This is a genomic window from Burkholderia lata (assembly GCF_000012945.1).
Taxonomy (GTDB): Bacteria; Pseudomonadota; Gammaproteobacteria; order Burkholderiales; family Burkholderiaceae; genus Burkholderia; species Burkholderia lata.
In genome coordinates, this window is the sequence record NC_007510.1 from 1985674 (window position 1) to 2101016 (window position 115343).

At 63.9% G+C, this 115343-nt stretch carries 105 protein-coding genes (2 of these 105 only partly in view); 35 read left to right on the plus strand and 70 right to left on the minus strand.

Going from position 1 to position 115343, the window contains the following annotated elements; genetic code table 11:
• The 5 genes from BCEP18194_RS14875 to BCEP18194_RS39690 form a co-directional block, all read right to left on the minus strand.
• A protein-coding gene (locus BCEP18194_RS14875) for a cation acetate symporter (RefSeq protein ID WP_011352112.1) crosses the window boundary here: on the minus strand, positions 1-1037 show its 5' portion. The gene continues 598 nt to the left of window position 1, outside the view; 1037 of the gene's 1635 nt are visible here — the first part of the coding sequence; the start codon lies at positions 1035-1037; the stop codon falls past the left edge of the window.
• A complete protein-coding gene (locus tag BCEP18194_RS14880; RefSeq protein ID WP_011352113.1) occupies positions 1034-1396 on the minus strand; it encodes a DUF485 domain-containing protein in 363 nt (120 codons plus the stop codon). The genes BCEP18194_RS14875 and BCEP18194_RS14880 overlap by 4 nt, the downstream gene beginning before the upstream one ends.
• A gap of 72 nt (positions 1397-1468) precedes the next feature.
• Positions 1469-2695, minus strand: coding sequence for an FAD binding domain-containing protein (locus BCEP18194_RS14885; RefSeq protein WP_011352114.1), 1227 nt, complete (start codon positions 2693-2695; stop codon positions 1469-1471).
• A 1-nt stretch (position 2696) separates the two neighbouring features.
• Complete coding sequence (locus BCEP18194_RS14890) at positions 2697-3179, minus strand: VOC family protein (RefSeq protein ID WP_011352115.1); 483 nt, start codon at positions 3177-3179, stop codon at positions 2697-2699.
• Between the two features lie 345 nt (positions 3180-3524).
• Positions 3525-3797 carry a UBP-type zinc finger domain-containing protein gene (locus BCEP18194_RS39690; protein ID WP_081436638.1) on the minus strand — a complete coding sequence of 91 codons (273 nt, stop codon included), beginning with the start codon at positions 3795-3797 and terminating at the stop codon, positions 3525-3527.
• Positions 3798-4191: 394 nt separating this feature from the next.
• Between BCEP18194_RS39690 and BCEP18194_RS14895 the strand changes: the two genes are divergently transcribed.
• Positions 4192-5463, plus strand: coding sequence for an NAD(P)/FAD-dependent oxidoreductase (locus tag BCEP18194_RS14895; protein WP_041492841.1), 1272 nt, complete (start codon positions 4192-4194; stop codon positions 5461-5463).
• A 109-nt stretch (positions 5464-5572) separates the two neighbouring features.
• Here BCEP18194_RS14895 and BCEP18194_RS14900 read toward each other — a convergent pair whose 3' ends face one another.
• Complete coding sequence (locus BCEP18194_RS14900; RefSeq protein WP_011352118.1) at positions 5573-6973, minus strand: efflux transporter outer membrane subunit; 1401 nt, start codon at positions 6971-6973, stop codon at positions 5573-5575.
• Complete coding sequence (locus BCEP18194_RS14905) at positions 6970-8001, minus strand: HlyD family secretion protein (protein ID WP_011352119.1); 1032 nt, start codon at positions 7999-8001, stop codon at positions 6970-6972. Before BCEP18194_RS14905 ends, BCEP18194_RS14900 begins: the two co-directional genes overlap by 4 nt.
• An 89-nt stretch (positions 8002-8090) precedes the next feature.
• Between BCEP18194_RS14905 and BCEP18194_RS14910 the strand changes: the two genes are divergently transcribed.
• Positions 8091-9671 (plus strand): MFS transporter, encoded by a 1581-nt coding sequence (locus tag BCEP18194_RS14910; RefSeq protein WP_157687217.1) that lies wholly within the window; start codon positions 8091-8093, stop codon positions 9669-9671.
• A 286-nt stretch (positions 9672-9957) separates the two neighbouring features.
• Here the strand turns inward: BCEP18194_RS14910 and BCEP18194_RS14915 are convergent, their stop codons facing one another.
• Positions 9958-10938, minus strand: a complete 981-nt coding sequence (locus BCEP18194_RS14915) for an alpha/beta fold hydrolase (protein ID WP_081436600.1) — start codon at positions 10936-10938, stop codon at positions 9958-9960.
• Positions 10939-11337: 399 nt separating this feature from the next.
• Between BCEP18194_RS14915 and BCEP18194_RS39695 the strand changes: the two genes are divergently transcribed.
• Positions 11338-11757, plus strand: a complete 420-nt coding sequence (locus BCEP18194_RS39695; RefSeq protein WP_081436601.1) for a DUF3331 domain-containing protein — start codon at positions 11338-11340, stop codon at positions 11755-11757.
• 173 nt (positions 11758-11930) lie between these two features.
• On the opposite strand, the gene BCEP18194_RS14920 is transcribed toward BCEP18194_RS39695, so the two are convergent.
• A complete protein-coding gene (locus BCEP18194_RS14920) occupies positions 11931-12572 on the minus strand; it encodes an HD domain-containing protein (protein ID WP_011352123.1) in 642 nt (213 codons plus the stop codon).
• 720 nt (positions 12573-13292) lie between these two features.
• Here BCEP18194_RS14920 and BCEP18194_RS14930 point away from each other — a divergent pair.
• Positions 13293-15926, plus strand: coding sequence for an ATP-binding protein (locus tag BCEP18194_RS14930; RefSeq protein ID WP_011352124.1), 2634 nt, complete (start codon positions 13293-13295; stop codon positions 15924-15926).
• A 5-nt stretch (positions 15927-15931) separates the two neighbouring features.
• Here the strand turns inward: BCEP18194_RS14930 and BCEP18194_RS14935 are convergent, their stop codons facing one another.
• Positions 15932-16834: a LysR family transcriptional regulator gene (locus BCEP18194_RS14935; protein WP_041492843.1), complete on the minus strand. Its 903-nt coding sequence runs from the start codon at positions 16832-16834 to the stop codon at positions 15932-15934.
• Between the two features lie 1015 nt (positions 16835-17849).
• Here BCEP18194_RS14935 and BCEP18194_RS42445 point away from each other — a divergent pair.
• The 3 genes from BCEP18194_RS42445 to tnpC are packed head-to-tail and all read left to right on the plus strand — an operon-like array spanning position 17850 to position 20158.
• Entirely contained in the window at positions 17850-18182 is a 333-nt protein-coding gene (locus BCEP18194_RS42445; RefSeq protein WP_425266315.1) for a transposase, read from the plus strand.
• Positions 18170-18523, plus strand: coding sequence for an IS66 family insertion sequence element accessory protein TnpB (tnpB, locus tag BCEP18194_RS14945; protein WP_011352127.1), 354 nt, complete (start codon positions 18170-18172; stop codon positions 18521-18523). Before BCEP18194_RS42445 ends, tnpB begins: the two co-directional genes overlap by 13 nt.
• A 39-nt stretch (positions 18524-18562) precedes the next feature.
• Positions 18563-20158, plus strand: coding sequence for an IS66 family transposase (tnpC, locus tag BCEP18194_RS14950; RefSeq protein WP_011352128.1), 1596 nt, complete (start codon positions 18563-18565; stop codon positions 20156-20158).
• A gap of 291 nt (positions 20159-20449) precedes the next feature.
• Here tnpC and BCEP18194_RS14955 read toward each other — a convergent pair whose 3' ends face one another.
• Positions 20450-20971: an SRPBCC family protein gene (locus tag BCEP18194_RS14955; protein ID WP_011352129.1), complete on the minus strand. Its 522-nt coding sequence runs from the start codon at positions 20969-20971 to the stop codon at positions 20450-20452.
• Positions 20964-21377, minus strand: a complete 414-nt coding sequence (locus tag BCEP18194_RS14960) for an ArsR/SmtB family transcription factor (protein ID WP_011352130.1) — start codon at positions 21375-21377, stop codon at positions 20964-20966. Before BCEP18194_RS14960 ends, BCEP18194_RS14955 begins: the two co-directional genes overlap by 8 nt.
• Before the next feature lie 284 nt (positions 21378-21661).
• Here BCEP18194_RS14960 and BCEP18194_RS41205 point away from each other — a divergent pair, with 284 nt between their 5' ends.
• Positions 21662-21982 (plus strand): hypothetical protein, encoded by a 321-nt coding sequence (locus BCEP18194_RS41205; protein ID WP_011352131.1) that lies wholly within the window; start codon positions 21662-21664, stop codon positions 21980-21982.
• Between the two features lie 282 nt (positions 21983-22264).
• On the opposite strand, the gene BCEP18194_RS14965 is transcribed toward BCEP18194_RS41205, so the two are convergent.
• A complete protein-coding gene (locus BCEP18194_RS14965) occupies positions 22265-22510 on the minus strand; it encodes a helix-turn-helix domain-containing protein (RefSeq protein ID WP_041492845.1) in 246 nt (81 codons plus the stop codon).
• 659 nt (positions 22511-23169) lie between these two features.
• Between BCEP18194_RS14965 and BCEP18194_RS14970 the strand changes: the two genes are divergently transcribed.
• Entirely contained in the window at positions 23170-23688 is a 519-nt protein-coding gene (locus tag BCEP18194_RS14970) for a 3'-5' exoribonuclease (protein WP_011352134.1), read from the plus strand.
• Between the two features lie 81 nt (positions 23689-23769).
• On the opposite strand, the gene BCEP18194_RS14975 is transcribed toward BCEP18194_RS14970, so the two are convergent.
• From BCEP18194_RS14975 to BCEP18194_RS15115, 30 genes are all read right to left on the minus strand, one after another.
• A complete protein-coding gene (locus tag BCEP18194_RS14975) occupies positions 23770-25536 on the minus strand; it encodes a phage integrase family protein (RefSeq protein WP_011352135.1) in 1767 nt (588 codons plus the stop codon).
• A gap of 375 nt (positions 25537-25911) precedes the next feature.
• The gene (locus BCEP18194_RS14980; RefSeq protein ID WP_011352136.1) at positions 25912-26418 is read right to left on the minus strand and encodes a hypothetical protein; all 507 of its coding nucleotides are present in this window, start codon (positions 26416-26418) and stop codon (positions 25912-25914) included.
• Positions 26411-28735, minus strand: a complete 2325-nt coding sequence (locus tag BCEP18194_RS14985) for a hypothetical protein (protein WP_011352137.1) — start codon at positions 28733-28735, stop codon at positions 26411-26413. Before BCEP18194_RS14985 ends, BCEP18194_RS14980 begins: the two co-directional genes overlap by 8 nt.
• Positions 28732-30327 carry a site-specific integrase gene (locus BCEP18194_RS14990; protein WP_244272895.1) on the minus strand — a complete coding sequence of 532 codons (1596 nt, stop codon included), beginning with the start codon at positions 30325-30327 and terminating at the stop codon, positions 28732-28734. Before BCEP18194_RS14990 ends, BCEP18194_RS14985 begins: the two co-directional genes overlap by 4 nt.
• Positions 30272-31495, minus strand: coding sequence for a site-specific integrase (locus BCEP18194_RS14995; protein ID WP_041492846.1), 1224 nt, complete (start codon positions 31493-31495; stop codon positions 30272-30274). Before BCEP18194_RS14995 ends, BCEP18194_RS14990 begins: the two co-directional genes overlap by 56 nt.
• A gap of 218 nt (positions 31496-31713) precedes the next feature.
• Entirely contained in the window at positions 31714-32361 is a 648-nt protein-coding gene (locus tag BCEP18194_RS15000; protein WP_011352140.1) for a glutathione S-transferase family protein, read from the minus strand.
• A gap of 120 nt (positions 32362-32481) precedes the next feature.
• Complete coding sequence (locus tag BCEP18194_RS15005) at positions 32482-33474, minus strand: MFS transporter (protein ID WP_244272971.1); 993 nt, start codon at positions 33472-33474, stop codon at positions 32482-32484.
• On the minus strand, positions 33360-33731 hold the full coding sequence (locus tag BCEP18194_RS42085) for a hypothetical protein (RefSeq protein WP_244272980.1): 372 nt from the start codon (positions 33729-33731) through the stop codon (positions 33360-33362). Before BCEP18194_RS42085 ends, BCEP18194_RS15005 begins: the two co-directional genes overlap by 115 nt.
• Positions 33728-35116: a hypothetical protein gene (locus BCEP18194_RS15010; protein WP_011352142.1), complete on the minus strand. Its 1389-nt coding sequence runs from the start codon at positions 35114-35116 to the stop codon at positions 33728-33730. The genes BCEP18194_RS42085 and BCEP18194_RS15010 overlap by 4 nt, the downstream gene beginning before the upstream one ends.
• A gap of 26 nt (positions 35117-35142) precedes the next feature.
• Complete coding sequence (locus tag BCEP18194_RS15015) at positions 35143-36132, minus strand: 3-oxoacyl-ACP synthase III family protein (RefSeq protein WP_011352143.1); 990 nt, start codon at positions 36130-36132, stop codon at positions 35143-35145.
• Positions 36129-37493, minus strand: a complete 1365-nt coding sequence (locus BCEP18194_RS41670) for a hypothetical protein (protein WP_011352144.1) — start codon at positions 37491-37493, stop codon at positions 36129-36131. The genes BCEP18194_RS15015 and BCEP18194_RS41670 overlap by 4 nt, the downstream gene beginning before the upstream one ends.
• Complete coding sequence (locus tag BCEP18194_RS15025) at positions 37490-38713, minus strand: aminotransferase class I/II-fold pyridoxal phosphate-dependent enzyme (RefSeq protein WP_011352145.1); 1224 nt, start codon at positions 38711-38713, stop codon at positions 37490-37492. The genes BCEP18194_RS41670 and BCEP18194_RS15025 overlap by 4 nt, the downstream gene beginning before the upstream one ends.
• On the minus strand, positions 38710-38970 hold the full coding sequence (locus BCEP18194_RS15030) for an acyl carrier protein (protein ID WP_041492849.1): 261 nt from the start codon (positions 38968-38970) through the stop codon (positions 38710-38712). Before BCEP18194_RS15030 ends, BCEP18194_RS15025 begins: the two co-directional genes overlap by 4 nt.
• 1 nt (position 38971) lies before the next feature.
• Positions 38972-39898 carry a hypothetical protein gene (locus BCEP18194_RS15035; protein WP_157687183.1) on the minus strand — a complete coding sequence of 309 codons (927 nt, stop codon included), beginning with the start codon at positions 39896-39898 and terminating at the stop codon, positions 38972-38974.
• Between the two features lie 403 nt (positions 39899-40301).
• Positions 40302-43463: a multidrug efflux RND transporter permease subunit gene (locus tag BCEP18194_RS15040; protein WP_011352147.1), complete on the minus strand. Its 3162-nt coding sequence runs from the start codon at positions 43461-43463 to the stop codon at positions 40302-40304.
• Between the two features lie 21 nt (positions 43464-43484).
• On the minus strand, positions 43485-44846 hold the full coding sequence (locus BCEP18194_RS15045) for a metallopeptidase TldD-related protein (RefSeq protein WP_011352148.1): 1362 nt from the start codon (positions 44844-44846) through the stop codon (positions 43485-43487).
• On the minus strand, positions 44846-46297 hold the full coding sequence (locus tag BCEP18194_RS15050) for a TldD/PmbA family protein (RefSeq protein WP_011352149.1): 1452 nt from the start codon (positions 46295-46297) through the stop codon (positions 44846-44848). The genes BCEP18194_RS15045 and BCEP18194_RS15050 overlap by 1 nt, the downstream gene beginning before the upstream one ends.
• Positions 46290-47933 carry an ABC transporter ATP-binding protein gene (locus tag BCEP18194_RS15055; RefSeq protein WP_011352150.1) on the minus strand — a complete coding sequence of 548 codons (1644 nt, stop codon included), beginning with the start codon at positions 47931-47933 and terminating at the stop codon, positions 46290-46292. Before BCEP18194_RS15055 ends, BCEP18194_RS15050 begins: the two co-directional genes overlap by 8 nt.
• Positions 47933-49045, minus strand: a complete 1113-nt coding sequence (locus tag BCEP18194_RS15060) for an ABC transporter permease (RefSeq protein WP_011352151.1) — start codon at positions 49043-49045, stop codon at positions 47933-47935. The genes BCEP18194_RS15055 and BCEP18194_RS15060 overlap by 1 nt, the downstream gene beginning before the upstream one ends.
• Complete coding sequence (locus BCEP18194_RS15065) at positions 48999-50051, minus strand: microcin C ABC transporter permease YejB (protein WP_011352152.1); 1053 nt, start codon at positions 50049-50051, stop codon at positions 48999-49001. Before BCEP18194_RS15065 ends, BCEP18194_RS15060 begins: the two co-directional genes overlap by 47 nt.
• A gap of 13 nt (positions 50052-50064) precedes the next feature.
• Positions 50065-51924, minus strand: coding sequence for an extracellular solute-binding protein (locus tag BCEP18194_RS15070; RefSeq protein ID WP_041493083.1), 1860 nt, complete (start codon positions 51922-51924; stop codon positions 50065-50067).
• Between the two features lie 302 nt (positions 51925-52226).
• Entirely contained in the window at positions 52227-55034 is a 2808-nt protein-coding gene (locus BCEP18194_RS15075; protein ID WP_011352154.1) for a TonB-dependent receptor, read from the minus strand.
• Positions 55035-55370: 336 nt separating this feature from the next.
• Positions 55371-55946 (minus strand): helix-turn-helix domain-containing protein, encoded by a 576-nt coding sequence (locus BCEP18194_RS15080; protein ID WP_011352155.1) that lies wholly within the window; start codon positions 55944-55946, stop codon positions 55371-55373.
• A 302-nt stretch (positions 55947-56248) separates the two neighbouring features.
• A complete protein-coding gene (locus BCEP18194_RS15085) occupies positions 56249-57439 on the minus strand; it encodes a tetratricopeptide repeat protein (RefSeq protein ID WP_011352156.1) in 1191 nt (396 codons plus the stop codon).
• 16 nt (positions 57440-57455) lie between these two features.
• Entirely contained in the window at positions 57456-57887 is a 432-nt protein-coding gene (locus BCEP18194_RS15090; RefSeq protein WP_011352157.1) for an ExbD/TolR family protein, read from the minus strand.
• Between the two features lie 127 nt (positions 57888-58014).
• The gene (locus BCEP18194_RS15095) at positions 58015-58437 is read right to left on the minus strand and encodes an ExbD/TolR family protein (RefSeq protein ID WP_011352158.1); all 423 of its coding nucleotides are present in this window, start codon (positions 58435-58437) and stop codon (positions 58015-58017) included.
• Positions 58438-58457: 20 nt separating this feature from the next.
• Complete coding sequence (locus BCEP18194_RS15100; protein WP_011352159.1) at positions 58458-59372, minus strand: MotA/TolQ/ExbB proton channel family protein; 915 nt, start codon at positions 59370-59372, stop codon at positions 58458-58460.
• 86 nt (positions 59373-59458) lie between these two features.
• Positions 59459-60157 carry an energy transducer TonB gene (locus BCEP18194_RS15105; RefSeq protein ID WP_011352160.1) on the minus strand — a complete coding sequence of 233 codons (699 nt, stop codon included), beginning with the start codon at positions 60155-60157 and terminating at the stop codon, positions 59459-59461.
• A gap of 825 nt (positions 60158-60982) precedes the next feature.
• A complete protein-coding gene (locus BCEP18194_RS15110; RefSeq protein WP_011352161.1) occupies positions 60983-61468 on the minus strand; it encodes an aminoacyl-tRNA deacylase in 486 nt (161 codons plus the stop codon).
• Between the two features lie 124 nt (positions 61469-61592).
• Complete coding sequence (locus tag BCEP18194_RS15115) at positions 61593-62570, minus strand: cysteine synthase A (protein WP_011352162.1); 978 nt, start codon at positions 62568-62570, stop codon at positions 61593-61595.
• Positions 62571-62714: 144 nt separating this feature from the next.
• Between BCEP18194_RS15115 and BCEP18194_RS15120 the strand changes: the two genes are divergently transcribed.
• Positions 62715-63203 (plus strand): adenosine-specific kinase, encoded by a 489-nt coding sequence (locus BCEP18194_RS15120; RefSeq protein ID WP_011352163.1) that lies wholly within the window; start codon positions 62715-62717, stop codon positions 63201-63203.
• Positions 63204-63427: 224 nt separating this feature from the next.
• Entirely contained in the window at positions 63428-63721 is a 294-nt protein-coding gene (locus BCEP18194_RS15125) for a YciI-like protein (RefSeq protein WP_011352164.1), read from the plus strand.
• Between the two features lie 7 nt (positions 63722-63728).
• Here the strand turns inward: BCEP18194_RS15125 and corA are convergent, their stop codons facing one another.
• Positions 63729-64706, minus strand: coding sequence for a magnesium/cobalt transporter CorA (gene corA / locus BCEP18194_RS15130; RefSeq protein ID WP_011352165.1), 978 nt, complete (start codon positions 64704-64706; stop codon positions 63729-63731).
• A gap of 179 nt (positions 64707-64885) precedes the next feature.
• Here corA and cydX point away from each other — a divergent pair, with 179 nt between their 5' ends.
• Positions 64886-65032: a cytochrome bd-I oxidase subunit CydX gene (gene cydX / locus BCEP18194_RS38950; RefSeq protein ID WP_011352166.1), complete on the plus strand. Its 147-nt coding sequence runs from the start codon at positions 64886-64888 to the stop codon at positions 65030-65032.
• Complete coding sequence (locus BCEP18194_RS15140) at positions 65029-65646, plus strand: AAA family ATPase (protein WP_041492851.1); 618 nt, start codon at positions 65029-65031, stop codon at positions 65644-65646. Before cydX ends, BCEP18194_RS15140 begins: the two co-directional genes overlap by 4 nt.
• 96 nt (positions 65647-65742) lie before the next feature.
• Here BCEP18194_RS15140 and BCEP18194_RS15145 read toward each other — a convergent pair whose 3' ends face one another.
• A complete protein-coding gene (locus tag BCEP18194_RS15145; protein WP_011352168.1) occupies positions 65743-66843 on the minus strand; it encodes a saccharopine dehydrogenase family protein in 1101 nt (366 codons plus the stop codon).
• A gap of 248 nt (positions 66844-67091) precedes the next feature.
• On the opposite strand from BCEP18194_RS15145, the gene BCEP18194_RS15150 reads away from it, so the two are divergent.
• The 4 genes from BCEP18194_RS15150 to BCEP18194_RS15165 all read left to right on the plus strand — a co-directional run bounded on the left by BCEP18194_RS15150 (position 67092) and on the right by BCEP18194_RS15165 (position 70509).
• Positions 67092-67874 (plus strand): COG4705 family protein, encoded by a 783-nt coding sequence (locus BCEP18194_RS15150; RefSeq protein WP_011352169.1) that lies wholly within the window; start codon positions 67092-67094, stop codon positions 67872-67874.
• Positions 67875-67921: 47 nt separating this feature from the next.
• On the plus strand, positions 67922-68362 hold the full coding sequence (locus tag BCEP18194_RS15155; protein WP_011352170.1) for a hypothetical protein: 441 nt from the start codon (positions 67922-67924) through the stop codon (positions 68360-68362).
• An 81-nt stretch (positions 68363-68443) separates the two neighbouring features.
• Complete coding sequence (locus tag BCEP18194_RS15160) at positions 68444-69109, plus strand: response regulator transcription factor (protein ID WP_011352171.1); 666 nt, start codon at positions 68444-68446, stop codon at positions 69107-69109.
• On the plus strand, positions 69085-70509 hold the full coding sequence (locus BCEP18194_RS15165; RefSeq protein ID WP_011352172.1) for a sensor histidine kinase: 1425 nt from the start codon (positions 69085-69087) through the stop codon (positions 70507-70509). The genes BCEP18194_RS15160 and BCEP18194_RS15165 overlap by 25 nt, the downstream gene beginning before the upstream one ends.
• Before the next feature lie 3 nt (positions 70510-70512).
• Here BCEP18194_RS15165 and BCEP18194_RS15170 read toward each other — a convergent pair whose 3' ends face one another.
• Complete coding sequence (locus BCEP18194_RS15170) at positions 70513-70977, minus strand: Lrp/AsnC family transcriptional regulator (RefSeq protein WP_006481526.1); 465 nt, start codon at positions 70975-70977, stop codon at positions 70513-70515.
• A 255-nt stretch (positions 70978-71232) separates the two neighbouring features.
• Between BCEP18194_RS15170 and BCEP18194_RS15175 the strand changes: the two genes are divergently transcribed.
• Both BCEP18194_RS15175 and BCEP18194_RS15180 read left to right on the plus strand, forming a co-directional pair.
• Positions 71233-71778, plus strand: coding sequence for a Spy/CpxP family protein refolding chaperone (locus BCEP18194_RS15175; protein ID WP_011352173.1), 546 nt, complete (start codon positions 71233-71235; stop codon positions 71776-71778).
• A gap of 137 nt (positions 71779-71915) precedes the next feature.
• Complete coding sequence (locus BCEP18194_RS15180) at positions 71916-72347, plus strand: PGDYG domain-containing protein (protein ID WP_011352174.1); 432 nt, start codon at positions 71916-71918, stop codon at positions 72345-72347.
• A gap of 33 nt (positions 72348-72380) precedes the next feature.
• Here BCEP18194_RS15180 and BCEP18194_RS15185 read toward each other — a convergent pair whose 3' ends face one another.
• From BCEP18194_RS15185 to BCEP18194_RS15220, 8 genes are all read right to left on the minus strand, one after another.
• Positions 72381-72743, minus strand: a complete 363-nt coding sequence (locus tag BCEP18194_RS15185; RefSeq protein ID WP_011352175.1) for a DUF3022 domain-containing protein — start codon at positions 72741-72743, stop codon at positions 72381-72383.
• 13 nt (positions 72744-72756) lie between these two features.
• Complete coding sequence (locus BCEP18194_RS15190) at positions 72757-73545, minus strand: YhfC family glutamic-type intramembrane protease (protein ID WP_011352176.1); 789 nt, start codon at positions 73543-73545, stop codon at positions 72757-72759.
• A gap of 54 nt (positions 73546-73599) precedes the next feature.
• On the minus strand, positions 73600-74643 hold the full coding sequence (locus BCEP18194_RS15195) for a LacI family DNA-binding transcriptional regulator (RefSeq protein WP_011352177.1): 1044 nt from the start codon (positions 74641-74643) through the stop codon (positions 73600-73602).
• A gap of 450 nt (positions 74644-75093) precedes the next feature.
• On the minus strand, positions 75094-76059 hold the full coding sequence (locus BCEP18194_RS15200) for a bifunctional glyoxylate/hydroxypyruvate reductase B (protein ID WP_011352178.1): 966 nt from the start codon (positions 76057-76059) through the stop codon (positions 75094-75096).
• A gap of 5 nt (positions 76060-76064) precedes the next feature.
• Positions 76065-77345, minus strand: a complete 1281-nt coding sequence (locus BCEP18194_RS15205) for an MFS transporter (protein WP_011352179.1) — start codon at positions 77343-77345, stop codon at positions 76065-76067.
• A gap of 260 nt (positions 77346-77605) precedes the next feature.
• Positions 77606-78598, minus strand: a complete 993-nt coding sequence (locus BCEP18194_RS15210) for a sugar kinase (protein WP_011352180.1) — start codon at positions 78596-78598, stop codon at positions 77606-77608.
• Between the two features lie 28 nt (positions 78599-78626).
• Complete coding sequence (locus BCEP18194_RS15215; RefSeq protein WP_011352181.1) at positions 78627-79391, minus strand: TIM barrel protein; 765 nt, start codon at positions 79389-79391, stop codon at positions 78627-78629.
• Between the two features lie 160 nt (positions 79392-79551).
• The gene (locus BCEP18194_RS15220) at positions 79552-80445 is read right to left on the minus strand and encodes a LysR family transcriptional regulator (protein ID WP_011352182.1); all 894 of its coding nucleotides are present in this window, start codon (positions 80443-80445) and stop codon (positions 79552-79554) included.
• A gap of 112 nt (positions 80446-80557) precedes the next feature.
• Between BCEP18194_RS15220 and BCEP18194_RS15225 the strand changes: the two genes are divergently transcribed.
• Positions 80558-81625 (plus strand): YeiH family protein, encoded by a 1068-nt coding sequence (locus BCEP18194_RS15225; protein ID WP_011352183.1) that lies wholly within the window; start codon positions 80558-80560, stop codon positions 81623-81625.
• A gap of 103 nt (positions 81626-81728) precedes the next feature.
• Entirely contained in the window at positions 81729-83462 is a 1734-nt protein-coding gene (locus tag BCEP18194_RS15230) for a ClcB-like voltage-gated chloride channel protein (RefSeq protein ID WP_041492853.1), read from the plus strand.
• Positions 83463-83513: 51 nt separating this feature from the next.
• Here the strand turns inward: BCEP18194_RS15230 and BCEP18194_RS15235 are convergent, their stop codons facing one another.
• Positions 83514-84134: a TetR/AcrR family transcriptional regulator gene (locus tag BCEP18194_RS15235; protein ID WP_011352185.1), complete on the minus strand. Its 621-nt coding sequence runs from the start codon at positions 84132-84134 to the stop codon at positions 83514-83516.
• A 186-nt stretch (positions 84135-84320) separates the two neighbouring features.
• On the opposite strand from BCEP18194_RS15235, the gene BCEP18194_RS15240 reads away from it, so the two are divergent.
• The 4 genes from BCEP18194_RS15240 (at position 84321) to BCEP18194_RS15255 (ending at position 91290) form a co-directional block, all read left to right on the plus strand.
• The gene (locus BCEP18194_RS15240; RefSeq protein ID WP_041492854.1) at positions 84321-85430 is read left to right on the plus strand and encodes an efflux RND transporter periplasmic adaptor subunit; all 1110 of its coding nucleotides are present in this window, start codon (positions 84321-84323) and stop codon (positions 85428-85430) included.
• On the plus strand, positions 85427-88573 hold the full coding sequence (locus BCEP18194_RS15245) for an efflux RND transporter permease subunit (RefSeq protein WP_011352187.1): 3147 nt from the start codon (positions 85427-85429) through the stop codon (positions 88571-88573). The genes BCEP18194_RS15240 and BCEP18194_RS15245 overlap by 4 nt, the downstream gene beginning before the upstream one ends.
• A gap of 2 nt (positions 88574-88575) precedes the next feature.
• On the plus strand, positions 88576-90141 hold the full coding sequence (locus BCEP18194_RS15250; RefSeq protein ID WP_011352188.1) for an efflux transporter outer membrane subunit: 1566 nt from the start codon (positions 88576-88578) through the stop codon (positions 90139-90141).
• Between the two features lie 120 nt (positions 90142-90261).
• On the plus strand, positions 90262-91290 hold the full coding sequence (locus tag BCEP18194_RS15255) for a MerR family transcriptional regulator (protein WP_011352189.1): 1029 nt from the start codon (positions 90262-90264) through the stop codon (positions 91288-91290).
• A 212-nt stretch (positions 91291-91502) separates the two neighbouring features.
• On the opposite strand, the gene BCEP18194_RS15260 is transcribed toward BCEP18194_RS15255, so the two are convergent.
• From BCEP18194_RS15260 to BCEP18194_RS15275, 4 genes are all read right to left on the minus strand, one after another.
• Complete coding sequence (locus tag BCEP18194_RS15260; protein WP_011352190.1) at positions 91503-91727, minus strand: helix-turn-helix domain-containing protein; 225 nt, start codon at positions 91725-91727, stop codon at positions 91503-91505.
• 8 nt (positions 91728-91735) lie between these two features.
• Positions 91736-92296 carry a DUF2975 domain-containing protein gene (locus tag BCEP18194_RS15265; RefSeq protein ID WP_011352191.1) on the minus strand — a complete coding sequence of 187 codons (561 nt, stop codon included), beginning with the start codon at positions 92294-92296 and terminating at the stop codon, positions 91736-91738.
• 164 nt (positions 92297-92460) lie between these two features.
• Positions 92461-92991, minus strand: coding sequence for a M949_RS01915 family surface polysaccharide biosynthesis protein (locus tag BCEP18194_RS15270; RefSeq protein ID WP_041492855.1), 531 nt, complete (start codon positions 92989-92991; stop codon positions 92461-92463).
• A gap of 86 nt (positions 92992-93077) precedes the next feature.
• The gene (locus BCEP18194_RS15275) at positions 93078-94460 is read right to left on the minus strand and encodes a sigma-54 interaction domain-containing protein (protein WP_011352193.1); all 1383 of its coding nucleotides are present in this window, start codon (positions 94458-94460) and stop codon (positions 93078-93080) included.
• 249 nt (positions 94461-94709) lie between these two features.
• Between BCEP18194_RS15275 and BCEP18194_RS15280 the strand changes: the two genes are divergently transcribed.
• From BCEP18194_RS15280 to BCEP18194_RS15290, 3 genes are read left to right on the plus strand one after another with little or no spacing between them, the layout of a single operon-like run.
• Positions 94710-95594 (plus strand): MBL fold metallo-hydrolase, encoded by an 885-nt coding sequence (locus BCEP18194_RS15280; protein WP_011352194.1) that lies wholly within the window; start codon positions 94710-94712, stop codon positions 95592-95594.
• Positions 95595-95628: 34 nt separating this feature from the next.
• A complete protein-coding gene (locus BCEP18194_RS15285; RefSeq protein WP_011352195.1) occupies positions 95629-97296 on the plus strand; it encodes a bifunctional protein tyrosine phosphatase family protein/NAD(P)/FAD-dependent oxidoreductase in 1668 nt (555 codons plus the stop codon).
• 18 nt (positions 97297-97314) lie between these two features.
• Positions 97315-98121, plus strand: a complete 807-nt coding sequence (locus BCEP18194_RS15290; protein ID WP_011352196.1) for a sulfite exporter TauE/SafE family protein — start codon at positions 97315-97317, stop codon at positions 98119-98121.
• A gap of 220 nt (positions 98122-98341) precedes the next feature.
• Here BCEP18194_RS15290 and BCEP18194_RS15295 read toward each other — a convergent pair whose 3' ends face one another.
• The 5 genes from BCEP18194_RS15295 to BCEP18194_RS15315 form a co-directional block, all read right to left on the minus strand.
• Positions 98342-98743 carry a hypothetical protein gene (locus tag BCEP18194_RS15295; RefSeq protein ID WP_157687184.1) on the minus strand — a complete coding sequence of 134 codons (402 nt, stop codon included), beginning with the start codon at positions 98741-98743 and terminating at the stop codon, positions 98342-98344.
• Positions 98744-98894: 151 nt separating this feature from the next.
• On the minus strand, positions 98895-99716 hold the full coding sequence (locus BCEP18194_RS15300; RefSeq protein WP_011352198.1) for an ABC transporter permease subunit: 822 nt from the start codon (positions 99714-99716) through the stop codon (positions 98895-98897).
• Complete coding sequence (locus tag BCEP18194_RS15305; protein ID WP_011352199.1) at positions 99713-100639, minus strand: ABC transporter permease subunit; 927 nt, start codon at positions 100637-100639, stop codon at positions 99713-99715. The genes BCEP18194_RS15300 and BCEP18194_RS15305 overlap by 4 nt, the downstream gene beginning before the upstream one ends.
• Positions 100636-101796 (minus strand): ABC transporter ATP-binding protein, encoded by a 1161-nt coding sequence (locus BCEP18194_RS15310; RefSeq protein ID WP_011352200.1) that lies wholly within the window; start codon positions 101794-101796, stop codon positions 100636-100638. The genes BCEP18194_RS15305 and BCEP18194_RS15310 overlap by 4 nt, the downstream gene beginning before the upstream one ends.
• A gap of 85 nt (positions 101797-101881) precedes the next feature.
• On the minus strand, positions 101882-102976 hold the full coding sequence (locus BCEP18194_RS15315; protein ID WP_011352201.1) for a polyamine ABC transporter substrate-binding protein: 1095 nt from the start codon (positions 102974-102976) through the stop codon (positions 101882-101884).
• Between the two features lie 420 nt (positions 102977-103396).
• Here BCEP18194_RS15315 and BCEP18194_RS15320 point away from each other — a divergent pair, with 420 nt between their 5' ends.
• Positions 103397-103600, plus strand: a complete 204-nt coding sequence (locus BCEP18194_RS15320; RefSeq protein ID WP_010095552.1) for a DUF1289 domain-containing protein — start codon at positions 103397-103399, stop codon at positions 103598-103600.
• Between the two features lie 75 nt (positions 103601-103675).
• Here the strand turns inward: BCEP18194_RS15320 and BCEP18194_RS15325 are convergent, their stop codons facing one another.
• From BCEP18194_RS15325 to BCEP18194_RS15335, 3 genes are all read right to left on the minus strand, one after another.
• Positions 103676-104317: an OmpW/AlkL family protein gene (locus BCEP18194_RS15325; RefSeq protein ID WP_011352202.1), complete on the minus strand. Its 642-nt coding sequence runs from the start codon at positions 104315-104317 to the stop codon at positions 103676-103678.
• A 65-nt stretch (positions 104318-104382) separates the two neighbouring features.
• Entirely contained in the window at positions 104383-105573 is a 1191-nt protein-coding gene (locus BCEP18194_RS15330; RefSeq protein ID WP_011352203.1) for an NAD(P)H-dependent flavin oxidoreductase, read from the minus strand.
• Between the two features lie 122 nt (positions 105574-105695).
• On the minus strand, positions 105696-107132 hold the full coding sequence (locus BCEP18194_RS15335; protein ID WP_011352204.1) for an aldehyde dehydrogenase family protein: 1437 nt from the start codon (positions 107130-107132) through the stop codon (positions 105696-105698).
• Positions 107133-107256: 124 nt separating this feature from the next.
• Here BCEP18194_RS15335 and BCEP18194_RS15340 point away from each other — a divergent pair, with 124 nt between their 5' ends.
• Positions 107257-108018, plus strand: coding sequence for a hypothetical protein (locus BCEP18194_RS15340; protein WP_011352205.1), 762 nt, complete (start codon positions 107257-107259; stop codon positions 108016-108018).
• A 314-nt stretch (positions 108019-108332) separates the two neighbouring features.
• Positions 108333-108698: a hypothetical protein gene (locus BCEP18194_RS15345; RefSeq protein ID WP_011352206.1), complete on the plus strand. Its 366-nt coding sequence runs from the start codon at positions 108333-108335 to the stop codon at positions 108696-108698.
• A 128-nt stretch (positions 108699-108826) separates the two neighbouring features.
• On the opposite strand, the gene BCEP18194_RS15350 is transcribed toward BCEP18194_RS15345, so the two are convergent.
• On the minus strand, positions 108827-109306 hold the full coding sequence (locus BCEP18194_RS15350; RefSeq protein ID WP_011352207.1) for a DUF2501 domain-containing protein: 480 nt from the start codon (positions 109304-109306) through the stop codon (positions 108827-108829).
• 490 nt (positions 109307-109796) lie between these two features.
• Here BCEP18194_RS15350 and BCEP18194_RS39715 point away from each other — a divergent pair, with 490 nt between their 5' ends.
• From BCEP18194_RS39715 to BCEP18194_RS15360, 3 genes are all read left to right on the plus strand, one after another.
• Positions 109797-111491 (plus strand): AIPR family protein, encoded by a 1695-nt coding sequence (locus BCEP18194_RS39715; RefSeq protein ID WP_011352208.1) that lies wholly within the window; start codon positions 109797-109799, stop codon positions 111489-111491.
• Positions 111492-111873: 382 nt separating this feature from the next.
• Positions 111874-112422: a hypothetical protein gene (locus BCEP18194_RS15355; protein ID WP_011352209.1), complete on the plus strand. Its 549-nt coding sequence runs from the start codon at positions 111874-111876 to the stop codon at positions 112420-112422.
• An 85-nt stretch (positions 112423-112507) separates the two neighbouring features.
• A complete protein-coding gene (locus tag BCEP18194_RS15360; protein WP_011352210.1) occupies positions 112508-113092 on the plus strand; it encodes a polysaccharide deacetylase family protein in 585 nt (194 codons plus the stop codon).
• Positions 113093-113104: 12 nt separating this feature from the next.
• Here the strand turns inward: BCEP18194_RS15360 and BCEP18194_RS15365 are convergent, their stop codons facing one another.
• Positions 113105-114070, minus strand: coding sequence for a phosphotransferase (locus BCEP18194_RS15365; protein WP_041492857.1), 966 nt, complete (start codon positions 114068-114070; stop codon positions 113105-113107).
• Positions 114071-114095: 25 nt separating this feature from the next.
• Between BCEP18194_RS15365 and BCEP18194_RS15370 the strand changes: the two genes are divergently transcribed.
• Positions 114096-114785: a cephalosporin hydroxylase family protein gene (locus tag BCEP18194_RS15370; protein ID WP_011352212.1), complete on the plus strand. Its 690-nt coding sequence runs from the start codon at positions 114096-114098 to the stop codon at positions 114783-114785.
• Here the strand turns inward: BCEP18194_RS15370 and BCEP18194_RS15375 are convergent.
• On the minus strand, positions 114742-115343 hold the 3' end of the coding sequence (locus BCEP18194_RS15375) for a glycosyltransferase (protein ID WP_041493086.1). 607 nt of this gene lie beyond the right edge of the window; 602 of the gene's 1209 nt are visible here — the last part of the coding sequence; its start codon lies off the right edge, out of view; the stop codon is at positions 114742-114744. The two genes, BCEP18194_RS15370 and BCEP18194_RS15375, sit on opposite strands and share 44 nt — an antisense overlap.

Consider the following 115343-nt stretch of genomic DNA (forward strand, 5'->3'; position numbering starts at 1 on the left):
GCGAGATGGATCGCTACCATGTTCACGCCGCCGATCACGGAACCTGACGAATTGTGATACTCCGGATTTGACGCAACGAGTGCGATTGTCCCGAAGCCAATGATGATGATCAATGCGTAGCCGACGCCGACGATACCCGTGGCGTAAAGAATGCTCTTGCGCGCAGCCTTGACGTTGCCGACCGTGAAGAATCGCATCAGGATATGGGGCAGCCCGGCCGTGCCGAAGATCAGCGCGAGGCCGAGCGATACAGCGGAAACCGGATCCGAGACAAGCCCGCCTGGGCGCATGATGGCATCGTGCTTCGAATGCACGAGAACCGCCTGCGTGAAAAGGGCGTTCAGGCTGAAGCCGAAATGACTCAGCACCATGAGTGCCATGAATGCTGCGCCGGCGAGTAGCAGGACGGCCTTGACGATCTGAATCCACGTCGTTGCCAGCATTCCGCCGAAGAATACGTAGACGACCATCAGCAGGCCGACGATCAGTACCGCAATGGTGTAATTCAGGCCGAACAGCAATTCGACCAGCTTGCCCGCGCCAACCATCTGCGACACGAGATACAGCAGCACGATGACGATCGAGCTCGAAGCCGCAAAGGCCCGGATTGGCCGTTGCTGGAGCCGGTAGGACACCACGTCTGCCAGTGTGTATTTGCCGAGGTTGCGCAACGGCTCGGCGATCAGGAACAGGATGATGGGCCAGCTCGCGAGAAATCCGATGGAATAGATCAGCCCATCGTAACCGCTTGTGAACACGAGCGCCGAGATGCCGAGCAGAGATGCCGCCGACATGTAGTCACCGGCAATCGCCCATCCGTTCTGGAACGCAGTAATCTTGCCTCCGGCGGCATAGTGATCAGCGACGCTGTGGTTTTTGCGGGCCGCCCAGCGGGTGATCAGGAGTGTCGATGCCACAAACAACAAGAACATGCCGATTGCGACCGGATTATGGCCGTGCGTGAGCGATCCAGGTTGGGCCGCGACTGCTGGCAATGCTTCGATCGCGATGAGCGACGCGAGTAGTACACGCTTCATTGATCGTCCCCTTGACGGATCGACGCGACGATCGCGTCATAGACGGAATTGGCCCGGTACACGTATACAGCGACCAGTGCAAATGTCAGGGCGAACATGCCGAAACCGACGGGGATACCCCACGTAGTCGGTTGGCCTTGAACGATCTGTTGTCCGAGCAACTGCGGGAAGAACGCGAGAGTAAGGATGAACGCGAAATAGATCGCGAGCATCGCGATCGTCATCGACCAGGCAAAAGTGCGGCGCCGTTTGACCAGGTCACGAAAGCGCACGTCGCTCAGCAACGGATGCTGCGTTACCGTAGCGGACGCCTCTGTGTTCAGGGCAACGCCTTCGGTGGCCGAAATTGGGTGATCCACGATGTCTCCTTCGTGTTGTGTCTGTTGTAACGCTAGGCGGGAGCGACCGACGACAGGCACTCCCGTTCACGATCAGAAGTGCGGTGGAACGGCGGTTTCCCGCATGACAACCTCTGGTGTCCGGTAACGTTCAGCCATTTCGCGTTCAGTGTCGTTCTTGAGCTGTGCCTGCATGTAGGCGCCAAGGTGGCGCGCATGTTGCACGATAGCGATGCCGAACTGCGTGCGTATCTGGCTGTATTCGGACAGGGCATCGAGCGTATCGGTGCGCGTCGCGAGGGCGGTGACGAGCGCCATTGCGTCGCCCGCAGCTTTCGCGACACCCATTCCACAATGCGGTCGTGCCACAAACGCGGCATCGCCGAGCAGGGCAATGCGGCCGAATGCCATTTGCGGCACTTCAAGATCAAAGATCGGCTGGAACAGCGGCTGGGTTGCCCGCGAGACGACTTCTGCAAACTGGGGCGCCAGGAGTGCCTGCGCTGCTTCTTCGACATCGGCGATCACTTCGCGGCGGATGAACGTTGGGGGAATGCCGCCCTCCCAAAGTTTTCCGGTGGCGTCGGTCAGCAGGTTGGGTAAATCTTCCTCTTCGCTAGCGGGTCGGTACCAGACAAAGTTGTAGCGTCGCTCGCCGGGCTTTGTGCTGTTGCCATGCCCCGCGACTGGATAGCCAAGAATTTGTTCTCGTGGAGGCAGGCCAAACGCGAAATTTTCGAATAGCGCCGCATGGGTGGAGTCCGACAGGCTGAGTTCGTCGGCAAGGCCACGCCATGCGACATATCCAGCGTACTGGAGCGGGGTACCCGGCAGGAATTTTTCGCGCACTGCCGAGCGGAACCCGTCAGCGGCGATGACCAGGTCAGCATGTACCACCGAGCCGTCCGAAAGCATGACGGACGCGCGGTCCGACCCATCGGTGACACTGGTCACGACTGCTCCGGAATGGTAGTGCTGGTCCGGCAATGCAGAGCGAAGCACGTGATACATCTTGCTCCACGCAGTGAGCGTCTGGGGTAACCGGTGTTCGGAGACGATCGTGCCATCCTGACCAAGCGTAATCCGTGATTCAACCTTTACGCCGATCGTCTCGTCGAGGCGAACGCCTGCAGCGAGCATCACTTCAAACAACTCAGGGTGTGTGACGATGCCGGCACCGCGGCCGGACAGCTCTTCAGGTACGCGCTCGAAAACGTCAACGTCCCAACCATTGCGCAGAAGAAGGTTCGCGGCAAAGAGCCCGCCCAGCGAGCCGCCGACGATGACGGCCTTCCGGTTCGCCGATGTACTGTTGTTCATTTCAGTCTCCGTTGGTTCCGGCGGCTTGCTCGGTAGCACCCGGCACAGTCAGGTGAGCAACCTCAGCGGCGGGGTAATTGAGTTCGATGGTGACGCCCGACGGATCTTCGATGAACACCTGATGCAACCCAAGGCTCGGCACTGTCCGGTCGCGCCAGACGATGTTTTCTGCACGTAACGTGTCCCAAAGCGCTTCGACGCCAGTGGCCAAGAACGCAATGTGGTCAACGGTTCCCGTACCGGTGGTCGGTACGTCCTTGTCGCCGAGATAGGCGGCGAGACCGGCGGGGTTATCGGGGTCAACCCCGACGATGTGGACCGTTCCGTAGTCGGCCTCGTCGTCCCCCTTGTAGAGCCACACGCCAGGGAAATCGAATGGAGGACGGTAGCCGCGACTGAAGCCGAGTACGCGCTCATAGAACCGGCACGATTTCTCGAGATCGAGTGTACGGATCGAGTAGTGGGCAAGTCTGGTAACAGGCATCGGGCGCTCCTTAATTTATCAGTCGATAAGTTATCGTTCGATAAATTGTAGCCGAAAATTCCGTGAGGACAAGAAGGAGGCTGGGCCGTGTTAACCCTTGATCAAAAAAGATGCCGCGTGCGATCGCCGGATGGGGTTGGGGTCCGCAAGCAGGTGTGTGTTGGCGCCGACAATGCGGAATGAAAGACGTCGAATCGCAGGGATTGCGCAGCTAACGTTGGTAGAACGTAAGAGTGACTCGAAGACCGAACACGGCGAGCGGTTCAACGAAATGCACGTGCCTAACCGAGTTGCCTCGATGTGCAATTAGCCGGCCTTGGCGATCATCGATGATGTGTCCCAACCTCAAGGGTCTATCTCACCGGCGATAGTTTTGTCCTCGTAGCACCATACCCAATGCTCGCCGGGTTCGATCGATCGAGCAAGGCGATGGCCGGTCTCCAGATAGTGTTTGCTTGCATGACGATTCGGAGATGAGTCGCAGCAGCCGACGCGTCCGCATGTCAGACACAAACGGAGATGTACCCAACGATCCCCGGATTTGACGCATTCTTCGCAGTAGTCTATCTCGGTGGTCAGGATGCGAGCTTCGCCGAGGTGAGTACATTTCGTGTTCATCGTCGACTCCGTGAACATGTTTGGATGTTGGTTGGCATACCCCAACGCGACAACAGACGAGCGGGGCATCTCGATGCTTCCGTCGGCCACGAATCGAACAATAGGAAACGCCACGTGCAATCGACGTTGACGCGTGGCATTGTTCCGCAGGATTCTTGCACGGTTGATACGGTCGTTCGGGAGATTGTGCAAGAATGAACCGGCAGTGCCATTTTGCACGACCTCTCCGCAGCAGAGTCTGAATACTTATTAAACGATCCAAATCATGTCATGTCGCTCGGAGTGGTCCGAGCGACATGACGATTCATCGACCGAGGAGACTGCCGCGTTGCTCGATATGCTCAGATTGCATCGAGCGAACGTTGCACGATCTGGCGAACAAACGGAGGTTCTTATGACTCAATCCTCGCACGTCAAGGTGATCGGTCTGCCGCACAGCAAGGATGCTTACGCAATTCGTGACTTTCTGAAGCGTGGTGTGGTTGAGTATGAGTGGTGCGAGTTGACTTCCGACAACGACTGCATGCGAGAACTCGGCATCACACCGCTGAGAGACGTTCGGTTACCGGCCGTCATCTTCCCGGACGGATCGTGCCTATTTCAACCCACGCTGTCGGAGATTGCGACGAAGCTGGGTTGGGTCGTTCGACCACGCTTCGTCGAATATGACGTCTCTATCTATGGCGCGGGTCCGGCCGGTTTGTCAGCGGCCGTATATGCAGCCTCTGAAGGTCTGAGAGCGGTCGTGATCGAGCGCAATGCTGTTGGTGGGCAAGCGGGCACGAGTTCTCTTATCGAGAACTATATGGGTTTCCCGGAGGGCATCCCCGGAGCGGAGCTCACGGAGCGCGCGCGTCAGCAAGCCGTCAAGTTCGGCGTCGAGCTTTTAATGATGCGTGAGGGCGTTCATGCATCGTTCGTCGATGGCAAGATCCGCGTCGATCTTGCCGACGGTTCGATCCTGACGGCAAGATCGAACATTTGTGCGACAGGGATTGAATATCGCAGCCTCAATGTTCCCGATGAGCAGAAGTTTCTCAATGCAGGCCTGTTTTACGGTGCTGGATCAAGTGAAGCGCCGATGTGTGAAGGGAAGGAAGTGTTCATCGTCGGCGGCGGAAACTCGGCTGGGCAAGCAGCAATGAACTTCTCAAGGCATGCGACCGAAGTCACGTTGATCGTGAGAGGAGCGTCGCTCGCGGCAACACTCTCGCAGTACTTGATCGAAAGACTGGAGAAAACCGACAACATCAAGGTTCGCTACGGTTCAAAAGTGACGGCGCTCCACGGTGAAGGGACGCTCGAGGCAATCGAAATCCAATCGGAGCGAGGCGAGAGCGAGGTGGTTCGGACAAGCCACTTGTTCGTTTGTATCGGTGGTGCGCCGAACACGGAATGGGCGAAGGATACAAGCATCATCCGCAACCCGGATGGCTATTTGGTCACGGGAAGCGATTTGTATGAACACCCATCGTTCGAGAAGGTATGGCCGCTGGAACGGCGACCTTATTTTCTGGAGACAAGTGTCCCAGGGTCGTTCGCAGCGGGCGACGTGCGATCGGGGTCGGTCAAGCGGGTCGCGTCGGCGGTAGGCGAGGGGGCAATGGCCGTGACCTTTGTACACCGATTTCTTGCGGAAAATTCCCCAGGCCCGGTGAGCACGTGAGTTCAAACGAATGTGCTGATTCTGCCCGGCAAGCGGTTTTCGGCACGCCCCGGTTCGCAGTGACGTGACATATTAAAAATCCTGAAAATTCCTTAATTTTTTGAGTCTGTCATCGTGCGTCTGCTGGGACTGGCGGTATCCATCCGCCACCCAGTGCACGCACAAGGCTTACCGTCGCGACCGAGTAGGCCTGGCGGCTATGGATCCACTGGCGCTGCGCATTGAGAGCGTCCCGATCGGCGTCTATCACCTCCAGGTAACTGACGTAGCCATGCTCGTATCGGCTCACTGACAGTCGTGCTGCGGCCTCGGTAGTACGTGCCGCGCTATCGAGGCGTGCGATCCGTTCCTTCTCGGACGCAATGTTGTTGAGCGCATCCTGTACCTCGCGTAGCGCGCCGATTGCGATTGAGCGATAGTTCGCGTCTGCAACGGTTACCCCTGCCTGGGCGGCGGCCACTGCCGCGTCACGCTTGCCACCATCGAAGATAGTCTCGGCCATGCTCAGGCCGAAGCTCCACAGCGAACTGTTACGGTCGAGGAATGTACGCAGGTCGCGACTCGCAAAGCCACCTTGTGCGGTGAGCGACAGCGTGGGCAGCCAGGCCTTGCGGGCAATGCCAAGCTCGAGCGATGCCGCATCCACACGGCGCTCGGCTGCGAATACATCTGGTCGATGGCCGAGCAACGCGGACGGCAAGCCGGATGGCACATCCGGCACACGGAGGTTCACCGCGGTCGGATCGATTGCGATCGCAGTTGGCGATACGCCGGTCAGGATGGCGAGCGCGTCGATGAGATTTTCACGGGTCCGCTGGCTGTCCGCAAGGTCGGCTCGCGCAGTGTCGAGATCGGCCGCTGCGCGTAGAGAATCGAGATCGCTCGCCGCGCCGGCTCGCACGCGTGCGGAGATCACATCGAGCGCTGTGTATCTCAGGTCGATCACACGAGTAAGTGCGTTGAGATCCTGTTCAACATAATGCAGCGTCAGGTAGTCGCTCGCGACATCCGTTGCGACGCGTAGACGAACAGCGTCTCGATCTGCGATTGCCTGCAGCACATTCTCGCGTTCGATGTCGACATCTCCGCGCACGCGTCCCCACAGGTCGATTTCGTAGCTTGCTGTCACCGGGGCCGACCAGTTATGCATCATGCGTTTCGGCAGTGCGTTGTCAACGGTGCCAGAGACACGTGCGCGACTGAACGAGGGGTCGACGGTAACTGACGGCAACAGCGAGGCCTCGTGCATGCCGAGCAGCGCCTGAGCTTGATCGATCCGCGCGGATGCGGCACGGATGTCATTGTTGTGTGTGAGTGCGGCATCGACGAGTGCACTGAGTTGCGGGTCGCCGAACAGCGCGGGCCAATCGGTCAACGCGGCCTCGTGCGCAAGCGGTGTACCAGCGTGGCGGAACGTATCATGTCCGACTGGTACCGGCACGAGCGGCCGCGGGACAATCGTGCAAGAGGCCAGCGCGTACGCGGCGATCAGGGCGGATGCACGTTTCATGGCGAATGACGTCCGCGTTGCAGCGTGACGACGACCGACAGCCCGGGGTGGATGCGAGGTTCGATTGCCGCTCGGCCGTCCAGCAGGATTTTGACTGGCACCCGCTGCGTGACCTTCGTGAAATTGCCTGTTGCGTTGTCCGGTGGCAATAATGAAAACTGTGACCCCGTTGCCGGTGACTGGCTGTCGATGTGACCGACAAACTCCACGTCCGGAAGCGCATCGAAGTGAAGTCGTACCGGCTCGCCCACGCGAACATGCCGAAGCTGGGTCTCGCGGAAATTTGCGACGACCCATGGATGAGGTTCGACGATCGTGAGCAGTGCCTGGCCGGGCGCGACGTGCTCGCCTGTTTCCACGGTCTTCTTGCCAACATAGCCGTCCGAAGGCGCGATGACTGTTGTGTACTCGCGCTGAAGCAGCGCGTCGCGCAGCTCTGCATCGTTCTGTCCCGATACGGCATCTGCCGCCTGCGCTGCGGCCCGTGTGCTACGGAGTTGCGCGTCGGCCGCGACGATCCTCGCGCGCGCAGACTTGCGCGCGGCGTCAGCTGCATCGTATTCCTGCTTGGAAAGCCCCCGCGGCGTCTCGCGGGTCAACTCATTTGCTCTTGCGTAATCGAGCTCTGCCTTGTCGGCATCGGCTTGCGCCGATATTCGTGTCGCGACCGCCTGTTCGACGAGTGCGCGTGCACGGGCGGCGTCGGACTGCGCTTGTGCAACGCGCGAACGTTGCAATGCGACGCGTACGTCGAAATCTCGCGGATCAAGAAGTGTGAGCGGATCCCCGGCGTGCACGAATTGATTGTCGTTCACCAGAACACGCTCGACGGTACCGCTGACACGTGGAGAGATCACATGCAGATGGCCGGTCACATAAGCGTCGTCGGTACTGAGGTCTCGAACTTCGAACTCGTAAATCAGTACCGTCACGAGCAGAATCGCGAACATGGCGATCAGTACGATCGGCAACCGGCGACCGCGCTCGGGCGGCTCCGATGGAGTGTCCTGGGGCGTCTGCGTCACCATCTGTTTTCTCCATCATGCAGGCAGGATTCAGGACGTCGCGGTATGCTTGCGCAAACGTCCTGCGCGGGAGTTGTTCGACAATGAGTACCATGCTCGTCGCCGGCGGTGGTACGCCGGAAGCCTCTCCCGTTCCAGGCGCCACCGTGCCGCCATTTCGTTCGATCGCTGCGATTGCTGCCGTGCTGTTCGGGGCAGTGATATCGACACTGACATCGCGCATCACATCGCTCGGATTGGCGGATTTACGCGGGGCACTCGGTATCGGCTTCGACGAAGGGGCGTGGATCAACACGGCGTTCATTGCGTCACAGATGTTCATAGGTCCGCTAGCGATCGCAGCCGCGTTCTTGCTCGGCACACGGCGCGTGCTTCTTGCAGGAGCCGTTGTATTCCTTGTCGCCGAGAGCGTATTGCCGCTTTGTCCGGGATTCGGCTCACTCATCATCTGCCAGAGCGTTGCCGGGCTTGCATCCGGCGTGTTCGTACCGCTGACCGTTGGCTTCATCGTACGCACATTGCCGTCGCGTTTCATTCCATTCGGCATCGCCGCGTATGCGATGAACCTCGAGATGTCATTGAACTTGTCAGCTACCCTCGAAGGTTGGTATAGCGAGCACCTGAACTGGCGCTGGCTATTCTGGCAAAACGCACTGATGACCATCCCGTTCATCGTCTGCCTGCTTTTGTCATTGTCCAATGAGCCGATCAAGCGCTTCGCGTCTGGTGCCGACTACCGGGGCATGCTACTCGGTGCAAGTGGATTTACCTGTCTGTGCATCGCACTCGACCAGGGAGAGCGCCTGTTTTGGCTGGAGTCGCCGCTGATCGTTACGCTACTTTGCATCAGTATCGTGACGATCTCCACCTTTCTTGTCCACGAACTCGTTTCGAAGCAAGCGGGCCTCAATCTGGGTTACCTGGTCCGGCCGAACGTACTGCTGCTCATGCTGCTCGTCGGTCTCGTGCGCTTTACCGTTCTCAACACCAGCTTCATTCCGTCGCTCTTTCTTGCGAGTACGTATGGACTCCGGCCGCTGCAGATCGGCGATACGCTGCGCTGGATCGCGATGCCGCAGTTCCTGTTTGCGCCGTGTGTCGCATTGTTGCTGCAACGGTTCGACTCGCGTCGGCTGATCGTGATCGGCTTCGTGATGGTCGCGATTGCTTTCGCGCTTGGATCGCGTTTGACTTCCGTATGGGCCGAACCTGACTTCATTCCGTCTCAGTTGCTTCAGGCGCTGGGCCAGACAATGGCGCTTACGTCGGTCATATTTTTCTTCGGAAAGCACGTCACTGCTGAGCACGCGCTGACATTCGGCGCCGTCGTGCAGACGACGCGTCTGCTCGGTGGGCAGCTTGGTACAACGTCGATCGCTGTAGTCCAACGCATCATGGAGGCAACACATTCCAATCGCGTCGGCCTGCATGTGGCATTGTCCGATCCGGTGACGCTCGAGCGCCTGCGCGTTGGCGCCGCGTCGCTCGTCACGCATGGCGCGACATTCGCAACTGGAGACAGTGGTACGTATGTGCTCCTTGATCGAGCGGTCCGCGTACAGGCGACGACGCTCGCGCTTGCGGACAATTTCCGCGTGGCAATGACGTGCGCGATGGTTGGCGCATTGATCGGAATGATGCTCAGGCCGGTGCGAGCGCCCCGATCGTCGTGAGCGTCCAGTTTGGTGTGGTGTACTGACGGCGGTAGCACCCCCACTATGAAAAGGAACCGTCGGGAGCCGAGTTCCCGGGAATGTATTGGTGGTGAGGTCGTTGCGTTGCGCAACGGCGGGGCAATCGCGTCCACCAGGCCGGAGGCCGAATCCACGTCGCCTGGTAGCGCCCGTGACCGAAATGGCTGCGGTCGGCAAGATGGGATCGGTGCCGAAGGCTATCAGGAGGGAGTCGAGACTATGCGTCGCGCGCTGCCACCATCGGCCAGCGCGCGATGCGATGCGGTTACGCCTTCAGAAAGGCAAGCAACTCGGCATTAATTTGGTCCGCGTTGACGACGCACATCCCGTGCGACCCACCCGGGATGACTTTGAGCTGCGCGTTCTTCACGATCTTCGCCGACATCCGGCCGGCATCGTCGATCGGCACGATTTGATCGTCGTCGCCGTGCAACACCAGGGTGGGCACATCGATCTTCTTGAGATCGTCAGTGAAGTCGACCTCCGAAAACTCCTTGACGCACAGATATTGGCCGTAGACACCGCCCATCATTCCCTGCAGCCAGAACGCGTCGATCGTACCCTGCGACGGCTTTGAGTTCGGGCGGTTGAAACCGAAGAACGGCATCGCAAGATCTTTGTAAAACTGTGAGCGGTTCTCGGCGACGTTCTTGCGAATTCCGTCGAATATCTCCATCGGGAGGCCCCCCGGATTGGAAGCCGACTTCACCATCACTGGCGGCACGGCACCGATCAAAACGGCTTTGGCAACACGCTTCGTGCCATGCCGGCCGATGTAATGAGCGACTTCACCGCCACCCGTCGAGTGCCCGACAAGTGTGATTTCGCGCAAGTCGAGCGCATCGATCACCGCCGCGAGATCGTCGGCATAGGTATCCATATCGTTGCCGTGAAAGGGCTGGCCCGAACGACCGTGGCCTCGACGGTCGTGCGCGATTACGCGATACCCGTGTTGTACGAGAAAAAGCATCTGGGGATCCCATGCGTCCGCACACAGCGGCCAGCCATGAGAGAAGACGACCGGGCGGCCCGAACCCCAGTCTTTGTAGTAGATCTGCGTACCGTCCTTCGTGGTGATCGTGTTCATCGTATGAACTCCGTGATGGGCAGAGGCGGCGGCGTGTTTCGGCGCGCCGGTGGTTGCTGCTGCCGCGGGTAGCGCGGCCGTGGCAACGACGGTGGCACCAGCCAGCAGCATTTCTCGGCGCCGTGTCGAGGGAACAGCGTCGGTGTGCGTAGGGCGCATGGTTGCTCCTTGGGTATGCGGGGGAATGGCACCGCATCAAACGGATTGGTATAGCCGACCGGCGCACTGCAACTTGCTTCCACGTTTGCGTATGGTCGCCGACTTGATGTGAGCGAGACACCAGCGAACGCATCTCGGAGTCTATCTGCGTGTTTCATGAGTTGTACTTAAATCATGCTGAATTTCCTTAAATTCAGTAGTGCAGGCAAGTCGCCCAGTAGAGCGTAAGAAAATTTAAGTGAAGAGAATGGACTATTCCGCCGACGAAGGCTATCGTCGCTTTCAGATCGCCCAATGATGTATGTCGGCGTCGCTCCAGGCCGTGTGGGTGCGACGACAGCAACGTGAACTGGCGCACATGCGTGCCGGACCTCGCGCCAATTGCCGAGACTCATCGCCATGAACGAATCCGATCGCTGGGAGCAGATGCTTACACTGCTCATCTCGCCGACCAAAGTAGACCACGGGGAGCTATCGATTGGTCGAAATACCGATCGCGCTAGCCGCCGTAACTTGGCGTCGATCCCGTCGAGCAGCAGCACATGTTGCCCAACTCCGATCGTCGCGGTCGAGCGTCAGACCGGCTCGGAGGTACTTGTATCGTGGCACGACCCGACACGCTGCAGATATGACGAGCAGCGTTGGACGAGCGCGAAGGCCCGCGGCCGTGGTACCTGTGCGCTGAGTGGACGCCTGATCAGAATTGGCGACGAGATCTACAAGCCGCTGTGGCGGGGCGCAAAGCCTCCGGCGAATGCGTCGGCGATGATCATCGCGACCGAACTGGAGCGGTTCATCGATCGGTTACCTAGTCCTTGAGGGACACCTTGCATTCGGCGGTTAGCAGGCGGCGCAGGATAGTGTTTTTTTGAAGATCTCGAGGGGGTAGGAGAATATCCGGCGTTTCTTCGATACGGCTCGTTAAAGCGACGGTTGGTCGTTGTCCACGCCGGAGCGTACGCGATACACGCACGAGGCTGCCTGGAGGCAGGTCACTCTTTCCAATTCGAACCGAGTACTAGACCACAGAAATTCGTGCGTCGGTAGTCTGGATCCCAACGCTCGAGTACGTCGGCACCGACGCTGCCGAATGCCATCGCTTGTCGTTGTGACATCCCTTCCGCGAACGCCTCGAGGATCAAATCCTTGAAGCCTGCACCGCGAGGGAATGCTTCTAACACTGCCTCTCGCTCGAAGCGACGCACCTCGTCGAAGTGCAGGCCAAGCAAATCGGTTTCGACGCCGGCAGCGAGCAGTACCGTGAGTGGTTGCATGTATGTGTTCACGCCGAACGTTGTGTGTAAGGCGACTGCATGCCACGCATCGGCAATATCGTCCGCTGACGCACCGTGCCCGGTGAGGAACGTCCGTACGGCATCGGCACTATCGACCTCAAAGCGCCGAGTCGAATGGTGATAGCTCGCGGTCAGCCCAATGTCATGGAACAATGCGGCTACGTATAACAGTTCGGCATCGAATTCGAGCTCTCGGCGCTGGCCGATTAACGACGCAAATACGAATACTCGCATCGAGTGTCGGTACAGGATATCCGGCTCGCTGGTGAACACCAAGTCGGCAGCTGACTGCGCGATCCGGCCATCAGGAATTGGAATACCCGCGATCACCCGGCTCATCGAGATGCACCTCGCACACTCCGTGGCGCGGCGAATGAGCGGTAGCTCGTGCCAGCAATGGCAAGGTCACCATGCATCGATGGCGACATTTCCACGAACAGAGGCCATTGCGCTGCCCATTGCAGGTGAACGCGTGGCGACGTACTTCTGAAGGTGGCTATCGCGGGCTGCGAGTGCAGCCTATCGGCGAAGATCAGGTTTGACGCAGCCGCGAAGATGTTCGGGAAGGACCGACTTTCACCGTTCGTCGAAATCTTGCAGATGCGAAGGGGCGAGGCTGTCATGCCCGCGTGGTCTGGCTGGGCCGTCATCTTGTGCTTCCCATGGATGCTCGCGTCGCGAACCGTGAAGGCTGGTCGACTTCATCACACCATGTTAGGCAAGCCGGAGATAAAAGTCCTGATTGGCAACTGAAATATTCTGAAAGGCAATGTTCAATCTCGGCGTCTCCGAGCAGGTGCCGTGCCGCGACCGCCCTTCATCATGTAGGTCCTCGCGAGTTTGGCGGTCGCACCGGGTGAAGGCTATCCTTGACACAAAGAATAGGTGACGGATTCATCAGATCTTTTAATTTAGGCATTGGCACTCGTCGCATCAGTTCAAAAAATTCGATCATTGAATACAGAATATTTAAATCTTCGGGGTAGATGAATGGCGTAGGATGAGCCTCCCGGATTGCGCCCCGTTAAATTAGATCGACTTTCGGAAACCCGTCTCATCATGATCCGGATCGGACCCCTTCACGTTTTGTTAGAGAAGCGCGAGATTCGCTTGAACGGCGAACCGCTTCGCATCGGCAATCGCGCGTTCGATGTTCTCGAACTGCTAATTGAGGCCGAGGGCGAGGTGGTGTCGAAGGACGAAATCATGCGCCGCGTGTGGGCGCACACAGTCGTTGAGGAAAACAATCTCCAAGTGCAGATTGCCACGTTGCGCAAGGCTCTCGGCGCAGACCGCGGCCGGATCGTGACGGCTGCGGGGCGTGGCTATCGGCTCGTCGCCGTGCACGACGAAGATGAAACTAGTGCATTGGCACAGACCTCGCGATGCCCGGCTGAACCGCGCATCCTGTTCGACCCGTCGATGCTTGTCGGGCGGCAGTGCATGATCGAGGAAATTCTCGCCGAACTCGAGCGATCACGTGTCGTCACCCTTGTCGGCGCTGGCGGCATCGGCAAAACCCGGGCGGCTGAGGAGACAGCGGCCCGCGTTGCCGCGCAGTTTGAGGACGGTATTGCGTTTGTACCGCTAGCATCGGTGTCGAATCCGCGTTTCGCGCTCGATGCGCTTGCGAGTGCCCTGCGTATGGCCGCGCCGGTCGGCGGCTTGTCGCTTGAAGCGATCGTTGCTCATCTGACGAATCGCCGTTTGCTTATCCTGCTTGATAACTGCGAGCACCTTATCGATGCCGCCGCGCAGATCGCGAGCACAATTACCAATGCCAATCCAGGGATAAGCGTGCTGGCGACCAGTCGCGAGGCGTTGCGCATCCCGGGCGAGCGCCTGCATCCGGTCCCGCCGCTTGATGTTCCGGCGGAAGACGACGAGTGTGATGCGATCCTGCGGACCGGGGCAGCTCAGTTGTTTGTCACGCGTGCGCGGGCATGCGACCCGCACCTTTCCCTCGATGCGTCCAGTTTGCGGATGATTGGCAGTTTGTGCCGCCGACTCGATGGCCTTCCGCTTGCCATCGAGCTTGCCGCGGCACGTGCGACCGCACTCGGGATAGAGGTACTGACTGCGCACCTCGATGACCATTTTCGATTGCTGGCCGGAGGGTTCCGGACGGCTTTGCCGCGCCATCAAACACTGAAGGCCATGCTCGACTGGAGCTACCGACTGCTGGACGAGTCGGAACGTGGGCTGCTCCGCTTGTTGGGCGTGTTTCTCGATGGATTTTCGTTGGATGCTCTGTACCACATCGTCAATGCCCGTGGCCTCACACGGACCATGACGCTGGACGCTCTGGGGGGGCTAGTGTCCAAATCCCTCGTGATTAGAGAGAGCATGAATGGTACGACACGTTATCGGCTCCTCGCCGTCACGCGTGCATACGCGCTGCAACAGCTTGAGGACAATGGCGAGCGTAAGGCCGCTGCACTTGCGCATGCACGGTACTTCCGTGCGTTGTTGACTCAGGCCTCGCGCGGTAGCGATGCATCGGCAGCCACGTCGCTGGACGCGCTTCGGCATGAACTCGGCAATTTGCGTACCGCGCTTGACTGGGCGTTTTCGCCAGAAGGAGACAAGGCCGTCGGAATCGAGCTCGCGACCATGGCGGTACCATGTCTATTCGATCTCTCGCTTGTGGATGAGTGTTGTGAACGCGCGCGCGTCGCGCTCGACGCAACGCTCGATCCAGAAGTCGTTCCGGTATCGGCCGACACGCGGATGCGACTGCTTGCAGCCTATGCGGCCTCGCTTGCCTACACATCCGGTCCGACGCAGATTGTGCATAACGCATGGTCCGAGGTCCATGCGCTTGCGCTTGCTGAATGCGACATCGAATATGAACTGCGTGCGCTATGGGGGCACTGGACCGCCTGCCAACAGGCCGGCGACGTGCGCATCGCATTGCAGTGGGCAAACCGGTTGAGCGAGCGAGCCCGGGAACTCGCTCAACCGGCATCGCAGGTGCTGGCTCTGCGCAGCGAAGCCGTCGCGCTGCATTATGCGGGCGAGTCTGCTGCGGCTTGTAAATTGCTCGAGCAGATGCTGTGTGCTTATGAGCATGACTCGCATCGCTTGACGACGCTTGGCATACACATCGAGCAGGGCATCGTCGCGCAGGCAACACTCGCGCGTGTGCGCTGGTGTCTGGGATCCACGGAAGATGCGTTGCGGCTTGTGCAACATGCGTATGAGAGGGCATGCGATTACGCGCACGATCTCGTGACCGGATATGTGCTCGTCGAAGGGCTGATTCCAGTCGCGTTGCTCTCGGGGGCAGTCGACTTGGCGGCGGATGGAGTTGCCGTGTTGCGTACGTGTGCGACCCGTTCAGGATTTTCGACCTGGCTCGCCTGCTGCGACTGCTACGCCGAGTATCTTCGTGCCGATACTGACGCCGGCACGTCGCGGTTGCCGCAGTTTCGTGCCGCGCTCGATGCGTTGCGCGCAACCGGATACCACGCACCATTGACCCCACTATTGGCTCGCTACGCGCGTTGCTTGAGCGACGACGGGCGACACGTCGAAGCGGTCGAGGCGCTCGCATTCGCGCAGCAGCATGCTGACGTCAGCGGGGAGCGGTGGTTCGTCGCGCAACTCGAGGAATTGCGGATCAAGTTCGCTCAACCCGTGTATGCCGTGCCGGCCACTCGCGGTACGCTCGATGCCTGGTGGATCGCGTGACGAGATCAGTGGGTAAAGCGGTCGACCAGGTCGGCGTGGTTGAGTTGATCGGCCCACCAGTGCAACGCACGCCCGGCCTCGTCGTTGCGCCATGCGAGATAGCACTGAGTAGTGACACGCATCCCCGTCACCTCGCGCGCGACAAGCTTGCCATCCGCGATCGCACGTGCCGCAACACACTCCGGCAACGTCCCGACCGCGAGCCCCTCGCATTGAGCGGCTAATTTTGCAGCGAGGGTTGGTACCGCGAGATACGGTTGGCCGGCGTCAATGGCGGCGGAGCGCGGCTGCGATTCGCGCGACGTGTCGCTGATAACTGCACCACGATGCTGGATGACCGTAGTCATCGAAAGCGGCTCAGGCAACGTGGCGAGAGGGTGGTTGGGTGCGACGACGAAGACGTGCCTCAACGTACCGATCTCGTGCGCGACGATATTCGGTAAGACTGGTGGCTCGCCGGCGGCGCCGACGACGAGATCTGCGCGACGTGAAATCAATGCGTCCCAGGTCCCGCCAAGCACTTCGGTCGACAGGCGCAACTGCGTATCCATTTCGAGCGCGTAGAACGCACGTATGTAAGGCCAGAGTGCAGCGAATGGGAGGATCTCATCAACGCAGATTCGCAACTCCGTTTCCCAGCCTTCTTGAACGCGTCGAGCTTTCAGTTCGAGCTGCTCTGCGGCACGCAAGAGCCGACGGCCTTCCTCGACAACGACGCATCCTGCATGTGTGAGCTTCGCGCGCCTGCCACTTCGATCGAACAGTGCGACGCCGAGATCGCTTTCAAGTTTCTGCACGATGTAGCTCAAGGCGGATGGCACTCGGTGCAGAAGTTCGGCGGCCTCGGCAAAAGTGCCGGTCCGGTCAATTGCGTCCAACACCTCGAGCGCGTCGAATGACAGCCTCATAACGGATTCCAAGCAAGGGGTGCGTCCAACCGTCATGCTATCGTCACGTAGCGTACCGTGGCGCTTTCTTTAGAACATTTAAGCTATAAATCCACTGATAAAACATTGAGCATTTGAGGCTTCGGGCTTGGCCGTAGTGTCGTTGTTTTTAGTCCCGTGGTTTGTGCGGCGCGAACGGCACGGTTTGAGGCGCGCGTAGCGCGTATCAGGTTGTGTTCAGGGGATTCGTGTGGCGATCATCGTTGACCGATTGCCGGCAAAGACGAACAGTCGTAACCGATCATTACCGGCGACTACAAAGAGGTGAGCCCCGGCGTAGCACTTGAGTCGTATGGCAAACTGGCGCCTTCCGACTCAGGAGAGCGCTATGACCATCACATTTACTAGAACGGTCCACGCGATTGACTTTTCGACGCTTTCTGGTCACTAGTTCGAGCGGTTGGTATTCGCCACGCTCTTGCGAATGAGAGCGTGGCATTCGCTGAACTGGCACGGCCAGGCGGGAGGTGATGGGGGGCGCGACATCATAGGTATTGCGACGATGATTCCGGATCGCGCTCGACGGTCGTTGTCGCGCGCGCGAACTGGAAAGCGTTCAGGCTAGGAAAACCCACAATGAACCAAGTCGAAGCGGCCGCACGTGCTGAAGTTGACCGGCTATTGAAGCTGTATCTTGTGTCGATCGATCATCGCGAGGTCGAGGCGATCGCATATCTGTGACTACCATCTGTCAACGTCTCGTTTATCCACCCAAGAGTTCACGAACGGAGACTCGACGATGTTATGCGCAACTTCTATGGCCAACCGATGGGAGCACCTTTCCTCACACGCACATTGAGCGTCGTCGGTAAGCGACTCGACCCGACCGTTTCCCGATGCTGATTTTGTTGACGCACGATAGTCACGTTTAGATTGACGGAGACGGTCAGCTATGCCGAACACAGCGCGCCCGGCCCATCGCACATATGCGCGGGAATTCAAGCAGCAAGTGATCAGGGAAACGTTGGAGCCAGGCATGTCGGTGTCGATCGTCGCGCGGCGGCACGACATCAACGCCAACGTCGTGTTCGGGTGGCGCAAGCAATATCGGGAAGGCAAGCTGGAACTGCCACGACTGGCGCCATCGGCCATGACAGGCACGGAGTTGCGGAGCGTTGACGTGATCGATTCTATGTCGATGCTGCCGGCACCGCAGCCGACAGAAAACACGACGTCGAAGGTGATAAGCGGTGTTCTCGCACCGATCCCCGTGTGCGAAATTGAAGTGGAAGTCGGCAAACGGCTCGTGCGGATTCGCGGGCTGTCTGTCGAGCGCGCCGAAGCATTCCTGCAGGAATGCCTGAAGTGATCACATTGCCGGCCGGCACCCGCATCTGGCTTGCGGCGGGCGTCACGGACATGCGCTGCGGCTTCCAGGGGCTTGCCGCGAAGGTGCAGGCGGCGCTCGAGGAGAATCCGCTGGGCGGCCACGTATTCATCTTCCGCGGATGTCGAGGCGATCTCGTGAAGTTGCTTTGGGCCACCGACGACGGGCTGTGGCTGCTGTCGAAGCGATTGGAACGCGGCCGCTTCATCTGGCCGCAGGCCGATGGCGGAAAGATCTCGCTCACGGTAGCGCAGCTGTCTATGCTTCTCGAAGGCATCGATTGGCGACAGCCCCGCCGTACGGCACCTCTGTCGATGCTGTAGGTATTGTAAACCGCTCGGGAGGCTCGTAAACTCCGGCACATGCCGAATCTCGACGATCTGCCCGACGATGTCGCTGCATTGAAGGCCATGCTGGCTGAGGCTCGCGCGTCGGCAATCGAAAGAGAACTCGAAATCGAGCAACTGCGCCGCGAGATTGCCGAGAGCGATCTTGAGATTGCACGGCTGAAACTCCTGATCGACAAGCTCAAGCGAATGCAGTTCGGCCGCAAGTCGGAGCAGCTCGCCCGAGAGATCGAGAGGCTTGAATTGCGGCTCGAGGATCTGAGCGCCGGGAGCAGCGTCGCCGACGTGCAGCATGCGAAGGTCCGGCGAGAAAAGCCAGCGACAGGTGGCGAGTCGTCGGCCCGGGAGCCGCTGCCGCCACATCTGCCGCGTGAAGACCGCGTGCTCAAACCGGATTCGATCTGCCCCAAGTGCGATGGCACCATGCAGAGCCTCGGCGAGGACGTCTCCGAACAGCTCGCCCGCGTCGCGGCGATGTTCAAGGTGATTCGCACGATCCGGCACAAGATGGTCTGTCCCAGCTGTGGCCACATCGAGCAGCCGTCGATGCCGGGGTTGCCGATCGAGCGTAGCATCGCCCATCCGAGTCTGCTTGCCGACATCCTGGTATCGAAGTACGCAGATCATGCGCCGCTGTACCGCCAGTCGGAGATCGCCGCGCGCGACGGTGTGACGCTTGATCGCGCCAGCATGGGCCGCTGGGTCGGGCAATGCGAGGCGCTCTGCCGCCCGCTGACCGACGCACTGCGCCGGTACACGATGGCGGGCACGAAGCTGCACGCGGACGACACGCCGATCCCCGTGCTTGCGCCGGGCAACAAGAAAACGAAGACCGGACGACTCTGGGTGTACGTGCGCGACGACAGCCGTTCGGGCTCGACGGAGCCGGCCGCGGTGTGGTTCGCGTACTCGCCCGATCGCAAAGGCATCCATCCCCAGACCCATCTCGCTGGATTCGAAGGCATCCTGCAAGCCGATGCATATGGCGGCTTCGACGAGCTGTACGTGAACGGCAAAATCTGCGAGGCTGCGTGTTGGGACCACGCGCGGAGAAAATACTACGAGGTCCACGCTAGCACGCCGACGGACGAAACCAAGAGCTTGCTCGAAATGATCGGCGAGCTCTACAGCATCGAAGCCGACATCCGTGGCAAGCCGCCCGATGAACGAAAGCGCGTGCGGCATGAGAAAAGCAAGCCACTGCTGGAGGCCTTCGAAGCGAGGATTCGGGGCAAGCTCGCAACGCTGTCGCGCAAGTCGGAGCTGGCCGGCGCGATCCAGTACTCGTTGAATCACTGGAATGCTCTGACGTTGTTCTGCGAGGCCGGGCAAGCCGAGATCAGCAACGCGCTGGCCGAGAACGCTCTGCGCTGCGTGAGCCTTGGGAGGAAAAACTTCCTGTTTGCCGGCTCCGACAGCGGAGGCGAGCGGGCCGCCGCAATGTACAGTCTGCTTGGGACATGCAAGCTCAGCGGTATCAACCCGCGCGCCTATCTGGAATACGTCCTGACCTACATTGCTGATCACGTCGCCAATCGCGTTGACGAACTGTTGCCCTGGAACGTGGCTGACAAACTGAGGCTAGCCACTCCGCCCAAGGCGAACATCTGATGCATAAGTCAAGACCTGAGCTCCCCGTCAGCGTCAGATCAGGTCTGAAATTACTTCGCCGTCACTTCATCAAGGGTCGTGATCGACCCTTCAGAGACATCCGCCCGAATTCGGCAGGGCGACCGCTTCAGAGCTTGTATCGGACACTGACGACGAAATGTTGGCGCAAATCGAGGCAAAGCGCGACTCAATCGGCCAGGGGCGACGGAGTATTCATCTGTCCGGCTCCGGCGTGTGGTTACACGAAGTGAAGAGGCGCACCTAAAGTGCGCTTCTCTTTTGTCCCCCGACTCAGCGATCGGCTTGCAGCTGTATGAGGTACTTGTCGAGCGCGTCCATTGTCCCGCCCCAACCTTGAGACATGCTGGCGTGCGACGCGTCGAAGGTGGCTTCCTCTGCTTCACCGGCGTCGAGCGCGCGCCACTCAAGGTGCATTAATGTGCCACCCTCGACTTCGCTGAGCGTCGTCGTCGAAAGCGTATAAAGCGGCCATTGCGCGGACATCGGATGTCGCGTCACTCCGCCTTCGGCATCACTAAACTGCACGACGACAACAATACGCGTAGGGGGCGTCAATTCGCGGAACGTCCACTTGCCCCACATAGCGGGAGCGTCGGGCACGCCGCGCGGTTTCATCGCGTAGTGAAAGACGCCACCGACACGCGCATCCACTGTGCAGTGAGACATTTCCATCCCGGGTGGACTCATCCACGTACTCAAGTGCTCAGCTTCGGTCAACGCGGCGTATACGAGTTCACGCGGCGCAGCGAAGCGGCGCTCGATGACGAAAGGCGCGGAAAGTTTGTCAGTCATGGGGGCGAGTCTTCCTGGTTCTGGTTGAGGAAACTTTAGGTGTGGCTCTCGGCGCAGCGTTTACGTTGGAGTCCTTGACAGGATGCCGCTGCAGTTGCTGCAAGTAACTGTCGAGCTGGTCGAGACGTTGTTCCCACAGGGCGCGATACTGTAGTGTCCAGTCGGCGGCCTGCTTGAGTGGCCCAGGCTCGATACGACACGGGCGAAACTGGCGGTCGCGCCCTTGAGTGATCAGGCCGGCCCTCGTGAGCACGCGCAAGTGCTTGCTGATGGCCGGCGCACTCAAATCGAAAGGGCCTGCCAAATCGCCAACCGTGGCTTCGCCTTGCGCCAGCCTCGCGAGGATGGCTCGTCGCGTAGGGTCAGCCAGCGCGGCAAATGTGACGGTGAGAGGGTCCGCTTCCAATTATTTTCCCAATTGGTTAATTAGCTGATTGGTTAATCTTGATTCAGCCGAATCCGCTTGTCAAGCCGTCCATGCAGGGGCAGCCCGATCCGGATGACTCTGGTTGGTTGCACGGCCGACATTGGAGGGTCTCGACGCGAGCGCCGACCAGCGGCGACTCGTGGCCGAACTGAGTCAGACGCTCTGACGCTGTCTGTTGGGTCTCGTCCAGCCTTATACATCCGATTGCCAGGCAAATCTGGATAGATCGTGCCCATGATCAGCGATCGTGGACACGATCTAACGTGATCCACACGGAATTCTCCAAGCTCTCACATCATGCTCCACGCGCGCGTGAATCGGGGACTGGCCGCGCCGAGCCGCTTACCGTCGTCGGCGAACCGACCATTAATCTCTTCGGTACGACCTTTGCGGTGGTGGAATTCGATTGGGATTTCATGGCGGTCAGGCGGTCGAACGGGGGCAAGCTTCATTCGACAGGACGCGAAAGCCATGTATACATTCATGTCGACGATCACGGCTGGCGGCTGTTACACGTGCATTACTCGGAACCAACTGTCGCGGGGGGAGGGGGCGAGCGAAGGGTGGCCCTGAACCAGAATTAGTCCCGGTCGGACGTGGAGATTTCCGGCTTGTGGCCGTGAACCTAAGTTAGGAAACTCCCTAGATATCGGGTTACGGCCATCTAGGAGCGTGACTCGAGTGGATGCGCGTCTCGTTAACGTAAGCAAGCTCTTTATTCGAGTAGAGTCGGTGATGTCGCGCCGACGGTGATAGAGCTGCTCATCGCGGCGTTCTTCGTCTGTGAGTTGGCGGAGTCACGAGTCCGCAATCACTATGTACGCTAGTGTGACAAAGATTGGCCTTGCACACAAAACACTACCGCTTTAGAGACCAGAGCTTTTCAGAAGCTTCGATGGCGAAATATTCAGAGCGTCAGCGATTCGGATGAGGTTGAGGATGGTCAAATTGCGCTGGCCTCTTTCGATGCGGCCCATGTGACTTCGATCGATTCCGGTGAGAAGGGCAAGCGCTTCCTGCGAGACGCCAAACTCCAGCCGACGAGCACGGACCGTCGCGCCAATCGCGGCCAGATGTCCTGCGTCGTCCCGTTTGCCAGATACCCTTTGCATCCGGTGATGGTCGCGGTATGATGCTCGTTTGGCCACGGCATTTACGACCCATTTTCTCGGGCGCGGCCAGTTTCTCTAGCTGCAAGGCATATGTTTTTGATTCAGGATGGGAACCGTCTACCGCTACAGTCGGCGATGGCCGGTGCAGCTGTGTGGGCTGTTATGGAACAGTGGACACCTGGCGACTTACTGGTTCTACGGGTGTCTGAAAAGCGAGCACGCGGGATTCCCTGCGTGATTTGGACGGACCTCACATCGGGAGCGGCATCGCTGAAGCAGTTTCTCGACGGTAGTAACGTGCTGCGAGGGGCGGCGGTGGTCAGCACGCGCCGTGCGCGTCAGGTAGATGACTGGTATTTGGATCCACTGAGCGAAATCCGAGTCGGGGCGACCGAGCTCAGCGACGACGATCGCACACTGCTGACGGTGACGCAGTTCACAACGGTGACGGGGCGAAAGTTTTCCGTACCGAGTGGTTTCGCGACGCGCTACGCCCGCGGAAGGCGGGTATGGCAGGCGCATCGGTCGCGCTCGGACTCAGCATAGTGACCGAGCGGGGGGCTTTCCGATGGACAGGCCATGTGTGCGGCTTTGGCTCTCGTAATGAGACGGGAGGAAGTCCAAGTGTTCTGTGCTGAATATGCCCAGGGTGAGCGACTATGACGGATACACGCTTCCAAAACGGACCGACCTGGTCGGTACCTTCCAGCGGCCGTAGCAGTTGGAAAAATCGTTTCTTCGTCGACACCGAGTTCACGGACTTCGAGGCGCCTCAACTCATTAGTTTGGCCATCGTTGGGGAAAACGGGGCTGAATTCTACGGCGAATGCACGGACTACGATGCAACGCGCTGCAGTGACTTCGTTCGGGCCGTGGTGCTGCCGCAACTGGGGCGACTCAAGGGCCGTGCGATGCCATTTGATCAACTGAGTCAAGCGCTACAGGCTTGGGGCGAGAGCATCCCGACGACCTCGAAGCCGGTGCTTTGCTACGACCTTCAAACAGACTTAGATCTGCTGCGATCCCTGCTTGGTGGCTCGTTCCCCGAGGGATGGGCGCGTGAGGATGTCCGTGGCCAAATCGATCTTCGGCGGCTCGCCGAATACTTCGCGCGACACGGCGGCGAGCACCACGCGTTGCACGATGCTCGCGCAAACGCATACGCCTATATTGGTTGAACGACCCGATCGAAGCCGTTGCATGTTGGCCTGTATTTCATCCAATCGTGCCGTCTCTTTTGTCTCAGACGTTTTGCCCAGTTATCGGGTTCCACGGGACGTGTCTCGATGTTGTGATCGGCGGGGCTGGCGCTGGAAGGCTGCACCCACCTGACGCGCGCGCTTAGCCTCTTCCCCATGGAGATAGGTCGACGTGGTCGCCACCGAGGCGTGACGCAGGTTGTCTCGCACGATAACCAGCTCCACGCCGGCGTCTAGTGCATGGGTGGCATGTGTATGACGTAGCCAGTGGGGACTGGCATGCAGTAGCTTCTCGGCAAGCGGGGGATTGCGGGTGCTCACGCGCTCGGCCGTGTCCCGAAAACACTCACCTAACACCTGCCGCAACCGCGCTGCACTGATGCCGGCGTGGCGTTTCCCGCGACGCTCTGAATTGAGTGCGGTGACCAACGGTGTCGCCGGATGCCAGCGAGTGCGCATGACCGGCAGACCCCGCGCCTTCAGTGCGCGCCGCAGCGCGTCTCGCGCGAGGGGCGGCAGGGCCACGCGCCCCGATTTCGCCCCTTTTCCTGTTACCTGCAGCCATAACGCGCCGCGGGCGTCCGCCGTGATGTCGCCCAGCGTCGCCGCCACTAGCTCCTGTGCCCGCAGGCCCGTCGCATAGCCAAAATCCAGTACAAAGCGCAGCCGCTCTGCGGCCGGTGCGGTCCAGCCGGTCCGCTCGAGCTGGTCGGCTGCAGCCCGCACGATCTTCCACTCTCGACCATTCAACGCCCGCCCGGTATCAAACGGTGCACGGGCTGCGCCGCCACGCACTGTCACGCCTGCAAACGGATTGAGCACGACGTAATGCTGGTCAACGAGCCACCCGAAGAGGGCGCGCAGGACGGCCAGCGCATACGCGGTTGACCGCGCCGTCAGGTGTCCCGTGAACGGACGCCACGCGGGCGTCGTGCGCGGGCGCGGTGGACCGATCCAGCGGGCGGCGGGCGTCGGGTGGCGCAGGAAAGCCCGATAGGCGATCGCGTCGTCGGTGGTGAGCGACGAGAGGGGCTGGCGGCGCTCGACAATGGCCCACAACAACAGCCGTTCGGCCTCGCGCCGGTAGGCTCGCACCGTATGGGTGCCCTCGTGGAGTGCCAGCCATGCCTCGACCGCCTGGTGGTCGTTGGCGGCGGCGAGGCCGCAGGTGTCGTGCGGGGCCCGGAAGCGGCCCCGCGAACCGTCGAGGTCGGCGGGCAGCGCATCCAGGGACCATCGCGGGGCCAACTGAGCGGTCGCTGCCTCGTAAGGAACCAGCGTGGCGGCGCGCCGGCTCAGGTCCGGGTGTTGGGAGAGGAAGGCTTCGACGCGGTGTGCACCCTGGCCCCCCAGCCCCGGAATCGAACGCCACCAGCCCGGGCGGTGGACCCTCCGCACCAGCAGGTCGCCGAACGAGTCGATGCCGGCGACGCCGAGTGCGCGTACGATGCGCGGCGGCAGCCAGCGGGCCACCGGGTCGGTCGGCTGTGGCACCGGGATGGGGGCAGTCCGCAGGACGTCGAGCGCGGTGATGACCTGCGCCGCATGACGGGTACGGTCGGCGGCTGGGTGGGTGAACAACGGGATCAAGTCGTCGCGCTGGCGGGCGATCGCGCACGCGACGAGTTGGCGGCGGATCTGCCCCAGGAGCCCGCGTGACGACTGGCCGTCGGCCCTGCGGTGCGGCAGATAGCGCTCGACCGCCGCGCGGGCCGTGAGCCCGGCGTGCCAGGCGCGCAGGGCGGCCAACGAGGCGAGATTGGGCAGGGCGGTCGCTGGGAGATTTCCGTCGTCCGACCCTGCGGAGGAGGTCGATGCAGTACCCATGCAACCAGTTTAGGTCGCTGGGAAAGTACTCGCGATAAGACTATTTATCGCAAATTACCTATTTGCACATCCGGTCGTGAGGTGACATTTCACGACAGCAAGATGTGGATAGCAAGTCGAGCACGGCCGCAGCCACAGACGATTGCGCAAATAGGTAAATCAGCTCGCCCAGACTCTAGCGAGGGTAGGCGACGCAATACCTAGCGAATCACCCGTGTCGACAAGCAGATGTTTGCCAGATTGGATTCCTGATCGTTCCTTCTGCGGTGGCCCGCTCTGAATCCAATGTGCTGGTCAAGCTGGCACATCCTGACGCCGCGCGAATCTTCATCACGGATCCACAACTTGTCGTCTGGGATGAACGACTGCTCACGGTCAACGTTTCTCCTGTCTGATTGTCGACCGGCGATTTTTTGATTTTTCCGTCGGCAAGGAATCGACAGTCGCGGAAGGTACAGCACCGATACCAACGAGCTTATCCCGAGCGTCCCGGTACGCTTCATAGAATTTTGCCCACTTGCTGAAGCCGCCTAGTTCGCCGACAGCGCGCAACATAGCGAGGTGTGACGCGGTAAGCAACTGCACGGTAGCTTCGAGCTCGGCGATCCTGATATCCTTGTCCGCAAGCGACGCGGCGGTGTCAGTTCCAGACCGCTTCGCGACGCGGCCACGCCACCGCCGGTATTCGGACTGGCGCTGCTGATACTCGGCAAGTAAGCGACTGCGAGACTCACTGCGGGTAATCGACGAGGCCGCTTTGATCGATGGATGAAGCCGTGCAACAGCACGCGCCGTGATGTTTTCGTCGTCGGCCAGCAGCACATCAAGAATCTCGCGCATTGGCTCGTCGCCAGCTGATACCATTTCGTTCTTGTCAGTCATCAAGTACTCCACGTGGCGGCGGCAGTGCGAGATCAAGGCCATCGGGGAACGGATGGTCGCCTGGCTGCGTTGCGAGCAGTTTCTGAACGCCCGCAAGCCGCTTTTCCGCATGTTCGAGCTGGTTCTTCCAGCCGATGCTCGTTGAAGGCCGAACTTTAATCGTCTCCAGCGCCAGCGAGAGCTTGCCTTCGAGCCGGATGAGATTCTGCCGGTGCTCAGGGAGATCGGTCGCCGAGAGGTGACGGCAGCCGGCGAAGCACTCGAGATGCTTCGGGCAAGGGTCGACGGTGAACGAGTTCAGGCAATGCCCGTACGGAGTGGCATGGAATCCGTCGGCTTCGGCACGCAGGTATTCGTATGCAGCTGCGTCGCCATCTGCGGCCTGGATGCGACGGAATGCATCGACGATTGGACCGCTAGCTTTGCCGCCCTTGATGAGCCTAGCAACGGTGGTCGCTTTCGCGCCGAGCATGATCTCGATATCCTGCGGAATCTCGATCTGCTCGAGTTCCTCGGCCAAGCTGCGATGATCGTACTCGTAGCTTTGCGCGACACTGCGCCGGTTGAAGCGCTTCGAGATGATCGTGTCGGCCACGCCCAGCCGGAACAGCTCTGTATTCTGGAGATGGCGTAGCATGTGAGACTCCATGCGCAACGCCCGGTCGTCATCGGTCAGCCCATATTTCTCGAACAACGTGACACACGTTGGATGCTCTCCCAGCGCCAAACCGATAAGATCATGCGCAGGCCGTCGCACGGACATATATCGGCTAATGTCACACAGCAATTCGTTGCGCTCCTCAGCAAGCGAGCGCTTGGGCAGCGTGAACAGAAATTCCCAAGGTTGAATCACGCCGCTTTCCAGTGGCAACGGCGCAGTATCAGATGCCTTCGTCGGCGTCGCGAGCCGGATGTGCTCCTCGAGTTCGCCGACGCGCAGATACGCCGCATGCCATTCCATTCGTTCGAGCCGCTCAATTGGCGAACCGTCGCCGTGGCGGAAGCATAGACTGGTCTCGCCCTCAAGCATCGCTGTCTTCAGGCGATTCCCGAATTTGTAGACGGCCATGTCGAGCCGCAGGTCGCCACTGCGTCGCCGCTCATGCTGGTATTCGTGTAGTTCAGCAAGGACGGCGGGATCGAAGCCATTCCGATAGCGTTCGATGAACGCTTCCCGTTCAATTTTCAGCCAGAACGGATTGCCCATGAGGCGTGTATAGACTTCGATGACGGGCACGAGTCCGTCAACTGGATACCATGGCAGCAACCGACCCGTTTCGCACTGCAGCTTCAACGTCGCACGCAGGGGTTCGGTGATCCGACCCACATGATCAAGTGTTTCTGTCAACAGCGTCCGGAACATCTCAGGCACGGGCTGGGTCGCTTGACGCAGCACCCGACTGTCCGTCTCTTCCTCCTGCTGCTTTTCCGCGAAGTGGCGGACCATCAAGGATGTCGAGATACCGCCGGAGTCACCGGCCGGTCGTCCCTTCGAATCCAGGTACGTTCGCTCCCGCTTCCAGTCAACCGGCAGCAGTGCGACTTCGCCCGCACGCATGCCGGTCACAATCATCGTGCGTATCGCAGCGAACCGCAGATCGTCCACGAACGTCCGCGGCTGTTCGGTCATCACGATTCGCGTCAGCTCCCAGAACGCCCTGCGCTCCGGCAGACGCTCACCACGCTTGCGTGCTTCGAGGTCGTCGCGAAGCTCGTCCGATGACCACGTGTGTTTTGCCTTGATCGCGCTTTTACCTTTCATGCGCGGAACAGCAAGCGCCGGGTATAACGGACCCGCGTCGCAGATGTGCTGGGCATCAAGCACCGCCTTGACGATGCCGACCACCAGGTCCCCTAGCTTCCCGGTGGCCTGGATAGCCTTGCCAATGCGCACAGCAACGTGCATGTCATCGACGGTCAACTCCCAAGGCTCCTTGCTCACGCACGTAGCAACCACGCGTAACGGGCGAGCGATATTCTGAGCCACATGTCCAGTCGTGTTCCTCCTGAACAGCAACTGCTCGGCGACTGCCGCCTTAATCAGGTCCTGCCATGCAAAGGAGAGCGGCCGTCTGGCGAGTGGAATCAGGCCGCGCTCGACACGCTCTGCATTGACGATGGCCAATGCCTTCACTTCGGTGCCGAAGTCTCGTAGATAGTAGGTCGGAGGTGGCACATCGCTAACAGCGGTCGTCAGATTCCAGCCAACACCGTCTTGAGCGGAGCCTGACGGGTCAAGAGGTATTTCCCAGCACATCCCCTTTTCACGCGCGAGCGTTTTACCCAGTTCAATGAATGCAGAGTAGTGCGGATTCATCGGCCCTCGCTTTCCAACTCATCGATGACCGTCTGTATTTCGGCGACCGTGCGCTGCAACTGCAGGTAGGTCGGAGACCGGGTGTCGCCTCGAGAACTCTGCTCAAAGAACACGACCACCTCGCGCATCGAGGCCAGTACGCTCTCGTGCATCACCTTGTCATGCAATGGCATGAACTTCCTACACCCGTAGCACGACGTCACCGGGTTATAGGGGCACGCAGGCTGTCCCGATGTACAACCGCCGATGCCCGCGATCGGAATGCCGTGAGGCACGCCAGCAATCTGCTGTTCATCTTTAAGTAAGGTGAGCTCTTCCGGGGAGATGAACCGGTCGTGCGCGATCTTTGCCACGCGTCGGTAGATGTCCGATGCTCCTAGCGCGCGGTTGACCCGTTCAGCGTGGGAGGCCGACGTCGAGAAGTACACCAGTCCGGTCTGGACGTACGAATGCCCCATGAACTCGGCAAGCTCTTCGTGGCTCGCTCCGGCGTCAACAAGCCGCTGGGCCGCAGTATGCCGCAGATCGGTAGCTGTGCCGAGTTCATCGGAACCAATCAGCTTGCGCACAAGTGCAGCGATGCGAGCCCCAGCCTCGTAGTTTGACTGAACATTGAAGAAGTGTGCGTCGCCAGTGGCTCCGCCGACCCGCCGCCATTTTTCGAGCGCAACAAACAGGGGCGCCCACTCGCGCTTGACTCGACGCGTAAGGGGACGCTGCTTGGCTTTACCGCGCTGTTTGGCCATATGGAACGTCAGATGCACGGTTGGCAAGCCGTCTTGGGCATCGTGCCAGATGCGGACGTTTCGCATATTCAGCATCGCAATCTGGATGGGACGCATGGCAAACTGGTAGGCACACAGCAGCATCCCCGTATCGCAAAGCACCTCGTTTGAAACCAATGCCGGGGAGGTAAGGGCAGTGACGGTCTCGTCCAGATGCCGCACGACCGCGGCCTCCTCATCCGCGTTCAGAAACACATCACCCGAGTGAACACCCATGTAGGCATCGCGGGCCGGTAAGGGTAGGGTATTCGTGATGTAGGAACTGTAGGAGTCGGACCAATCTTGCAGCCGGTGACGGCACAGTAGCCGAAGCAGCGACTTTGCCAGGATGTAGGCCGCGAGAGGCATTTCCCGCACGCGCAACCCAGCCCAGACAGCCGCTATTCCCAAAGGCCCTGCGCGCACGATGTCAGCGATATCTTTCAGCGACATGTGTGTCGCCGCGATCAAGTAGTTCGCAGCGGTGGAAACGGTGAGATCCACGCTCAGGAGATACAGGAAGACGTGCTTTAACAGCAGGGCGTGCCTTTTCTCATGCCGAGTGAAGTCGACCCTGATCGTTCGGCCGTTGATTGCCAGTTCAAACAGCATCGCACTGGCAGGATCGTGAATCGAGTGTTGGGTGTCGTCAAAGTCATCGTAGTAACGAATGAATGGTGGCAAGACCGGCAGCGCCGCCAGGACACGATCGATGACATCGCCGGCGAATCGCGGCTCCGAAGACAGCCCTGAACTATGTGGCTTTCCCAAATCAGCTCCGAAGAGGTAAGGCGCGAAGCAGCGCAACCCGGTCATCGAAGGCGTCATTCCATACGCCGGCCAGCCTGTCCTCAAACACCGCACGTGCGTACCGGGACGCCATGGCCGATGTCTTGGACCAACCAAAGAATGTTCGCATCTTCTGGAGTGCTTCATCCATTGCATCGCCGTGCTCAAGCAACTGGTGCAATCGAACGACAGCGCAGGTATGGCGCAGATCATGGGGCGTTATCGCATCCTTGCCAGTGCGATTCTTCAGTTCCGCGAGTACTTCACGCGGCAGGCGGCAAGATATCCGCGCGAATATCTTGGTCAGCGCTTCGGTCGACAGAGGCGTATCACACTGGGAGTTCAGCAGATAGGAATGAGAAGGTCGGCCGCGATAGTTCTCGACGTAACGTTGGACCACGCCGGCTGTCAGCTCGCTAACAGGAACCTGCCGAACCGAATGCGCGTTCTTGATGCCCGGCTTCGAGTAGCGAGGGTCAACCTCCGAATCCTCGTATTCGTTTTCCTGGACGTTGAGCCAGTATCGCGTTCGCTGCTGCCTGTGGTCGTAAGCGCTTTTCACCGCGTCGGCCGGCAGAAGCAACGCTTCGCCTCGGCGTAGCCCTTGGTGCAACATCAACACAAAGGCAACAAAAACGCGCCAGCGCGTCCGTTCGCGTGCAAACGGATTTCGCCGGGAATCCGGGTCAAGCAACAGGTACAGCGCTTCAACAATGCTGGCGGGCAACGAGCGCACCATCTCGACGGAATTGTCCCTGCGCACGTGAAGCTGGCTGTAAAGCCCGGCGAGCCTGTGTAGCCGCGGTTCGATTTGTCTCAGCCGGTCATTGGCGGCTTCGCTTTTCGATAGCCACGTAACCACGGATGACACGAATTCAAGGCCCGTCTGCCAGCGCTTTTCATCGGCACCGGTCACCACAGACTGATTGCGGATCGAAACGAACCACGATTCGAGGATTTCAGCCAGTGCTTCGTGGTTTAACGTTCCCAGCGCGTCATCCAAGGCATTTGGACCGCCTAGCACGGCTGCATGCCGATACAAGTCTTCCAGATACCGGAGCTTTTTCGTGTGCGTGGACACGGCTAACTGAGAAGACGACATCGTAGACCAGACCGCCGCCCAATAACGCGGCAACCCGGTGTCATCAAGCAGCAGTGGGCCACGGAGCGACGGCGGAACCGCAACGCCGAACAGTTGTTGAAACACGGCAGCCGTCCGTTAAAAGACGCAACGGCTAAAGATACCATTAATTGTATGACGTATTGCACTGAAAGACCGGTTTGGGCCGCCTGGACGCAACGGCTCCAAACATACCAGTCCTGTCGATAACTATGATTATGTCAAATACGATATTCCAGCCCCAAACCCCGCGGCAAGCGGCCCCCAACCGACCGCTGCCGCACTTTTGAGCGCCTCCGAAACGCTCAGGCAACCGGATTCATCCACTCGGTCAGCCCTTCACGCGCATTCAATTCCAGGAACGTCGGCGTCCCGCGAAGGTGCTGGATATAGCGCACCAGATTCGGCCACGTCGTTGCCGGGCGCGGCATGTTTCGCGTCCAGCGCATGAGCATCAGCGCCAGGAAGTCGACCGTATTCAACCGGTCGTTGATCAAATACGTCCGACCGTCGGACAGCAGATTGTCGAGATGCGCCATCGACGCCTCGACTTGCCCGCGCGAAAACACCTTCACCATTTCAGCACATCGCGGATCACCATCCTTCTCCGCATAAAACCAGTTTCGCATTGCCGGCAAGACGGAATTGGCGAGATAGATCATCATCTCGAACCACTCGGGACGTTCAGGCGCGCCCGGATGCGGAGCCAGGCCCGGCTCCGGATGACGTTCGGCAAGCAGCATCAGCAAGGCGGCCGATTCGGTCCGCGGGATGCCGTCGACGACCAGCGTCGGCACTCGGCCGGCGGGATTCAGCCGCAGGTACTCGGAATCGTGCTGCGCCCCCGTATCGATATCGACGAGCCGCGTTTCGAACGGCACGCCGAGTTCGATCAGCATCCAGTGCACGGCCATGCTTGCCGCGCCGGGCGAGTAATACAGAACGTAGGACATGGTCTGAGTTCGTCTCTTTGAGTTGAGTCGTATGCACGACGATCCTATGTCATCAATGCAAGATAATCAGCCGGAAGCCGGAAGCGTTGCCCCCTGCCGCCCGTCGTCCGTTGGCCGCACTCATTCGAACGTCGCGCTTCGTGGTTCATCGGATCCGATCGCCACGCCATCAGAAATTTGCCGCTGAAGTTGCCGGTGCGCAATCAGAATGAACGGCACAAAGACCGCACTCACGGCCGCAATCACGAGATAAGTGCCGGGAATGGCAAAGCGGTCGGCCAGCAAACCGCCGGCAAACGAACCGACGGGATACCCCCCATATACGATTACCCGAAAAAAGCCGTTCACGCCCCCGAGCAAATGCTGCGGCACCAACTCTTGCCGCATCGTGATAACGATGGATGACCAGATCGTCGCGCCGATTCCGGTCAGGAACAAGGCTGCTCCAACGATGACAGGCGCTTTCGTGACGCTGGAGATCAGTATCAGGAAGAGAATGCCGGCGGCGTCGACGAACAGCAGCATCAGGTTGTTCTTGTCGATCCGTATTCTTTCCAGCACCAATGCAGCAGCCACCGCCCCGCTGGCGAGCACCGCCATCATAAAACCGTACGAGCCTTTCGTCAGGGTTCTGGGAACGGCTTCTATCAGGTAATACGGCTCGAGGGAAAGCCACGCTCCCCAGGCGACAGACATGCCGAAACCCACCGCAGCCAACGGCGCCAGCACCCTGCTCCTCAGCAGCCAGACCACTGGATCGAGCAGGGATTTCGGAATGGAGCGCCGGGTGACATGCTCCGGGACAGCCGGTCGCGCGCCCCTGAGTAAAAACGACAGCAAGCCTGCCGATACGGCATAAGACAAAGCGATGATCGCAAGACCCAGCACCGGTCGGAAAAGACTGAGAGTCGACCCGAGAACCGGCCCAAGAAATTCCGAGCAAACCGTATGCGTAACCGCCAGTCGCGTATTGCTTCTGACGCGATTCTCGGCCGTCGTCAGATCCAGCACCAGCTTCGGCAACGACACTTCGAATAGCACATCGAACAATCCATATACGAACGCAGCGAAATAGAGATGGTAGAGCCCCAGCCGGCCGTGTAACGCAACGATTGCGAGATAGGCAAGACGCCACGGACAAGATGACACCAGAATGGCACCGACCTGACTTGCAGACGATCAACCAGCACACCCGAGAGCAAGCCGAACAGCGGCCAGCCGAGCGTCAGGAAAGTGAACACGTAGGCGACGTCGCTGGGCGCGATCGCGAGGGACAGCGCAACGAACGGGAGAAAAATCTTCTGGCTGCCATCCGTGAAATTGGACAGCGCAACCGATCGCCAGAGTTGCCTGAACCGAGCTCCGCTCATGTCGGCTCACCTCCAAGGTCGCGTTCGGAATGGGTGCCGCCGCCACTGTCCATGCGCGTTGTTTCCGAAATCGACGTACGTCGCGGAGATCCATTTGTCACGAACGTCGGACGAAGCGCTCCACTCTTGCCGACATTGACGACCGGGTCATGCGATGCCCGGCATAGAAATCCAGCCGGCTCCCCGCCGACCATATACAGCCCCATGTCCGTGTATGCCGCAAAGCGGCCGGGGTCATCGAATACAGGGTTCAGCACCTCTTGCCGATCGAGTTCGACCCACTCCTGCACGATATACCGGTCGAGTGTGGGCGACGCAACGAGTTCACGCCATTCGGCATCCGAGGTATGGCGACCGATGTGAACACCCCGCCCGCGGGATTCGATCACCTGCTTGAGCACGCACTGGTTCTTTTCATGCAACAGTCGTTCCCGTCCGCCGAATTGCTGCAGGCCATCTGCGCTCAGCGACCAGGTTCGCGCAACGAGACGTTTGATCGCGTCGACTTCCGGGCTCGATAGATGGCGCTGGACTCGCTCGGTATGCAGCATCGCAAGCATCCGCTTGTTCTCGGCCAGCAATTGCGAGGCAAACGAGTTGACGTATTTAAAGGCACCATCACGGACCGCTTCGAGGAACGGTTGGCGCACGGCTTCCGGGCCATAAATCCCGAGATCCATGTCGCCGGCCTCCGTCACGACAGCATCGAATTTCAGATAGGCAACCGTGACCGGCGTTCCTTTGTGCGTAAGTTGCCTGCCGTCGTAGTCCAGATCCTGCACGTCGCAGCGGATTGCCCCATATCCACGCTCCTGCGCCAATTCGGTCAGCCGGTCCAGATCCGTGACAATGCGACGGTGCTTGCTGCTGATGAACGCCATGTTCAACGGCGCACCGCGATCGACGAGCGACGCCAGATAGTCAACAAAATAGAACTTGTTATCGACGGTCAAAGGGACATGAGTACCGGCGATATGTGCGTTGAAGAATGCCGACGCACGGAATGCCTGATTGATGTCGCCCACCGTCGTCAGTGCTCCCGGGCACCCCGCATTCGTCTCCATCATCCTGACCCCGCCTCCCTTGACGATCGCGAGATCAAATCTCGCGAGATCGATCAATCTCGACGTCGATCCCGGGAAACGAACCAGGTCTTCCAATCCGTGAAGCTCGGGGAAATGGCGCCATAGCGAGCCATCGCTGCTGACTATTCCGATCGCCTTCTCGAGCGCGACCAGAACTTGTCTCGCGTCTCGACAAATCTCGTCGTATTCCCGCTCGGGAATCAGCAGAGGCGTAGGAGATACCGGAAACGGGCGATTCTTGTCGAGGAAGGTCACGCTATTGTGCATGGCCGCCCTCAGGGCGCTATAGTCGTCGGACATGGACACGATCCCTTATTGCGAATACGTCAGAATTCCAGCAGGAGCGATCCCCATGACAGCCCCACTCCGAAGCCGGTCAACAAAACCTTGCGTCCGGCGAGCGCTCGCTCTTGCATGATTCGACCAAGCGCGAGGGGAATGCTGGACGAAGTGGTGTTCCCTCCGTCCTGAAGGAGGACCGGCACCTCGGTGTTAACGCCGAACGGCAGGCGCTCGATCAATAGCTCAAGCATCGGGCGAGAAGCTTGGTGCAATACGACAATATCGACATCGCTCGGTTGCACACCGTTCGACGCAAGGCATTTCGTCATGCTTTCCGGCACACGTTTGCTGAAATAGCTCGCCAGCTTTGCACCATTCATCCGGACCGAATGCGCGTCGGCCTCCGGAACGGGCGTATCGTCCAGCAAATGGCTGGTGCGCCGCGCATCTCGCCACTGCGGTGTATGAAGCGCGCGCCACTCGCCTCCGTCGGTCCCGAAATCCCCGACACAGATTGCCCCGCCGCGATCGCGTTCAAGCAGCGTGGCTGTCGCCGCGTCGCCGAAAATGGCGGCGGTCTTCGGTTGATCGAGTGTCAGGAGACGGGAATAAGGATCGTTCGTGACGATCACCGCCCGATTCCAGTTCTGCGCTTCCAGCATTCCCCGACACAACGACAAAACATAGGGAAACGCAGAACACCCCAGCGATACATCGAATGCGGCCGGATGGCCCTGATATGACAACATGCCGAGCAACTGCGCTGCACTGTGCGGCATACTGCGGCCCGGGTTCTGCGTGACATAAACGAGGAGATCGATATCGCCGTCGCCAAAACCGGTCTGCGCCTGCAACTTGGCAAAAGCATCTCTCGCCAGTGGAAGCTCGCACTGGTCACGCTCCAGTAAAAACCGGCGACGAATACCTGTCTTGGCCAGTACCTGTTCCTCGGTTAGCCCAACTCTGCTGCCGTAAGCCTGAGCCGTTAGCATCGTCTCCGGAAATGCCCAGGCGATTGACGATACGCCGATCATGTCGACACCCCTTTTAGCGTATCGACGGCGGCAACCGTGGTCAGGCCGATATTGCCGTCGGTCGGCAACGCGAAAACGGCATCGTCGTCTGCCTGAGCACCTTGAATCCTGACAAGCCAGCCGTCCGGCTGATCTCCGAACACGAAAGGGCCAGCAGTCCCACTGCAATGCCTGAGTCCCAGGCTGCCGTCGTGATCGCGAAACCAAAGAGGAAACTTGTCGGCGACGACAAATCGCTGCACGACCCAATCCTCTCCATCGTCCCGCTTCATCTTGGTGCGGGAAATGATGTCGTCCCAAATGGCATCGTCGGTCCGGCTGCCGATGAATACCTGCTTGCCTACGTGCGACGCGCAGCGCTTCAGGACCAGCGTGCCTTTTTGCGCTCTGACGAACTTCTCCAGATCCACGATCTCGCCATCGACCGTCGTGACCTTCCTGTCCATCAAACGTGTCCATGGCACAAGTGCCTTGAGTCGACCGAGTTCCGGGTCGTCTTGCGACTGCTGGTCGAGGAACTCGCTCACCAGTGCCAGCGCGCCCTTGTCGTCGACGCCGATATCCAGCGGATCACCGAGCGTGATCGTCCGTGTCGAGCGGGCCGCGTTCAACGCCTGTGCCATGCCTGCAAGCAAGATCGGCTCGTGAAGGAAACAGGCGTCCCGATAGAAAATGCCATATTCCGTTTGACCGTCGGTGAGCCACTCCCCTTGCCGGAGCGCCTCCGGAAAAACCGTTCTCGCTGGAACGCCCAAACGAGCACTGATCCGAGCGGCCAGATGATCGGATTGGTCCAGATAGAATCGGCTGAAATCGGCGAGTGGCGTGATGCACACCGATTGCCGTGATGCCTTGGTCAACTGGTTTTGAATGAAACCCAGTTGACTCTCGAAAGGATTCTGCAATTCGTACGCGAGAAGACTGCCAAGACCTGAATCGAGGTAACCGTCCGTCAATACGCCGACCTCCTGAATCCCCCCCATTCCGGAATCCATATTGAACTCCAGGACCCGGAGCTTGCCCCCTGCCAGAATGCAGTCGGGACGCCCCATCAGCGGCTGCCTTTCCGCATCCCTGTATCGTTCCACGATCGAACGGTCGTGCGCCCTGATTGGCGCACGGTCGTCGAGATGTGCAAGCGACACTGCTCGGGCAAGCTGCATGAGCACGCGCAAGTCGTGTGACGCCTGTTTCAGGAACGCGGCCTCCATCAACACGGGTGCAATCGGGATATCGCCGTACTCGTAGCAAAATCCGAATTCCGCGTAAGCAGCGAGGAGCGCATCGTGCCAGCCCAAATCCGTGTGCAGGCACTGTGCCTCATTCGCTTTCAGTTCGATGAGGGGGCTCGCGGAACTCATAGAAGGCCAATGCTCCGTCCCACTTCCGCGAAAGTGACAAGCGCGCTCGAGATATCCGATTCCGTCAGCGACGCGCTGGCGTTGACGCGGATGCGGGCGCGATTCATCGCAACCGCCGGGTAACAGATCGGATTAACGAAGACGCCGCGCTCATGCATGCCGCGCGCGAAATTGAAGGCGGTCGCCCGATCAGGCATCGCGAGCGGGATGATCGGCGTCTCGCTATGCATCACGTCGAAGCCGACTTCCCGCAATCCGTCGCGAATCTGCCGCTCGTTCCTGTGCAGCCGCACCTGGATGTCGGGTTCGCTTTCGAGTATTTCGACCGCCTTGATCAAGCCACCGGCAACCGAAGGCGGAATGGACGCCGAGAAAATGTAGCCGTTGGAGCCGTAGCGAAGCAGTTCGCCGATTTCCTCGCTGGCACACGCAAACCCGCCCACTCCCGGCAGTCCTTTGCTCAAACTGCCGATCAGGACGTCCACCTCCTTCTCGAGTCCGAAGTGCGCCAAGGTTCCTCGTCCGTTCGGCCCGCAGGACGCCGTCCCGTGGGCGTCGTCGACGATAACGAACGCGCGATATCTCTTTGCCAGCTCGACAATCTGCGGCAACGGCGCAAAGTCGCCGTCCATGCTGAATACGCCATCGGTAATGATGAACTTGCGATCCGAGAGCGGCGCGGATCGCAACAACCCTTCGAGCTGTGCAACGTCCTTGTGCGAATACTTCACCTGCTTCGCCCGCGACAGCCGAATACCGTCAGCGATCGATGCGTGATTGAGCTCGTCGCTGTAAATAACGTCCGTTTCGCCTGCCAGTGTCGAGATCACGGCGAGATTCGCTACATATGCGCTTGAGTACGTTACGCACGATTCGAAGCGCGTAAACGCCGCCAGCGCGTTTTCCAGATCGAGATGCAACGCGGTAGTTCCGTTCAGGATCCGCACCCCGCTGGTCGTCGCACCGTGACGATCCAGCGCCTCGCGTGCGGCATCAACGACTTCATGCCGGTCGTTCAGCCCCGAGTAGTTATAGGAGCCGAAATGAATCTGCGGCACATCCGGATGATCGCCATGCGAGAGCCGTGCAGTCACTGTCCTGCCCGGCACGCCGGAACACACCCGGCTCCAGACCTGCTTGTTGCCGCTTTGTGTCAACCATTCGTTCAGTTTATTGAGCGCCCGAACCCGGGTGGAGCCGTCAAAGATATTCAACGTCATTCGACTTCCCCGTTCGCGTTCGCCTCATTGGTAATGCGGTCAGCAATTCTTCCGATGCTTTTCAGCCGTCCCACCTGCTCCTCATCTATCTCGACGCCAAAGGTGTCTTCAATGAATATTGTCAACTCGAGAACAGTGAAAGAATCGATCGCCCCATCCGCAAAAATTTCCGCATCCGCATCGAACTCTCCGGCCTTGATTCCTCCATGCTTGACCAGAAAATCCACGATCTTTTGCGCAATCTCATGCTGCTGCATATCAGATTTCCTTTCGGTTATAGTTGCCGATCAATGTCCGTATGGTGTTGGCGGTCTGCTGGTGAACCTCATCAAATGCCGCGCGCAGCACATCTGGATCCCGACCTGCATCCATCATCCCGCCAAGCAAATGTGCGGAATATCGGATATGAAATTTCTCGTCGTTGTAGATGGCAGAAAACGTGTCGTTAAGCCGACTCATCAAGGGATCATTGAACGCGGCTGTAATGTGCAAAACATGCTGAACGTAGAACATCGTCCGGACTTCAGCGGCATGAATAAAGCACATGAACCGATAAAGATCGCCACCCCATTTTTCATGCAGATCCATATAGTAAGGATCGATGTAGTCTGGCGGGCCGAGCATTTCATCAGGGGCATAGTGACCAAGATCCCTGAGCAGCTTCAAAAAAAGCATCCCGTGACGCTCTTCGTCTTCAGCATGGCTGATCAGGATTTTCCGATGCTCCCCGCCCCGCTCCTCCGCAACCAGCCGCACCCAACGCCCTCCGTGATTTTCCGTGAACGCGTGCTCTGTCAGCTTATCTTTGAGCTCGATGGAATCGATCATCATGACCGCATTGGCAGCCATCAGATCAACCTTCGCATACTGAGCACCGTCGCTGGCTTTCGCCAGAACCCGCCAGAAAACATCGGGGATCTTCATGCGCTTTTCGTCAGCCAGCGTACGCACCAATGCGACAGACGAGCCTTCGATACGGGGAGGCACGAACATTTCAATTCCCGGAATATGAGATATTTCGATGCGACTGGAACGGATATCGAGAATCCGTAGTTCACAAAACTTGAAACCGGCGTTCTTTTCGATTCGTTCTACAAAAAATGGAACTCGATCAATTTCTTGCTCATTACATCCAGCATCACAACATACCTGCACCCGAAACGATCGAATTCTTTCAAAAACCATTCGATCCATAAATCACAAAATAAATTACCTCTCCAGCCTTCCAAGAACAAGCTGTCAATCCTCCCAGTACGAACTCGTGAAAGCACTCAATTCGTGCGTGTAATTAATAAAAATTTCCCACACAACGACGGAATCGCAATACGAACGAAAAGAAGCGGGACCCTGTCGAATGACAGATAGCTGGCCGCCCCATCGGGAGCGGCCGACAACGGAAAATGCGTCATGCGGTGAAAATGAAAGGGAGCGGATTACCCTGGCGAGTCGTTCGAGTTCACAGCGCCGAATCAAGCGTCACTGCAAACCGTCCTGTGCACCCGAAATGACACGGCCTCGTGGTGATTGACGGGGCCGCTGAGACCATTGGCAAGGAGTGCCGGGAGGCGACTTCCTTCTTCAACCCAAGTCACTCCCCCACCGCCTCCGCCTGCCGATCCTCCCGCTTCGCCACCGCCACACGCCGTCCCCGTCGCCCAACCGACGCCACGACCCGAAACGCCACCGGCGCGAACACGAGCCCGAACACCGTCGCCGCCAGCACGCCTCCGAACGCGCCCGTGCCGATCGACCGCCGGCTTTCCGCCCCCGCGCCCGTTGCCAGCACGAGCGGCACGACGCCCAGCAAGAACGCCATCGACGTCATCACGATCGGCCGGAATCGCGCCGCGGCCGCATCGACCACGGCCTGCCGCAACGGCACGCCGTGCCCGGCCAGGTCACGTGCATACTGCACGATCAGGATCGCGTTCTTCGCCGCCAGCCCGACCACGGTAATCATCCCGACCTTGAAGTACACGTCGTTCGGCATGCCGCGCGCAAGCGCTGCGGCGATCGCGCCGATCATGCCGAGCGGCACGATCGTCAGCACGGACAGCGGAATCGTCCAGCTTTCGTACAGCGCGGCCAGCGCCATGAAGACCGCGAGCACCGACAACCCGACGAGCAGCGGCGTCTGCCGCGCGGCGACCTGCTCCTCGCGCGCCGCATCGACCCAGTCGAAGCCGATCCCGGCCGGCAGCGCACCGGCAAGCCGCTCCATCTCCGCCATCGCCGCGCCCGAACTCGTGCCGGTCGCCGCCCGGCCGCTGATGTCGAGCGACGGATAGCCGTTGTACCGGTTCAGCATCACCGGCCCGATCGTCCAGTGCGGCGCGGCAATGGCCGACAGCGGCACCATGTCGCCGGTACGGTTCGGTACGGTCAGCGCCATCAGTTGCGTATCGGTCGCGCGTGCGACCGGATCGGCCTCGATGATCACCCGCCGCATCCGGCCCGACGCCGGGAAGTCGTTGATGTAGTTCGAGCCGAACGTGCCGCCCAGGAGCCCCGCAATCCGCTCGAACGGTACGCCGAGCGCATACGCCTTCGCACGATCGACATCAAGCTCGATACGCGGCGCGTCCGGCAGGTCCTCGAAATGCACGGCGGACAGCAACGGATCCGCCTTCGCGCGTTCGGCAAGCTGCTCGCGGGCCGCTTTCAGCGCGTCGAGCCCGACCCCGCCGCGATCCTCGAGCCGGAACGTGAAGCCGTCCGAATGTCCGATGCCGCGCACCGAAGGCGGCAGCGCCGCCTCGACGTCGCCGTCGAGGATCGCGCCGAACCGCCCGTTGAGCCGGTCGCGCAACGCCATCGCGTCGACGTCGCGCTTCGCCCAGTCCTTCAATTCCACGAACGCCATCCCGACGTTCTGCCCGCTGCCGACGAAACTCCAGCCGATCACGCTCGTCACGTTCGCAATCGCCGGCTCCCCGTGCAGGATCGCCTCCACACGCTCGACGACCGCGAGCGTACGCGCCTGCGTGGCGCCGGCCGGCAACTGGATCATCACCTGCAGTTGCCCCTGATCTTCGGTCGGCAGGAAGCCGCCCGGCATCATCCAGTACAGCAGCCCGCATCCGATCACGAGCGCGACATAGACGGCCACGACCATGCCGGTGCGGCGCACGGCAAACACGGCGACGCGACGATAACCGGTTTCGGCGCGCGCGAAGGCCGCGCCGAACCGGTCGGCCAGACGCGCGCCGATGCCGCGTCGCCGCGCACGGCCGGTGCCGCCATCGTGTCGCGCGACCGGCTTCAGCAGGTTCGCACACAGCGCGGGCGTGAGCGACAGCGCCATGAACGACGACACCAGCATCGACGCGATCATCGCCACCGCGAACTGCCGGTAGATGCCGCCGACGCTGCCCGGGAAAAACGCCATCGGCACGAACACGGCGGTCAGCACCGCGGTCACGCCGACGATCGCCCCGCCGATCCGCTTCATCGCCCGGCGCGTGGCATCGCGCGGCGACACGCCCTCCTCCATCACGCGGTGCACGCTCTCGACGACGACGATCGCATCGTCGACCAGGATGCCGATCGCCAGCACGAGGCCGAACATCGTGAACACGTTGATCGACAGCCCGAACGCCCACATCGCGACGAACGCGCCCATCAGCGTGACCGGGATCACGACGGTCGGCACCAGCGTGTAGCGCAGGTCGCGCAGGAACAGCCACATCACGCAGAACACCAGCACGACGGCCTCGACGAGCGTCAGCACGACTTCGTGGATCGCGATCTTGACGAAGTGCGCACCGTCGAACGGAATCTCGACCGCGACGCCCGGCGGCAATGTACGCGACAGCTCGGCGAGCCGTGCGCGGATTGCATTCGACGTTTCGAGCGCGTTGCCGCGCGGGCCGAGCTGGATGCCGACCGTCGCGGCCGGCCGGCCGTTCAGCCGCGAATAGAACGAATAGTCGTCACGGCCGATCTCGACGCGCGCGACATCCGCGACGCGCACCACCGAGCCGTCCTGTTTCGACTTCAGCACGATCCGGCCGAACTCCTCGGGCGACGTAAGCTGCCCCTTGACCACGACCGTCGCGGTGAGCTGCTGGCCGCGCACGAACGGCGCGTCGCCGATCGCGCCGGCCGTGACCGTCGCGTTCTGCGCGCTGATTGCCGCGATCACGTCGTCGGCGCCGAGATCGTATTCGCGCAACTTGGCTGGATCGAGCCAGACCCGCAGCGCCTCGTCGGCATCCCACAGCTCGGCGGCGCCTACCCCCGGCGCACGCTTCAGCTCGCGCAGCACGTAGCGGTTCAGGTAATCGCCGAGCTGCGCGGAATCGCGCGCGCCGTCGGTCGACGTCAGCGTGACGAGCATCAGGAACGTGTTCGCCGCCTTGAACACGCCGATCCCCTGCTGGACGACCTGCTGCGGCAGCCGCGGCTCGACCTGCTTCAAGCGGTTGTTGACGTCGACGAGCGCGATGTCCGGATCGGTGCTCGGCGAAAACGTCACGTCGATCTCGAGGTTGCCGTGGCCGTCGCTGCTCGTCTCGTAGTAGAGCAGCCCGTCGGCGCCGTCGAGGCTTTCCTCGATGATGCTGCCGACGTCGGCATCGACCGTCTCGGTCGACGCGCCCGGATAGGACGCGGTGATCACGACCCGCGGCGGCGCCAGGCGCGGGTACTGCGCGATCGGCAACTGCGGAATGGCCAGCACGCCCGCGACGACGATCGCGAGCGCGACGATCCACGCAAAGACGGGACGGTCGATGAAGAATGACGGCATCGGCAAGAGTGGGCGAACGCGCTACAGCGTGAGCTCGAACGAGCGCGCAAGCAGCCCCGGCAGCTGCGCGCCTCCGGTGGCGCGCTCGCCGTACGTGTCGTCGTTCGCGAGTAGCACCGGCGCCGCGCCGAGTTGCTCGAGCTCCGCCCCGAACAGCCGGTAGAAGCTGTCGTCGAACCGCATCGCGTCGATAGGTGCGACGATGCGCCCGCCTTCGACCCAGAACGTCGCGAACCGCGTCATCCCCGTCATCCGGCACGCGATCGGGTCCGAGAAGTTCAGGTACCAGAGGTTGCCGACGTAGAGCCCCGTGTCGAGCGCGGCCAGCACGTCGGCATCGGCGAGCGTACCGCCCGCGATCGTCAGCGACTGCGGCGATTCGCCGTTGTCCGCGCCGTTCGGCGTGCCGCCTTGCTCGCGCGCGGTGCGTGCGCAGACGAGCTGCCCGGCGCCCCGCCCTTCGACGACGAGCGGCACGCTGTCACGCCGGTAGCCGTCCGCGTTGAACGCCGGCGCGATACCCAGCGAGAAGTCCTCGGTGATCGACACACGCGGATCGAGCGCGACTTCGCCGGCGTACAGGCGATGCAGCGGGCTGCGGGCGCTCGCCACCGCACGCGCCGAAAAGCCGCTCCAGCCGAGCAGGCTCGTCATCTCGTGGACGGCGTCCGGCGCGAAATACGCGCGGTAGTGCCCGGGCGCAAGCGCCTTCGGCGTGCGGCCGAGCACGGGCAGCCGCGCGGCGGCCGCGTCGACCTTCGCCGCGAATGCCGCGTCGCTCCAGTCGTCGCCCGCATAGACGGTCTTGATCGCGCGACCGCTCGGGTCGTACAGCGACCAGCTGAAGTTGAAATTCTCGACCTCGTACCAGCCGCGGCTGCCGGTCGACGACGCGAAGCCGCGCGCCAGCGTGCCGCCTGCGTAAAAGCCGACGAAGTCGAGCCCGCGCGCGCATTCGGCCACGATTCGCGCGAGCCCGTCCGCATTCGGCAGGCGCCCGGTGCGGCGCGTTTCCTGCAGCCACGACGAGGTATCGAACAGCAGGTGCGGATCGTCCTGCGCATCGCGCAGGCCGTCGCGCAACACGGCAACCGCGTCTGCCAGTTCGCGCAGGTCGGCCGCCGGATCGCCGCAGACGGTCAGCGCCGAGTGCGCCTGCCGCGCCCCGTCGACGAGCCGCACGGACAGCCGCCCCTGCGTGACGCGCCCGGTCTGGCGAATCTTGCCGCCATTGAAGCGGATGAAGTCGGACGTTTCGCTGGAGAAACCGAGCAGCACGGTTTCGGTCGGCGTCGTCAGCCGTTGCGCGTCGTCGGCGAGCCGGGTGAAATGCGCGTGCCAGTCGATTCCGGCCTGGCGTGCCATCGGATTGAATCCCGTCATCACGCGCCTCCGAATACGTCGACGCCGGCGAACACGCAGGCCGGCGCGGCGTGGCCGACACGGATGATCTGCGCGGGCTCGCCCTTCCCGCAATAAGGCGTGCCGTAGATGCCGAACGTGCTCGCATCGCCGACCGCGCGCAGGCTGCGCCAGAACTGAGCGGAGATGCCGCGGTAGTTCGGGCGCTTGACGACCTGCGTGAGCCGGCCGTTCTCGATCAGTTGCCCGAATTCGCAGCCGAACTGGAATTTGTTGCGGTGGTCGTCGATCGACCAGGACGTGTTGGTGCGCATCAGGATCCCGTGCTCGGTGCCCGCGATCAGCGCACCGAGCGACTGGTCGCCGGGTTCGACGTTCAGGTTCGCCATCCGGTCGATCGGCGCGCGGTTCCAGCTCGACGCGCGCGAGTTGGCGACGCCCGGCAGGCCCGCGCGTTGCTGCGACAGCGCCCCGCCGAGCAACCGTTCGAGCACGCCGTTGCGAATCAGGTACTGCTTGCGCGCCGGCGTACCGTCGTCGTCGAACGCGTAGGACGCGGCTTCGGCCGCCGGCTCCGGATCGAACGTGACGTTCAGCAGCGGCGAGCCGTACTGATAGTGGCCGACCATCTCCGGCCTGACGAAGCTCGACCCGGCGAAGTTGCGCTCGTCGCCGAGAATCCGGTCGAGTTCGAGCGGATGACCGATCGACTCGTGGATCTGCAGCATCATCTGGTCCGGCATCAGCAGCAGATCGCGCCGGCCGGTCGGGCAGTTCGGCGCGGCGAGCAACTGCAGCGCCTCGTCGGCGACGCGTGCGCCGGCGCCGTCGAAGCCGTAGCGCGCCAGCACGTCGATGCCGCCCTGCGCGAGCGTGCCCGATTGACCGAGCGAGCGCGTCTGCGTGTCGCCGTCGCCGTGCGCGACGGCCTGCAGTTCGGGCATCAGGAAGCGGAAGCGCTGGTCGATCCGCACGCCGTCGCTCGTCACGTAACACTGCTCGGTGTGCACGATCATCACGCTCGCGGCGCGCTCGACGATGCGCGCGCCGAGGTTCGCCGCCGCGCATTCGTGCGCAAGGCGCTCGATCCATTCCGCGCGCGACGGCAGCGCCGCATCGACATCGGGCGACGCATACGTGCCGCTCGCCTGCGGGCGCGCGGCCTGGCGATGATCGACCAGCGCCCACGGCGCGCTGGCCCGCGCCCGCGCGGTCGCGATGTCGAGCGCTGCCTGCAGCCCGGCCGGGGACAGGTCGGGCGTCGCCGCATAGCCCGCGCCCGTGCCGGCCCAGGCCGTCAGCATCGCACCACGCTCGCGCGTGCGCGAAAACGGCTGCGCGACGTCGTTGCGCACCGCATGTTCGTCGATCGTCTCGTCGACGATGCGCAGCGACCAGAAATCGGCGTCGCTGCGCAACGCTTTCGCGGCTTGCACCGCTCGGGCGCCCGGCGCCCGGCTCTCGTCAATCATCGGTTCTCTCTTGCCTCTCCTGCGGGCCGCGCTCCGGCGCCAGCATGGACGACGCGAGCAACGCTCGCGTATACGGATGGGATGGCGCGTGCAGCACGTCGAGCGTCTCGCCTGCCTCGACCACGCGCCCCGCCTTCATCACGATGACCCGGTGAGCCATCGCGCGCATCACCGCCAGATCGTGGGTGATGAACAGGTAGCTGAGTTTGTACTTCTTTTGGAGATTCGTCAGCAGATTCAGCACCTGCTTCTGGATCGACACGTCGAGCGCACTCGTCGGCTCGTCGAGCACCAGCAGTTCCGGCTCCACCGCCAGCGCCCGCGCGATCGCGATCCGCTGCCGCTGCCCGCCGGAAAACTCGTGCGGATAGCGCAGCATCGCTTCGGGCGGCAGGCCCACCTCCTGCAACAGCGCGGCGATCCGCGCCCGCCGCGCGTCGCCGGCCACCTGCGGCCGGTGCACACCCAGCCCTTCGCCGACGATCTGCTCGACCGTCATGCGCGGCGACAGCGAGCCGAACGGATCCTGGAACACCACCTGCATGCGCCCGTACAGCGTGCGCCGGCCCTGCGTCGTGCACAGCGACGCCAGCGGCATGCCGTCGATCTCGATCCCGCCCGACGTCGGCCGCTGCAGGCCGAGCACGGCCGACGCGAGCGTCGATTTCCCCGAGCCCGACTCGCCGACGATCCCGAGCGTTTCGCCGCGCTTCAGGCTCAACTGCACGTCGTGCACGGCGCGGAACGTCGTCTTGCCGAGCACCGAGCGCCAACCCTTTGCCGCGATCCGGTAGTCGACCGCGAGGTGCTGCACGTCGAGGATCGTCTGCGCGCCGGCGGCGACCGGCTCGACCGCCCGTTGCGGCGCGCTGTCGAGCAGCCGGCGCGTATACGGATGCTGCGGCGCCGCGAACAGGGCGGCGGTCGTGTTGGTCTCCACCAGCACGCCCTTCTCCATCACCGCCACGCGCTGCGCGAAGCGCCGCACGAGGTTCAGGTCGTGCGTGATCAGCAGCACGGCCATCCCGCGCGCGGCGGCCTCCTGCTCCTGCAGCTCGATCAGCAGGTCGACGATCTGCTGGCGCACCGTCACGTCGAGCGCGGTGGTCGGCTCGTCCGCAAGCAGCAGCCGCGGCCGGCACGCCAGCGCCATCGCGATCATCGCGCGTTGCCGCTGCCCGCCCGACAGTTGGTGCGGAAAACTGTCGATGCGACGCTCCGGCTCCGGAATCCCGGTGCGCCGCAGCAGCGCGATCCCGCGCTCGCGAGCTTCGCCCGGGCGCAGCCCCTCGTGCAGCCGCAGGCTCTCGGCGATCTGCTTGCCGATCGTATACAGCGGATTGAGCGCGGTCATCGGCTCCTGGAACACCATCGCGATATCGGCACCGCGAATCCCGCGCATCTGCTGCTCGGTCTTTGCGAGCAAATCCTCGCCGTCGAACAGCATCCGCCCCGACAGCGTCGCGTGCTGCGCAAGCCGCAGGATCGACAGTGCGGTCACGCTCTTGCCCGACCCTGATTCGCCGACGAGCGCCACGCGCTCGCCGCGACCGATCGACAGGCTCAGGTCCTGTACGGCCGCGTTCGCGCCGAAATGCGCGGAAAACCCGTCGATCTGCAGCAACGGTCGCGTCATCACCGCCCTCCGCCGAATGCCGAACCGCGCGTGCGCGTGTCGAGCGCGTTGCGCAGCGCATCGCCCATGAAGGTGAGCAGCAGCAGCGTCACCACCAGCGCCGCGAATGCCGCAATCGAGATCCACCACGCATCCAGGTTGTTCTTGCCCTCCTGCAGCAGTTCGCCGAGGCTCGGCGTTGGCGGCGGCACGCCGAGGCCGAGGAAATCGAGGCTCGTCAGCGACAGGATCGCCGCGCTCATCCGGAACGGCAGGAACGTGATCACCGGCGTGAGGCTGTTCGGCAGCACGTGGCGCCAGATGATCTGTGTGTTCGTCAGCCCCATCGTGCGTGCCGCTTTCACGTAGTCGAGCCCGCGGTTGCGCAGGAATTCGGCGCGCACGTAGTCGGACAGCACGAGCCAGCCGAACATCGACAGCAGGATGAACAGCAGCCACAGCGACGGCGTGAAGATCGACGCGAAGATGATCAGCAGGTACAAGTCCGGCAGCGCGCTCCAGATCTCGATCAGCCGCTGCCCGACCAGATCCGTGCGGCCGCCGTAGAACCCTTGCAGCGCGCCCGTCAGCACGCCGACCAGCACGCCCGATACCGTCAGCGCGAACGCCATCAGCACCGACAGCCGGAACCCGTACAGCAATCGCGCGAGCACGTCGCGCCCGAACTGGTCGGTGCCGAGCCAGTTGCTCGACGACGGCGGCGCCGGATACGGCCGCGACGCGAAATAGTCGATCGTGTCGTAGCGGTAGCGGTTCGGCGGATAGATCGCGAAATTGCCGTGCGACTCGATCTTCGTGCGGATATACGGATCGAGATAGTTCGTCATCGCGGGAAAGTCGCCGCCGAACAAGGTCTCCGGATAGTCCTTCACGATCGGGAAGTAATAGTGCCCGTCGTAGCGCACGATCAGCGGCCGGTCGTTCGACAGCAGGTTTGCGCCGAGGCTGAGCGCGAACAGCACCGTGAAGATCACGAGGCTCCAGTAGCCGAGCGGCTGTGCACGAAAGCGCAGCCACGTGCGCCGCCACGGCGACGGCGAGGCCGCGCACGCGGCGCACGCCTGGTCAGTGGTCCAGGCGGTTGAACTGGATACGGGGGTCGACGAGGACATAGCAGATATCCGCGATGAGTTTGGTCAGCAGGCCGATCAGCGTGAACAGGAACAGCGAACCGAGCACGACCGGATAGTCGCGGCGGATCACCGAGTCGTACGACAGTTGCCCCATGCCGTCGAGCGAGAACAGCGTCTCGATCAGCAGGTTGCCGTTCAGGAACGCACCGACGAACGCGGCCGGCAGCCCGGTGAGCAACGGGATCGCCGCGTTGCGCAGCACGTGCTTCCACAGCACGTCGCGCTCCGGCGCCCCCTTCGCGCGTGCAGTCAGCACGTACTGTCGGCCGATTTCCTCGAGGAACGTGTTCTTCGTCAGGATCGTGACGATCGCGAAGTTGCCGATGACCGACGCCGTCACCGGCATCACGATGTGCCACAGATAGTCGAGCGCCTTGCCGATCAGCGTCAGGTCGTCGAAGTTGTCGGACGTGAGCCCGCGCATCGGGAACAGCTGCCAGAACGTGCCGCCGCCGAACAGCATCAGCAGCAGCACGCCGAGCACGAAGCCCGGCACCGCGTAGCCGGCCAGCACCAGCACGCTCGTCACGGTGTCGAACCGCGACCCGTTGCGCACCGCCTTCGCGATGCCGAGCGGCACCGACACCAGGTACGTGAGAATCACCGTCCACATCCCGAGCGTGATCGACACCGGCAGCTTCGAACGGATCACCGCCCACACGCTGCGATGCGCGAAATAGGACTGGCCGAGGTCGAACGTCGCATAGCTTTTCAACATCAGCACGTAGCGTTCGAGCGGCGGCTTGTCGAAGCCGAACTGCTTGCGGATCTGCTCGATCTGCTGCGGGTCGACGCCCTGGCTGCCGTGGTAGCCGCCGCCTCCGCCGCCCGCCTCCCCGCCGCGCGCACTGCCGTGGCGCAGCTGCGCGAGCACCTGTTCGACCGGGCCGCCCGGCACGAACTGCGTGACCGCGAACGTGATCGTCACCACGCCGATCAGCGTCGGGATCATCAGCAGCAATCGCCTGAGTATGTATGCCAGCATCGTCGTTCCTCCGTCAGGCCGCCGGCGCGGGTTTCGCCGCCGGCTGCTTCACGTACCAGTAGTCGATGATCCAGTCCTCGTACTGATAGGAATCCGGCACGATCGCCGGGTGGCCGAGCGTCGCCTTGTATGCGATCCGCGCATTCGGCAGGTAGTACTGCGGGATCAGCGCGTACAGGTTGATCAGCACTCGGTCGAGCGCGTGCGTGGCCGTCTCGAGATCGTCGAGCGTGTCGGCCGCGAGCGCCGCATGGATCAGTGCATCGACGGCCTTCGACTTCACGCCCGGATAGTTCTCGGAGCCCGGCTGCGATGCGGCCGCGCTGCCGAATCGTCGCGTCAGCTCCGCCCCCGGGATCGTCACCGGCAGGTAGATGTACGTCGTCATGTCGTACTCGAAATTGTCGAGGCGCTTCAGGTAGACCGCACTGTCGATCTCGCGCAGGTAGGCCTGGATGCCGAGCATCGCGAGCGCCTGCGTGTACGGCAGGATCAGGCGGTCCATGCCGGGCTGGTCGTCGATGATCTCGATCGTCATCGGCGTGCCGTTCGCGTCGCGCAGCGCGCCGTCGCGGTAATGCCAGCCGGCCTGCGCGAGCAGGTCGCGCGCTTCCTTCAGGTTCGCGCGCAACGAGTTCGGCGGCAGCGTCGACGGCTGCTGGACCATCGGGCCGAATACCTCGGGTGGCAGCGTCGAACGGAACGGTTCGAGCAGCGCGAGCTCCTTCTCGCTCGGCATGCCGGATGCCGCGAACGGGCTTGCCTCCCAGAAGCTGTTGGTCCGGCGGTATTGCCCGTAAAACATCATCCGGCTCATCCAGTCGAAGTCGAACGCCAGCGCAAGCGCGTGCCGCACCCGCACGTCCTGGAACATCGGCTTGCGCATGTTCATCAGGAAGCCCTGCATCTGCGCGGGGCCGTCGGGAAACTCGCCGCGCTTCAGCATGCCGTTGCGAAAATTCTTGCCGACGTACTTGCGCGCCCACTGCGTCGCGCTGTATTCCATGCGCGCGTCGATGTCGCCGGCCTTGAACGCTTCGAGCGCCGTGTACTGGTCCAGGTACAGCTTGAACGACACGTGCGCGAAGCGGAACATGCCGCGTCGCGACGGCAGGTTCGCTGCCCAGTAGTGCGGGTCGCGCACGTAGCTGATCTGCTTGTCGTTCTTGCGCTGGTCGATCAGGTACGGGCCGCTCGCGATCGGCGGCACGTTCGCGATCTGGTCGAACGGCGGGCGCGTGCCGTCCGCGCGCTGCCCCCACTTCGGCGAGAACACCGGCAGGTCGCCCGCGATCAGTGCGGCGTCGCGCTCCGCGTGCTTGAACTCGAAGCGCACCGTGTGGCCGTCGACGGCCACCGCACGCTTGATGATCGCGAACTGCGCGTTGTACAGCGGCGACGCCTGCGGGCTCGTCAGCGTGTCGAACGAATATTTCACGTCGGCCGCGGTGATCGGGTCGCCGTTCGAAAAGCGTGCGGCCGGGTTGATGTGGAACGTCGCCGACAGCCCGTCGGGCGCAACGTCGACGTCGTCGGCGATCAGCGCGTATTCGGAAGCGAGCTCGTCCCAACTGCGCTGCATCAGCGTGTCGAACATCAGGTTCTTGATATCCGGTGCGGGCGCGCCGCGCACGAGAAACGGGTTCAGCGAGTCGTAGCTCTGCGCTTCGTCGTAGTTTTCGAACTGGAGCGTGCCGCTGTCCGGCGCCTCCGCATTCGCGTAGTCGAAGTGCGTGAAACCCGGCGGATATTTCGGATGGTCGTATTGCGAGATCGCCGGCACGGCGAGCGCGGCCTGCGGCACGACGCCGCCCGACACGAACCACGCGGCGCACGCAAGCAGCGCGGCGCGCGTGGCGGCGCGCATCCGCATGTGCGGGCGCTTCAGGTGCGAGTGGCGCGGCACGCGTGCCCGTCGCCCATTCAACAGTCTCATGGTCAGTCTGTCCGGAAGCGTGCGGGCGAGATGCCTGCGCGCGGTCGTTACCTGTGCCGGACGCCGCGTGCCGACCGCGTCCCGCGGAGGGTTCGTGCTGGTCACGATCGGATAAGCTGCACCGCCGCGCGTCCCGGTTGCGGGCCGTCGTGGCGCCAGGCGAAAAAAGGCCGCCCCGAAAAGGGGGTAGTGGACGTGGAGCGGCCGGTCTAAAGCCTGTCAGTGCATCGCGATCGCCGTCAGAACTTGTACGTCGCGCCGATCTGCGCGAACCGGCCGATGTACGAATACACCGACGTGTCGTACCCGCTCTGGTCCAGCGTGCCGTTCGCGAAGATCGGGTCGTACGGCGGCGTGCGGTTGAAGAGGTTGTTGATGCCGCCGTAGATCGTCCAGTTCTTGAAGCCCGTGTACGACATCATCAGGTTGAACTGGCTGTACGAACCGACCTTCGACGGCGCGGGCGCCGGCGTGAGGTTCTGCGCGTACGGGCCCGTGAACTGCCACGTGAGCGCCGCATCGAACTTCCGGTAGTTCCAGTCCAGCGTCGTGTTGCCGCGCCAGCGCGGGAAGCTGCCGCCGAACGGCTGCGTGATCGTGAAGTTGTTGCCCGCGCCGTTGACCGGCGTGCCGCCCGGGAAGCCGATCTTGTAGCTGTTGATGTACGCCCAGTCGCCCGACAGCGTGACCGTGCCCCAGCCCTTGAGCGGCAGGCCCTGGCGGAACGTGCCTTCGAAGCCGTTGGTGTCGAGGTAGCCGAGGTTCTGGTACGGGATCACCTTGTACAGCAGCTGGCCCGTCGTCGGGTCGGTCGCGATCTGCGACGGCGTGCCCTGGCCGATCACGTTGTCGATGCGGATCTTGTACCAGTCGAAGCCGATATCCGTGTACCGGCTCGGCGACACCTGGAAGCCGATGTTGAAGTTGCGCGTGCGTTCCGGCGCGAGGTTCGGGTTGCCGACGGTGATCGACGTGTAGTTCTGGCCGGTGGCCGGGTCGATCTGGATGCCGAGCGTCTGCGACTTGCTGTCCTCGACGAAGGTCGGCGCGCGGAAGCCGCGGTTGTACGACGTATACAGCGTCAGTGCCTTGATCGGCTGGTAACGCAACGCGAAGCGCGGCGAGAAGGCGCCGCCCACGTCCGTGTAGTGGTCGTAGCGGCCCGCCTGGCTGAACGTCAGGTTCTCGAGGATCGGCACGTTGATCTGGTAATAGACGGCCGCGACGTTGCGCTGGCCATCCACCGTCTCGAGGTCCGGCGTGATGACGGCCCCGCTCAGGTATTCGGAGCCCGGTGTCAGCGTTTCGCTCTGGTGCGTGAACTGTGCACCGAAGCCGATGCCGACGTCGCCCGCCGGCAGGTGGAACAGGTTCGGCGTCGATACCGTCGCGTCGATCGTGTCGAGCTTCGAGATGCCGAGGTTGTTCGCCTCCTGATAAAGCCCGTTGAACGCGTTCGGCGTTGCCGCCGGGTTCGCGAAGTTCAGCGTGCCGTTCTGGTAGATGTTGTTCAGCGCGTTGACGTTCAGCTGGTTCGTGAACACGTTCGACACCGTGCTCTGCGAATGGCTGACCGACGTCGCCCAGTCCCAGTCACCGTACGGCAGCGTAAACGACCCCTTGATGCCGGCGGCCGCACGCCAGTAGTTGGCCCAGGTCTTCTGCGCGACCGTGTTCGGAAATGCGTAAGTAAGCGGCGTGGCCGCGCCTGTCGTGTTGTACGGGTTGCTGACCGGTACCGTGAAATTGAACGGTGACAGCAGCTTCGTCTGCGGATTCCAGACGAGCGCCGGGTTCTGCGAATTGCCGATCACGTTGTTCCACAAGCCGTCGTTGGTCGTGGTCGTGTTGTAGCTCTCGAGAAAATCCGCGAACGCGGTCGTCTTGTCGTCGATCTTGAAGTCCGCATGGAGCTTCGCGTTCAGGCGCTCGGTCATCGGCAGAATCGACGTGCTTTCAGCCGTGTTGTACCCGCAGACCGTGCCCGGCGACCCGGCCGACAGCGAATTCGACACCGCGGGATGCACCGAGCCGCCGAACGGGCAGCCGCCGCTCAGCGCCTGCGCGACGCCGCCGGGCATGTTCCAGTACGACGGCGCGAGCAGCGAGAAGCCGCCCGGCTTGCCCGTGAAGTCCTGGTTGCGCGTCGAATCGCGGTCGGCGAGCGTGAAGCCGTTCGACTTGTAGTAGCTCAGCGCGGCCGTCACGTTGAAGCGGTCCGCGTTCAGGTCGCCGAAACCGCCGAGCACGCCGAACTTCACCGTGCCGTCGCCGTTACCGGCGTTGATCGCGCTGCCGAGGCTGCCGTCGAGCTGCAGCCCGCGGAAATTGTGTTTCGTGATGATGTTGACGACACCGCCGATCGCGTCCGAACCATACTGCGACACGGCGCCCGTCTTCACGATTTCGATTCGCTCGATATCGTTGAGCGGGATCGTGTTGAGGTCGAAGAACGAATCGACGCTGTTCGAAAAGAATGCGTACGGTGCGACGCGCTGGCCGTCGACCATCACGAGCGTGTACTTCTCGGACAGGCCGCGCAGCGCGATGCCGGCCGCGCCTGCCGCAAAGTTGCCCGATTGCCCTTCACCCCAGCTGTTCGCCGAGTTCGCCGCCGCGTCGCGCAGGAAGTCGGTGACGGTCACCGCGCCGCTGGCCTGGATTTCCTTCGGCGTGATCGTCTGCACCTGCTGGAAGCCGGTCTTGTCGGCCTGCCGGATCAGCGAACCCGTCACTTCGAATCGCTTGATCTGCGCGACCTTGCCCTGGCCGTTCGCACCCGGTGCGGCGGGCGTCACCTCGGCTGCCGCGCCGGCCGCTGCGTCAGGTGCCGCGGGCGCCGCGGTGCCCGTGGCAGCCGCGGCACCCGGCGTGCCGCCCGCCTGTGCAACGGTCACGGGCGCGCCGCTCGCGACCGCATCCGCGATCGCGACGGCGCCCGGCGCCGGCTGGCTCTGGGCGAACGCCGGCGGCGCCAGTGCGGCCGTCAGCGCCAGTTCCGCCCAGACTATCCTCTTGATGGCCAACGCCAAAACTCTCTGCTTCATCTTGTTCCCTCTCGCTCGTAGTAAGACCCCACCTGCTGCGCGCCGGAACCTTGTGAATTCCTTGCGCGTCCTGGGTGCCCGTGTACCGGAACCCGCGATTGCCACGCTTTCGACTGCCACGACTCGAACGGATCGGCCTCGGGTCACCCGCACCATCCGGCATCACCGTCGTTTTCTATTTTGATTCGTCATACTAAACACCTACATTGAGCGCATTGCCTGCTTCTTCCCGATTCGACCGACAGCGTGTTTTGCATATGGCGAGCCCGTGCGCGCGCCGTACTGCGCACCGTCTGCCGTCGATCGGGTACTTCCCCCTCCTGCCGACCGCCTTCGCTAGAACAGCCGGGGCGTGCCGACCCAGACGATCACCGCCTCTTCGTCGGCCGTGTTGCGCCACGCATGCGGCATCGTCGATTCGTAATGCGCGGTATCGCCCTCGTTCAGCGTGAACGTGCAATCCTCGAGCGTCAGCGCCACCTGCCCGCGCAACACGTAGACGAACTCCTCGCCCGCATGCGTCGTCATCTCGGACGACAGCTGCCCGGCCGGCATCCGGACAAGAATCGCATCGAGCTTGCGGCCGTCCACCAGGTTCGTCAGCCTCGCGAACCGGCTGGCCGAGTTCGTGAACTGGAAATACTGCAGCGCGTTGCCACGGCATACCGAGCGCGCTTCCGTCGGCGTGTCGATGAAGTACTGCATCGTCACGCCCAGCGCCTTCGCGATCCGCACCAGCGACGTGATCGACGGCGTCGCCCGCCCGCGCTCGACCTGCGACAGGAACGGCTTCGAAATGCCGGCGATCGTCGACGTTTCGTCGAGCGTGAGTTTCAGGCGCTGGCGCAGCGCCCGGATCTTGTTGCCTAGCGACATGGCGACGAGCACCGACTCATCAGGGGGCAAAACCATGGAAAGACGGACCCTCGCAGTCGAAATCGGTTTGATGTCGTCAAGCCTCGACCGGTGCCGTGACACACCCGGCCCGGCGCGATCCCCCGCTGCACGCTGTCGCGGCGCGCACGCCACGCGCGGTGCGGCACGGCAGCCGCGTCGCGCGGCCCCGCAGCACTCGCCTATTTCATTCGGTTTACTAATTAACAAGGATGCCCCTTTTCATCGGCTGACCTGCCCGTCGTGCATCGGTGCGATCGCGGCGGCACACCGCTTGCCGACCGCGTCCGCGTTGCGCGCCGTCGTGCCCTTCCGTTGCGTTACCGGGATGCCACCACCGTCCAGAGGCGTGCCAGGTCAGCGGAACCGTCGGCCCCCTTGACCGTGCGCAGCACCTGGACCGCACGCGCCTTCTGGCCGGCCACGTAATACGCCTCGCCGAGCCGCAGCCGTGCCGCATCGGGATGCTCGAGTCCGCCCTTTGCGATCGCCTGCTCCATCATCGGCAGCCCTTGCTGCGCACGGCCCTCGAAGACGAGGTTCATGCCCGCGTCGATCGGCGCGGCCGGCGTCGTGGCGTCGCCGCCCGATTGCGCGCGCTTCGCGGCGAGTGCCTGCAGCCGCTTCTCGCGGTCGGCCTGCGCGTCCTTGCCGAGTACGCCGGATGCGAACCCCTGGTCGATCACCTGCTTGCCTTCGGCGGGCGACCCCGCGACCAGCGCAAGCTGAGTCATCTCCATGTATGCGTTGGCCGACGCAAGCGAGCCCGTTGCCCGGCGCAACCGGTAGATATCGAGGTCGAGCGACGGCAGATAGCCGGGGTTGCCGCGAATGGCCGTGACCATCTCGTCCCAGTACGCGGGGCTCGGATGGTAGGCCACCAGCAACCCGAGCGCACCGCGATACGCATTGCCGTCCTTCACCTTCTGCGCGCAGGTCGCCAGCATCTGCAACTGCCCTTCGTCCGGTGCGTGTCCGCCATTCGCCTGCGCGTCGGTGCTCGCTTTCAGCTGGCTCACGAGCGGTGCGCAATCGTTTGACAGGTAGTAAGACTGCGTGAGCAGCGTGCGCATTTCCGGATCCGAGCCACCGGCCTTCAGATAACGCTGCGCGACCCGGATCGCCAGCGGGTAGTTCTTCTGCTGGAAGTAGATGCCGGCCAGCGCCGCCGTGGTCCGCTGCTCGTCCTCGCCCGACAGCCGCCCCGAGTTCAGCACGCTCTCGTAGGCTTGCGCGGCCGTGCCCGAGTCACCGGCCGCCATCGCTGCCGCACCGCGCATCTCTTCCACCATATAGGTTTCGTACGGCGTCCGGTTCGGCACGGCAGCTGCCTGCGCGATCTTGCCCAGCGCATCGCGATACTTGTGCGCCCGATACAGCTCCTGTGCGGCCGCCAACGGTTTCGCCACGTCCGGCCGCAGCGCGTCCGCCGGCAGCGCCGGGCGACCGAGCAGGCCTGCCGCGCCGAGCGCCGTCACCGCCATCATCCGTTTCCATCGTCGCTGGTTCATCGGCTCGTCCGTGTCGTCATTGCATGAACTGTTCGTTACCGATCAGGCCGATCTTGGTCGCGCCCACGCGTTGCGCGGATGCGAGCACGGCGGCCACGTCCTTGTACGGCACCAGCTTGTTGGGGCGCAGATGGATCTCGGCCTGCACGGGCTCCGCCGCCACCTGGGTCAGTTTCGACTCGAGCGCCGCGCGGTCCGGCACCGGTGCGCCGTTCCATGTCGTCGTGCCGTCGAAGTCGATATCGATCTGCACGATTTCCGGCGGCGTGGCCGGCGGCGGCGGATTCCCCACCGGCAGGTCCATCTTTACCGAATGCATCTGAATCGGGATCGTGATGATCAGCATGATCAGCAACACCAGCATCACGTCGATCAGCGGCGTCGTGTTGATGTCGACCATCACTTCCGGTTCGGCATTGCTCCCGCCCGAAGGCACATTCATTCCCATCGTTGACTCCTGTCGACCTGCGTTAGTGCCTGAGCACTTACGCCGATCCCACCGTTCTCGGTCAACCAGCGTCAGCGCGCCAACACTTGCCGCCGGCCCCCTGTTCCACCACGATTCCCGCGCGCGACTACCCCCCGCGCGCCGGCGGCTCCGTAATGAACGACAGCTTCGCGATCCCCGCGCGCTCGCACATCGTGACCACCCGTCCGATGAACTCGTAGCGCGTGTTCTGGTCGCCCCGCACATGGACACTCGGCTGCGGCTGCTGCTGCGACACGCCCTTCAGCTTCGCGAGCAGCGTCTGTGCATCCACCAGCTGCTCGCCCCAGAAGAAATCGCCGTCGCGGTTCACCGCGATCTCGATGCTCTTCGGCGTCGTCTGCAGCGGCTGCACCGTCTCCTTCGGCAACTGAAGCTGGATCGTGTGCGTCACGACCGGGATCGTGATCAGGAAGATGATCAGCAACACCAGCATCACGTCGACGAGCGGCGTCGTGTTGATGTTGGCGATCACCTCGTCGCTATCGTCCTGCCCGACGTTCATGGCCATCGCGCGTCTCCGTCAGCCGTTCAGTTCGCGAGCGACGCGGCTGCCGGCGACGACGCCGCGCGTACCGGGCGCCGATTGCCGGCCAGCAGCACGGTATGGAGTTGCGCGCCGAAGTTGCGGACCCGCTCCATCACCGACTTGTTGCGGCGGACCAGGAAGTTGTAGCCGAGCACCGCCGGCACCGCGACGGCGAGGCCGATCGCGGTCATGATGAGCGCCTCGCCCACCGGGCCCGCGACCTTGTCGATCGACGCCTGGCCGGCGATGCCGATGGCCGTCAGCGCGTGATAGATACCCCAGACCGTGCCGAACAGCCCGACGAACGGCGCGGTGGAGCCCACCGTGGCCAGGAACGCGAGCCCGTCCTGCATCCGGTTCGACACGTTCGTGATCGAGCGCTCGACCGACACGTCGATCCACGTGTTGCGGTCCACCGCCTCCAGCAGCGCGTCTTCATGATGCTCGCCGGCCTCGATCGCCGTTTCGGCGATGAACCGGAACGGCGACGCCTCGTCGAGCAGCCTGGCGCCTTCTGCCAGCGACGGCGCGGTCCAGAGCTGCGCGTCCGCCAGCTTCGCGCGGCGATTCGCGCGCAACTGCTCCAGGAACTTCGTGATCATGATGTACCAGCTGCCCATCGACATGATCACCAGCAGGATCAGCACGAAACGGGCGACGAAATCGCCGTTCTTCCATAGCGCGCCAAGCCCGTACGGATTCTCGACTGCCTCCGTCGTGGCCGGCGCGGGCGGCGGAGCCGGCTCGGCGGCGGCCGGAACCGGGGCCGGTGCAGCCGACGGTGCCGCGGCCGGTGCCGATGTGCCGGCCGCGCCGCTTGCCTGCGCGTGGGCGAGTTGCGGTGCAACGAACCCGTCGATTGCGGCGACGGACATCAGGATGCTTGCCGCCAGCGCGGCCAGTGAACGCTTCGTCATACCCCACTCCAGTTATTTCGGTGAACTTAATACGTCAGTTCGGGATGGTTTTTCCCGGCCCGGATCGCACCGGGCCGCCCACTGCATCAATTCAGATTGAACGAGAACGGAACCTGGACCCGTACCGACTGGCCCTGCGCGACGCACTTGAATCGTTTCACGGTGTTGTAGGCCGCGCGATCGAGGATCGGGTCCGCCGACTGCGCCACGCGTTCGTTCGTGATGTTCCCTTCCGCATCCACGACGAATTCGATCGTCACGTCGCCCGTGATGTTGTTTTCCTGCGCTTCCTTCGGGTACTGGATCGACGCGCGCAACGTGTCCGAATTCGGGCAGACCACCCCCACGTCATGGCTGACGGGCTTGGCCGGCGCCGGGGGCGCCACGACCGGCGCCTGCACGGCCGGTGCGGACGGCACTGGAGCCGACTGGTGCGTGATCGTCGCCTGCGGCGGCGCCTGCACCGGTACTTCCGGCGGCGGGACGAACGGCGGTGGCGGCGGCGCGAATTTCGGCGGCGGGAGTTTGACCACGGGCATCGGCGGTGGCGGCGGTGGCTTGACCGGCTCGATGATGCGGGTTTCGATCGGGTGCTGGATCACCTGCACGACTTTCGTCGCGAGGCCGTTGAGCAGCGCGTAGATCAGCACTGCATGCAGCACCAGGACGATTCCGATGCCGCCGAACCGGCGTACCGGATTCTGTTGCTTCTTGCCGAACTCCCGCGGACGGCCCAGCGTAGCCAGTCCGCTGTTCGACGTAGCCAGATGTTCTTCGACTTTCATGCCCACCATCCATCCCCCAAGCGATTCGCCCAGTTTCGGATCGCTGCCGGCGGCAAAGCCAGGTCGGCATCGCCACCGCATCAACCCGAACATTTCATTTCAAATTCAATTAGCAATCCGAACTGAAAGAATTACATTCGAATTCCAATTCATTCTTTTTCAAGGAATCGTTCCGGCCGGCGCGGCCCGGTGTCTCTCCGGAAAACCACGCGCCTGCACGTTCAGGCAATTGTCAGCTGAGCGGGCGGCACCTTACATTTCGTATGACGATCCGCCGTTCGTTACACGGTGATGTCATTTGCGCCGTTCACTTGGGTGCAGAAGATAGCAAGGAAAAAATTTTGACGTCAAACTTTATTTGATACCCGAATACAAAGTTTGGAGGGTTTATTCAAATAATATTCCGGTAAGCACAAATCAAACTTTTATTATTAAAACGGTAATTGAATTGTATGGATATATGTGAAAACGGATATTAAGTTGTTTCAACATAAATAGGCGCATATTTCCTGCACTGCATCAAAAACAGCCGCCACGGAAGCAACCGGGACGGTGCGCCCCCTCCTCTCGTCAACGTCAGCATCGGTCGCGCAATGCGCTGTTCAACCACCTCGAGCTGGCCGAACGGCGATTCCTTGAAAGATCCAACACACCCTGGATATCCGAACGGTTAATCCGGAATGCGATTGAAAATTACGGACGATACGCCGACCAACGATCGACACGATAATTTCGCACATCGAATTAACTGTCGCCACCATACCCACTGCCGCGACACACAACCGTGTCTCACGGGCACCGGCCAGCGCCGACGCACCACGCGCGTCAGGAGTGCATGCCCTGCATCTTGTGCGAGAAATGCGCGCGTTCGGCCGTCTCCATCAGCATCAGGAATTCATCCTGCATCATGTGGATCAGCGCCTCGTGATCGCCGGCCTCGAAATAGACTTCCGGCTGCTGCGCGAGACGTTCCTCGAGAAACGTCTTCATCCCGTACGCCATGCACACCGGCGGCAACGCGCCCATGTCGCAATCCTTGAACAACTCGCGCAGCTCGACCTCCCGGGCGAGCACGAGATGGCGTCCCGTCTTCACCCAGAGATCCGACAGGCGCACGGCGTACGTGGTCGGCAATACGGCGGCGACGTAGCCTTCGTCGTCTTCGAGGAGCACGGTTTTCGCGAGGCGATCGCCGGGAATATGCGCGGCGGCGGCCGTCTCCATGCTCGTATGGCTATAGGGGTGGTACACCACTTCGTACCGCGATGACTTCTGACGCAGGCAATCCTGCAGGGTGGCTGACACAGGCATGGCACACCTCGTCTGGGCGAAACGGGCGAACGGCGTTCGCACCGGATTCGTTCAGCATAGGTCGCATTCCGGCGGATGGAAATCCTCACCGCTCCCGCACCTCGCACGCGCTCAACGCACGGGTTCAGTCCCCCGGATCCAGGCCCTTTTCGCGCAGCCATTCCCGATTGAAAAGCCGCGCGCGATAGATGTCGCCACGATCGCACAGCAAGGTCACGATCGTGTGCCCCGGGCCCATCCGGCGGGCCAACCAGACCGCTGCCGCGACGTTGATGCCGCTCGATCCGCCGACATACAGCCCTTCCTCGCGCAGCAGCCGGTAGACCATCGTCACGCACTGCTGATCGTCGATCCGCACCGCGTCGTCGATCGGCGTGCCCGCGAGGTTCATGGTGACGCGCGTCGATCCGATGCCTTCGGTGATCGAGCTGCCTTCTGCGCCGAGGTCGCCCGTTTTCACGTACCCATAGAGCCCGCTGCCGCACGGGTCGGCCAGCACGATCCGGACGTCCGGATTCTGCTCTTTCAGATAGCGGCTCACGCCGGCCAGCGTGCCGCCCGTTCCGGTCGCGCAGACGAACGCATCGATCGTGCCCGCCGTATCGCGCCAGATTTCGGGCCCGGTCGTCTCGTAGTGCGCCTGACGATTGACGACGTTGTCGAACTGATTGGCCCACACCGCGTTGTCGAGTTCGTCCGCGAGCCGCCCGGCAATCTTCTGATAGTTGTTCGGGTCACGGTAAGGCGCCGCCGGCACCGGGCGCACCTCGGCGCCGAGCGTGCGCAGGATCGCCAGCTTGTCCGGCGATTGTGTGTCAGGAATCACGATCACGCAGCGATAGCCGCGCGCCGCGCAGATATGCGCCAGACCGATGCCGGTGTTGCCCGCCGTACCCTCGACGACGGTGCCGCCCGGCTTCAGCACGCCACGCCGCTCGGCGTCGCGGATGATGTACAGTGCCGCGCGGTCCTTCACCGACCCGCCCGGATTCATGAATTCCGCCTTGCCCAGGATCTCGCAGCCCGTCTCCGCGCTGAGCTTCGTCAAGCGAATCAGCGGCGTGCGCCCGACGCAGTCGACGAAGCCTTGTCGCACGTCCATGTCAGCCTCCATTCCTTCGTGCAGCGCTCGCGCCACACACAACGAAGGATAGGCCGCCCTCGCGGCTTTCGTCGCCGGCCGCCGCGTATTAAGCTTGAAGAGCCCATTGCGGCGCACGCGCCGCATCGCGAGACGAGGTCCGCCATGCTGCAGCTGCACACTGTTGCCGTCGACAAGCCCGAGACCATGAACTTCATCCTCGGCCAGTCGCATTTCATCAAGTCCGTCGAAGACATCCACGAGGCGCTGGTCGGCACCGTGCCCGGCATCCGCTTCGGGCTCGCATTCTGCGAGGCGTCGGGCAAGCGGCTGGTGCGCCACTCCGGCACCGATGCGACGCTCGTCGAACTGGCCTGCCGCAACGCCAGCGCGATCGGCGCCGGTCACGCGTTCATCGTGTTCCTCGGCGACGGGTTCTACCCGGTCAACGTGCTCAATGCGATCAAGGCCGTGCCGGAGGTCTGCCGGATCTATTGCGCGACCGCGAACCCGACCGAGGTCATCGTCGCGGAAACCGCGCAAGGACGCGGGATCGTCGGCGTCGTCGACGGCTTCGGGCCGCTCGGTGTCGAAAATGACGACGACATCCGCTGGCGAAAGGACCTGCTGCGCACGATCGGCTACAAGGCCTAGCGACAGACTGCCCGGCCCCGGCCTGAAGACCTGGCTGCATCGAAGGTGCGATGCGGCCGAGATTTCAGGTCGAATGGCGCCTAGACCGTTAGTTGCGTTTTTGACGCAGGTACACGCCGCCATGCGTGTCGTGTCGCTGCCGTCCGCCTGCCCTATACTGCCCGCAGCAGACTGACTGACGGCGCGCTGACGCACCGGCCGCCACGATTCTTCCCGGAGCCACCATGCATTACCAGTTGACCTACGAACTCGTCGACGATTACCTGTCCCGTCGCGAACCGTTCCGCGCCCAGCACCTCGCGCTTGCGCAGGCTGCGACCGAGCGCGGCGAACTCGTGCTCGCCGGCGCACTGTCGGACCCGGCCGATCAGGCCGTGCTCGTGTTCGAAGGGGATTCGCCGGAGGCGGCCGAGTCGTTCGCGCGCGCCGATCCATACGTGCAGAACGGCCTCGTGAAATCGTGGCGCGTGCGTCCGTGGCGCGTCGTGATCGGCAAGCACGCGCCGCCCCGCGCGTGAAGCGAGACTACAGCCACCCTGCCCGCTTGAATCGCCACCACAGCGCGAAATCGGCGACGACCATCGCGGCGATGCAACCGTAGAAACCGTATTTCAGGTGCAGTTCGGGCATGTTCGCGAAGTTCATCCCGTAGATGCCGGCGATCATCGTCGGAATCGCGAACAGCGCGGCGAACGAGCCGAGCCGCTTCGTCACCTCGCTCTCGGCCAGCGAAATCATCCCGAGATTGACCTGGATCGCCGTGACCACCATCTCGCGCCGCCCTTCGATCGTCTTCACGATCCGCTGCAGATGGTCGTACACGTCGCGAAAGTACGGCTCCATCCCGCTGCAGACCTGCGGAATGCGCCCGCCGGTGAGCTTCGCAAGCGGCTCGATCAGCGGCGCCGTGTGCTGGTACAGCATCACGAGCCGGCGCTTCAGCGAATAGAGATCCTCGATGATTGCACGCGACGACGCGGGCGTGGCCTTCGCGAAAATGCGGTCCTCGAGTTCCTCGAGCTCGGTGCCGAGCGTTTCGAGGATCGGGAAATAGCGGTCGACGACCTGGTCCATCAGCGCGTAGAACACGAATGCCGAGCCTTCCTGGAGCAGATGCGGCTCGCGCTCGCAACGCTTGCGCACGTCGCGGAAATCCTGCTCGGTATGGTTGCGGATCGACAGCACGTAATTCGGTCCGACGAACACGTTCAGCTCGCCGACATTCAATTCATCGTCGTCGTCCAGCTCGACCATATGCAGCACCGCGAACAGCGAATCGCCGTACTCCTCGATCTTCGGTCGCTGATGCCCCTTGCGGGCATCCTCGAGCGCCAGTTCGTGCAGCCCGAACTCCTCGCCCATCAGGTCGAGTTCGGCAGGCGTCGGATCCTTCAGCGCGACCCACACGAAGCATTCGGGCTTCGACACGTAGTCGCTGATGGCGTCGATATCGATGTCGGCCAGCTTGCGGCCGTCCTGGTATGCAGCACAGTTGATCAGCATGTTGTCCGTGATGTTGCGGTTTGCGCATCAGTTTACCGGTTTGCTGCGCGGGCGGCCCGGCTTGCGCGGCACGGCGATATTGGTCATGATCGGGCTGCGTGCGCCGCAGCATGCGCACCCGGACACTTCGGACCACAAGCCGCACGGCCGTGCGGCCCAACCGTCAAGGAGACTGACCCATGTGGTATTTCTCGTGGATACTCGGCATCGGCGTGGCGCTCGGCTTCGGCATCATCAACGCGATGTGGCTGGAAGCGGAAGTCTTCTCGCGCGGCGACAAGCGCAACGGCGCGTCGGGCCCGCGCCCGGGAGGCAAGGCTTCGTGACGCACCTGGTGTTCTTCTGCGGTCACGCCGGCACCGGCAAAACCACGCTCGCGAAGCGGCTCATCGGGCCGCTGATGCGCGCGACCGGCGAGGCCTTCTGCCTGCTCGACAAGGACACGCTGTACGGCCGCTACAGCTCGGCCGCGATGGGCGCGCTCACCGAGGATCCGAACGATCGCGACAGCCCGCTCTACCTGAAGCACCTGCGCGATCCCGAATACCAGGGCCTGCTCGACACCGCACGTGAGAATCTCGCGCTCGGCATCGGCGCGCTCGTGGTCGGCCCGCTGTCGCGCGAAGTGCGCGATCGCCGCATTCTCGACCGTGCGTGGCTCGGCATCGCGCCCGACGTCACGCTGACGGTCGTCTGGGTCCACACGTCGGAAGACGTCGCGCACCAGCGCATCGTCGCGCGCGGCAACCCGAACGATGCCTACAAGCTCACGCACTGGGACGAATACCGGCAGCGCCGCTTCGTGCCGACCGGCCACGAATGCGACGGCATCGTGATGTTCGACAACACCGCGCCATCCGATGCCGACGTCGACACATTGCTGTACCGCATCGCGCCGCCACCGCCCGCGGCCACGATCGTCCCGCCGCTGCCGGCCTGACCGCCGCCCTTTTTTCGTTCCCCGCAAAAAACAACGCCGGAAGCGCTGCTGCGCTCCCGGCGTCGTACGGCCCTCGTGCCTGAGGCTGGCGGGTGGTCAGGCCACCGCGTGCACGCGCTCCATCGTGCCGCCTTCGTACAGCTTGCCGAAGCGGTTCGACAGGAACGCCTTCAGCGACACCTTTTCCTGCGGGATGAAACCGCTCTGCGGCAGCTTCTTCTCGCGGAACAGATCCAGCACCGCGCACATCGCGCCGGCCGTCGTGATCTGGATCGCGCTCATGTGCATCCCGCACACGTCCTTCGCGAAAATCTTGCGGGTGAACACGTCCTGCACCAGCTGGCCGTCCTTCACGCCCGTCACCGTGATGAACACGAGCACGACGTCCTGCTTCGTCGACGGCACCGCACGGCGCATGATCGACTTCAGCGTGTCACGGTCGGTCGACAGGCGCAGGTCTTCGAGCAGGAACTGCACGAGATCGCGGTGGCCCGGATAGCGCACCGACTTGTAGTCGAGCGTCTCGACCTTGCCCGACAGCGTTTCGCACAGCGTGCCCAGGCCGCCCGACGTGTTGAACGCTTCGTATTCGGTGCCGTCCAGCGAGAAGTGCTCGAGGCCTTCGAGCGGCTGCACCCATTGCTTGCGGCCGTCGCGGATCGCTTCGCACGGCTGGCAGTATTCGTTGATCAGGCCGTCGACGCTCCACGTCAGGTTGTACTTCAGCGCGTTGGTCGGATACTCGGGCAGCGCGCCGACGCGCATCTTCACGTCGCGCACTTCGCTGAAGCCGTTCACCAGTTCGTGTGCGGCGAGACCGATGAAGCCCGGTGCGAGGCCGCACTGCGGCATGAACGCACGGTCGGAGCCTTCGGCCAGTTCGCGGATCGCGTGGGTGGCGCGCACGTCTTCGGTCAGGTCGAAGTAGTGGACGCCGGCAGCCTTCGCGGCGGCGGCCACGTTGACCGCGAGGTAGTACGGCAGTGCGTTGACGAGCGCATCGAAGCCCTTCACGGCTTCGCGAATCGCGTTCGCGTCGGCCGAATCGACCCGTTGCGTCGCGATGCCTTCGCGCGACAGCTTCGCAAGCGCATCCGCATCACGGTCGAACGCGACGACTTCGTAGTCGCCCGTTTCACGCAGCATGTGAGCAATGGTGTGGCCGATCAGACCTGCGCCGACGATGGCGATTTTCATGCGCTTATCTCCTGATGATGGGTTGGTGTTGTGAACGGCGTTGAGCCATGAACACAGTTTAGGGACGCTCAAAATCAGTTCCAAGACGAAGAATGATGCGAAACGACCGATAATTTCGACGTTCCGACGACACATTTCGTCGAAACGTCGAAACGACGTTTTTTTCCCGCTGCCGGCCTCGCTATGGCTGGCCTAAGTCTCGGGTTTCAGACTGCATGCCGACCACCCGATTGCCAAGGAGGCATCGCATGCAATCCCTGCCCGCCCATCGCCCGCCGCACTGGCTGAACAAGGTGCCCGACGTCGCGCTGTCGTTCTGGATCATCAAGATCATGTCGACCACGGTCGGCGAAACCGGCGCGGACTTTCTCGCGGTCAACGCGGGGCTCGGCCAGACCGTCACGCGCGTCGCGATGGCGTCGCTGCTCGCGATCGCGCTGTGGCTGCAGTTGCGCACGCGCCGCTACGTGCCGTGGATCTACTGGCTCACGGTGGTGCTGGTCAGCATCGTCGGCACGCAGATCACCGACCTGCTCACCGACGGCCTGAACGTCAGCCTCTATGCGAGCACCGCCGCGTTTGCCGTCGGGCTCGCCGCGATCTTCTTCGTGTGGCATCGCGTCGAAGGCACGCTGTCGATCGACACGATCGTCACGCCACGGCGCGAGCTGTTCTACTGGGCCGCGATTCTCTGCACGTTCGCGCTGGGCACCGCCGCGGGCGATCTCGCCACCGAGGCGCTCGGTCTGGGCTTCACGCTCGGCGCGCTGTGCTTCGGCGGTCTGATCGCGGCCGTGTTCGCGGCGTGGCGGCTCGGTGCCAACGCGGTGCTGGCGTTCTGGATCGCTTACATCCTGACGCGCCCGTTCGGCGCGTCGCTCGGCGACCTGCTCACGCAGGCCCGCACCTATGGCGGGCTCGGCTTCGGCGCCGCCTGGACGAGCCTGCTGTTCCTCACCGTGATCGTGCTGCTCGTCGCCGTCGCGCAGTTCGGCAGCGGCCCGCGCACGCGTGCCGGTACCGCCGAATGACGCCCGTTCCTTTCCGTTCTTCCCATTCATCGAATCGAGGACTCGCCATGCGCATCCCCCATCCCGTTTCCCGTCTCGCCGTTGCGGCGGCCACGATTGCCCTGCTGAGCGCCGCCGCCGGCTGCTCGAAGCAGCAGGACGCGAACGCAGCGACGCCGGTGCCCGCCTCGGCCGCCACATCGCCCGCGACGGCCCACGCATCGAAGCTCGGCGACCTGTCGCAGTTCCGCACGATCGCCGTCGACGTGAACACGCTCGTCGCCAAGGGCGACCTGCCCGGCGCGAAAACGCGCATCAAGGATCTCGAGATCGCGTGGGATTCGGCCGAAGCCGGCCTCAAGCCGCGCGCCGCCGCCGACTGGCACATGGTCGACCAGGAGATCGACCGGGCACTCTCCGCATTGCGCGCCGATCATCCGACCCAGGCCGATTCGGCCGCCGCGATGAAGAACCTGCTCGCGGCCCTCGACCGGTTCAGCGGCAAATAACGATCGCAGCGCACCGCGGCACGTGACGCACGTGCGGGAATCGCATACGCTGGCGGCGTTTGCGCGGCACGGAGAACACGCATGCGAATACTGCTCGTCGAAGACGACCCGATGATCGGCGAGGCCGTCCATGCCGCGTTGAAGGACGCGTCGTACGCCACCGACTGGGTCACCGACGGCGTGCGCGCGTTGACCGCGTTCGCCGCGCAGCCTTACGACCTGGTCCTGCTCGACCTCGGCCTGCCCGGCCGCGACGGGCTCGACGTGCTGGCTGCCATCCGCGCGAAGGACGCCAGCGCGCCGCTGCTGATCGTCACCGCACGCGACGGGCTCGACGATCGCCTGGCCGGCCTCGACGGCGGCGCCGACGACTACATCGTGAAGCCGTTCGAGATGGCCGAGCTGCTCGCGCGGATTCGCGTCGCGATCCGGCGCCGGGCCGGTTCGGCTGCGCCGCTGCTGAGCAATGGCATCGTGTCGCTCGATCCGGCCACGCGCGAGGCCTCGGTCGACGGGCACGCACCGGTGCCGCTGTCGAATCGCGAATTCGCGCTGCTGCGCGCGCTGCTGGTGCGCCCGGGCGCAATCCTGTCGCGGCGCGAGCTCGAGGATCGCCTGTACGGCTGGGGCGAGGAAGTCGAAAGCAATGCGGTCGAATTCCTGATCCATTCGCTGCGCCGCAAGCTCGGCAGCACCGTGATCAAGAACGTCAGGGGTGCGGGATGGATGGTTTCAAGAAGCGGCTGAACGAATCGATCGGCTTCCGCCTGTCGGTCGCGCTGTCGGCCGCGATCCTGGTCGTCGCGACGGCCGCGGCCGCGTTCGCGTTTTCATCGGCATTCGACGAAGCGCACGAACTGCAGGACGACGTGCTGCGCGAGGTCGCGACGCTGCTCGACCGCGAGCACACGCCGTCGCTCCATGCCGACGGCACCGGGCCCGCGCGCGAAAGCGACGAGCTGTCGCGCGTGATCGTGCAGCCGCTCGGCGGCACACCGCAGCCAGGCAGCGACGGCACGCCGCCGCTCGCGCTGGCGCCGACGCTCGCCGACGGGCTGCATACGGTCGATACCGGCGGCAGCACGTATCGCGTGATGGTCCGGACCTTCGCGAACGGCGAGCGCATCGCGGTCGCGCAGGAAGCCGGCATGCGCGACGATGTCGCCCGCGAAAGCGCGTGGCGCACCGCATTGCCGCTGCTGATTCTCGTGCCGATCCTGCTGCTGCTCGTCGCCGATCTCGTGCGCAAGCTGTTCCGCCCGGTGGCCGTGCTGTCCGCCGGCATCGATGCGCGCGACAAGCACGACCTGCGCCCGGTGCCGGCCGAGCGCGTGCCGGTCGAGGTGCGGCCGTTCGTCGTCGCGATCAACCGGATGCTGGAGCGCGTCGCGCAGTCGGTTGCCGCGCAGCGCCGCTTCGTCGCCGACGCCGCGCACGAGTTGCGCTCGCCACTCACCGCGATGTCGCTGCAGGCCGAGCGCCTCGCCGAGGCCGACCTGCCGGACGATGCGCGCGCACGGCTCACCGCGCTGCGCGGCGGCCTCGACCGCAGCCGCCACCTGATCGGGCAGCTGCTCGCGCTCGCACGGGCGCAAAGCGCGCCGGCCGCGCCGCCCGGTAACGTGTCGGTCCATGCGGTCTATCGCCGCGTGCTGGAAGACCTGATGCCGCTCGCCGACGCGAAAGCCATCGACATCGGCATCGAAGACGGCCCGGATACCTCCGTGCCCGTCGACGAGCTCGAACTCGTATCGCTCGTGATGAACCTGGTCGACAACGCGATCCGCTACACGCCGCCGGGCGGACGCGTGGACCTGTCGACGCAACGCACGGACACGCACGCATGCGTGACGATCGCCGATACCGGCCCGGGCATCGCGCCGCACGAACGCGAGCGCGTATTCGATCCGTTCTACCGGGTGCCGGGCAATGCGCAGATCGGCTCCGGGCTCGGCCTGTCGATCGTGAAGATCGTCGCGGACCGGATCGGCGCCGGCATCACGCTCGCGTATGCGGACGAAGCGGAATCGCGCGGGTTGCGCATCTCGGTGCGGATTCCGCTGGTGCAGACGCCTGGCGCGACGCAGCCCGACAGCGCGGCCGATACGCCGGCGCAACACGCACCGCGCGACGGAGGCCATGCTTGAACGTCAGCCGCCGATTGTCCCGCGATCGATCTTGCGCGACAGGATGATCGACGTCGTCGTGCGTTCGACGCCTTCGAGCGTGCCGATCTGGTCGAGCAGGTCGTTGAGCCGTTCGGGCGAATCCGCGCGCAGCCACGCGACGTAGTCGTACTCGCCGCTCACCGCGCACAGCAGCTGCACCTCGGGCATCCGGTCGAGCTTGCGCAATACGTCCTTGCCGAACTTCGGCGTGAGGATGATGCCGACGTACGCGTAAATGCTCGCGTCGAGCACATCCTGCCCGAGCCGGACGCTGTAGCCGGCGATCACGTTGGTGCGCTCGAGCCGCGCGATGCGGGCGACGACCGTCGTGCGCGCAACGTCGAGCTGGCGCGCGAGATCCGCAACGCTGGCGCGCGCATCAGCCTGCAGCAGCGCGACGAGTTGCCGATCGAGATCGTCGAGTTGGTCGAGGCGGGGTGGACGCATGAGGCTGGGCCGGGGCACGACGCGCCGGCTGAGTGGAAGGTGACGCGATGATAGCGCCGAACGCCGGCCCGCCCAAACGCCATCGCCCGGCGCCGAGTCGAACCTTTCAATTTCGATTCGTATCGGATGTAAGCAAGTGTCGCATTCACTGCTGCGCCGCACGCAACGTGCTACTAATAGCAGGCGACGCGAGAAGCGCGCTTGCGGCAGTTGCCGCCGCGCCCGCTCGCAAGACACCACCCCGGAGAGCCAACCATGAAGAAAATCTCGCTCACCCTCGCTACGCTCGCCGTTGCAGCCAGCGCGTTCGCGCAAACCCCGGCACAGCCGCAGGCGCCCGCCCAGGCCACGACGGCCGCGGCTTCGGCCCCGAGCGCCGAGCAGCGCGAGGCGCGCCACGAAGCGCGCGTCGAGCAACGTATCAAGTACCTGCACGACCAGCTGAAGATCACGTCGGCGCAGGAACCGCAGTGGAAGACGTTTGCCGACACGATGCGCGACAACGGCGACACGATGGGCCGCCTCTATCGCGAACGGATGGCCAAGCACGATGTCTCCGCACTCGACGACATGAAGCAGTACGCGGAACTGTCGCAAGCGAACGCCGACGGCGCGAAGAAGCTCGCCGACTCATTTGCACCGCTCTACGAGAGCTTCCCGGCCGACCAGAAGGCACTGGCCGACACGACGTTCCGCAGCTGGCTGCATCACGGCGGCGAACACCGCGGCAAGGGCAAGACGAAGGGCAAGGAAGGCAAGGCAGCAGCCGCGCCGGCCGCCAGCGCACCCGCGCAGCCCTGACGCCCCCTCCGCGCCGGCGCCGTGCCGCCCGTCCGGGCCGAACGGCGCCGCGCCGCTTCAGGCGACCGGCGCGTCACACGGCGCGCCGGATTCGGGATAAGCTCCCGGCTTTTACAGCTTTCCCGCCCTCTCCCGCCATGCTCGAACTCAAGCAAATCGACCTGCGTACCGATCCGCAGGCCCGTCGCGTCGTCAAGGACGAAACCGTCACCGTTTCCTTCGCAGAGGCCGACGGCGAACTGATGAGCCTCGAAGGCCCGAACCGCTACGTCGCGGGCGACGCGCTGATCACGGGCTCGACCGGCGACCGCTGGGTCGTGTCGCGCGCGCGCTTCGACGCCAAATACCTGCCGGCCGATCCGGCACTCGCACACGGCGCACCGGGCGCCTACCGCAACCTGCCGGCCGTCGTGCTCGCCCGCCGGATGGACGAGCCGTTCACGATCGCCCGCTCGGAAAACGGCGACACGCTGCGCGGCGTCGCCGGCGACTGGGTGATGCAGTACGCGCCCGGCGACTACGGTGTCGTGCAGGCGCAGCGCTTCGCGCAGGTCTACCGCGACGCGTAACGCAGCGCGCCGGCATTGCGCCGGCGCGAACGATCAAGCAAAGTCTTCGTCGAGTTCGAGTTCCGCGTCGCGTTCGACGGCCTCGCCGGCCGCGTGACGCTCCTCGAGCGACCCGAGCATCGCTTCCGTATAGGCATGCAGCACCGCGTGGCTGCGTGCCCGTAGCATCGGCTTGAGCGCCAGGTAGCGCGCGAGCGCGGCCGGCACGATCCGGATATCGAGCGTCATCCGCTTCGGCGCCGAGCCGAAACGCATCGCCAGCCACTGCACGGACAGGAACCGCCCGCGTGCGTCGGTGTTTTCGGCGAAACGCGTCTGCTCCGGAAAGAGGTCGCAGATCACGCGTGCGAGCGCGTCGAATTCCGCGCTCTGGCATTCGATCAGATAGTCATCCATCCCGTCTCTCCCGTCAGGCTGCCGATTGCGACGGCCGGCATGCCTTCACCAGCACGACGACCAGGATCGCGGCCAGCACGAAATACACGGCCTCGACCCAGCCGGCCGGCAGCACGCGCACCTGGTACAGCAGCGCCGGTGCGGCCGCGAGCGCATGCAGCACGATCGCGAGCGGCAACACGCCCGCGCGGCCGGCACGCACGCCGCGCCAGACCAGCACCGACAGCGCGAGCTGCAGCACGAATGCCGCGCAGCGTTCGAGCAGCAACAGCAGGATCGACTGTGCCGACAGCGTCGCGAGCATCACGTGCAGCCGCACGACGGTATCGCCCGGCAGGTCGGCGAGCTGGGTCTCCAGCTGGCCGCGGCTCGCGAGCCACGCGAGATACGACCACTGGCCCCACACGAGGACGCCGACGAACCATGCTTCGGCGCCACCGTGACCGATCCCGTAGCCGATTCCGCGGCCGTCGCCGGCCGACGGGCCATAGCGGCGGTTCAGGAAACGCATCCCGAGATAGCGGCCGACTTCCTCGAATACGGCGGTTGCGAGCGCGCTGTACGCGACGAACGCGAGCGGCTGCGTGAGCCAGCCATCCGGCGGCGTCTGGCTCAGCACGAGCCCGTGGAACGCGCGTTCGAGGATCATCGCAAACAGCGTGAAGACGGCCACGCCGACGATCGTGTCGCGGCGGTTCAGCGCCAGCGGCTTGCGCAGGAGACGGAAGAGGACGAGCGGCAGGAGCGCGATGATCAGCGTGGCGGCGATCAGCACCGCCAGCGTGATGGGGGCGACAGTCATGTATTTCCTTGTTCGGGGCAGCGCACCTGACGCGCTGCGTGCCCCGAATGATACTCAGCTTGCGGTCGACGCGCGCGCAACCAGCTCGCCCGGCAACAGCGAGACGCGTACGTCGCCCGCTGCGCCGTCGATCCGCTCGTGCACGAATTCGACGGCCTTGTAGCCGATTTCGTAGGTCGGCTGGCGGATCGTCGTGATCCCGATCAGCTCGGCCCATTCCGGATCGTCGATCGACAGCAGTGCCGCCCTCTGCTGCCAGGCGGTGCCGAAACGCGCGCGCAGGTGGCGCGCGATCGCGAGTGCGACCGGCGCGTTCGCGGCGAACAGCGCCGCGCGCACGCCGCGCCGTGCCGCGTCGTCGATGCGGGCATCGATGTCGGCCAGCGCCGCCGTGACCCCGTCGGGCTCGTTCAGGTCGAGCACGACCGTCGACGGCACCGTCAGCCCGCGCGCCGCCAGTGCCACGCGGAACGCGGCTTCGCGCAGGCGCCGCGAGCTGACGCGCTCGAACGGCTGCACGACGAAATGGATCGCGTCGAAACCGTGTTCGACCAGGTGTGCGACGGCCGTCTCGATCGCGTCGGCGTTGTCGAGACCGATCAGGTCGGCCTCGAAGCCTTCGACCGTCCGGTCGACGAGCACGGCCGGGATGCCGGCCCCGCGCAACGGGCGCAGCACGTCCTCATCGGCGCCGAGCGCGTTGACGATCAGCCCTTCGACGCGGTAGGTCGTGAGCAGCTGCAGGAAGCGGCGCTCCATCTCGACTTCGTTTGCCGCGTGACAGATCAGCGGCATGTAGCCGAGCGCATGGCATGCGGCCTCGACGCCCTGCAGCACTTCGACGGTATAGGGATTGGTCAGGTCGGCCGCGAGCATGCCGAGCAAGCGGTTGCGGCCGCGCTTGAGCCCGCGCGCCATCTGGTTCGGCCGGTAGTTGAGCCGTGCGATTGCCGCTTCGATACGCTGGCGCAGATCGGTGGACAGCACGTGCGTCTCGCCGTTCAGGTAGCGCGATACGCTGGTTTTGCCCGTGCCGGCTTCGCGCGCGACATCGCTGATCGTCGCCGGACGCGTCGTGGTTGGTTGCGAATCGGTCACTGTCGTGCCTCGCGACGTACGATCCGCGCCGCTTTGTGAGCAGACGGACCTTTGTTGTTGGAAACGTAAGCCACCCGGTGGAATCTCCTGTCGGTCAGCGTTAGCGCTTCAGCGCTTACGCTGACCCCATGCTTCGCGGTCGACCCTCGTTAGCGCTTTAGCGCTTACGTGGGTCCCATGCTTCGCGGTCGGTCAGCGTTGGCGCTTGAGCTTACGCCGATCCCCTGCTTCGCTGCTGATCGGCGCCGGCGCGTCGGCACCCGCCCCGGTTACCTGCAAAAGCAGTCGGCCGCACCGGACTGGCGCGGATACCCGTCGCAGGACGCCACCGGCAGCGTTGCCAGGCGCGTCGACGCGACGCGCGGGGATCATAACGCAGCCAGCCCTCCGGCACCAAGATCATCGCCTCTAACAGCGCCGGCGTCACCCCGGCCGGACGAATATGGCGGATCAGACCTGCGCGAGCGCATCCGGGTTGACGAGATTCGTGCGCAGCGTGCCGGCCAGCGCGCCGACCAGGTTTTCCGCAGCGCAGCGCGCCATCGCATGGCGCGTCTCGTGCGTCGCCGAGCCGATGTGCGGCAGCGCGACGACATTCTTCATCTGCAGCAGCGGCGAATCCGCCGCCAGCGGCTCCTTCTCGAACACGTCGAGCCCCGCGCCGCGGATCGTGCCCGCGCGCAGCGCATCGATCAGCGCGGCTTCGTCGACCACCGGCCCGCGCGATGCGTTGATCAGGATCGCGCCGCGCTTCATCTTCGCGAATTCGGCCGCACCGATCAGGTGGTGCGTTTCCGGCGACAGCGGCACCTGCAGGCACACGAAATCCGATTGCGCGAGCAGTTCGTCGAGCGTGACGCGCCGCGCGCCGTACTGCGTCTCGGCTTCCGCATGCGCGGAGCGGTTCGCGTACAGCACCTGCATCCGGAAGCCGAGCGCCGCACGGCGCGCGACCGCGCCGCCGATCCGCCCGAGCCCGACGATGCCGAGCGTCTTGCCTTGCACGTCGGTACCGTACAGGTCCGGGCCGATGCTGTGATGCCAGTTACCGGCCTTCACCCACTCGGCCAGCTCGACCACGCGTCGCGCGGACGCGAGGATCAGCGAGAACACCGTATCGGCGGTCGACTCGGTCAGCACGTCCGGCGTATGGGCGAGCACGATCCCGCGCCGCGTGAGGTCCGCGACGTCGAAGTTGTCGTAGCCGACCGAGATCGTCGACCACGCCTTCAGCCGCGGGGCGCGGTCGAGCATCTGCGGCGTGACCTTCAGGCTCGCGCCGATCGCGCCGTCCGCGTCGCCGAGCGCGTCGGCGAGGGCTGCGGTGCCGTCGGCCTGCACGACGTCCGCATGCTCGCGCAGGTACGCGAGGACGTCATCGGGCAGCGGCTTGTACGCGACGATACGGGGCTTCATCGGATTCATTTTCCTTGCAGCGGCGTCGCGAGCGGATGCGTATCGCGCGCCTGGGGTTTGACGGACAGCGTGAGGATCACCGCGGCGACGAGTGCGGCGCTCATGAATGCATACGACGCGACGGGCGAGCCGGTCGCACCGTTCAGGTAGCCGACGAAGTACGAGCCGACGAACGAGCCGAGCGCGCCCATGCTGTTGATCAGTGCCATCGCACCGCCGGCGACGTTCTTCGGCAGCAGTTCCGACACGATCGCGAAGAACGGGCCGTACGGCGCGTACATCGCGGCGCCAGCCACGACCAGCAGCGCATACGAGATCCAGAAGTGCGACGAGCCGAGTGCGTACGATGCGGCGAACGCAGCCGCACCGATCAGCAGGAACGGCCACACGAAACCGCGCCGCGAACCGACCTTGTCGGACGCCCACGACGCGACAATCATCGCGATCGTCGCCGCGAGATACGGCAGCGCGGACAGCCAGCCGGTCGCGACCATCCCGAGGTCGGAGCCGTTCTTGACGATCGACGGCAGCCACAGCACGAAGCCGTACACGCCGATGCTCCAGCAGAAATACTGTGCGCACAGCTTGATCACGGCCGGCGAGCGGAACGCTTCGCCATAGTTGCGCACGGGCTTGATCGTTGCCTGCTCGGCCGCGAGCGCGGCGTCGAGGTCACGCTTTTCCTGCGCATTGAGCCACGGCGAATCGGCCGGCTTGTCCTGCACGAGGAACCACCAGCACACGGCCCAGAGCACGGCCGGCACGCCTTCGGCGATGAACATGTGGCGCCAGCCGAATTCGTGCACCAGATAGCCCGACACGATCGACATCCACAAAACGGTGACCGGGTTGCCGAGGATCAGGAACGTGTTCGCGCGCGAGCGCTCGTTCTTCGTGAACCAGTTGCTGATGTAGATCAGCATCGCCGGCATCACGGCCGCCTCGACGACGCCGAGCACGAAGCGGATCGCCATCAGCGACGGGATGTTGCTGACCACGCCCGTGAGCGCCGCGCAGGCGCCCCACAGGATGAGGCTGACGAACACGAGCTTCTTCACGCTGCGGCGTTCCGCATAGATCGCGCCGGGAATCTGGAAGAAGAAGTAGCCGAGGAAGAACAGCGCGCCGATCAGCGACGACAGGCCCTTGCTGATCCCGAGGTCCTGGTTGATGCCGGCCGCGGCCGCGAACCCGTAGTTCGCGCGGTCGAGGTAGGCGAGGCTGTACGTGATGAAGACGATCGGCATGATCGTCCACCAGCGGCGGGCAGCGAGAGTATTGGCCATCAGAATGTCTCCGTGTCGACCAGAGTTAGCGCTTTAGCGCTTACTCTGGTCCCATGCTTCGCGGTCGATCCAGGTTAGTGCTTTAGCGCTTACCTGGATCCCATGCTTCGCGGTCGATCCAGGTCAGTGTTTTAGCACTCACCTGAACCCCATGCTCCACAATCGACCTGAACAAACGCGTCAGCGCCCGTCCCGGTCCCGTACCTTGCCGTGCGCAAGCACGACGAAATGAGTCCGCGGATTGTGCCGTGTCCGGCCTCTCATTGCGCGGTGAAGGTTTCCTCTAAGCGATCGGCGCGATTGCTGACGTTTTCGCATCGATCGAGCGCGGCGCGGGTCGGCAGCCCTTCCGAGTCACCGATCACCTGGATCGCGAGCGCGCCGATCCGGTTGCCGCGCGCCACCGCCTGCTCGATCGTCTTGCCCTCCAGCAGCGCGCTGACCACGCCGACCGCGAAGCCGTCGCCGGCGCCGACCGTGTCGACGACGTTCTGCACGCGCTCGCCCGTCACCGTTCCGTCATGGCCGTCGGCCGTCCGGTAGTACGCGCCTTCCGCACCGAGCTTGATCACGACACCACGCGCGCCCTGCGCAAGATAGAAGCCCGCGATGTCAGCCGGTGTGTCGTGCCCGGTCAGTTGCCGCCCTTCGGCGATGCCCGGCAGCACCCAGTCCGCGAGCGACGCGATTGCGTTCAGCGTCTTCGCCATCACGTCGGCGGACGGCCACAGCGTCGGGCGCAGGTTCGGGTCGAACGAGATCGTCTTGCCGGCCGCGCGCATTTCGCGTGCGAGCTTGAACGCAAGCTCGCACGACGTGGCGGAGATCGCCGGCGCGACGCCCGTCAGGTGCAAGTGACGCGCGCCGAGCACATAGTCGGCCACATAGTCGTCGCACGACAGGTGGCTCGCGGCCGAGCCCTTGCGGAAATATTCGACGGTCGGGTCGCTGCCGTCGTCGTTGCGCGACTTGAGCTGGAAGCCGGTCGGGTAACGCGGATCGACGGTCACGCACGATGCGTCGATGCCTTCGCGCGCCAGCGTGTCGAGCACGTAACCGCCGAACGAATCGCGGCCGACGCGGCTCATCCAGCCGACCCGGAAGCCGAGCCGCGACAGACCGATCGCCACGTTCAGGTCGGCGCCCGCGATCCGCTTTGCGAATTGCGTCGCGTGCGCGAGATGGCCGGGTTCGGTTGCGACGAACATCGCCATCGCTTCGCCGTAGGTCACGACATCGAGTGCTGCTTTCATGAATGAACTCTCCAGGATCCTTCCGCCGTCACGCGGTGGCGAGCCACGCGACGCGCCGGCACGCATCGCCCGCCAGGTCGGCCGCGTCGAACGGGAACTCGATGCCGCGCGGCGCCTGCTGCGGCAGCACCGCGAGCACGCCGGTCACGAGCGGGTCGTTCGGCGCCGGCGCAGCGGCGAAACGGCGCGCACCCTCGCCCGCGACTGCCTTGCAATGAATGTATTCCACATGCGGCGCAAGGACTTGCGCGCAATCAAGCGGCGCTTCGCCCGGCCACTGCCAGTTGCCGATGTCGAAGGTCATCCCGAGTGCATCGGGCATGCCCGCCGCGGCCAGCGCCTCGAACAGTCCACGGAATTGCGCGAGCGCGCCGCCGACCGGAAGCTGGCCGTTCTCGACCACCACGCGGGCCCGGGCGCCGCGCGACAGCGCGACGATGTCGGCCGCGTGCGCGTCGCCGGCAAAACCCCCGAGCTGGAATTTCACGAAGCGCGCGCCGAGCGCGTCGGCTTCGGCGAGCGCGCTGCGCAATGCGTCCGCATCGAGTGCCCCGGTGTCCGTGTACAGGTTGGCCGGCGTTGAAAAAACCGACCACAGCCCGTGGCTGGCCAGTTGCGCGCCGAGCGCGGCCAGCGCGCCAGGCGCGGCTTCCGCTTCCGACGCGAACAGTTCGCGCCGCACCTCGAAACCGGTCGCACCGGATGCCGCCGCGGTCGCGATGAATGCGCTGTGGCCCTCCTGACGCACGCGGTCCATCCCGAATGCGCTCGCCACGATCACGATGTCTGTCATTTTGCCCTTTTTCACCGGAATGGAACCGGTTCCATTTGCTTGAGACGGATGGTGCGCTTCGCGTCAGACCCACGCCATAGAGGAAATCCCTAAGACGGGGCATGCCGCACATGCGCATCCGACGGCTCGCATCGCGCGTTCCCGCGCCGGGTTCGGCCGCTCAGGCGATGTCGTGCGCGAGGCTCATTTCGAGGAATTGGGCGGCAACCCGCGACGGCGCACCGCCGTGCGGCACGAGGATGGAGAAATGACGCGTGAGCGGCGCGGGCGCGAGCGAGCGCAGGACGAGCGCGGCATCGTCGTGACGCAGCGACATCGCGGACACGAACCCGACGCCCATCCCGGCGCGCACGGCTTCCTTGACGGCCTCGACGCCCGCGATCTCGAACGCGACGCGCATCGGCGCCGCGCCTTGCGCGAACGCGCGCTCGACGAGTTGCCTGACGGCGGAGCCCGCCTCGCGCAGCACGAGTGGATGGGCCGCCAGCGCATCGAGCGTGACCCCCGACGCGTATTCCGGCGCGGCCAGCGGATGGCCGGTCGGCACGATCGCCACGATCTCGTCCTCGCGCCACGCATGCACCGCCGTGCCCGGCGGCAGTGCCTCGCCGGGCGGCCCTTCGATCATCGCGATATCGAGCGACGGCAGCGCCGCAACCACGTCGGCCGTGTTGCCGCTCATCGTGTGGATCGCCACGCGCGGCGCGCTGGGCTGAAACGCCGCAATCAGGTACGGCAGCAGATAGCTCGCGGGCGTCGTGCTCGCGCCGATGCGCAGCGTGCCGGCCTCGAGGCCGCGTACCGCGTCGCGAAACGCGCGCGCCTGCGCAAAGGTATCGCGTTGCGCCTTCGCGTACTGCGCGAGCTGTTCGCCGACCGGGGTCAGGCGGATGCCGCGGCCTTCGCGCTGGTACAGCGGCTCGCCGAATTCGTCCTGCAGCAGCCGCAACTGGCCCGACACGGCCGGCTGCGACAGATGCAGCGCCACGGCGGCGTGGCTGATGTTCAGGTGCTCGGCAACGGCGGCGAACGTTATCAGTTGATCCGGGGTCATGGGGATAAATTATCGGCTTTCCGGATAGTTTACGTCACAAATCACAATTTTTCATATCGATATAACGAAATTAGGATTACACCATCGCAACACGCTCCATCACGGTGCTTCCATGTCCACTGCTCCGACTCCCCATCTCAGCCCCGCCGCGCCGTCGATGCGCGGCCAGTTGAACGGCGTGCTGTTTGTCGCGCTGTTCGCCGCCGCCGTCACGAGCCTGTCCCAGCTTCCCGCGATCGCGGGGCTCGGCCTGTCGCCGCTGATCGTCGGCATCGTCGCCGGTGCGCTGTACGGCAATGCGCTGCGCGACGGCATGCCGGCCAGCTGGGCGGCCGGCGTCAACTTCTCCGCCCGCAAGCTGCTGCGCATCGCGGTCGCGTTCTTCGGGTTGCGCGTCAGCCTGCAGGAAATCGCGCAGGTCGGCCTGCCGGGCCTGACGGTGTCGGTACTGGTCGTGGTCAGCACGCTCGTGATCGGTACCTGGGCCGGCATGAAGATCATGAAGCTCGACCGCGATTCGGCCCTGCTGACCGCCGCCGGCAGCGCGATCTGCGGCGCGGCCGCCGTGCTCGCGTTCGAATCGACGCTGCAGTCGAAGCCGCACCAGAGCGCAATGGCAGTCGGTAGCGTCGTGCTGTTCGGCACGCTGTCGATGTTCCTGTACCCGATCGCGTATCACGCCGGGCTGCTGAACCTCGATCCTGCCGGCCTCGGCCTGTTCTTCGGCGGCACGATCCACGAGGTCGCGCAGGTGGTCGGCGCGGCGAGCGACATCAGCCCGCAGGTCGCGCACATCGCGACGATCGTCAAGATGACCCGCGTGATGCTGCTGGTGCCGGTGCTGCTGGTGCTCGGCTGGTGGCTGGCCCGCTCGGCACGTGCGACCGCCGGCGGCGCGCAAGGCAAGCGCAAGGTGGCCGTGCCCTGGTTCGCACTCGGTTTCCTCGGCTTCGTGATCGTCAATTCGCTGAACGTGCTGCCCACCGACGTCACCCACACGCTGAACGTGCTCGACACCTTCGCGCTGACGATGGCCATGACCGCACTCGGCATCGAAACCCGCGTCGCGCAGATCCGTGCAGCCGGCCCCCGTGCGCTGATGACCGGCCTGATCCTGTACGTGTGGCTGATCGCCGGCGGTTACGGGATCACCTGGGCCGTGCAGCACTGGCTTGGCTGAGTTGCCCGCCCGTGACACTTCGCGCGCCGCGCCCGACGGGATGGTCCCGCGGGCGCGGCGCAGTGCTATGCTTCGCGTCGTTTTCCATCGCCCTCTTTCAGCCGTGCTCTCGTTCCTGCTGAAGCTGCGCACTCGCGCGCAAACGCTGTTCCGCCTGTCGGACGCCCATACGATGCTGATCTGGTCGGCCATCGTCGGCGTCGGCGGCGCCTTTGCGACGATGGCGTTCCGCGAAGGCATCGACCTGATGCAGCACCTGATCTCCGGGCAAAGCGGCAGCTTCGTGCAGATGGCCAAGCGCCTGCCCTGGTACGTGCGGTTCTGGATGCCGGCCGCGGGCGGCTTCCTCGCCGGCTGCGTGCTGCTGCTCGCGACGCGCGGCGACAAGAAGTCCGGAAAGACCGACTACATGGAATCGGTCGCGCTCGGCAACGGCGTCGTGCCGGTTCGCCAGAGCCTGTGGCGCAGCGTGTCGTCGCTGCTGACGATCGGCAGCGGCGGCTCGATCGGGCGCGAAGGCCCGATGGTGCAGCTCGCGGCGCTCGCCGCATCGCTCGTCGGCCGCTTCGCGCACTTCGACCCGCCGCGCCTGCGCCTGCTGGTCGCCTGCGGGGCCGCCGCCGGCATCACGTCCGCGTACAACGCGCCGATCGCCGGCGCCTTCTTCGTGTCGGAGATCGTGCTCGGCGGCATCGCCATGGAAAGTCTCGGGCCGATGATCGTCTCGTCGGTCGTCGCGAACATCGTGATGCGCGAATTTGCCGGCTACCGGCCGCCGTACGAGATGCCGGTGTTTCCGGCCGTCACCGGCCCCGAAGTGCTGCTGTTCGTCGTGCTCGGCGCGCTGTGCGGCGTGCTCGCGCCGCAATTCCTGCACCTGCTCGACGCATCGAAGAACAAATTCAAGCGGCTGCCCTTGCCGCTGCCCGTGCGGCTCGCGCTCGGCGGCCTCGTCGTCGGCGTGATCTCGGTATGGGTGCCGGACGTGTGGGGCAACGGCTACAGCGTGGTGAACCACATCCTCCACTCGCCGTGGACCTGGCAGGCACTCGTCGCGGTGCTCGTGTTCAAGGTGATCGCGACCTCCGCCACCGTCGGCTCCGGCGCAATCGGCGGGGTGTTCACGCCGACGCTGTTCGTCGGCGCGGTGTTCGGCTCGCTGTTCGGGCTCGCGATGCAAGCCGTGTGGCCCGGCCATACGTCGCCGTACTTCGCGTACGCGATCGTCGGGATGGGCGCGTTCCTGACGGGCGCCACGCAGGCGCCGCTGATGGCGATCCTGATGATCTTCGAGATGACGCTCAGCTACCAGGTCGTGCTGCCGCTGCTGGCGTCCTGCGTATTCGCGTACTTCGTCGCGCGCGCGACCGGCACGACGTCGATGTACGAGATCACGCTGCACCACCACCAGGATGCCGAGGAACGCAGCCGGATCCGCACCACGCAGATGCGCGAGCTGATCCAGCCCGCGCAGACGGTCGTGCCGCTCACCGCGAGCGTCGCCGACATGACGCGCGTGTTTCTCGAATATCCGGTGAAGTACCTGTACGTGACCGACGACGCCGGGCGCTTTCGCGGCGCAGTCGCGCTGAAGGACATCACGTCGGACCTGCTCGACAAGCGCGACACGACCGACAAGACGGCTGCGCACTACGCGCACACGCCGTTTCCGCTCCTCACGCCCGACATGCCGCTCGCCACCGCGCTCGAACGCTTCATGGCGTTCCAGGGCGAACGCCTGCCGGTGATCGAAAGCGAAGCCGAGCCGACGCTCGCGGGGGTCGTCTACAAGACGTCGCTGCTCGATGCGTACCGGCGGATGACCGGCGAACGCTGACCGCACGCCTCGCCGCCCGCCGCGCGAGCGCGGCTCGAGGCCAACGCCCGCTCAGTCGGGGGCGCGCCCTAGCACCACGCGCGCGAAGAATCCCGCGAGCACCGACTCGGCCACCTCGGCCGACACGTGCTGCGGATCCGCCGAGTAATACGACTGCACGCCATCACACAGGCACATCAGCCCGAATGCCAGCGTCTCCGCCGGCAGCAGCAGCGGCGTGCCCGCGCGCTCGGAGAAGCGCCGGATGAACTCGGCCATCTGCAGGCGCTTGCCGTGCAGGAACTGGTTGAAGCGCACGCGGAATTTCGCGTCGCGCGCGGCCTGCAGCTTCGCCTCGCCCCACAGCAACGAATATTCGTCGTCCTGAAACAGCGTCCGGTAATACGCGAGCGCCATCGACTCCATCTGCTCGCGCGATCCGCCCCCGTCGAAGATCGCCTGGAAGTCGGCCTGCACCTCCGCATGGTCGCGCTCCAGCAACTCCAGCAGCAGATCGGACTTGCTGCGGAAATTCGAATAGAACGCGCCGCGCGTATAGCCGGCCGCCGCCGCGATGTCCTCGACGCTCGCGGCCACATAGCCTTTCTTCAGAAAAATACGGTGCGCGGCAATCAGCAGACGTTCGCGCGTCTGGTCCCTGCTCTGCTCGCGAGTTAAGCGCTGAGGTTTCATGGCGCGCAGTCTAGCACTATTTACCTTTCGGATTCATCTTTGCATTCAGATACAGGTGTGTATTAGAATTCGCCACAGTTTCTGAAAGATGGTGTCCGCGCGCCGTTGCCGGCGCCGCTCGGGGCAAGCGCCGGCCGCGCTTGCCGGCTTCGTTCCGCTCTCGCTCTCACTTCATCTGGGGGTTTCGTGAATCGCTCCGGTTCCCGCGCCGCGCTGCTGATCGGCGCCGCGTTTGTCCTCACCGCCTGTCATCCGAAAGAATCCGCGCCGCCCGCCCCGCGCCCCGTCGTCGCGCTGCCCGCCCATGCCGACGACGCTGCCGTCGCCCGCACGCTCCCCGGCGAGATCCAGCCGCGCTACGCCACCCCGCTGTCGTTCCGCATCGCCGGCAAGATCATCGAGCGCAAGGTGCGCCTCGGCGATACGGTCAAGGTCGGCCAGGTCGTCGCGCTGCTCGACCCGTCCGACGTCGAGAAGAACGCCGCGAGCGCGCAGGCGCAACTCGATGCCGCGACGCACAGCCTCGCGTTTGCGAAGCAGCAGCTCGACCGCGATCGCGCACAGGCACGCGAAAACCTGATCGCGACCGCGCAGCTCGAGCAAACCGAGAACAGCTACACGTCGGCGCTCGCGCAGCGCGACCAGGCGCAGCAGCAGCTCGCGCTCGCCAAGAACCAGCTCCGCTACGCGACGCTCGTCGCCGATCACGCGGGCTACATCACCGCCGAACAGGCCGACACCGGCCAGAACGTGTCGGCCGGCCAGGCCGTCTACCAGCTCGCGTGGTCGGGCGACGTCGACGTCGTCAGCGACGCGCCTGAAGCCGCGCTTGCGTCGCTCACGCCGGGCCACGCGGCCACCGTCACGCTGCCGTCGCTGCCGGGCCGCCAGTTCGCCGCGAAAGTGCGCGAAATCGCGCCGGCCGCCGATCCGCAAAGCCGCACGTATCGCGTGAAGCTCACACTCGCCGCGCCCGATCCGGCGATCCGGCTCGGGATGACCGCCAGCGTCGCGTTCGACGGCGCACCGGTCACCGGCGACGCGCAGTCGATCACGCTGCCCGCAACCGCGCTGTTCCACGACGGCCAGCAACCGGCCGTGTGGGTCGTGCGCACGAAGGACGACACGCTCGAGCTGCGCCGCGTCGACGTCGCGCGCTTCAACGAGCGCACGGTGACGGTGTCGCACGGGCTGCAGCCCGGCGAACGCGTGGTGCTGCAGGGCGTGCACACGGTCAGCGCGGGCGAGAAGGTGCGCGCGATCGCGCCGCTGCATCCGGAGGACTTCGCATCGTGAGCGTTTCCTACGAAGAAGGCCGCTTCAACCTGTCGGCGTGGGCGTTGCGCCACCAGGCGCTGGTCGTCTACCTGATCGCGCTCGCGACGCTCGCGGGCATCCTCGCGTACACCCGCCTCGCGCAATCCGAAGACCCGCCGTTCACGTTCCGCGTGATGGTGATCCGCACGTTCTGGCCCGGCGCGACCGCGCGGCAGGTGCAGGAACAGGTGACCGACCGGATCGGCCGCAAGCTGCAGGAAACGCCGGCCATCGACTTCCTGCGCAGCTACTCGCGCCCCGGCGAATCGCTGATCTTCTTCACGATGAAGGATTCGGCGCCGGTGAAGGACGTGCCCGAGACGTGGTACCAGATCCGCAAGAAGGTCGGTGACATCGGCTATACGCTGCCGCCCGGCGTGCAGGGCCCGTTCTTCAACGACGAATTCGGCGACGTCTACACCAACATCTGGACCCTCGAAGGCGACGGCTTCACGCCCGCGCAGCTCCACGATTACGCAGACCAGCTACGCACCGTGCTGCTGCGCGTGCCGGGCGTCGGCAAGGTCGACTATTTCGGCGACCCCGACCAGCGGATCTTCATCGAAGTCAACAACGCGCAGCTCACGCGCCTCGGCATTTCGCCGCAGCAGCTCGGGCAGGCGATCAACGCGCAGAACGACATCTCGTCGGCCGGCACGCTGACGACCGCCGACGATCGCGTGTTCGTGCGGCCGAGCGGCCAGTTCGACAACGTCGACGCGATCGCCGACACGCTGATCCGCATCAACGGCCGCACGTTCCGGCTCGGCGATCTCGCGACGGTGAAGCGCGGCTACGACGATCCGGCCGTCACGCAGATGCGCTCGAATGGTAAGGCGGTGCTCGGCATCGGCGTCACGATGCAGCCGGGCGGCGACGTGATCCGGCTCGGCAAGGCGCTCGACGCCGAATCGAAGGACCTGCAGGCGCAACTGCCGGCCGGCCTCAAGCTGACGCTGGTATCGAGCATGCCGCATGCGGTCGCGCATTCGGTCGACGACTTCCTCGAAGCCGTCGCGGAAGCGGTCGCGATCGTGCTGGTCGTGAGTCTCGTATCGCTCGGCCTGCGCACCGGCATGGTGGTCGTGATCTCGATTCCGGTCGTGCTCGCGGTCACCGCCCTCTTCATGTACCTGTTCGACATCGGGCTGCACAAGGTGTCGCTCGGCACGCTCGTGCTCGCGCTCGGGCTGCTCGTCGACGATGCGATCATCGCGGTCGAGATGATGGCCGTGAAGCTCGAACAGGGCTACACGCGTGCCCGCGCCGCCGCGTTCGCCTATACGAGCACCGCGTTCCCGATGCTGACGGGCACGCTCGTCACCGTGTCGGGCTTCCTGCCGATCGCGCTCGCGAAATCGAGCACCGGCGAATACACGCGCTCGATCTTCGAGGTGTCTGCGATCGCATTGATCGCGTCGTGGTTCGCGGCGGTCGTGCTGATCCCGCTGCTCGGCTTCCACCTGCTGCCCGAGCGCAAGCGGCAGGCGCACGAGGCCCACCTGCCCGACGATCACGAACACGACATCTACGACACGCGTTTCTACCGGCGGCTGCGCGGCTGGATCGACTGGTGCATCGAGCGGCGCTTCGTCGTGCTGCTGATCACGGGCGCGCTGTTCGTCGTCGCGCTGATGGGCTTCACGCTCGTGCCGCAGCAGTTCTTCCCGAGCTCCGATCGCCCCGAGCTGCTCGTCGACCTGCGGCTGCCCGAAGGCGCGTCGTTCGCGGCGACGCTGCGCGAGACCGAGCGCCTCGAGAAAGTGATCGACAAGCGCCCGGAGATCGATCATTCGGTGAACTTCGTCGGCAGCGGCGCGCCGCGCTTCTACCTGCCGCTCGACCAGCAGCTTCAGTTGCCGAACTTCGCGCAGTTCGTGATCACCGCGAAATCGGTGAAGGACCGCGAAAAGCTCGCGACCTGGCTCGAAACCACGTTGCGCGAGCAGTTCCCGGCCGTGCGCTCGCGGCTGTCGCGGCTCGAGAACGGCCCGCCGGTCGGCTATCCGGTGCAGTTCCGCGTGAGCGGCGACAGCATCGCGACGGTCCGCTCGATCGCCGAGAAAGTCGCGGCGACGATGCGCGGCGACGCACGCACGGTCAACGTGCAGTTCGACTGGGACGAGCCGGCCGAGCGCTCGGTGCGCTTCGAGATCGACCAGAAGAAGGCGCGCGAGCTGAACGTCACGTCGCAGGACGTGTCGAGCTTCCTCGCGATGACGCTGTCCGGCACGACCGTCACGCAGTACCGCGAGCGAGACAAGCTGATCGCGGTCGACCTGCGCGCGCCGCGGGCCGATCGCGTCGATCCGGCGAAGCTCGCCGGCCTCGCGCTGCCGACCCCGAACGGCCCGGTGCCGCTCGGCTCGCTCGGCCGCTTCAAGCCGACGCTCGAATACGGTGTCGTGTGGGAGCGCGACCGTCAGCCGACCATCACCGTGCAGTCGGACGTGCGCACCGGCGCGCAGGGCATCGACGTCACGCATGCGGTCGACGCGAAACTGAACGCGTTACGCGCGCAGTTGCCGGTCGGCTATCAGATCAACATCGGCGGTTCGGTCGAGGAAAGCGCAAAGGCGCAGAAGTCGATCAACGCGCAGATGCCGCTGATGGCGATCGCCGTGTTCACGCTGCTGATGATCCAGCTGCAGAGCTTCTCGCGCGTGCTGATGGTCGTGCTGACCGCGCCGCTCGGGCTGATCGGCGTGGTCGCGACGCTGCTGCTGTTCGGCCAGCCGTTCGGCTTCGTCGCCATGCTCGGCGTGATCGCGATGTTCGGGATCATCATGCGCAACTCGGTGATCCTCGTCGACCAGATCGAGCAGGACATCGCGGCCGGCCACGGCCGCGTCGACGCGATCATCGGCGCGACCGTGCGGCGGTTCCGCCCGATCACGCTGACGGCCGCGGCCGCCGTGCTCGCGCTGATCCCGCTGCTGCGCTCGAACTTCTTCGGGCCGATGGCGACCGCGCTGATGGGCGGCATCACGAGCGCGACTGTGCTGACGCTGTTCTACCTGCCCGCGCTGTATGCGACGTGGTTCCGCGTGAAGCGCGACGAACGCGACCCGCAGGACGGCCCGCCGCCTGGCGGCACGCCTGCCGCGCCGTCGGGAGCCTGACCATGGATCGATCGATGAACCTGAAAACCCAAGCCGTGCGGGCACTCGCCGTGGCGAGCCTCGCCGGCCCGCTCGCGGGCTGTTCGTGGTTCGCGCCGAGCGGCGAGCCGCCCGCGATGCCGTCGCCCGCGCACTACGGCACCACACCGCAAGTCCAGCAGACCGTGTCCGCGCAAGGTGTCGCGCAGCAGTTCGAGGTCGGCGCGCAGCCGGTGCCCGACTGGTGGAAGCAGTACCGCTCCGATGCACTGAACGCGCTCGTCGACGAAGGGCTGCGCAACAGCCCGACGTTGAGCGCGGCATCGCACTCGCTCGATGCCGCGCGCGAACAGTTGCGCGGGCAGATCGGCAGCTCGATGCTGCCGTCGATCGATGCGGGCGGCCAGGCCACGCGCCAGCGGGCGCTCGGCGTGCCGATTCCCGCGCTCGGTGCGCCGACGCTGCTGTACGACACGTTCGTCGGGCAACTGCAGGCGAGCTACACGATCGACCTGTTCGGCGCGTCGCGTTTCGCGAACCGTGCGCTGGCGCGGCGCGTCGACGTCAGCGCGTTCCAGCTCGAATCCGCCCGGCGCGCGCTGGCCGCGAACATCGTCACCGCATCGATCACGGTGTCGGTGCTGAATGCGCAGATCAATACCACCGAGCGGCTCGTCGCGCTCGCCAACGATCAGGCACACGATGCCGAACGCCGCTACGCGCTCGGTTCGGCCTCGCGCAGCGACGCGCTGAATGCACGGCAAAGCGCCGACACGTTCGCGGCGAGCCTGCCCGCGCTGCGCCAGCAACGCGACTCGGCGCGCCATGCGCTCGCGGTGCTGGTCGGCCGCACGCCCGACCAGCCGCCGGCCGACCTCACGCTTGCCGACCTGCACCTGCCCGAGCAAGTGCCCGTCGTCGTGCCGTCGGACCTGCTGCAAAGCCGCCCCGACATCCAGGCGGCCGACGCGGGGCTGAAGGCGGCCGCGGCCGAAGTGGGCCTCGCGACCGCGCAGATGTTCCCGCAGCTGTCGCTGTCGGCCGCGATGGGCAAAGGCGGCTTCAGCTGGCCGACGATGCTTTCGGGCGCCGGCTCGATCTGGAACGTCGGCGCGTCGCTGAGCCAGCCGATCTTCCACGGCGGCGCGCTGCTCGCGCAGCGCCGCGCAGCGAAGGCGACCTACGAGGCCGCCGTCGACCAGTACAAGCAGGCCGTGCTCGGCGCGTTCCAGAACGTCGCCGATTCGCTCGCGGCGCTCGAGCACGATGCGGAAGCGCTCGACGCGTCGTCGCGCGCCGCACTGTCCGCGCGGGGTGCGTATGACGACGCGGCGGCCCGCGTGCGGCTCGGCGCACTGCCGCCGTCGGCCGCGCGCGCCAGCGAGCTGCAGTATCGCAATGCACGGCTCGACGAGATCCGCGCGACCGGCGCGCGGTTCGCCGATACCGCGAGGCTTTACCAGGCGATGGGCACGCCGCCGGTCGAGAAGGCTGACAAGGCCGGCAAGACCGACAAGGCAACCGGCGACTCCGCCACCGGCCAGCAAGCGCGCGCCGCCACGGCCGACACCCCGCCTTCGCCGCAATAAGCCGGCCCTGCCGTCGGGTGCGTGCCGAATCTGCGTGCGCACCCGATTTCCGATCTTCCGCTTGACCCTCACGTAGCGTAACGTTCGAGACTCCAGTGTGCGCACCGAACGGAGGAACGAATGCGACTGAAAGTGGGAGAACTGGCGAAACGCAGCGGGCTGACCGTCCGCACGCTTCATCACTATCACGCGATCGGTTTGCTGACGCCTTCGGCGCGCGCCGACAACGGCTACCGGCTGTACGACCGCCACGACATCGCCCGGCTCCACCAGATCCAGGCGCTGCGTCGCTTCGGCCTGTCGCTCACCGAAATCGGCGACCACCTGAACCAGCCCGACACCCCGCTCGTCGAGATCGTCGCGAAGCAGATCGCGCTGCTCGACCGTCAGCTTGCGCAGACCGCGCAGCTGCGCGAGCGGCTCGTCAGCCTGCATGCGCAGCTCGCCGCGGGCACGGAGCCGGAGCTGGCCGATTGGCTCACCACACTGGAGTTGATGACCGTGTACGACAAATATTTTTCCGAGGAAGAACTCGCGCGCCTGCCGATGTACCAGAAGAGCCAGGCGGGCGACGCCGAATGGATCGCACTCGTCGACGAGGTGCGTGCGCTGCACGACGCGGGCGTGCCCGCCGAGGACGAACGCCCCCGTGCGCTCGCCAGCCGCTGGATGACGCTGCTCGTGCGCGACACGAACAACGACCCGCGGCTGCTGGCGAAGCTGAACCTGATGCACGAACACGAACCGGCGATGCAGTCGAAGATCGGCATTTCGACCGCGCTGCGCGACTATGTGCTGCGCGCGTCGTCGGAAACCAAGATGCGGATCTTCGAGAAGTATCTGGCGCCGGACGAGATCCGCTTCATGCGGGCCCACTACGGTGAAAGCGCAATGGAATGGCCGCAACTGATGGGCGACGTGCGCGACGCGATCGATGCGGGCGCCAGACCGGATTCACCGGAAGGCCGCGCGCTCGCGCAACGCTGGCTCACGCTGTTCTGCCGCTATGCGGGCACCGATCCGGCCACGCATGCGAAATTCCGCCACGCGATGATGAACGAGCCGTCACTGACGAAGGATTCGTGGATCGACGACACGTTGATCGGCTTCGTGCGGGAAGCGATGGCGCAGCTTGCGCCTGCGCGCTGAGCAGGTTGAGTGCGTTGATTGCTTGACCGTGCGGGCGGCAGGCGGATTTCCCGTGTGCCGCCCGTTTCGCCATTTGCAGCCGGTGTCGCGAACCACATCCAGTACGAGCATCGGCAATGGCAGGCCCGCGCCCGAATATGCGTGCCGGCAGTCGGCGCGACGGGCATCCGGCATGCCGTCGGCCAGCCTCGGCACGTCGCCGTTGCGATGCGTCAGTCCGTTTCGCCCACACCGTCATCGCTAAACGCGAGCAAGTCGCCGGGCTGGCAGTCGAGATAGCGGCAGATGGCCTCGAGCGTCGCGAAACGGATGCCCTTGACCTTCCCTTGCTTGAGCAGCGACAGATTCTGTTCGGTGATGCCGACGGCCGCCGCGAGATCCTTCGAGCGGACCTTGCGCGTCGCGAGCATCACATCGAGCTTGACCACGATCGACATGGCGCGCCTCAGACGAACTGTCGATGTTCGGCATCGAGCTCGCTCGCCTGCCGGAGGATGTGCGCGATGACCGCGATGCAGGCCGCGGTGAACAGCGCAACCACGTACGGCAGGCTGAAGCCGATGCTGACCACGCGATGGCCGACCGGTTCGCGCAATGTCGCCCACACGCTCAGGAGCGGTTCGCACAGCAGGCTCAGCAACACCCACAGGCCGATCGCGCGACCCGTCTTGCCGAGATGGCCGGCCGCTTGCGCGGAGAAATAATCGCGGCGCGCGTAGGTACGGAACAGCGCGCGCAGATGACGCAAACCGTTCGCGAGCGCGATCAGCGGCACGCTCGACAGCAGGATGCCGACCGCCTTCTGCCACCACGGGAAGGCGGCGACGTCCACGTTCAGGTTCGAGATCACTGAATCGGTGAGGCCGAACACGAGGCCGGGCCCGGTGGCCGCGTTCAGTGACGGAAACGCCCAGCACGCGGCGTTGAGCACCAGCATGCCGACGATGAACCATAGCGTGACGGTGGCCATCTGCTGGCTGATACGGGCAATGCGATCGGAATGCATGCGAAGTCCTCGACGGGGAATGAACGTGCGTCGAGTGTACCTCAATAATTATCGTAAAACGATAATTAATTGTCGTATTGTCATGATTTCTTATCGCGTTGCATGCTCAAGCTCGCCTCATCAGGCGCGTGTCGGACGCACCGTCGCGAGCCTCGAGCGCATGCCTATCGATAGTCGCGCGCGCTGATCCCGTGCCAATGCTTCGTCATGTAGCGCAGAAATGCGGGTTGAGCTTTCAGGTCTGCATTCGGTACCGGGGCCGCGCCGCCATCCATGAACTTGCCGTTGACCGTGACGGTTTCCTCGCCGCGCAGCACGTACTTCGTGCCCTGGTCGATCAGGAAGTACTTGACCTGGTCGGCGCTCACGTCGCCGCGGCAGCCGATCTTGTACGCGAACATGAACTGCTTGCGGCCGTTGCCGAGCAGGTCGCGCATTTCGATCGACGCGGGCACGACATCGAGGATCACGTCGACCGGGCACTCCTTCACGTAGTCGCGCACGGTCCAGTCGGGCCGGCCGTCGAGCGTCGCGGCCACCTTGAGCTCGACGTCGCCGCCGGACTCGGTTCTCGCGAGCGTCACCGCATGCGCGCCGGCCGCATCGGTCCATGTGTATTCGGCGGCGGCTTGCGCCAGGTTGCACAGCGCGGCGGCGGCAAGAAACAGACAAGGCGAAAGGAAGCGTGTCTTCATCGGCGAGGTGGGAGGTGGGATCTGGATCGAACGCGCCATTATCGACAAAGCCGCCTGCCGCTGCCAGTCGCCCACCGCACGCCCGCTCAGCGCTCGCGCGTCCCGAGCCCAAGCGCCTTCATCCGCCGGTACAACGTCCGCTCGCTCATCCCGACCTGCTCGGCGAGCGCCTTGCGCGTGCCGTCGAACGTGCGCGCGATGCGCACGAGCTCCGCGTCCGACATGCCGCGCGCATCGGCCGTCCGGTCCTGCGGCGCCGCCGATGCGGCGACCAGCTCGGCCGGCAGATGCTCGACGCGGATCGTCCCGTCGTCCGCGAACAGGCACGCGCGTTCGAGCACGTTGCGCAGCTCGCGAATGTTGCCCGGCCACGCATACGCATCGAGACACGCACGTGCGCGCTCGGTCAGCACGAATGGCCGCGCGCTCGCGTCGCCCGCACTGGCGCGCGCGTTCGCGATCCGCCGCAGGATCGATTCGGCCAGCAGCGCGACGTCCCCGCGCCGGTCGCGCAGCGCCGGCAACGGAATCGGAAACGCATTGATCCGGTAGTAGAGGTCCTGCCGGAACCGGCCGTCGTCGATCATCTCGCGCAGCGGCTTGTGCGTCGCCGCGACCAGCCGGAAATCCGCACGCAGCGCCTCGACGCCGCCGACACGGCGGAACGTGCCCGACTCGATCAGCCGCAGCAGCTTCACCTGCATCGGCAGCGGCACGTCGCCGATCTCGTCGAGAAACAGCGTGCCGCCCTGTGCGGTTTCGACGAGGCCCGGCTTGCGCTGGTTCGCACCCGTGAACGCGCCCTTCTCGTAACCGAACAGTTCGCTCTCGAACAGCGTCTCGGCGATCCCCGAGCAATCGACGACGACGAACGGCCCCATCGCGCGATCGCTCGCCTCGTGCAGCGCGCGGGCGAACAGCTCCTTGCCGGTGCCCGATTCACCGAGCAGCAGCACCGGCAGCATCGAGGGCGCGACGCGCTGCAATGCGCCGAGCGCCGCGTTGAATGCGTCCGCGCCGCCGACGAGCCCTTCCGCACTCGGCTGCGCGGACGCGCTGCGCACCGTCGTCAGCCGCTCGACATACGCGATCACGTTGCCGTGTGCATCGAAGATCGGCCGCAATTCGACGTCGACATGTTCGGGGCCGCGCGGCGTGTGATGGATGTGCAGCACGCGGTTCAACCCGCGCGATTCGAGCGCCTGCTTCATCGGGCAATGCTCGCCGGCCTGATCGCACGGCACGTCGTAGTGATGCGAGACCTGGAAGCAGTGCCGGCCCACATGCTCGACGCCCGCGACGCCGAACTGGCGCCGGTACGCATCGTTCGCCGCGAGGATGCGGTAGTCGGGATCGACGACGATCATCGGCTGCGGATCCTGCTCGAGATACGCGACGAGCGCGCGTACGTCGGGCATGACGTCGTGGCGCGGCGCGGGGACGATCGGGATGGTGTCGTGCGGATTCATGCGGACGCTCGGTGAAGGGGCGGACTGACAAACTGCCAGACGGACTGCCAATTCTGCCACGACACTGCCAGTTGTGGCAGTCCACAGTGACGGACGGAGGCCAACGACGCCCGCGCATCGCTGCAGCCGCACCGAAAACCCAAGCCGAATCAAGTCCCTGGCAGATCGGCCGGCACTCCGACGCAAGCTGGCACGCTTCTTGAGTTACCCATCCCGATTGCAGATGCAGAACCCGATCGAGGACACCCCGTGAGCCATGCCACCACGCTGTCGGTCGAAGGCTTTTTCGACCCGGCGACCCACACCGTCAGTTATCTGCTGCTCGATACCGCGAGCCGCGCGTGCGCGCTGATCGACAGCGTGCTCGACTACGACCCGAAGTCCGGCCGCACACATACCGCCAGCGCCGACCGGCTGATCGCCCGCGTCGCCGAACTGGGCGCGGACGTGCACTGGCTGCTGGAAACCCACGTGCACGCCGACCACCTGTCGGCCGCGCCGTACCTGAAGGAACACGTCGGCGGCCGGATCGCGATCGGTTCGCACGTGCGCCGCGTGCAGCACGTGTTCGGCACGCTGTTCAACGCGGGCCCCGGCTTCGCGCAGGACGGCCGCCAGTTCGACCGGTTGCTCGACGACGGCGACACGCTCGCGCTCGGCGCGCTGACGATCCGCGCATTGCATACGCCGGGCCACACGCCCGCGTGCATGACCTACTGCGTCGACGACGCGACGCAGCGCGCGGCCTTCGTCGGCGACACGCTGTTCATGCCCGACTACGGCACGGCCCGCTGCGACTTCCCCGGCGGCGACGCGCGCACGCTGTACCGTTCGATCGAACGCGTGCTCGGCCTGCCGCCCGACACGCGCCTGTACCTGTGCCACGACTACCAGCCCGGCGGCCGCGAAGTGCAGTTCGAGACGACCGTGGCCGAGCAGCGCCGCGCGAACGTGCACGTGAAGGATGGCGTGACCGAAGACGATTTCGTCGCGATGCGCACCGCGCGCGACGCCACGCTCGCGATGCCCGTGCTGATGCTGCCGTCCGTGCAGGTCAACATGCGCGCCGGCCACCTGCCCGAGCCCGAAAACAACGGCGTGCGCTACCTGAAGATCCCGCTCGACGCGATCTGAGCGACACGCCCCGCCCCCTCCGGAGAACCCCGACATGACCATCCGCAAGCTGACCGACGCGCTGTCGGTCTCGCCGCAGATCGCGGCGGCCGACCTGCCTGCGCTTCACGCGGCCGGCATCCGCGCGATCATCTGCAACCGCCCCGACGGCGAAGGCCCCGACCAGCCGACCGTCACCGAGATCCGAGCGGCCGCCGCACCGCTCGGCATCGACGTGCACTACCTGCCGGTCGATACGGGCAAGGTGACCGACGACCAGGCCGCGCAGTTCGGCGCGCTCGTCGCGTCGCTCGACGGCCCGGTGCTCGCGTACTGCCGCAGCGGCACGCGTTCGGCCACGCTGTGGGCGCTGTCGCAAGCCGGCCTGCGCCCGCTGAACGACATCGTCGCGACGGCCGCTGCGGCCGGCTACGACCTGCGCGCGCTCGCATCGCGTGTCGTGCAAGGCGGCAAGCAGGCAACACCGGCCGTCGACGCGCGGCACGACATCGTGATCGTCGGCGCGGGCGCGGCCGGCATCGCGGTCGCGTCGAGCCTGCTCGCGCGCGATGCGTCGCTCGACATCGCGGTGATCGATCCGGCCGACGTTCACTATTACCAGCCGGGCTGGACGATGGTCGGCGCGGGCGTGTTCCGGCCCGAGACCACCGCGCGCCGGATGACCGACGTGCTGCCGCGCGGCGTGCACCGGATCCAGGCCGCCGTCGCGGGCTTCGAGCCCGACGCGCACACGGTCGTGCTCGACGGCTGCCGCCGCATCGGGTATCGCAAGCTCGTCGTGTGCCCGGGGCTCAAGCTCGACTGGCACGGGATCGAAGGCCTCGCCGACACGCTCGGCCGCAACGGCGTCACGTCCAACTACCGCTACGATCTCGCGCCGTACACGTGGGAGCTGGTTCGCACGTTCCGCGGCGGCAACGCACTCTTCACGCAGCCGCCGATGCCGATCAAGTGCGCGGGCGCACCGCAGAAGGCGATGTACCTGTCGTGCGACCACTGGCGGCGCGAAGGCCGCCTCGAAGCCGCGAATGTCGAGTTCCTGAATGCGGGCGCCGCGCTGTTCGGCGTCGCCGACTACGTGCCCGCGCTGATGGAGTACGTAAAAAGCTACGACATCGCGCTGTCGTTCGGTCACAACCTCGTGTCGATCGACGGGCCCGCGCGCCGCGCGACATTCGCGCGCGCGCTGCCGGACGGCGGCAAGGAAACCGTCGTGCGTTCGTTCGACATGATCCACGTCGTGCCGCCGCAGAAGGCGCCCGACTTCGTGCGATCGAGCCCGCTCGCCGACGCGGCCGGCTGGATCGACGTCGATCCGGCGACGCTGCGGCACAAGCAATTCCCGGACGTCTACGCGCTCGGCGACGCCACCAACACGACCAATGCGAAAACGGCCGCGGCCGCCCGCAAGCAGGCGCCGGTGGTCGCGCACAACCTGCTCGCGTCGCTCGGCCGCGCGCACGGCGACGCCGCGTACGACGGCTACGGCTCGTGCCCGCTCACGGTCGAGCGCGGCAAGATCGTGCTCGCCGAGTTCCTGTACGGCGGCAAGGTCGCGCCGACCTTCCCCGCGTGGCTGATCGACGGCAAGCGCCCGTCGCGGCTTGCGTGGCTGCTCAAGGAACGCGTGCTGCCGCCGCTCTACTGGAAGGCGATGCTCAAGGGCCGCGAATGGCTCGCGAAGCCCGCGATCGCACGTTGACCGGAGCCCGCTGACGTCATGCTGATTTCCCTCGTCCTAGGCGGTTTCGTCGGTGCCGTGCTCGGCCTGACCGGCGCCGGCGGCGGCATCCTCGCGGTGCCCGCACTCGTCGTCGGCATGAGCTGGCCGATGCAGCAGGCCACGCCCGTCGCGCTTGTCGCCGTGGCCGGCAGCGCCGCGCTCGGCGCGCTCGAAGGCTTCCGCCGCGGGCTCGTGCGCTATCGCGCGGCGCTGCTGATGGCCGTGGCCGGCGTGCCGCTGACCACGCTCGGCGTGCGGCTCGCGCACGTGCTGCCGCAACGGCTGCTGCTCGCGCTGTTCGCGCTGACGATGCTGGTCGTCGCCGGCCGCCTGTTGCTGCAGGCGCTGCGGCACGCGCCGGTCGACGCGGAAGCGTCGCCGCTGTGCGTCGGCCGCGTGAATCCCGATACGGGCCGGCTCGTGTGGTCCTGGCCGGTCGGCGTGGCACTCGCGTCGACTGGTGCAATGACGGGCCTGATGACCGGGCTGCTCGGCGTCGGCGGCGGTTTCGTGATCGTGCCGATGCTGCGCAAGTTCACGAACGTGTCGATGCATGGCGTCGTCGCGACGTCGTTGATGGTGATCGCGCTCGTCGGCACCGGCGGCGTGTTCGCGACGCTCGTGTCCGGTACACGCGCACCGCTCGACGTGACGCTGTGGTTCACCGTCGCGACCGCACTCGGCATGGCCGCCGGTCGCGGTGCGTCGCACCACCTCGCTGCACGGCACGTGCAGGCCGGGTTCGCGGCCGTGCTCGTGTGCGTCGCACTCGGGCTGCTGGCGAAGGCGGCGTTCGGCGCGTAAGCCGACGCACGACCGGGCGCGGGAATCGAATCGGCGCCCGGTCCGCGACGCACTTTATCCGTCGCAATCGCGTACTGACCGGCACCGACTCACGCGCAGCGCCCTCAAACAAAACGCCCGGCCCGACTCGTCGTCGGCACCGGGCGTTTTTTACTGCGGAGGGCACCACCGGCAAGCGGAACGATGGCCCGCCGTCATCGAAACAGGCGCGACGTGACCGTCATCTGAGCCATTTGCGCAGCGTGCCGGCAATTTTGGATCGCTCGACATACCCCAGCGCCGAAACCGCGCACATCGCGCCGACTGCCGCATACAGCAACACCATTTCTCCGTTCCTTGCGACGTCCGGCCATGCTGCCTTTGTCAGAACAGCAAGAACCATCGACCCCGCAACGCCGCCCACGATGACCAGCATCGGCAAGACCGCCTTCCTTGGAAGCAGCGTGCCTGCCCAATAGACCGGATACGAAAGCAGCATTGCCACGGGAAACGCAACCGCGAAAGCAACAACAGAAAAAACAAGCGAAACACCGCCGAAATCCTTGGCGGACAAAAGGCCGATGAGCAAGCCGGCGACGATCGCGGCAGTCAGACTTGCACCAAGCGATTCAGAAATCTTCAATTTTTCCTCCCGTGGCGTCCGCCGACAGTTCGGAGCTTCTTCGCGGCCTTTGACAGGCACTTTCGCGAGCCCATCTCGCCAAACAAAACGCCCGGCCCGACTCGTCGTCGGCACCGGGCGTTTTTTAACAGCCGCGATCACAACCCGAACGTCAGGTCGCGAACCCCGCCATCCGCTTGCGTTCCTGCCGCAGCATCACGAAGTTCGCGATCACGACACCGGCCGTCACCGCGACGATGAACAGCGTCGCGAGCGCGTTCATCTCCGGGTTCAGCCCCAGCCGCACGCGCGAGAACACCACGAGCGGCAGCGTCGTCGAGCCGGGGCCCGACAGGAACGCCGACAGCACGAGGTCGTCGATCGACAGCGTGAACGACAGCAGCCAGCCCGCGATCAACGCCTGCGAGATCAGCGGCAGCGTGATCGTGAAGAACACCTTCAACGGCGTCGCGCCGAGATCGAGCGCGGCTTCTTCCAGCGACGGGTTCAGCTCGCGCACGCGCGACTGCACGATGATCGCGACATACGAGATGCACAGCATCACGTGACCCAGCCAGATCGTGAACACGCCACGCTCGGCCGGCCAGCCGATCCACTTCGCCAGCTCGATGAACAGCAGCAGCAGCGAGATCCCCTGGATCACCTCGGGAATCACGAGCGGCGCGTTGATCATCCCGCTGAACAGCGCGAAACCGCGAAAGCGTCCCATCCGCGCGAGCACGAAGCCGGCCCACGTGCCGATGATCACCGACGCGAACGCGGTCAGCACGCCGATCTTCAGCGACAGCCACGCGGCCGTCAGCAACTCGTCGTCTTCCACGAGCGCCGAGTACCAGCGGAACGAGAAGCCCGACCACACGGTGACGAGCTTCGACTCGTTGAACGAATAGACGATCAGGCTGATGATCGGGATGTACAGGAACGCGAAGCCGGCAAACAGCGCCGCGAACTGCAGGTAACGATTCGGCTTCATCGACGGCCTCCCTGCTCTTTCGCCTGGAAGTGCTGGAACATCGCCATCGGCACGAGCAGCAGCAGCACCATCGCGCAGGTCACCGCCGACGCCATCGGCCAGTCTGCGTTGTTGAAGAATTCATTCCACATCACGCGGCCGATCATCAGCGTGTTCGCGCCGCCGAGCAGCTCGGGGATCACGTACTCGCCGACCGCCGGGATGAACACGAGCAGGCAGCCCGCGATGATCCCGTTCTTCGACAGCGGCAGCGTGATCTGCACGAACGCCTTCCACGGCTTGGCGCCGAGGTCGTACGCGGCTTCGAGCAGGCGCAGGTCCATCTTCACGAGGTGCGCGTACAGCGGCATCACGAGGAACGGCAGGTACGAATACACCATCCCGATGTACACCGCGTAGTTGGTGCGATACAGCTCGATCGGCGTATGCGTGAGGCCGATCCACATCAGGAAGTTGTTCAGCAGCCCGTTGTTCTTCAGGATGCCGATCCACGCGTACACGCGGATCAGGAACGACGTCCAGAACGGCAACATCACGCCCATCATCAGCAGGTTGCGGGTCGCCGGGTTCGAGCGCGCGATGTAGTACGCCATCGGATAGCCGATCAGCAAACACAGCAGCGTCGTGATCGCGGCCACCCACACCGAGTTCACGTAGGTCGCGAAATACAGGCTGTCCGTAAACAGGAACGCGTAGTGCGACAGGTTCAGCGCGACGTGCACGACGCCGTCGGTGTACGACGCGAGTTCCGTGTACGGCGGGATGCCGAGCTGCAGCTCCGCGAAACTGATCTTGACGACCAGCACGAACGGCACGAGGAAGAACAGCACGAGCCACGTGAACGGCCCGGCGACGACCGCCGTGGCGCCCGTCAGGTTGAAGCGCCGCACCGGCCACTCGAGCAGGGACTTGAACGTGGTCATGACGTCAGCACCACGCCCGCGGTCGCGCTCCAGCGCACGTAGATCTCGTCGCCGAGCGCCGGCGTGTCGAGCTCCGAAATCGCAAGGCTCGATACGTTCGCGATCACCGTCTTGCCCGCATCGAGCTTCACGTGATACAGCGAGTAGCCGCCCATATATGCGACGTTGCTGATCCGGCCGCGCGCCCAGTTGAACGCGCCTTCGGGCGGCTTGCGCGTGAGCGCGATCCGTTCGGGGCGCACCGACACCGTGACCGGCATCCCGAGCGGGCCCGAGATCCCGTGGCTGACGTACAGCCGGCTCGGCAGCTCCGGCGACTCGATGTACACGTGGTCGGGTTCGTCCTCGACGGTGACGCCGTCGAACAGGTTCGTCGAGCCGATGAATTCGGCCGAGAAGCGGCTGTTCGGATATTCGTACACTTCGTTCGGCGAGCCGATCTGCACGATCTGCCCTTCGCTCATCACCGCGAGACGATTGGCCATCGTCATCGCTTCTTCCTGGTCGTGCGTGACCATGATGCAGGTGACGCCGACCTTGTTCAGGATGTTGACGAGCTCGATCTGCGTGCGCTGGCGGATCTGCTTGTCGAGCGCGGACATCGGCTCATCGAGCAGCAGCAGCTTCGGCCGCTTGACCAGCGAGCGCGCGAGCGCGACACGCTGCTGCTGGCCGCCGGACAACTGATGCGGCTTGCGCTTCGCGTACTTGCTCATCTGCACGAGTTCGAGCGCGGATGCGACACGCTCCTTCAGCTCGGCCTTCGGCGTGCCTTCCTGCTTGAGGCCGAACGCGACGTTCGACTCGACCGACATGTGCGGGAACAGCGCATACGACTGGAACATCATGTTCACAGGCCGCTTGTACGGCGGCATCTGCGCGAGGTCCTCGCCGTCGATCAGGATCTTGCCCGACGTGACCGTCTCGAGGCCCGCGAGCATCCGCAACAACGTCGACTTGCCGCAGCCCGAACTGCCGAGCAGCGCGAACAGCTCGCCCTGGCGCACGGTCAGGTTGACGCTGCGCACGGCTTCGGTGTCGCCGAATTTCTTGACGACGTCGACGATCTGGACAAAGGTCTCGGCGCGCGCATCGGCGCCGGAGGAGGAAACGGAGGACGGCGCGCCCGCGACCGGCGCACCCGACTGGCTATTCATGATGTGCTGCTTCTCTCCTGCGTTGAACGAACAAAGCCCCCGGGGGCACCAGGGGCTTCATGACTACTGGGAACATCGGCGCGTGTCAGCGGCCCGACTTCAGCTCGGTCCACAGACGCGTCTGCAGGCGCTGGATTTCAGGCGGCAGCGGCTTGAGCAGGAACAGCGTCTTCACGACGTCGGCCGGCGGATAGACGGCCGGGTCGTTCGCGACGTCGGGCCGCACGTACTTGCGGGCCTCGGCGTTGGCGCTCGGGTAGTACACCGCGTTCGTGATCGCCGCGTGCACCTTCGGATCCTCGATGTAGTTGATCCACTGCAGCGCGGCATCCTTGTTCTTCGCGTCCTTCGGGATCGCCATCACGTCGAACCACACCGGTGCGCCGCCCTTCGGGATGTAGTACTCGACCTTGTACGGCTTCTTCGCTTCCATCGCGCGATGCTTCGCGATCACGACGTCGCCCGACCAGCCGAATGCGAAGCAGATGTCGCCGCCGACCAGGTCGTTGATGTAGCCCGACGAGTTGAATTGCGTGATGTACGGGCGGATCTTCTTCAGCACTTCCATCGCGGCCTTGTAGTCGGCCGGGTTCGTGCTCATCGGATCCTTGCCGATGTAGTGCAGCGTCGCCGCGAACATCTGGTCGGGTGCGTCGAGCACCGACACGCCGCAGGTCTTCAGCTTCGAGAGGTTTTCCGGCTTGAACAGGATGTCCCAGTTGTCGAGCGGCACCTTGCCGAGCGCCTGCTGCGCCTTCGTCAGGTTGTATGCGAGACCGGTCGTGCCGTATGCCCAGGGCACCGAGAACTTGTTGCCCGGATCGGCACCCGCGACGAGCGCCATCAGTTGCGGATCGAGGTACTTGAGGTTCGGCAGCTTCGACTTGTCGAGCGGCGCGAAGATGCCGGCGGCGATCTGCTTGCCCGCGTAGTTGCTGGTCGGCACGACGATGTCGTAGCCCGAGCTGCCCGTCAGCAGCTTCGCCTGCAGCGTGTCGTCGCTGTCGTAGTTGTCGTAGCGGACCTTGACGCCCGTCTGCTTCTCGAAGTTCGGGATCGTGTCCTTCGCAATGTAGTCCGACCAGTTATAGACATTGAGCTGCGTATCCTTCGCCGCTGCCGCCGATGCACCCACGCACAGCGCGAGCGCTGCGAACCGGCCCACTACATTTGCTTTCATCCCGTTCTCCCTCCGACCGGACCGTGTGTCCGGCTGCCGTCTGCCTCGTCATGGCGGCGCATTCTGGCACGCCGCCCCTCGAAAACCCCGAAAACTACCATCATTCGCGCCCCGTCACAAAAAAATCATGCCGGTGTCGCGCAAACGGAACAAATTCCCGCCGCCGGCCAGGCTGGCCGCCCGTGCGGCAGGGCGTTCCCGGGGAATTCTATCGGGTAATCGGCGGCTGTCCACCGGGAAAAACAGGCGGCGGCAAAACCGCGTTCACCGGCCGGACGCGAACCGCCCGGCGGCTGTGCCCGAGCCCGGCCGTACTGTCATGCCGCTGCACCGGTACGGCATGCCGGCCGCACCCGTCCGACCGTCCGGCCGCGATGCATTAAAATGGCGGCTGACGATTCAACTGCGTGAACCCTTCCGATGGCCTCCAATCTCCACGACCTGCCCGACAGCCCCTGTATCGGCGTCTGCTCGACCCTCTTCGACGAAGTTTGCAAGGGCTGCGGCCGCACGGCCGCCGAAGTGTCGAACTGGGTGTTCCTGAGCGACGACGAAAAACGCGCGGTGTGGGAACGCATCTCGCGCGAAGGCACCGCGATGCGCTTCCAGTACGACAAGCTGTAAATCCGCCGCGCAAAAAAAAAGCGGCATGCCGACCGCCATGCCGCCAACCCCAACTCTGTTCTTTTCCCGCCGCGTCTAGAACTTCATCCCGACGCCCACGCCGACGATCAGCGGATCGATGTGCAGCGTGCCGATGCCCTTGTCGCCAAGCGTCGCATCGGTGCTCATCCAGATCTTCTTCACGTCGACGTTCATGAAAATCTTCTTCGTCACCTGCACGTCCACGCCGAACTGCAACGCGGGGCCGAAGCTGCTCTTGTTGATCGACACGCCCTGCCCGCCAACGTTGAGCCCGTTGTTGTAGAAGTACGTGTAGTTCACGCCCGCGCCGACATACGGACGCACCTTGCCGGCATGGTTGAAGTGGTACTGCAGCAGCAGCGTCGGCGGCAGCACGCCCACGCCGCCGAGATTGCCGAGGCTCGACGTCAACTGGTGCCGCGACGTGCCGAGGATCAGTTCGACGCCGAGGTAGTCGCGGATCATGTACGTGAAGTCGAGCTCGGGCACGATCGCGTTGTTCACGCCGACGTTGAGCGCGCCCAGCGTGTCGCTCGCGCGTTCGTTCGGCTGGATGCTGATTGCACGCAGCCGGACCAGGACGTCGCCCTGGTTGATGCCTTCGCCCGGCGAGGCCGCGTGCGACAGCGACGGCATCGCGGCGAAAGCGGCAGCAACGGCCGCTGCGGTGACACAAGTTCGAATCGTTTTATGCATGGTACGGACCCCCAAAGAATGGTTTCCATTCTCCCTGTAGGGTCTTTTCATCGTCTTGATATCCGTCAAGCCAGCGTAAACGTGGGACGGTTTGCCGCAGGCTCCGTCGCACAGCCCGTCAGCAGCAGGTCGAGCAGATCGCGCACGCTGCGGATCGCACGGCCGAACGGCAACGCTTCGCGGCCACGGAAGAACAGCCCGTTCGCGACGTCGCCGCGCAATGCAGCGGCCAGCCGCGTGTCGATGCAGAAATGGCCGAACTTCTCGATGCCGTCGCGCAAGCCGCATACGCTCAGGCATTCGAGCGCGGTCGGGCAACGCTGCTTCAGCGCGCCGAGCTTGGTGCGGATGCGTGTCTCGTTGCGCAGGTAACGATCGAGCCACGGCGTCTTCACCGCGCGTGCGGGCAACCCCGTCACGCTGACGAATTCGACGATGTCGTCGGGCGTCGCATCGGCCAGCACGCGCTTGAAGTGCGGATGCGCATCGCCTTCTTCCGTCACCGCGAACGGCGTCCCCACCTGCACGCCATTCGCGCCCGCCTCGAACGCCGCACGCACCGTGTCATGACTGTTGATCCCGCCCGCAACGATCAAGGGGATCGTTTCACGCGCGAGCCCGAGCGACGCCATCACCTGCGCGGTCTCGTCGAGCACGCGCGCGAAATCGAAGCGGCCGTCGTGCATGTCGTCGATCTGCGTGACGCCGAGATGGCCGCCCGCATGCGCCGGATGCTCGATCACGATCGCGTCGGGCAGGCGCCCCTTCTTCATCCACTTCTTCAGCACGAGCGCGATCCCGCGGCTGTCCGACAGGATCGGAATCAGCGCGATGTCGTGTCCTTGCGTGAGATCGGGCAGGTCGAGCGGCAAGCCCGCGCCCATCACGATCGCATCGGCGCCTTCGTCGCATGCGACGCGCACGTAGTCTGCATGCGCGCTCACGGCCTTCATCACGTTGACCGCGATCATCCCGCGCCCTTCGCTGTAGGTCTTCGCAAGACGGATCTCGCGAGCGAGTGCCTCGAGGTTCGCGGCCTCGAGCGTCGCGCGATCGGGTTGCGCGCGGCAACGCGCGAGCAGGTCCGCATGATGGTGACGCAGGTCGATGCTCGCAATCGTGCCGACCGCGCCTTCGCGCGCGACGCTGCCCGCCAGCCGGTGCGCGGAGATGCCGACGCCCATGCCGCCCTGCACGACAGGCAACAAGGTGCGGCCGCGGATCGTCAACGGCGGAAAGGAAGTGCATACGGTCATCTGAAACCTCGTCGGAACATCGGAACCGCGATGATCGACGATCCACCGACGCGCACCTTGACGGCCGTCAATAAAAAACGGCACGCAAGCGTGCCGTTTCCGGTTCAGGCCGTGAGAAACGCTCAGGCCGGCTTCGCGGGCTTGAGCTGCATCGACTTGTACTCGAGATATTCTTCGAGCCCGTACACGCCGTTCTCGCGGCCGTGACCCGATTGCTTGTAGCCGCCGAACGGCGCGGCCATGTTCCACGCGCCGCCGTTGATGTCGACCTGTCCGGTGCGGATGCGGCGCGCGATGCCCATCGCGCGTTCGTCGCTGCCGGCCCACACCGCGCCGCCGAGCCCGTACGGCGAATCGTTCGCGATCCGCACAGCCTCGTCTTCATCGCGATACGTGATGATCGACAGCACCGGCCCGAAGATTTCCTCTTGCGCGATCGTCGATTTCGGATCGACGCGGCCGAACACGGTCGGCTTCACGAAGAAGCCTTTATCCAGCCCTTCCGGCAGGCCCGTGCCACCCGTCACGAGTTCCGCGCCTTCGTCGATCCCGCGCTGGATGTAGTCCTGCACACGCTGCTGCTGGACGGCCGATGCCAGCGCGCCGAGGCGCGTCGCATCCTGCCGCGGATCGCCGGCGACGTAGGTTTCGGCCGCCGCCTTCGCGATCGCGCGCGCCTCGTCGTAGCGCGCTTCCGGCACCAGCATGCGCGTGTGTGCCGAGCAGGTCTGCCCCGCGTTCAGGTAGCACGCGTTGACCGTGCCCTTCACCGCCGTCGCGAAATCGGCATCGTCGAGAATCACCGACGCCGACTTGCCGCCCAGTTCGAGCGCGACGCGCTTGACGCCCGCGGCGGCCAGCTCGGCCACGCGCTTGCCGGCGCGCGTCGAGCCCGTAAACGACACCATGTCGACGTCCGGATCGGTGGCCAGCACCTCGCCGACCACCGGGCCGTAGCCGCACACGAGGTTGAACACGCCGGCCGGCAGCCCGGCTTCGTGAATCGCTTCAGCGAGCATGAACGCGTTCAGCGGCGCGACTTCGGACGGCTTCAGGACGACCGTGCAGCCGGCCGCCAGTGCCGGTGCGACCTTCAGCGTGACCTGGTTGAGCGGGTAGTTCCACGGCGTGATTGCCGCGACGACACCGACCGGCTCGCGCACGACGAGCGAGTTGCCGACCTGTGCCTCGAACTCGAACGACTCGGCGAGCTTCGCGTACGCCTTCCAGTTGTAGATCGGGCCGCCGACCTGGATCGCGCGCGACAGCTTGATCGGCATCCCGACTTCGCCGGTGATCGACTGCGCGAGTTCCTCGCTGCGCGCCAGCAGATGCTCGACGATCTTGCGCAGGTAGCCCGCGCGCGTCGCGGGCGGCGTGGCCGCCCAGGCGTCGAAGGCTGCGCGCGCCGCGCGGATCGCGTCCTGCGCGTCGGATGCGACGCCTTCCGGAATCCGCCCGATCACGGCTTCGGTGCCCGAGTCGATCACGTCGATCGTGCCGGTGCCGGCCGGTTTGCGCCACGCGCCGTCGATATAGAACTGGTCGTAGATTTTCATCGCTTTCCGCCTCCAGGAAAGCCGACATTCTAGCGAGCGTTTCGGTCGGCGGGTGTGACGATTGACAGCCATTAGAAAGGTCTTTAGCCTCGGCGCCTCATTCATCATAAGAAAGGAGAATGCCTTGAGCATCCTGACCAAAATCGAGGGCGGCTATCTTCAGGTATTGCGCGTGATCGTGCTGTTGTTCGCGACCGCAGTCCTGATCGGCGGAGTCATATTCGGCGCGGTCGCACTCGATGCGCGCCTGTCGAAACCGCCGAAAGTCGATTCGGCCATCCAGGTCGATCCGGCATCGTTCGCGTGGGAAAACGATGCGCCCGCCAAGGCCACGCCGGCCGCCGACGGCGCGGCAGCCAAGGACGACAACGCGTCGCCCGCGCTGAGCCTGTCGACGCGACTGTCGGGCATCGTGCAGAAGCACGGCCGGGCGGCCCTGTCGCCGGACTACGCGGTCGATCGCGACGCGTACGAGCCGTCGTTCCAGCGCGTGCTCAGTGACGACGGCCATCCGGAAGTCGCGTACTACGAGCAGCAGATCGCCTATCTCGACAAGGTGCTGTCGCGTGCGGACGTCGCGGCCAGCGTCAAGAAGAAGGTCACCGGTCACGGCGACGAATATGCGCGCGAGCAGGCATACACCGACATCGTGTCGGCCGTCATGCGCGACTTCTCCGAGCGCTACGACGCACGCCGGACCGCGATCGACGACGAGAAGAAGGCCGCGGAAGAAACGGCTGCCGAGAATGGCCAGACCGCGCGCTACGCGGGCGTCGCCGCGCTCGTCGCGCTGTATTCGTTCGTGTCGCTCGCGGTGCTGATCATCCTGATCCGCGTCGAGCGCAGCATCCGCTCGATCGCGCGCGCCACGCACACGACGACCTGATCCCGCGCATCGGCAGCCCGGCCCGTACGCCGGGCTGCGGCGGGCACTGCAACGGGCCCGCTTGGCGGCGCAAGCGGCCGGTTCCCGGCTGCATCTTCCCGAGTGGTGCCCCGCGCATTCGCGCACTTTCCGTTCCCGCCGCACCCTCACTCCGCCGTCGGCCGTCCACGCCGGCGCAGCGCCTGTTTCGCCGCCGCCACGTCAGCATCCGCCCGGGTGCGCGGCCGGGCCCGCATCGTGCTATGTTTTTATTATCGGCACCGGCCCATTGCAACCGGCGCCGCCCGGAATCGACGTATTTCGTGAGCGCTGCCATGTCCGACGCACCCCATATCCTCGGCTCGCAAGACCGCCTCGAGCTGCTTTGCTGGCTCACCTGCGGCAACCTCGGCGCGTTTTACCTCAACGAATCGTGGCCGGACGCCACGTTCCAGGTCCAGGCCGCGCACCGCTGGCTCGACCGCCACCACCGTCAGGCCGACTGGCTCGTGATCGCCAGGCTCGCGGCGCTCGCGCAGGACATCGCGAAGCGGCATGCCGGATTCGTCGATGCGTCGTGGGCACGCGACGCGGTCGAGGAAATCGTCGATACCGACGATCTCGACTATCGGGCGAAACTCGTGCAATGGGTCTACGAGGATTGCTGCAAGGCGCTCGCCGACAAGCGGCTGGCCGATTGAATCCATGCGTGCGGGCCGCGGCATCGCGCGGCCGCCCGTCTGTTCGTCGATGCGCGCGCGGCAGTCGCGACGATCGACGGGCGCGGCGCGCGTCGCACCGCCCCCTGCACCACCACGCGCCGAGACGCTTACAGCAACGACTTCGCCTGCGTCAGCACCTTGTCGCAGATCTGCTTGGTGACCTGCTGCTTCAGGCCGCCGCCGCTCAGGTCGAGCTTGCTGCCGTTGCCGGCATCGAGGACCCCGCTCGCGCCGCTGGTATAGCCGCTATCGGACGACGCGTTGCCGCCGAGCTTGCCCATCAGCGCGTCCTTCACCGACGACGCGCCGCCGGACGCCCCGCCGAGATAGTTGTTCTGGATGCAGAACTGCAGCAGGCCCGCGACGTTGCCGGTGCTGCCCGGCATCAGCGACGAACCGCCCCCGCCCGTCAATGCACCGCCGAGGCCGCCGAGATTGCCGAGCGCACCGCCCGCGCTACCGCCTGAATCGCCACCGCCGCCGACCTGCTTCAGGACATCGCCAAGCTGCGCATGCGCCACCGAAAACGGCGCGAGCAATCCGATCAGCGCGCCGGCAACGGTCGCGCGGTATAGACGTGCATTCATGTGAAGCCTCCCGGTTGTGATGGCATGAGTACCGCGAATCGAATCAAAGGATACTCAATCAACCCGTGCAATACAGCCTTCAGATGCGGCCTGAAACGTCAGGCATCGTGATATCGCCACAATTTGACAAAGCTTGACAGGTACCGGAAATCATACCAAGTGCTACTTTCAAGCTGACGAAGCGATGCTGCCAGCAGCACTAGCGGTCGGCATCTATGCAGATAGCCACGACTATTGCGGCCGTTACACCAAGACGCTGCTGCCCAGGACGGAAAACCAACCAGATTCCCATTGACGCTGCACCTTGCGCACTTGTTGTCAAATCAATGATGCCCGCATCAATTCACACTTACTCTACACCTTCATACGCTGACGCAAATTTACAACCATACACGTTGATTACTAGCTATACTTCACCACTCACAGCATCATTGATTCAAAAGAAAATTTATTCGAATAAATCGGTAAAAAACACACGCCAGGAGCCACGATGCACAAAATCATAAAATCCCACCTTGAAAGCTATGTCACAAGCTGCAGCTTAGAACAGCTTACAGAGTCCGAGCGATTTGAATCATTCTGTAATTACTCGATAGTATTTGATAGAGTAGGCGCAAGTTTCGATGCATCTGAAATAACCACTGGACCAGACGAAGATGGAATTGACGGAGTTTCCGTCATTATTAACGAGGAAATCTGCCTCTCCAAGGAAGATGCCGAAACTATTTTCGGATCAGATAAGCGAAATAACGATGTCGAACTCGTCTTCGTCCAATCAAAAACAAGCGAATCATTTGATCTGGGAGATTTCCTCAAGTTCAAAGAAGGTGTTATGCGATTTCTTGAAGCAGATCCTTACGAATCTGTGGACGACGTCCTAAAATCCGCGAATGAAACATACAATTTCTGCCTTTCCAAGGTACCAAAAATTCGAGGCGGAAAACCACGACTCACCGCCCGATATGCCGCCACTGGAAAATATGAAAAACCGATTGCCATTGAGCGCGCGGTAAAAAAATTTGAAACAGAAGCCATCGCTTTAGGCTATTTTGCAAATGTCGATATCAAAGTTATCGGTCGAGAAGAAATAACTACCTTATGGGTACAAACCTACTCTGGCGTATCAGCAGCACTTCCAGTATTTAGCAGCGCAGCCCTGCCACCAATTGCCGGCGTTGATGAGGCTTATTTGGTAGTCGCAAAAGCAAAAGATATTGTTGACGAGCTTTTGACTGCAAAAGATGGGGCACTTAGAACTCAGGTTTTCGATGAAAATGTTCGCGCCTTCTTAGGCCCCGACAATCCTGTCAACGCATCCATTGGCAGCACCCTTAGTGACGCAAAGGCTTCCACGCGCTTTCCCGTCATGAACAATGGGATCACAATCGTAAGCCCCGACGTTCGAGTACAAGGAAATGTAATACATCTCGAAAATTTTCAAATCGTCAACGGATGCCAGACATCAAACGTCCTCTTCGAACACCGCCACTCTCTAAACCAGAGCGTCATGGTTAATTTGAAAATTGTCGAGACAAAGAATGAAGACATATTTGCCGACCTAGTCCGCGCCACAAACAGCCAATCAAAAATTGACGACAATCAATTTTATTCACTTCGCCCAATCGTCAAAAGAATCGAGCAATACTTCAATTCGTTCGACGGCGACGAATCAAGACTTTACTTTGAAAGGCGTGACCGCCAATTCGTCGGCCTTGAAATTCCGGCGATTCGAATATTTTCTCTCTACATAGTCGCAAAATGCGTTTGTGCAATGCTACTACGACGCCCAGACCTCTCCTACAAGTACCCAAAGCAAATGTATGACCAACTTGGAGAGAAAATATTCTCGGAAAAGAACAAAGAATCAATTTATTATGCAGCCGCACTAGCCCTTTATCGATTTCACCTCCTGAGATCCAACGGGATTATCTCAAAAAATCTCGGAAAATTTAAATGGCACTTGATTTCCTTGGTAGCGGAATTGATCGCCGGAAAAGACATGCCCGAATTAAATTCAAAATCCGCAGACAAATACGCAGGGAAATTAATCGACACACTCTCTCGACACGACAAATCCGTCCCTTACTTCAAACGTGCAGCTGCGGCAGTTGAATCACTCGCACCAATTTCCGACGACAGGTTGAAGCGCGGGATAATTTTAGAGGAAATGCGAGGAAAGCTTTGAACCCGAACTGCCGCCCAAAGCAACATGCCACCTGCCGAAGAAAGAAAATTTTGATAAGAAATAAACCATTAAAATAGAATATTCACTCAAATTTTCACCGCAGATCATCGCAACGCCCATCCGCCTACACTGCGGATGGGTTTTTACATTACGTTGACCCAGGCCCCTTCCCTGGCATGCGGCCGCACCCTCAAGAGCACCTTCACTGACTCGTTGATGACGTCCGGCAAGAACAACAGTAAGTCCAGCTGTACCTCACCTGCTCTCGACCACTGATCTAACCTCTCGACGAGCTAAGCATCTTATGATCGTCATCACACGTCCTTGAGGTACATCGCTGTACGTACGGCTCAATTACACCGCATTCATTGCCGACGATCACATGACACTTAAATACATACTCCAGCTGATGGCCTGCGCATGGGCCGCGTTGATAGCCTGTTCCGAGGCTTCCCATGCGGCACCCGCAACGATGACCGCGGCTTGCCCGTCGCCATCGTTCGACCGCTATCCGGCACCCGCGGCAAGCGCGCCGCGCAAGCCGGCCGCAGCGCCCCGCCTGACCAGCAAGGAAGCCCGCCTCTACCGCACCGTCATTCGCGACGAATTCACGCAACCGGCCAATTTTGCCGGCCACTACCGGGTCGCGATCTGGGGTTGCGGAACGGATTGCCGGAATTTCGCGATCGTCGACAAGTACACGGGCGCGACGTACACGATGCCCGGCGTGCAGGCCATCGCGGGCGTGATGGGCAACGACGAGGAGCGCGTCGATTTCCGGCCCGGCAGCAGGCTGCTGATCGTCGCGGGCTGCTTCAACGACGATTGCGACGACAACAGCGCGAAGGCCGCCCGGTTCTTCTATGAGTGGACCGGCACGCAGCTGCATCGGATCGGCACCTGTCCGCTGGCGATCGAGCCGCTCCAGTAGCCGGCCGAAGGATGCGCCTGCCGCCGCTCGCCGCGACTTGCGCTATCGTTCCTCCGGTACACCTTGAACGGCGCACCCACCCGCGATGTCCATTCGCCTCAGTTTCGACGACGGCCCCGGCCCGTCGACGCCCCTCTTGCTCGATGTCCTGCACGCCGCGTCCTGCCAGGCGACCTTCTTCCTGCTCGGCCAGCATCTCGCCGGCGGGCTCGACGTCGCAACAAGAATGGCGAGCGAAGGCCATCGACTCGGCAATCACACCCATTCGCACGCGAAGCCCGGCGCACTGGCGGACGATGCGCTGATCGACGAGATCGAGACGACCGACGCGCTGATCCGCGAAGCCTATCGCCGCGCCGGCGTTCCCGTGCCGGACACGATTCCTTTGCGCCTGCCTTACGGATTGATGCCGCAGGACAATCGCGCCGGCGTGCTCGCGCGGCTGCAGCGCGAACACACGGGCTGGACCGCGATACTCGACGACTGGCAGCGGCCGGCGCCTTCGCCGCAGGCACTGTTCGACGCGATGTGTGCACATGTCGACGCCCGCGCGGCGCGCCAACAAGACGTGCTGTTCTGCATGCACGACGGATCGCGGCACGGCGACGCGCGGCCCAATACGGTCGAAGCGGTGCGCCTGTTCCTGCTGTCCCTGAATCGGCAGCGCTGACGCAGCAGCCGGCTAGCGCCCCGGCACCGCGCCATCCAGCAACTGCCACCAGCCGCCGAGAAAGCCGATGCCCGGCCCCGGTGTCCACAGGCCGCGCTGGGCGGCTTCGAGATGGATCAGTGTCTGGTCCGCGCAGAACAGGCCCATCAATGCATCGCGGCGGTCGTGCATCCAGTTCGGCACGTCATCGGCCCGCGTCGCGGCATAGGCTCGCAGGCCGGCGTCCCAGCGCTGCGCATCGAATACGAAGCGATCGTCCCTGCCCGCATCGCGCGACAGCGCGAACAGCGCAAAGGCCACTTCGAGCCACTGCGCGCCCTGCCCGACATCGTCGAAATCGAGCACGCCGCTCACCGCATGCCCCACATACAGCAGGTTGCCCGCGTGATAGTCGCCGTGCAGCCAGTGCACCGCCCCCGTCAGCCACTCTTCGGCAGCGTCGAGATGTGCACCGATCCGACGAATCATCGTCTCGTAGTGGCCGCTCAAGTCCCCCGGCAACGACGGCGCAGCTCGCGCTGCTACACGTGCGTGGCGCGCAGACAACCAGGCCAGCGGCGCCGATTCGGTCACGGGTATCACCACCATCGCCGCATGCAGATGCGCAAGCGCACGAATTCCATCGATCGCGCCCGCCTCCGCATCGTCCGGCAGGCCGGGGCTGCCGTCGATATGCTCGAACAGATGCAACCAGCTTCCATCGGGCAGCCGCACACCGGACTGTGCGTCCACGGTCGGTCGTAGTCGCGGCAGTGCAGGCAGCATCGGCGCCGTACGCGACGGGTCGAGATGGCCGAGTATCGCGGCCTCGCGATGCACCTGCTCGACCGGCTTGCCTGACCACGACACGCGCAACACCGCGCGCCCCGCATCGCACTCGACGAGATACGTTTTGTTAGTATGGCCCGACGCCAGCGCCTGCAGGCGCGCCGGCTCGATGTTCCAGTACCGGTGAAGCCACGGTTCCAGCGTTTTCACGTCACTCCTACTCGTTGCATTGACCATGTCAGAGCGTCCCTCGGCCCGCATGCGGGACATCAATATCGAATGGCTGACGCGCGCTGCCGAATTCGACCATCTGTTCCAGACGCGCTGGCTCGGCGAGCGCTTCTTCCACCTGCCCGGCGACATGCTCGCGCTCCAGGAACTGATCTGGCGCGAGCGTCCCGACTGCATCGTGCAGACCGGCATCGCGGCAGGCGGCGGCGTCGTATTCTCCGCGTCGATGCTGGAACTGGCCGGCGACAGCGGCCGGGTCATCGCGATCGAGCCGCGCCTGCGCGACGAGGTCAGGCAGCGCCTGCAATCGCACCGCCTCGCCCACCGCATGACGCTGATCGAAGGCGAATCGTGCGCGGCCGACACGCTCGCGTCGGTGCGCACACAGATCGATGACGGCGCGCGCGTGATGGCGATCCTCGATCTCACGCACACCCACGCGCACGTGCTGCGCGAACTCGAATGCTATGCGCCGCTCGTGACGCCCGGCAGCTACGCGATCGTGATGGATACCATCATGGAGTACCTGCCCGCGTCGATGTTCGACGGCAAGCCGTACGGCAAAGGCAACAACCCGGCCACCGCCGCGCATGAATTCCTGGCCCGCGACGACCGGTTCGAGGTCGACTACGACATCGAGGACCGCGTCCTCATGACGCTGTCGCCAGGCGGTTTCCTGAAGCGAGTGCGCTGATCAGGCGCGCGGCCTCGGCAGAACCGTTGCGCGATGCATAGCTCGTGCGGATCCGCGCCGCCCGCTCGCGCAACGTCCCGGGCCGCAACAGGCGTTCGAGCGCATCGGCAATCTCCGCCACGCCGGCCTGCTGCAGATCCAGCACGCACCCCGCACCGGCCCGCTCGACGAAGTGCGCCGAATGGAACTGGTCGTTGCAGAACGGCGACAGCAGCATCGGCACGCCGCACGCAAGCGACTCCATCACCGAATTCGCGCCGCCGTGGCTGACGAACGCGTGCGTGCGCTGCAGCAGCGCCAGTTGCGGCACGTAACGCACCGCGACCACACGTTCGTCGTCGGCCGGCAGCAGATCCGAATCGACCAGTTCGCCCACCGACAGCACCAGTTGCGCCGACGTCGCGCGCGTCGCGTCGATGACCTTCGCAAACACATCGGGATGGTAGTAAAGCTGGCTGCCGAGCGACATGTAGACGAGCGGACGGTCCGCATCGAGGCGTTCCCACGGGAACGGCGTCTCGTCGCCGCGCGGGCCGGACGGCAGCGCCGGGCCGACCA

Excerpts from the sequence above, each read along its gene's own strand:
- BCEP18194_RS14895 (WP_041492841.1), top strand. The coding sequence starts at position 4,192 with ATGACTCAATCCTCGCACGTCAAGGTGATCGGTCTGCCGCACAGCAAG.
- BCEP18194_RS14930 (WP_011352124.1), top strand. The coding sequence starts at position 13,293 with ATGATCCGGATCGGACCCCTTCACGTTTTGTTAGAGAAGCGCGAGATT.
- BCEP18194_RS15125 (WP_011352164.1), top strand. The coding sequence starts at position 63,428 with ATGCATTACCAGTTGACCTACGAACTCGTCGACGATTACCTGTCCCGT.
- BCEP18194_RS42085 (WP_244272980.1), bottom strand. The coding sequence starts at position 33,731 with ATGAGCGGAGCTCGGTTCAGGCAACTCTGGCGATCGGTTGCGCTGTCC.
- BCEP18194_RS15110 (WP_011352161.1), bottom strand. The coding sequence starts at position 61,468 with ATGCCTGTGTCAGCCACCCTGCAGGATTGCCTGCGTCAGAAGTCATCG.
- BCEP18194_RS15050 (WP_011352149.1), bottom strand. The coding sequence starts at position 46,297 with ATGATTGACGAGAGCCGGGCGCCGGGCGCCCGAGCGGTGCAAGCCGCG.
- BCEP18194_RS15065 (WP_011352152.1), bottom strand. The coding sequence starts at position 50,051 with ATGCTGGCATACATACTCAGGCGATTGCTGCTGATGATCCCGACGCTG.
- BCEP18194_RS15315 (WP_011352201.1), bottom strand. The coding sequence starts at position 102,976 with ATGAAAGCAAATGTAGTGGGCCGGTTCGCAGCGCTCGCGCTGTGCGTG.
- BCEP18194_RS15120 (WP_011352163.1), top strand. The coding sequence starts at position 62,715 with ATGCTGCAGCTGCACACTGTTGCCGTCGACAAGCCCGAGACCATGAAC.
- BCEP18194_RS15235 (WP_011352185.1), bottom strand. The coding sequence starts at position 84,134 with ATGAAACCTCAGCGCTTAACTCGCGAGCAGAGCAGGGACCAGACGCGC.
- BCEP18194_RS15080 (WP_011352155.1), bottom strand. The coding sequence starts at position 55,946 with ATGGTTTTGCCCCCTGATGAGTCGGTGCTCGTCGCCATGTCGCTAGGC.
- BCEP18194_RS15220 (WP_011352182.1), bottom strand. The coding sequence starts at position 80,445 with ATGACCCCGGATCAACTGATAACGTTCGCCGCCGTTGCCGAGCACCTG.
- BCEP18194_RS15075 (WP_011352154.1), bottom strand. The coding sequence starts at position 55,034 with ATGAAGCAGAGAGTTTTGGCGTTGGCCATCAAGAGGATAGTCTGGGCG.
- BCEP18194_RS15355 (WP_011352209.1), top strand. The coding sequence starts at position 111,874 with ATGACACTTAAATACATACTCCAGCTGATGGCCTGCGCATGGGCCGCG.
- BCEP18194_RS15165 (WP_011352172.1), top strand. The coding sequence starts at position 69,085 with ATGGATGGTTTCAAGAAGCGGCTGAACGAATCGATCGGCTTCCGCCTG.
- BCEP18194_RS15330 (WP_011352203.1), bottom strand. The coding sequence starts at position 105,573 with ATGACCGTATGCACTTCCTTTCCGCCGTTGACGATCCGCGGCCGCACC.
- BCEP18194_RS15150 (WP_011352169.1), top strand. The coding sequence starts at position 67,092 with ATGCAATCCCTGCCCGCCCATCGCCCGCCGCACTGGCTGAACAAGGTG.
- BCEP18194_RS14905 (WP_011352119.1), bottom strand. The coding sequence starts at position 8,001 with ATGGTGACGCAGACGCCCCAGGACACTCCATCGGAGCCGCCCGAGCGC.
- BCEP18194_RS14890 (WP_011352115.1), bottom strand. The coding sequence starts at position 3,179 with ATGCCTGTTACCAGACTTGCCCACTACTCGATCCGTACACTCGATCTC.
- BCEP18194_RS15055 (WP_011352150.1), bottom strand. The coding sequence starts at position 47,933 with ATGACGCGACCGTTGCTGCAGATCGACGGGTTTTCCGCGCATTTCGGC.
- BCEP18194_RS14975 (WP_011352135.1), bottom strand. The coding sequence starts at position 25,536 with ATGGGTACTGCATCGACCTCCTCCGCAGGGTCGGACGACGGAAATCTC.
- BCEP18194_RS15250 (WP_011352188.1), top strand. The coding sequence starts at position 88,576 with ATGGATCGATCGATGAACCTGAAAACCCAAGCCGTGCGGGCACTCGCC.
- BCEP18194_RS15370 (WP_011352212.1), top strand. The coding sequence starts at position 114,096 with ATGTCAGAGCGTCCCTCGGCCCGCATGCGGGACATCAATATCGAATGG.
- BCEP18194_RS15305 (WP_011352199.1), bottom strand. The coding sequence starts at position 100,639 with ATGACCACGTTCAAGTCCCTGCTCGAGTGGCCGGTGCGGCGCTTCAAC.
- BCEP18194_RS15360 (WP_011352210.1), top strand. The coding sequence starts at position 112,508 with ATGTCCATTCGCCTCAGTTTCGACGACGGCCCCGGCCCGTCGACGCCC.
- BCEP18194_RS15335 (WP_011352204.1), bottom strand. The coding sequence starts at position 107,132 with ATGAAAATCTACGACCAGTTCTATATCGACGGCGCGTGGCGCAAACCG.
- tnpC (WP_011352128.1), top strand. The coding sequence starts at position 18,563 with ATGCCGAATCTCGACGATCTGCCCGACGATGTCGCTGCATTGAAGGCC.
- tnpB (WP_011352127.1), top strand. The coding sequence starts at position 18,170 with ATGCCTGAAGTGATCACATTGCCGGCCGGCACCCGCATCTGGCTTGCG.
- BCEP18194_RS15285 (WP_011352195.1), top strand. The coding sequence starts at position 95,629 with ATGACCATCCGCAAGCTGACCGACGCGCTGTCGGTCTCGCCGCAGATC.
- BCEP18194_RS15200 (WP_011352178.1), bottom strand. The coding sequence starts at position 76,059 with ATGAAGCCCCGTATCGTCGCGTACAAGCCGCTGCCCGATGACGTCCTC.
- BCEP18194_RS15070 (WP_041493083.1), bottom strand. The coding sequence starts at position 51,924 with ATGCGGATGCGCGCCGCCACGCGCGCCGCGCTGCTTGCGTGCGCCGCG.
- BCEP18194_RS39695 (WP_081436601.1), top strand. The coding sequence starts at position 11,338 with ATGAACGAATCCGATCGCTGGGAGCAGATGCTTACACTGCTCATCTCG.
- BCEP18194_RS14955 (WP_011352129.1), bottom strand. The coding sequence starts at position 20,971 with ATGACTGACAAACTTTCCGCGCCTTTCGTCATCGAGCGCCGCTTCGCT.
- corA (WP_011352165.1), bottom strand. The coding sequence starts at position 64,706 with ATGCTGATCAACTGTGCTGCATACCAGGACGGCCGCAAGCTGGCCGAC.
- BCEP18194_RS15030 (WP_041492849.1), bottom strand. The coding sequence starts at position 38,970 with ATGCAGCAGCATGAGATTGCGCAAAAGATCGTGGATTTTCTGGTCAAG.
- BCEP18194_RS15170 (WP_006481526.1), bottom strand. The coding sequence starts at position 70,977 with ATGCGTCCACCCCGCCTCGACCAACTCGACGATCTCGATCGGCAACTC.
- BCEP18194_RS42445 (WP_425266315.1), top strand. The coding sequence starts at position 17,850 with ATGTCGGTGTCGATCGTCGCGCGGCGGCACGACATCAACGCCAACGTC.
- BCEP18194_RS15085 (WP_011352156.1), bottom strand. The coding sequence starts at position 57,439 with ATGAACCAGCGACGATGGAAACGGATGATGGCGGTGACGGCGCTCGGC.
- BCEP18194_RS15100 (WP_011352159.1), bottom strand. The coding sequence starts at position 59,372 with ATGACGAAGCGTTCACTGGCCGCGCTGGCGGCAAGCATCCTGATGTCC.
- BCEP18194_RS15035 (WP_157687183.1), bottom strand. The coding sequence starts at position 39,898 with ATGGTTTTTGAAAGAATTCGATCGTTTCGGGTGCAGGTATGTTGTGAT.
- BCEP18194_RS15015 (WP_011352143.1), bottom strand. The coding sequence starts at position 36,132 with ATGATCGGCGTATCGTCAATCGCCTGGGCATTTCCGGAGACGATGCTA.
- BCEP18194_RS15000 (WP_011352140.1), bottom strand. The coding sequence starts at position 32,361 with ATGTCCTACGTTCTGTATTACTCGCCCGGCGCGGCAAGCATGGCCGTG.
- BCEP18194_RS15290 (WP_011352196.1), top strand. The coding sequence starts at position 97,315 with ATGCTGATTTCCCTCGTCCTAGGCGGTTTCGTCGGTGCCGTGCTCGGC.
- BCEP18194_RS15270 (WP_041492855.1), bottom strand. The coding sequence starts at position 92,991 with ATGAAGACACGCTTCCTTTCGCCTTGTCTGTTTCTTGCCGCCGCCGCG.
- BCEP18194_RS15095 (WP_011352158.1), bottom strand. The coding sequence starts at position 58,437 with ATGGCCATGAACGTCGGGCAGGACGATAGCGACGAGGTGATCGCCAAC.
- BCEP18194_RS15275 (WP_011352193.1), bottom strand. The coding sequence starts at position 94,460 with ATGAATCCGCACGACACCATCCCGATCGTCCCCGCGCCGCGCCACGAC.
- BCEP18194_RS15090 (WP_011352157.1), bottom strand. The coding sequence starts at position 57,887 with ATGGGAATGAATGTGCCTTCGGGCGGGAGCAATGCCGAACCGGAAGTG.
- BCEP18194_RS15060 (WP_011352151.1), bottom strand. The coding sequence starts at position 49,045 with ATGTCCTCGTCGACCCCCGTATCCAGTTCAACCGCCTGGACCACTGAC.
- BCEP18194_RS15185 (WP_011352175.1), bottom strand. The coding sequence starts at position 72,743 with ATGGATGACTATCTGATCGAATGCCAGAGCGCGGAATTCGACGCGCTC.
- BCEP18194_RS15205 (WP_011352179.1), bottom strand. The coding sequence starts at position 77,345 with ATGGCCAATACTCTCGCTGCCCGCCGCTGGTGGACGATCATGCCGATC.
- cydX (WP_011352166.1), top strand. The coding sequence starts at position 64,886 with ATGTGGTATTTCTCGTGGATACTCGGCATCGGCGTGGCGCTCGGCTTC.
- BCEP18194_RS15255 (WP_011352189.1), top strand. The coding sequence starts at position 90,262 with ATGCGACTGAAAGTGGGAGAACTGGCGAAACGCAGCGGGCTGACCGTC.
- BCEP18194_RS15325 (WP_011352202.1), bottom strand. The coding sequence starts at position 104,317 with ATGCATAAAACGATTCGAACTTGTGTCACCGCAGCGGCCGTTGCTGCC.
- BCEP18194_RS15210 (WP_011352180.1), bottom strand. The coding sequence starts at position 78,598 with ATGAAAGCAGCACTCGATGTCGTGACCTACGGCGAAGCGATGGCGATG.
- BCEP18194_RS14915 (WP_081436600.1), bottom strand. The coding sequence starts at position 10,938 with ATGCGCCCTACGCACACCGACGCTGTTCCCTCGACACGGCGCCGAGAA.
- BCEP18194_RS15260 (WP_011352190.1), bottom strand. The coding sequence starts at position 91,727 with ATGTCGATCGTGGTCAAGCTCGATGTGATGCTCGCGACGCGCAAGGTC.
- BCEP18194_RS14970 (WP_011352134.1), top strand. The coding sequence starts at position 23,170 with ATGACGGATACACGCTTCCAAAACGGACCGACCTGGTCGGTACCTTCC.
- BCEP18194_RS15320 (WP_010095552.1), top strand. The coding sequence starts at position 103,397 with ATGGCCTCCAATCTCCACGACCTGCCCGACAGCCCCTGTATCGGCGTC.
- BCEP18194_RS15045 (WP_011352148.1), bottom strand. The coding sequence starts at position 44,846 with ATGACGGGATTCAATCCGATGGCACGCCAGGCCGGAATCGACTGGCAC.
- BCEP18194_RS15265 (WP_011352191.1), bottom strand. The coding sequence starts at position 92,296 with ATGCATTCCGATCGCATTGCCCGTATCAGCCAGCAGATGGCCACCGTC.
- BCEP18194_RS39715 (WP_011352208.1), top strand. The coding sequence starts at position 109,797 with ATGCACAAAATCATAAAATCCCACCTTGAAAGCTATGTCACAAGCTGC.
- BCEP18194_RS15145 (WP_011352168.1), bottom strand. The coding sequence starts at position 66,843 with ATGAAAATCGCCATCGTCGGCGCAGGTCTGATCGGCCACACCATTGCT.
- BCEP18194_RS15040 (WP_011352147.1), bottom strand. The coding sequence starts at position 43,463 with ATGCCGTCATTCTTCATCGACCGTCCCGTCTTTGCGTGGATCGTCGCG.
- BCEP18194_RS15225 (WP_011352183.1), top strand. The coding sequence starts at position 80,558 with ATGTCCACTGCTCCGACTCCCCATCTCAGCCCCGCCGCGCCGTCGATG.
- BCEP18194_RS15345 (WP_011352206.1), top strand. The coding sequence starts at position 108,333 with ATGTCCGACGCACCCCATATCCTCGGCTCGCAAGACCGCCTCGAGCTG.
- BCEP18194_RS14985 (WP_011352137.1), bottom strand. The coding sequence starts at position 28,735 with ATGAATCCGCACTACTCTGCATTCATTGAACTGGGTAAAACGCTCGCG.
- BCEP18194_RS14980 (WP_011352136.1), bottom strand. The coding sequence starts at position 26,418 with ATGACTGACAAGAACGAAATGGTATCAGCTGGCGACGAGCCAATGCGC.
- BCEP18194_RS15310 (WP_011352200.1), bottom strand. The coding sequence starts at position 101,796 with ATGAATAGCCAGTCGGGTGCGCCGGTCGCGGGCGCGCCGTCCTCCGTT.
- BCEP18194_RS15160 (WP_011352171.1), top strand. The coding sequence starts at position 68,444 with ATGCGAATACTGCTCGTCGAAGACGACCCGATGATCGGCGAGGCCGTC.
- BCEP18194_RS14920 (WP_011352123.1), bottom strand. The coding sequence starts at position 12,572 with ATGAGCCGGGTGATCGCGGGTATTCCAATTCCTGATGGCCGGATCGCG.
- BCEP18194_RS14935 (WP_041492843.1), bottom strand. The coding sequence starts at position 16,834 with ATGAGGCTGTCATTCGACGCGCTCGAGGTGTTGGACGCAATTGACCGG.
- BCEP18194_RS15175 (WP_011352173.1), top strand. The coding sequence starts at position 71,233 with ATGAAGAAAATCTCGCTCACCCTCGCTACGCTCGCCGTTGCAGCCAGC.
- BCEP18194_RS15215 (WP_011352181.1), bottom strand. The coding sequence starts at position 79,391 with ATGACAGACATCGTGATCGTGGCGAGCGCATTCGGGATGGACCGCGTG.
- BCEP18194_RS39690 (WP_081436638.1), bottom strand. The coding sequence starts at position 3,797 with ATGAACACGAAATGTACTCACCTCGGCGAAGCTCGCATCCTGACCACC.
- BCEP18194_RS15190 (WP_011352176.1), bottom strand. The coding sequence starts at position 73,545 with ATGACTGTCGCCCCCATCACGCTGGCGGTGCTGATCGCCGCCACGCTG.
- BCEP18194_RS14965 (WP_041492845.1), bottom strand. The coding sequence starts at position 22,510 with ATGCAAAGGGTATCTGGCAAACGGGACGACGCAGGACATCTGGCCGCG.
- BCEP18194_RS15105 (WP_011352160.1), bottom strand. The coding sequence starts at position 60,157 with ATGAAAGTCGAAGAACATCTGGCTACGTCGAACAGCGGACTGGCTACG.
- BCEP18194_RS15010 (WP_011352142.1), bottom strand. The coding sequence starts at position 35,116 with ATGTCCGACGACTATAGCGCCCTGAGGGCGGCCATGCACAATAGCGTG.
- BCEP18194_RS15300 (WP_011352198.1), bottom strand. The coding sequence starts at position 99,716 with ATGAAGCCGAATCGTTACCTGCAGTTCGCGGCGCTGTTTGCCGGCTTC.
- BCEP18194_RS14990 (WP_244272895.1), bottom strand. The coding sequence starts at position 30,327 with ATGACGCCTTCGATGACCGGGTTGCGCTGCTTCGCGCCTTACCTCTTC.
- BCEP18194_RS15155 (WP_011352170.1), top strand. The coding sequence starts at position 67,922 with ATGCGCATCCCCCATCCCGTTTCCCGTCTCGCCGTTGCGGCGGCCACG.
- BCEP18194_RS15025 (WP_011352145.1), bottom strand. The coding sequence starts at position 38,713 with ATGACGTTGAATATCTTTGACGGCTCCACCCGGGTTCGGGCGCTCAAT.
- BCEP18194_RS15350 (WP_011352207.1), bottom strand. The coding sequence starts at position 109,306 with ATGAATGCACGTCTATACCGCGCGACCGTTGCCGGCGCGCTGATCGGA.
- BCEP18194_RS41670 (WP_011352144.1), bottom strand. The coding sequence starts at position 37,493 with ATGAGTTCCGCGAGCCCCCTCATCGAACTGAAAGCGAATGAGGCACAG.
- BCEP18194_RS14900 (WP_011352118.1), bottom strand. The coding sequence starts at position 6,973 with ATGAAACGTGCATCCGCCCTGATCGCCGCGTACGCGCTGGCCTCTTGC.
- BCEP18194_RS15180 (WP_011352174.1), top strand. The coding sequence starts at position 71,916 with ATGCTCGAACTCAAGCAAATCGACCTGCGTACCGATCCGCAGGCCCGT.
- BCEP18194_RS14910 (WP_157687217.1), top strand. The coding sequence starts at position 8,091 with ATGCTCGTCGCCGGCGGTGGTACGCCGGAAGCCTCTCCCGTTCCAGGC.
- BCEP18194_RS15115 (WP_011352162.1), bottom strand. The coding sequence starts at position 62,570 with ATGGACGTGCGACAAGGCTTCGTCGACTGCGTCGGGCGCACGCCGCTG.
- BCEP18194_RS14885 (WP_011352114.1), bottom strand. The coding sequence starts at position 2,695 with ATGAACAACAGTACATCGGCGAACCGGAAGGCCGTCATCGTCGGCGGC.